Origin of the sequence: Delftia acidovorans SPH-1 (genome assembly GCF_000018665.1) — a bacterium.
GTDB classification, from domain to species: domain Bacteria; phylum Pseudomonadota; class Gammaproteobacteria; order Burkholderiales; family Burkholderiaceae_C; genus Comamonas; species Comamonas acidovorans.
This window is the reverse complement of record NC_010002.1, coordinates 558,412-673,754: the sequence shown is the minus strand read 5'-3', so window position 1 is coordinate 673,754 and position 115,343 is coordinate 558,412. Positions and strand designations below refer to the sequence as shown.

Below are 115,343 nucleotides of genomic sequence, written 5' to 3'. Positions count from 1 at the left end.
TACTCCACATTAGATCTCAACCTTATAGGAGGAGATCATCTGTTGCGTTACAAATATGCCGCCAATCGTGCAAAAGAAATTTACGCCTCACCCTATGGGGCAGATATATTCTGCGGATCTGGCTATGGCGCGGAAATTCTTGCAGAAACTACGCAAGGGAACATATTGGCCATTGATGGGTCATTAGAAGCAATTGAAAATGCCAGCAACAAAATTCTTTCGCCAAACATAATTTGGGCAGCCAAACTATTCCCCTTTAATCTACCAAAAAACACGTTCGACTTCATTACAAGCATGGAGTCTCTCGAGCACGTTAAAGATTTTGAAGCTTTTTTTTGGGTTCTCAGTCAGTCCTTAAAGATCGGGGGAACACTATTCATATCATCACCGCATGAAAAAATAATGCCATACAACGGATATATATGGCACTACAAACATTTTCTACCAGAAGAAATAAGAGATTTAGCCAAGAGTAATAATTTGATTGAAATAAACTCTTTCTCCACCAATAGTAGCATTCTGAAGGATGGAAAGTCCTGCCTGTTTTATCCTTTTCAAATCAGCAACGATCAGCCCGTAGAGCTCAATAAGGGTGACACCCTGTTTTTCGAATTCAGAAAGAATTAAATATGCAAATTTACGCCGCCGGATGGGCCTTACAAACCCCGATCCTCAATCATTTCAAACGATTCCTAAAAATAAATTCCCATCATCTGAAGTTAAGTGGCATCGTTTATCCCAAAAAAATACCCAGCAATATTGAAGGCATTCCCGTTTTCGATTTCAATGAGGTTCTTGAAAGAATTGACCCCTCTACCATATTCATAGAATGCTATTTACCATCCAACCAAGAATTATCTAAAGATTTTTCCAACTTCTTCCAGAAAAATAATATTAATTCTCAAAAAATATCTGAATTTCTGCGCACCATCATAGAGAAAGATAGTCAAGAGCTAATTAGCACTCCATTCAAACACATATCTGCAACCGACATAAGATCATTGCACAAATTCACCCCTCCATCTTTTATCTCCGGAAACTTTCTGGATCCCGAATCCTATACCACGGCAAATACTTTGCATTCTATTTTTCACAATTCAAAATGGGATGCTTTGATGGAATTCGACAATGACAACAGCTTAGGTCAATTTCTGATCAATTCTTTATCCTTTGTGCAGAAAACAAGATTTCCAAAGAATTATCAGATAATAAATTCGCCCATCCTATTTTTAGACTCTCTAATAAAAATTCGCCAATTGAATGATAGTGAATCCTTCAACATCATAATTAATTCCACCGTAGCAGATCAATTGGGAAATTCGCTGGAATTCTATAAAAACATATTCCAAAACCATCTTACAATTGCAAACCAACCTGCCGAAAACTCAGAAAGCACTGCATATTTAAGCAATTCCACATCATTCATGTATCAGAGAATCAAAAGTAACCTCCAAACATCCACAGCTGTAATGTTGATGCAACGATCCATTATTGACTATCACAATCTAGCCCAAGCTCTAGAGGGACAGAATTTCAGGATATCTCTGCGTCAGGTAGACACTCAGCCAGAGCATTTGATTTCTACGTTATTCTCCTAAGCTGCGATTATCATGAAATACAAATGGATTATTGGAGCCGGAATATACTTGGAGATAGCATTTAATGCCTGGAAGCAGGCTTACCCTGAGATTATCATCGAGAAAATAGAAGTCCCACAAGCGCAAGACTACTCCTTCGAACTTGGTTCGCTAGATAACTTGGATCCGAGAGAAGGCACGGCGTTCGTTGCTTTTGACGAGCGCTTTGGAAATTTCAAACGAGTTGAGCTAATGCAATCCGCATTGGACCGAGGCTTCAAGCTCGAATCATTCATCAGCCCTAGATCCATGCTTTCAAGCAATATTCGAATAGGACCAAACACATTTATTGGAGATGGTGTAGTAATCGGGCATGGCAGTCGAATTGACTACAACAGTGTGCTACTGTCCGGAACACAGATAGGCAGCAGCGTACACATTCGATCTTCTTGCTGGCTTGAATCAGGGACGATCGTTGGAAATAGTGCTCAAATTGGAGCTCACAGCATCTTACGCAGCGGCGCCATAATAGCTGGAAATGTAAATATAGGTCGCGGATGTGAATTAGGATGGCCACAGCGCTATGACAAGGATATTGATGCAAGAACATTCTTTGATCCTCGCTATGATTCCCCCATCTACGTCTATGGATAGGACAGCGCCTTCGTCTTGTCCCCTGTCAATTAAGTGCTCAAGAATTAACTGGCCCATCGCCACATTTCTTCTCACTTTTCACGGGCACCGAAGGGCGAGACATCGAAATCTCCATTGCCTCTAGCACCCGCTGCCGCTGGCAAGACGACATACCCACAAAAAATGGCAAACCCAGTAACGTACGAGATAGCGCCTGCGCACAAGGAGTATCAAGCACAATACAGCGACGCTGCAGTATTGGCATATTCTCCAAGAGCGGCAGGTACCAGCGTCGCGTCATAATTCGAGCCTGCTGACACACCTGTTCCAGACGATCACGCGCGCCTTCATCGGGCAGGCGCAAGCACATCAGCGTAGGAGCTATCGTCGAATGGTCACAACCCTGATATTGCCAGACAATTTTCTGACCACTAGCTGCATTCAGTTTATGCCGTAGCTCTGCATACAAATACCGACGTTCGCTAGCATGAAGTTCCCAATGGGTTAACATCTCCAGAGCAATCGCTGCATGATACTCGCTCATCTTGGCATTGGTTCCAGCATACGCCAGCGTCCCGACAGCCAATCCGAGTTTTGGATCAAGGTTTATACCGAAATTGGAAAGCTGACGCACTTTGCGAGCCAATCCTATCCGGGAAGAAACTACCAGCCCTCCTTCGCCTGCGGGTAAGCTCTTAGTGGCATGCATGCTAAAAACCAGGGTTCCCTGTGCTCCATTCAGCCATTGACTGCCAAAAGCAGCTGCTGCATCAACAATCACAGGCAAGCCCGTGATTTTCTCGAAATTTCCCCAAGCCTGCATATCATGCGGCGTGCCAAAGGTAGCCACAGTAAGCACCGCATCTATTCGCATATATTCACATGCGGTGCGTGCAATTTCCGGAGTCAATATCCAGCTATGTGGATCCACATCTGCCAGCACAGGGATAAAACCTGCTCGCAATACTGCCGTAACACTGGCCACGAACGTAAAAGAAGGCACAAGCACATGAGCACCAGCAGGCAAGTCCAAGGCCTGTAACACCAATTCCAGACCTTGTGTAGCATTCGCCACAGTAGTCACTTGCTCAACAGGCAATCCGAATCTTATCGAAAAATCTGCTTCTAATTCACGCACTAGCGGCCCAAAATTAGAGTAATGCTTCGCCTCTTGTATGCGCTCCAACCAAGGCAGCATGGCCTGCGGAGAAGGCATATCAGGCACTAGCAATGGGACCCATTCCGAATCAGTCAGATTTTTCATACTTCAGAGTCCATCTTCTTCAGCAACTGCTCGAGATCTTTCCCTGCATCCAAAATCTGGCAGTCTTCTCGCAGCCAATTAATCCACATTAGTCGATATGATTTATCAAGTTCCGCTGTACGCTCTGGATAGTTCATCAAGAAGCTGGATTCAAGGCGTGCACGAGCTTCCCGGCGCTGCGATGCCAAAGTATCCGGACTCTTCATAAGGTGCAGCACGATCTGCACATAGTCATCTATATTCTTTGCGATACCACCATCAAAACCCAAGCCGCGCAAGGTTCTTGACGTAGAAGCATCCACGCCTCGTACTGCATCCATAGTTACGATCTGCAACCCCATCCATAAAGCATGTAAAGTTGTTGTGCCACCAGAAATTGGCAGAGTATCAAGTGCAATATCGGCTATATGACCGAGCTCCATAAAGCTATCCAGCGGCTGCTGATGTAGCACTGAAACACGGTCCATCGGCATTCCGGCTTTTTCAACACGCGGTTGCATGTGAGCTTGCGCTGAATCAGGGTCATGCTCCTTGACCATGATGATCAGCCGAGCATCTTGGCGTGCATGCAGTATTCGCGACCAAACCGTAAGCATTTCATCAGTGAGCTTGGCCGAATTGTTCAACGAGATAAGCGTTGGATAGCCGTTGCGCAGCATCGGTGGCTCTTCGCATAACGGGGAGTACTCTGGAGGCGAGTAGCTAGCCATACAGTGCATCTGAAAAAGTTTTTCAGAATAATATGGAGCATGCGCCGGCGGGGCTATGGACGGATCCACCAACCGGTAATCCATGGCCTTCATCCCCAGCGTATGCATATAGCCCAACCAGGTCACCTGCACGGGTGCGGCGCGGCGGGCGAAGACTTCCAGGCGGTGGCCCAGGGTGAAGCCGGACAGGTCCACCAGCACATCGATGCCGTCGGTGCGGATCTGTTCGTAGAGCTGGTCGTCGGTCTGCTCGACCGCATCGTGCCAGTGCGGCACCAGGGCACGCAGCTTCTCGGTCATCTTGTCGGGGCGGCCGCTGGAGTAGACGTGGATCTCGACGTTGTCCGGGTTGTGGTGTTCCAGCACGGGCCGCATGAAGAAGGCCACCGAGTGCTGGCGGAAGTCGGCCGTGACATAGCCGACCTTGAGCTTTTTGCGCGGGTTGCGATCGCGCGGCGGAAAGGGCTTGGCGTTGCGGGTCAGCGGGTCGGCGAAGCGCCGGCCCCAGTCACGCGCCACTTCCAGCGACTTGAGCGGATCGCTGCTGGTGTGCGAGTGGATGTAGGCCCGCGTCATCCAGTGCGTGTTCTCGTTCTTGGCATGGCGGCAGGCGTCGTCGATCAGGTCGCAGGCCTCCTGCCTGCGCCCCGTGCTGAACAGGGCCAGCGCCAGCAGGCGCTGGGCGTTGGGCATGCGAGGCTCTATCTCCAAGGCCATCTGCAACGCTTCCATGGCCTGCGGCCAGATGCTCATGCGCACGTAGACAAAGCCGATGTGCAGCCAGACCTTGGAGTTGCGCGGGTCCCGGGCCACCAGTTGCGCCAGATCCGACAGTGCCTCCAGGAACTGCGCGCGATCGACCATGGCGCGGATGCGGGTCAGCTCGCTGTCGATGCTGGGCGGCTGCGCAGCGGCAGCAAAGGCGTTGGCAAGAGGTGAAGATGGCATGGCGATGCAGCAGAGGAAGTATCAGGCCGGCCCACGGTCGGCCCGCGGTCCGCACGCTTGTGCGCGCGGTGACACAAAGAATAAAACTGTGCCGACTATCCTCGCATGCGCGCCGCGCGATCCGCTATTAAGCGCCCGCCTTGCAAGACTCAAACAGGCACCGATTTGCCGGCCTTTTTGGGCTTTTGGCGCGCAGCGGCGCGTTTACACCTGCATCTCAGGGCTCTCAAGTATTGATGCCTGCGGTCGATAGCTTGACAAGCCATGGGTTCGTCGATGGCCGCCACCCCGCCACGGCCCAGTGTCAAAACAAGCGCGCATTTCCAAGCCAGTTCCGACTTTTCCATCGGGACACCTCTGACAGAATCCACTCCCATGCTTGTCATCATCGGATACATCGTCGCCTTCGGTTGCATCTTCGGCACCTATGTGCTGCACGGGGGCAACGTCCAGGTCATTCTCAAGGCCCTGCCCTTCGAGATGGTGACCATCGGCGGCGGCGCCATCGGCGCCTTCATCGTGTGCAACCAGCCCAAGGTGCTCAAGGCCACGGCCAAGGCCATCCCTGGCGTGATGAAGAGTTCGCGCTACACCAAGGCCCGCTTCATGGAGCTGATGGCGCTGCTGTACGAGATTCTGCAAAAGGCCCGCAAGGAGGGCCTGATGTCCATCGAAAGCGATGTGGAGGCACCCAACGAGTCGCCCATCTTCACCAAGTACCCCGAGCTGCTGGCCGACCACCATGTGGTGGAGTTCCTGACCGACTACCTGCGCATGATGGTGTCGGGCAACCTCAACTCCCACGAGATCGAGTCGCTGATGGACAGCGAGATCGAGGCGCATCATGCCGAAGCGCATGCCCCGGTCAATGCGTTGACCCGCCTGGCCGGCGCCCTGCCCGCCTTCGGGATCATTGCCGCCGTGCTCGGTGTGGTGAACACCATGGGCTCGGTGGGCCAGCCGCCTTCCGTGCTGGGCGGCATGATCGCCTCGGCCCTGGTCGGTACCTTCCTGGGCATTTTGCTGGCCTATGCGCTGGTGGAGCCCATGGCCGGCCTGGTGGAGCAACGCGCCCAGGATGCTGCCAAGGAACTGGAGTGCATCAAGACCACCTTGCTGGCCAGCATGCAGGGCTACAACCCCGCCACGGCCATCGAGTTCGGCCGCAAGGTGCTGTTCTCCACCGAACGTCCCGGGTTCCTTGAACTGGAAACCCACGTCAAGGGCAAGAAGTAATCCTGCGTCCAGCAGCGTCAAGCCATGGCAGAGAAAAAGCTACAGCCGATCATCATCAAGCGCGTCAAGAAGACGGCGCATGCACCCCACGGCGGTGCCTGGAAGATCGCCTATGCCGACTTCGTGACCGCGATGATGGCCTTCTTCCTGCTGATGTGGCTGCTGGGCTCCACGGCCAAGGGCGAGCTGCAGGGCATTGCGGCGTATTTTTCCTCGCCGCTGAAGGTGGCGATGGCCGGCGGCGACGGTGCGGGCAACAGCTCCAGCGTGATTCCCGGCGGCGGCAACGACCTGGCCAAGGTGCACGGCCAGGTGCGGCGCTCGGAGGCGGCGGACAGCTCCAACCGGCGCACCAGCGTCGATGCAGGCCGCGCCGACCAGGCCCAGGTGGATTCCAACCGCATCAAGGCGCTCAAGGCCAAGGTGGACGCGATGATCACCAGCAATGCGCGCCTCAACGAATTCCGCTCGCAGATCCGCACCGACGTGACGCCCGACGGCCTGCAGATCCAGATCGTGGACGAGCAAAACCGCCCCATGTTCGACAGCGGCAGCGCCATGGTCAAACCCTACATGCGCGACATCCTGCGCGAAGTGGGCGCGGCCCTGGCGGGCGCGGAAAACCGCATCAGCCTGTCCGGCCATACCGATGCCGCCCCTTACGGCAATGCCGACCGCGGCTACAGCAACTGGGAGCTGTCCTCCGACCGTGCCAACGCCTCGCGCCGCGAGCTGGTGGCGGCCGGCATGCCGCTGAACCAGCTGGCCCGCATCACGGGCCTGGCCAGCAGCGACCTGCTGCTGCCCGATGATCCGCGCGCCCCGCAGAACCGGCGCATCACCATCACCGTGCTCACGCAGGAGGCTGAAAAGCGCCTGCTGGGCCACCGCGGACCCGTGACACGCAACGCCTTGCCGCCCTCATTGGCGGGCGGCAATGGCGGCACGGCGAATGCGGCCGCCACCGAATCCGCAACCGGCGAGACCGCTGCGCAGCCCGCCGCCACCTCGCCTGCAGCTGCCCCGTCTGCGCCCGCGTCACCTGATCGTGTAACAAATTAAGGTTTGCGCCCGATGCTGCCGAAAAGCAGGAAAATTCCCACATTGCGCCAAGAAGGTTTCATATTGTTACCATCGCGGCGGATTCTTACCAGTACCGAGCACCTACCGACCGAAAGGGCCTCACGTGGCTAATGCCCTGCGTTTTTTGATCGTTGACGACTTCTCCACCATGCGGCGCATCGTGCGCAATCTGCTCAAGGAGAGCGGCTTTCCCGAAGCCGATGAAGCCGAAGACGGCGTCGTGGCACTGCACAAGCTGCGCAACAGCAAGTTTGATTTCGTGGTGACGGACATCAACATGCCCAACATGAACGGCTTCCAGCTGCTCACCGAAATCAAGCAGGACGACAAACTCAAGCACCTTCCCGTGCTGATGGTGACGGCCGAGGCACGCAAGGAGGACATCGTGGCAGCGGCCCAGGGCGGCGCGGCAGGCTACATCGTCAAGCCCTTCACCAAGGCCACGCTGGAAGAGAAAGTCAACCTGATCCTCAAAAAGCTGGGCCTGTAGGGCACGCGCCATGAGCAACCCGGATGTCCCCGACAGCGTCCACTACAAGGTGGGCGTTCTCACGCGCCAGCTGCATGACTCGCTCAACGAGCTGGGCTATGCGGACCGTTTGCGCGGCAGCATGGGAGAGCTGCCGGATGCGCAAAGCCGCCTTTCCTACATTGCGCGGCTGACCGGAGAAGCCGCCGAGAAGGTTCTGAACCGCGTCGAATTGGCCAAGGTCCAGCAGGACCGGCTGGCCGAGCGTGTACGCGCCATGCGGGCACAGATGGTCGAGGACCCCGTGGCGGCCGTGGCCAAGGGCCGGGTGATGAACTTCCTGGAGGAAGTCGAGCAGGGCACGCAGCAGGCCGACGAGCACCTCACCGAGATCATGATGTCCCAGGACTTCCACGATCTCACGGGCCAGGTCATCGCCCGCGTGGTCTCGCTGGCCGCCGATCTGGAGGACCAGCTGGTGCAGCTGCTCATCCAGACCTCGCCCAACCCGCAGCAGACGGCGCTGGAGCCCCTGGAAAAGCCCAAGGAGCACCTCGCCGGCCCCGTGGTCGATCCCGAGAAGACGCCCGATGTGGTGACTTCGCAGTCCCAGGTGGACGATCTCCTGGCCAGCCTGGGATTCTGATCACCCCGGGGGGCGCCCGGCGCCTCCCCTCTCATTGCAGGGCAGCCTCTTTCGCTTGGGCGCAAGGGGCTGACTGCCATGTTCGCGGCGCCCTTGCACCATGCGGCTGCCGTTCCTCCCCTTGTGCAGACAGCACATAAGCGCCGCTTGAGCCCCGCTTATCGGGGCTTCGCCTGCCCGGCTTGTTCCGACAATGACGCAAATCCTTCCGTCATTGCGCCATGGACTCCAGCCAAGACAAAAGCCTTCCCGCCACCGAACGCAAACTGCAGAAAACGCGTTCTGACGGCCAGGGTGCGCGCTCTCGGGACCTGTCGCACCTGGCCATCCTGGGCACGGGCGCGCTGATGATGCTGATGGGCGCCGAGCCCCTGATCCAGCACCTGCGCATGGCACTGGCCCAGCAATTGGCCTTCGACGCGCACACGGCCAAGACGCCGGCCCTGATGATGGAGCGCATGCTGTCCATGGGCAGCCTGGGCCTGAAGATTTCCCTGGTCGTTGCCGCCGTGACCACGGGTGCGGCGCTGGTGTCGGGCATGCTGGCCGGCGGCTGGATCCTGAGCCTCAAGCCCATCCAACCGCAGTTCAACCGCCTCAATCCGCTGTCGGGCCTGACCAACCTGTTTTCCAAGCAGCAGATGGTGACCGTGGTGAAGATGGTGGTGATGACGGCCATCCTCTCCTTCGTGGCCTGGAAGTTCCTGAGCAGCCATCTCGCCGAGATCGCCGCCATCTCCTCACAGCCCTCGGCCATGGCGCTGTCCATGACGGGGCAATGGCTGGCCAGCGGCGTCGCCCTGCTGCTGCTGGTGGTGTTCCTGATGGCCGTGATCGACGTGCCGCTGCAGGCCTACCTGTTCAAGTCGCGCCTGAAGATGAGCCATGAGGAAGTCAAGCAGGAGCACAAGGAATCCGACGGCAACCCGCAGATCAAGAGCAAGATCCGCCAGAAGCAGCGCGAGATCGCCGACCGCGCCAGCGTCAACGCCGTGCCGCGCGCCGACTTCGTGGTCACCAACCCCACGCACTACGCCGTGGCCCTGCGCTACGACGAAAAGACCATGGCCGCCCCGCAGGTCATCTCCAAGGGCACGGACCTGGTGGCGCTGAAGATCCGCGAAGTCGCGGGCGCCCACAAGATCCCGGTGCTCGAATCCCCCATGCTGGCGCGCGCCCTGTACGCGCACGCCGACCTGGACCAGGCCATTCCCGCCGCGCTGTACACGGCCGTGGCCCAGGTCCTGGCCTATGTCTACCGCCTGAAGGCCGCGCTGCGCGGCGAAGGCCCCATGCCTGGCGATCTCGGCGAACCCGTCGTGCCCGCCGAACTCGATCCGCACCAGGGCCGCCGCGCGCCAGGCGCCGCCGCGACCACTGAAGGTACTGCTCCATGACGACGAATCCGCTCCAATCCCTGCAATCGATGTGGTCGAGCGAGAACGCCAAGTTCGCTCAGGGCCTGATGGCGCCGCTGCTGGTGGTGGCCATCCTGGCGCTGATGGTGCTGCCCATTCCGCCGTGGCTGCTGGACACCTTCTTCACGCTGAACATCGCCGTGGCGCTGATGGTGATGATGGTGGCGGCCTACATGATCCGGCCGCTGGACTTCGCGGCCTTCCCGTCGGTGCTGCTGCTGACCACGCTGATGCGCCTGTCGCTGAACGTGGCCTCCACCCGCGTGGTGCTGCTGGAGGGCCACACCGGCCCCGGCGCGGCCGGCGCGGTGATCGAGGCCTTCGGCCACTTCCTGATCGGCGGCAACTTCGCCGTCGGCCTGATCGTGTTCGCCATCCTGGTGGTGATCAACTTCGTGGTGATCACCAAGGGTGCCGAGCGTATCGCCGAAGTCTCGGCCCGCTTCACCCTGGACGCCATGCCCGGCAAGCAGATGGCCGTGGACGCCGACCTGAACGCCGGCCTGATCGACGAAAAGGAAGCCAAGCGCCGCCGCGCCGAGGTGCAGGAAGAGGCCAATTTCTTCGGCTCCATGGACGGTGCCAGCAAGTTCGTGCGCGGCGACGCGGTCGCCGGCATTCTGATCCTGGTGATCAACATCATCGGCGGCTTCGCCATCGGCATGATCCAGCACGGCCTGTCGGCCGGCCAGGCCGCCGACAGCTACATCCTGCTGGCCGTGGGCGATGCGCTGGTCGCGCAGATCCCCGGCCTGCTGATCTCGGTGGCCGCGGCCATGGTGATCTCGCGCGTGGGCAAGGAAACCGACATGGGCCAGCAGATCGCGCAGCAGCTGTTCATGTCGCCCAAGGTGCTGGGCATCACGGCCGGCGTGCTGGGCCTGCTGGGCGTCATTCCGGGCATGCCCCACGTCGTGTTCCTGTGCACGGGCGCGCTGCTGGGCTGGCTGGCCTGGATGCTCTCGCGCCGCCAGCAGGAACGCGCTTCCCAGCAGACCCAGGCGCCCGCACCCGTGGCCGCGCCCAGCGACGGCGAAGCCACCTGGGACGACCTGCAGCCGGTGGACCTGCTCGGCCTGGAGCTGGGCTACCGCCTGATCACCCTGGTGGACAAGGGCCGCCAGGGCGACCTGCTGACCCGCATCAAGGGCGTGCGCCGCAAGTTCGCCCAGGAAGTGGGCTTTCTGCCCCCGGCCGTGCATGTGCGCGACAACCTGGAGCTCAAGCCCAGCGCCTATCGCATCACCCTGCGCGGCGTGATGGTGGGCGAGGGCGAGGCCTTCCCCGGCATGTTCCTGGCCATCAATCCGGGCGGCATCAGCACCCCGCTGATCGGCACCCAGACCACCGACCCGGCCTTCGGCCTGCCCGCCCACTGGATCGACGAACGCCAGAAGGAAGCGGCACAAATGGCAGGCTTTACCGTGGTTGATTCGGAAACCGTGATGGCCACCCATTTGTCACACTTGATGCAAGTGCATGCCGCCAAGCTGATCAGCCGTACCGAGACGCAGCAGTTGGTGGAGCATGTGGCCAAACTGGCTCCCAAGCTGATCGAAGAAGTCATTCCGAAAATGGTGTCCATCACGACGTTCCAGAAAGTGCTCCAGCTGCTGCTGGAAGACTCGGTGCACGTGCGTGACATCCGCACCATCATCGAGACGCTGGCCGAGCACTCCTCGACCACGCAGGACCCTGTCGAGCTGGCCCGCCGCGTGCGCATTGCGCTGTCGCCGTCCATCGTCCAGCAGATCTACGGCCCGACCCGCGAGCTGAACGTCATCGCCATCGAGCCCGGACTCGAGCGCCTGCTGGTGCAGGCCCTGTCCAACCCCGGCTCCCCCTCACTGGATCCCGGCGTGGCCGAGATCCTCACCCAGAAGGCGGCCGACATGGCCAACCAGCAAGAAGAGCTGGGCCTGCCTGCCTGCCTGCTGGTTCCCGATTCCATCCGCAATTCCATTGCCCGCCTGGTGCGTCGCGTGGCGCCGCGTCTGCAGGTTCTCGCCCACAGCGAGATCCCCGAAACGCACACCATCCGCATCGGCTCGATTCTTAAAGGTGCATCCGCATGAACATCAAACGCTTCTACGCCCCCACCTCCCGCGAGGCCCTGGCCAAGGCGCGCATGGCTTTCGGAGCGGGCACCCTGATCCTGTCCAATCGCAACACGCCCGATGGCGTCGAGGTCATGGCCACGGCCGAGGACACGCTGGAGCAAAGCAAGGCCGCTGCCAGCAGCACGCCGCTGCAGCAGGCCATCGAGCGCCGCTCTGCAGAGGAAACCACCGGCCTGCGCCCGCAGGTGCAGGCCAAGCTGATCCAGGCGCAGACCCAGCCGCGCACGGCACTGCCGGCCGCGCAGGCGGCTCCATCGCGTGCTTCCCAGGCAACGTCGTCGGCGATTGCGCAGGCCATCTCGCAGGCAGCCTCGCTGTCGGCAGACGGTGCCGAGCCGGCCGGCCTGCGCCAAAGCGTGCAGGAAGACACCGAACAGCTGGCCATGAGCACCCTGTCCTTCCAGGACTATGTGCGCGAACGCATGCTGCGCCGCCGCCACGAGGCCGGCGTTGACGAGCCGCTGCCCAGCTTTGCCCAGCGCCGCAGCCTGGGCGACGCCCTGCGCGAAGCACCGGCCGCCGCGCCCACGGCTGCACAGCAGCCGTTCAAGGCACAGCCCGCGCCTTCCGTGGCCCGCCACAACCCGCTGCGCGCCAGCACCGAAGCGCCGCTGCGCGAGACCCTGCGCAGCGAGCCCGCACCGACCATGGCCTCCCAGGCACTGCGCGATGAGCTGCAGTCCGTGCGCGACCTGATCGAAGAGCGCTTCAACACCCTGACCTGGCTGGGCCAGACGCGCCAGAACCCCATCCACGCCAACCTCACGCACAAGCTGATCCGCGCGGGCTACTCCCCCGTGCTGGCCCGCGCCCTGGTCGAGCACATGCCCCAGGACCTGTCCGCCGGCGACGCCGTGCGCTGGCTGATGCAGGTGCTGGAACGCAATCTGCGCACCGACGCCGACCAGGCACCGCTGTACGAGCAAGGCGGCGTCTTCGCCCTGGTGGGCTCCACCGGCGTGGGCAAGACCACGACCACGGCCAAGCTGGCAGCCCTGTGCGCAGCCAAGTACGGCGCCGCCAGCGTCGGCCTGATCACCCTGGACACCTACCGCGTCGGCGCCCACGACCAGTTGCGCTCCTACGGCCGCATGCTGGGCGTGGTGGCCCACCTGGCCCATGACCGCGCCGCGCTGCAGGACCTGCTGGGCCTGCTGGCCAACAAGCAGCTGGTGCTGATCGACACCACGGGCGTGGCCCCGCGCGATCCGCGCAAGGACGAGATCCTCGACCTGCTGGACCTGCCCGGCATCCAGAAACTGCTGGCCGTGAACGCGGCCGGCCAGGGCGATGCGCTGGACGATGTGATGCAGGCCTTCAAGGCGCGCGGCTCCAGCCAGGCCATCCTCACCAAGGTGGACGAGGCCGTGAAGCTGGGCCCGTCGGTGGACACGCTGATCCGCCACCAGATGCAGCTGCGCGGCGTGACCAACGGCCAGCGCGTGCCCGAAGACTGGGAACGCGCCGATGCGCAGCAACTGGTGTCCGCCTCCATGCGCGCCGCCACCCGCTCGGCCTTCGATCCCAAGGCGCTGGACCTGGACTTCTTCTTCACCCCGTCCAGCCCCAGCACGGAAGGCGAGATCCACCATGCTTGAAACCTTCCCCCAGCTGCACCAGGGCCTGGGCCTGCACGGCCAGCCCGGCGCCGCCGCTCCCATGGGCCTGCGTGTGCTGGCCATGCTGCGCGACACGGCCAACGACCCGCAGGGCCTGGCCGAACAATCCCTGCTGTGGCCGGTCTGTGCCAGCCTGCAGCGCCTGGGCCTGCCCGTTCTGGTGCTGGACGCCAGCCAGGGCGAGTCCCCGGATGCACCGGGCCTGGCGCAGCTGCTGCAGCAAAGCGCCTGGCAGGCCCGTACCGGCCTGCACCCCGATCCCCGCCACAGCTCGGTGGCCGTGCTGCCGGCCCGCCAGGGCCTGGATCTGCTGCCCCAACAGGCGCGCCAGGCCGGCATGACGCCCATGCAATGGCTGCAGCGCCACGTGCGCGGCTACGCCATCGTCATGCTGTATGCCAATGCCGACACGCTGGCCAGCAACCTGGCCGGCCAGGCCGTGCACCCGCTGATGGTGCTGCCCGAACAAGGCACCCGCGTGCTGGGCTGCTACCGCCAGCTCAAGCAGCTGGCAGTGCATGCCGGCCTGCGCTGCCTGCTGGCGCCGCTGCTGCCCAGCGCCGATGACCTGGGCGTGACCAGCTACGATTGGCGCCGTGGACAGACCGGCGCCCGCAGCCAGGCCGAGGATGCGCAACAGCTGCAATCCCAGATCGACGCGCTGATGCGCTGCGCGCAGCGCCACCTGGGCCATGCGCCGGGACTGCTGCCCGTGCGCCTGCACCATGCACCGGACTTGCAGCGCCTGGCGCTGCAACTGCTCAATCATGCGGGCAGCGTGTTGCCACATGGCGGCCAGGATCTGGCCGCCGGCTTCGCGCCGCTGCCCGCATCCCATGCCTGGAGCCACTGACTGCCATGTACACCGCCAAAGGCCAACTCGACCGCGATGCACTGATCCGTCGGCATGTACCTCTGGTACGCCGGATCGCGCTGCACATGATCGCCAAGCTGCCTCCCAATGTGGAGCTTGATGATCTGATACAGGTCGGAATGATCGGCCTGGCCGAAGCCCTGTCCCGCTTCGAGAGCGAGCAGGGCGTGCAATTCGAGACCTTCGCCAGCCAGCGCATCCGTGGCGCCATGCTCGATGAGCTGCGCGAAGGCGACTGGATGAGCCGCAGCTCCCGCAAGAGCCAAAAGGACATCGAGCACGCGCTGCACCGCCTGGAGCAGCGCCTGGGGCGCACGCCGCTGGAATCCGAGATCGCCGACGAACTGGGCATGGACCTGGACGACTACCAGTCGCTGCTGGGCAAGGTGCGCGGCACGCAGCTGGTGTATCTGGAGGACATGTCGGGTGGCGACGAAGGCGAGGACTTCCTCGAGCGCCACGTGGCCGACAGCGGCGCCGATCCCTTTGCGCTGCTGCGCGACCACCGCCTGCGCGTGGCCCTGGTCGAAGCCATCAAGGCCCTGCCCGAGCGCGAGCAGTACATCATGGGCATGTACTACGAGCACGACATGAACCTCAAGGAAATCGCCGCCGTGCTCGGCGTGACCGAATCGCGCGTGTGCCAGCTGCACAGCCAGGCGATTGCGCGCTTGCGGACAAAAATGCGGGCGCATTGACTGGGGGCACCCCCTGAGGCGCTTGCGCGCCTTCCCCCTCTCTACCCGCTTCGCGGGGGAGGGGGACGACACCCTCGCGGCGGGGCGGCCCTTGCTCGGTGTCCCTCGCTTTGGGCCTCGTCGGTTTTTTGCGCTGCTGGTCTGATCTATGTTTGCGGGTCGATACAGCCTTCCCCGCCTTCCGCCCCCTCTCCTCTCTCCCATTCCCGTTTTCTATCCGCTGCCGCGCATGGCCTGGACTTCGCGTTCGAAGATGCGCCAGAAGGCGGGTTCCTGCGTGGTGGCGAAGTTGATGCGCATGCAGGTGCTGGGCTGGCGGCCGGCGTGGAACATGGCGCCGGGGGCGATGAAGTAGCCGGCGTCCAGCAGGCGCTGGGCCAGGGTTTCGGTGTCCACGCCGGTGTCCACCCAGCCGAACATGCCGGCCGGCTCGGCCGCGAAGCGGGCGCCGGCCTGCTGGGCCAGTGCCACGCTGCGCATGCGGGCCTGGGCCAGGTGCTGGCGCAGGCGCTCGGCATGGCGGCGCAGCTGGCCCTGGTCCATGCAGTGGGCCAGGGCGCGTTCCATCAGCGAGGGGGTGGTGAGCGTGGACAGCAGCTTGGTGTCCACCAGGCGCTCCACCAGGGCGGGCGGGGGCGCCAGGTAGCCCACGCGCCAGTTGGGCGCCAGCAGTTTGGCGAAGCCGCTCACATAGATGCTGTGGCTGAGGCGGTCCAGCACGGTCATGCGCGCGGCGTGGTCGGGCGCGATCTCGCCATAGGTATCGTCCTCCACCACGTAGAAGCCGAATCGCCGCGCCAGCTGCAGCACCTCGTGGGCGCTGGCCGGTGACAGGCTGTAGCCGGTGGGGTTGTGCAGCACGCTCACGCTGACGTAGAGCTTGGGTGCGCAGCTTTCGCAGTAGCGCTGCATCACGGCCAGGTCCGGCCCGTCGGGGCCGCGCGGCACGGGCAGCACGCGCATGCCCAGCGATGCCAGGCGCGCGAATTCCACGGCCCAGCCGGGCTCCTCCACCATCACCGGGTCGCCCGGCTGCAGCAGGGCGCGGCTGACCACGTCCAGCCCATGCGTTGCGCCCATGGTGGTGATGATGTGCTGCGGCGCCGCCGCAATGCCCAGGCGCGCCAGGCGCCGCGACAGCGCCTCTCGCAGGCCGATGTCGCCCAGCGGGTCGCCGTAGCCCACGCAGGAGTCGTGCAGGGACTTGCCCGAGCAGGCCTTGCGCATGGCCGCCGCCAGGAAGCCGGCCTCCAGCCACTCGGCCGGCAGCACGCCCGCCCCGGGCTGCGGCCTGCCGCCCACGCTCTGGTGGAACATGCCGCGCACCAGCATGGAGGCATTGATGCGCGTGCCCTTGGGCACGCCAGGGGCCTCCTCGGCGGGGGCCGCACGGGCCTGTTCGGGCTGCAGCAGCGGCGCATCCTGCACGAAGTCGCGCACGAAGAAGCCGCTTTGCGGCCGCGCCTCGACCAGGCCCTGGGCCTGCAGCAGGTCATAGGCGGCCACCACCGTGTGCGTGCTCACGCCCTGCTGGCGCGCGCATTCGCGCACCGAAGGCAGGCGTGCGCCCGCAGGCAGCAGCCGCATGCGGATGCGCTCGCCCAGGCGTTCGGCCAGCTGGGTGCTCAGGGTCTGCGGCGCCAGCCGCGAGAGGGGAACGGTCATACGGAAACGGGTGTGAACGGCTGCGAAGGGGTCACCAGAAAGTCACTGTATCGGGATAGGCACCAATACAGAACATGCAATTGAGGGTCCAACTGTATTGGCACTGTACAGGTCTTGCACCTATATTTCATGCATTCGTGCTGCGGAGAAGGCCTGCCGTGCCCTCCTCCCCAACAGCCCCTGCCGCCTGTATGGAGACCTTCGGGGCCACCGCCTCATGCCACCGTCCGAACTCACCGCCTTGCTGCTGCTCGCCGCTTCCATGAGCTTCAGCCCCGGTCCCAACACCACGCTGTCCACGGCCCTGGCCGCCAACCACGGCCTGCGCCCGGCGCTGCGCTTCGTCCTGGCCGTGCCCGTGGGCTGGTGCGTGCTGCTGGTGCTGAGCACGGCCGGCGTGGGCGCGGCCATTGTCGCGGCGCCGCTACTGCTGTGGCTGGTCAAGGCCGCCGGCATCGGCTACCTGCTGTGGATGGCCTGGCGCCTGAGCAGCAGCGCGCAGATGGCTTCGCTGCAATCGCCGCAGCAGCTGCAGGTGGGCTTCTGGCAGGGCGTGGGACTGCAATTCTTGAACATCAAGGCCTGGCTGCTGGCCCTGGCCATCGTGGCCGGCTGGCTGGCCGGGCGCGACGACCTGACCGAGCGCCTGGCCGTGGTGCTACCCGTCATGGCCGCCTATGCCTTTTTCAGCAATCTGCTGTATGCCTGCGTGGGCGCACTGCTGCGCCACTGGCTGGCCCAGGGACGCAGGCTGCTGTGGTTCAACCGTGCCATGGCGACCATGCTGGCGCTGACGGCGATATGGATGGTGGCCGCATGAGGGTCCTCCACCCACGCCCAGGCAAAGGCCGTACTGGCCTGCCCAGCTATTGAAGGGAGGATGCGCAGACCCTTCACGCCCGCGACAAAATACCCTCATTGCCGGCGCAAGAGCGAGCGCACTATCCGCACTCCGCTCTTCACATGCGGCCGGCCCGTGCCCCACGACGGCATGGCAATCCATACCAGCCCGCCCGCATGGCGGGCACCGCAAAGACCTGGAACTGCTTTTTTTATGACGACCTGGACGCTGGCAGACCGTGCTGCCAAGATGAACCCCTCCGCCATCCGCGAAATCCTCAAGCTCACCGACCGTCCCGGCATCATCAGCATGGCGGGCGGCCTGCCCTCGCCGCTGGCCTTCCCGCTGGACGAGTTCACCCAGGCCTGCCAGTCCGTGATGCAGCGCGATGGCGCCTCGGCCCTGCAATACGCCACCAGCGAGGGCTTCGCGCCCCTGCGCCAGGCCGTGGCCGACTTCCTGCCCTGGGAAGTGGACCCCGACCAGGTGCTGATCACCACGGGCTCGCAGCAGGCGCTGGACCTGATCGGCAAGGTCTTCCTGGACCGTGGCAGCCGCATGCTGGTCGAAAAGCCCACCTACCTGGGCGCGCTGCAGGCCTTTGCACCGCAGGAACCGATTCCCGTGGGCGTGGACAGCGATGACGACGGCATCCTCGTCGAGGACTTCGCCGCCAAGGCCGGCACCGGCGCCGACAAGGCCCGCCTGGCCTACGTGCTGCCCAACTTCCAGAACCCCACCGGCCGCACCATGGCCGAGGCACGCCGCCAGGCCCTGGTGGACAAGGCGCGCGAACTCAACATCCCGCTGATCGAGGACAACCCCTACGGCGACCTGTGGTTCGAGCAGGCCCCTGCCCTGCCGCTGGCCGCGCGCAACCCCGAAGGCGTGATCTACCTGGGCTCGTTTTCCAAGGTGCTGGCCCCGGGCCTGCGCATCGGCTTCCTGGTGGCGCCCAAGTCCGTCTACAACAAGCTGCTGCAGGCCAAGCAGGCGGCCGACCTGCACACCCCGGGCTTCAACCAGCGCGTGGTCTCCGAGGTCATCAAGGACGGCTTCCTGGACCGCCATGTGCCCACCATCCGCGCCATGTACAAGCGCCAGCGCGACGCCATGCTGGCCGCGCTGGAACGCGAAATGGCCGGCCTGGACGTGCAGTGGACCCGTCCCGTGGGCGGCATGTTCCTGTGGGTTCGCCTGCCCAAGGGCATGGATGCGCAAAAGCTGCTGCCCGCCGCCGTGGAACGCGGCACGGCCTTCGTGCCCGGCGCGCCGTTCTACGCGGACGAGCCCCAGGCCAACACGCTGCGCCTGTCCTACGTGACGGTGTCGGCCGAGCAGATCGACAAGGGCATCGCCGCCCTGGCCGACGCCATCCGCTCCACGATGTAAACCACCCCCTGAGCGGCTAGCGCCGCTTCCCCCTCTCTACTTGCTTCGCAAGGGAGGGGGACGACGCCCTCGGCTAGGCGCCCCCGCCGAGAGGCGGCTCTTGCTCGGCGTCCCTGGTGTTTGGGCCAGTTACCTGCTTGGGCCAGGGGGAAGCCGACACGCAGTCGAACCAAAGTCCGGCTTGCTGTCGGCTTTTCCATCCTCCCTTCCATCTGCCCATTGCCATGACACCTGCATACGTCTCCCGCCAGCGCCCCTTCATGACCGTGGATGTGTTCACGGCACGGCCCTACCTGGGCAATCCGCTGGCCGTCGTGCTCGACGCCACCGGGTTGACCGATGCGCAGATGCAGTCCTTCGCGGCCTGGACCAATCTGTCCGAGACCACCTTCGTGCTCCCGCCCACCGAGGCGGGTCGCGCCGCAGGCGCCGACTACCGCGTGCGCATCTTCACGCCGGGCGGCGAGCTGCCCTTTGCCGGCCATCCCACGCTGGGCAGCTGCCATGCCTGGCTGGCGCAGGGCGGCGTGCCGCAGCAGGCCCAGCGCATCGTGCAGGAATGCGCCAAGGGGCTGATCGGCATCGAGCGCCAGGACGGGCGCCTGGCCTTTCAGGCACCGTCCACCGACATCAGCGACGTGGAGCCCGGCCTGCTGGATGACGTGGCGGCCGCGCTGGGCGCAGAACGCGGCCAGATCCTGCGTGCGGCCTGGCTGGACAACGGCCCGCGCTGGATGGGCGTGCTCTTCGAACACCCCGACCAGGTGCTGTCGCTGGAGCCCGACCATGCAAGGCTCAAGGCGCTGAACACCAAGGTGGGCGCCTGCGCGTTGTACGAAAGCACGCAAGATGCACCGGCACTGATCGGCCGCAGCAGCCGCGAGGCCCGCGCCTTTGCCACGGGCCAGCGCCCGGCCGGGGCCGATGCGGATGCCGCCCCCAGCCTGGAAGTGCGCGGCTTCGCCAGCCCCGTCGGCGTCACTGAAGACCCCGTCACCGGCAGCCTCAACGCCAGCCTGGCCCTGTGGCTGCGCGGCGAAGGCCTGCTGCATGCGCCCTACATCGCCAGCCAGGGCTGCTGCGTGGGGCGCGACGGCCGCGTCCACGTCAGCGAGGACGCGCAGGGCGCGCTGTGGATAGGCGGCCATGTGGTGGAGTGCGTAAGCGGCCAGGTGCTGCTGTAGGGCCCGGCACGGCAGGCCTGTCGCCAAGGCGGCAGCCAGTCGCCCGCAGGACAAACGCCAGCGCCGGCGCTGGCCACAATCCGCGCCATGGGAACCCTCTATCTTGTGCGCCATGGCCAGGCCTCGTTTGGTGCCGAAGACTATGACCAGCTCAGCGAGCGCGGCACGGCGCAGTCGCAAAGGCTGGGTGCCTACTGGCGAGAACGCGGCCTGCGCTTCGACGCGGTCTACACAGGCACGCTGCGCCGCCATGCGCAGACGCTGGCCGGCATCGCCGACGGCCTGGGCAGCCTGCCTGCCGAGCAACACCGCACCCAGGCGCTTGCAGGCCTTGATGAATACGACAGCGGCGCGCTGCTGCAGGCCATCCATCCGGCGCCCCTGCCCAAGCCCGACACGCCCGAGCTGTACCGCCACCACTTCCGCCTGCTGTGCGATGCCCTGGCCCAGTGGATGGCCGGCACCATCAGCCCCAAAGGCATGCCCAGCTGGGATGATTTCTCGGGCGGCGTGCGCCAGGTGCTGGAGCGCGTGCGCCACGAGCATGCCGACGAAAACGTGCTCCTGGTCAGCAGTGGCGGCCCCATCTCCACCGCCGTGGGCCATGTGCTGGGCACCTCGCCCGAGGTCACCATTGCGCTGAACATGCGCATCCGCAACAGCGCCGTGACCGAGTTCACCACCAGCCCCAAGCGCCTGATGCTGCAGACCTTCAACACGCTCAACCACCTGGACTCGGACGAGCACCGCAGCTGGATCACGCACGCCTGATACGGCACCGGCAAGGCTGTCACACAGCTATCGCGCCAAGGCATAGCAGCCAGAACACGGGCGCTCTGGGCCGGCCTGCGCTTTTGCGCCAAACTCGCCGGCCAGGAGACAAAAGACCCATGAACAAACGCCGTTTCACGCGCAGCGCCCTGGCCTGCGCGGCCCTGCTGCTGGCCGCCATCACCAGCCAGGCCCAGCCCCTGTCGAACAAGCCCATCCGCATCGTCGTGCCCTTTGGCGCAGGCGGCGTGGCCGACGTCACCTCGCGCGTCGTCGCGCAAAAACTGGCCTCGCAGCTGGGCCAGCCCGTCATCATCGACAACAAGCCCAGCGCAGGCGGCATCGTCGCGGCCGACACCGTGGCCAAGTCCGCGCCCGACGGGCACACGCTGTTCCTCATGTCCAACGGCAGTGCCGTCACCGTGGGGCTGTTCAGCCAGCTGCCCTTCGACATGGTCAAGGACTTCACGCCGATTTCCACCCTGGGCTACTTCGACATCGGCGTGCTCACCGCCAGCGACTCGCGCTTCAAGAACCTGGGCGAGCTGGTGGCCTGGGCCAAGGCCAACCCCGGCAAGCTCAACATCGGCAGCATCGCCATCGGCAGCACCCAGCACCTGGCAGCCGAACTGTTCAAGACCACCGCCGGCATCGACGCCCAGATCGTGCCCTTCAACGGCACCCCTGCCGTGGTCACGGCCCTGCGCGGCAAGCAGATCGACGCGGCCGTGGAAATCCTCACGCCCATCATGGGCCAGATCAACTCCAAGGCCGTCAACCTGCTGGCCATCACCGGCGACAAGCGCTCGGCCCTGCTGCCCGGCGTGCCCACGGCCCAGGAGTCAGGCGTCAAGGGCTTCGTCGCCTCCTCCTGGAACGCCCTGGCCGCCCCAGCCAAGACCCCTCCGGAAATCATCGCCCGCCTGAACAAGGAAATCGCCGCCGCCGTGAACTCCCCCGAAGTCACGCAGAAACTGCGCGAGATGAACGTCCAGGCCCAGTCCAGCACGCCCGAGCAGACCGCGCAATTGCTGCAGTCGGAAATCAAGCGCTGGGGCGACGTGATCGTCCAGGCCAAGATCCCCAAGCAATAAAGCAATAGGCCGAGCGAAGCAAAGGCCCGCAACAACTCCCCGTATGTCAGCGCCTGCGTCGTGGCGGTTGCGGGGTTGCAAGCCTGCCGAAGGACAGGCTTGCTTCGTGATCTGACTCGCCGTGATGTTTGAACGTAGCGCGCAGCGCGAAGAGAGTTTCACGGCGAACCCCGCAGCCGCCACGACGCAGGTGGCCCGTAGCGAAGCGGAGGGTCGCGGACATCCGGGTCGCCTTTGCTTTGCCTACTTTCCTTCGGCCGGCGTACCGGTGGCGAAACAAAGGAAAGTAGGTCGGCCGCCGGGCCGAGACCCGGCCTCAAAAAACAACCACCCGGCAGGGTCCAAAAAAGACCAAAAACTAAAGAGGCTCCGGCGCCCTTCCGACAGTATCCGCAGGCAACGCAACTATCTCGGACAACAACCGCACCAACCCCCGAGCCGAAGCCTCCACCATCAAAGCCCCCCGCTCGGCCGTAGCCCCCGCAGCATTCCCCACCGCCCCGCAAACGTTGTAGTCCTCGATGGCCCAGCCCATCTTGGCGCTTCGCCCATTGCCCAGCAAGGCATGCCGCTGCGCCCTATCCTCCGAAGTGGAATGAAAGTCCCGCGCATGCTCCATGCGCACGCTCTCCGGCGCCAGGTGCAGCATCATCGACGTCTCGACCTCGCCGCCATGGATGCCGAAGCGGTGCTCGTGCGCGCTGAAATGCGCATTGGCCGCATCGTCCACCAGTCCGAACCAGCTGCTGCTGTAGACCAGCAGGCCATGGCGCATGCGCAGCTCGCGCGCCACGATGTCCATCACGCTGACCTGTCCGCCATGGCCGTTGAGCAGCAGCAGCCGGCGCACGCCGGCGCGTGCCACGCAGGCGCCCAGCTCGGTCCACAGCGCGATCACCGTGGCGGGCGACAGCGTCAGCGTGCCGGCAAAGGATTGGTGCTCCACGCTGAAGCCGATGTTCTGCGGCGGAAGGAACAGCGCGGGCAGCTCGGGCGGCAGCAGCGGCAGGGCCGCATCGATCACGCCCTGCAGCAGGCGGGCGTCGACGGACAGCGGCAGGTGCGGGCCGTGCTGCTCCACGGCGGCCACGGGCAGCACGGCGATGGTTTCGGCAGCCAGGCCGCTGGCCTGGGCCTGCGCAAAGTCGCGTGCAGAGGCCTCGGCCCACCAGCGGGAAGGCCAGGCGCCGGGGGATATCTGTTCGGGCGGGGAGTCTTGCATGGCCCGATATTAGGGCCATCCATGGGCTGCCGGAGCCCTCCTCACTCGGCCTTGAAGTTGGATTCCTTGACGATGCGTTTCCAGCGCTCGTTGTCCGACTCGATCAGCCGCGCAAACTCGTCGGGCGTTCCCCGGCGCGGCACATAGCTGTAGCTGCGCAGCTTGGCCAGCACGTCGGGCATCTGCATGACCTTGTCCATCTGCTGCGCGAGCTGGGCCACGATGTCGCGGGGCGTGCCCTTGGGCGCCAGCAGGCCCGACCAGGAGCTGAAGCCCATGCCGTCCACGCCGGCCTCCTTGATGGTGGGCACCTGGGGAAAGACTTCGGCGCGCTGGGGCAGCAGCACGGCCAGCGCCTTGACCTTGCCCGTGCGGATCATCTCCACCGAGGTGAAGGAGTCGAACGAGAAATCCACCTCGCCCGCCACCACGGCCTGCATCTGCGGCGCCGTGCCCTTGTACTGGGCGTTGACGATGCCCGGCGCGCCAATCACCTTCTTGAACTGCTCGGTGATCAGCGAAATCATGCTGCTGCCCGAGGACACGCTCAACGGCTTGCCCTGTTTGGCCATGGCGACCAGCTCCTGCAGGCTGTTCACGGGCAAGTCCTTGCGCGCGATGAGGACGAAGCCCACGTCGCACAGATGGCTGATGGGCTCGAAGCTGGACAGCGCCTCGTAGCTGGTCTTGTAGAGCACGGGGCTCAGGGTCTGCGCGCCGGCCGTGTTCATCAGCAGGGTGTAGCCGTCAGGCGTGGCGCGCGCGGCCAGTTCCGTGCCGATGACGCCGTTGGCACCGCCCTTGTTGTCCACCACGAAGGACTGGCCGGTCAGCTCCCCGAGCTTTTGCATGGCCAGCCGCGCCACCACGTCGGTGGTGCCACCGGCGGGAAAGGGCACGATCACGCGCACGGACTTGTCGGGATAGGCGGCGGCTGCGCGCGCGTGCTGCGGCAGTCCCCAGGCTGCGGCCGCTGCCGCGCCAGCGGCCAGGAAGTGGCGGCGAGATGTCTCCTGCATGGCTTGTCTCCTTGTGTTGCTCTATCCCGGATGGGTGGCCGGTCCATGATGGGCAACGGACATATCGCCTGTCCAATACCAAGCGCCTATGCAACGATATCTTTTGCCAATCGTCCTGCAGCCGGCCACAGGCGATCTCTCTGGACGGCCCGCTACCATCGCAGCCTGCAGCCGGGGGAACCAAAGACCATGCCCCTGGCTCCCACAGTCCGCCATGCCGCACCAACCACCTCTTCGCCACACTGTCCCCCAGCACCTCGCCTTCTGGCTCCTCGCCTTTTTCCTTGCCGCCGCCAGCCTGCTTGCCACCCCTGCCGGCGCGCAGCTGCGCCTGAAGACCGGCAGCGGGGCGGCCGCGGCCGTGGACACGCCACGCGTGCGGGCCGAGCTCGTGGCCCAGGCACCCGAAGGCGTTCAGCCCGGCCAGACGCTGTGGCTGGGCCTGCTGATCACCCACCAGCCCGAATGGCATACCTATTGGAAGAACGCCGGTGACTCCGGCCTGGCCACCGAGCTGAACTGGCAGCTGCCTGCAGGCCTGACGGCGGGCGAGATCCAGTGGCCCGTGCCCGAGGCGCTGCGCGTGGGCCCGCTGCTCAACTACGGCTATGAAGGCCAGGTGCTGCTGCCCGTGCCCGTGCAGGTGGCCGCCGACTTCAAGCCGCCCGCGTCCGGCATGCTGGACCTGCGCCTGCACGCGAATTGGCTGGTCTGCCGCGTGGAGTGCATTCCCGAGGAAGGCGATTTCCAGCTGCAGCTGCCCGTGCAGGGCAGCACGGCAGGCCAGGGCCAGGCCTTCACCCAGGCCTGGGCGCTCAAGCCCCAGGCACTGTCTGCGCCAGCCCAGGCCAAGGTAGTGCCGGCCAGCCAGCCAGCAGCAGAAGGCAGGACGCCCGACGAGCGCGTGCAGCTGCGCATCGAGGGCCTGCCGGAATCCCTGCAGGGCCGCACGCTGGACTTCTATCCCGAATCTTCCGACACCTTCCACCACGCGGCAGAACTGGGCAAGGACTGGCAGCAGCGCTGGGATGGTGCGGCCTGGGTGGCCGAGCTGCCCCTGTCCGACATGCGCGGCGACACTCCGGCCAAGCTGCCCGTGGTTCTGGCCCTGCCACCTGCCGAGCGCACCGCAGCGCTGGAGCAGGGCCAGCCCGTGGCCTGGCGCGTCGAGGCTCCGGTCGAGGGCCGCTGGACGGCTGCCGCCATGGCCAGCGTTTCCCCCGCACTGGCCGCTGCCCTGGCGGCCAACCAGGCCGCTGCGCCTGCTGCCAGCGCCACCAGCCTGTGGATGGCCCTGCTCGGTGGCCTGGTGGGTGGACTGATCCTGAACCTCATGCCCTGCGTCTTCCCGGTGCTGGCCATCAAGATCCTGGGCTTTGCACGCCATGGACAGGACCGCCGCGCCCAGCGCCTGGGCGGGCTGGCCTATACGGCGGGCGTGGTCCTGTCCTTCCTGGCCCTGGGCGGACTGCTGCTGGCCCTGCGCGCAGCGGGCGAGCAGCTGGGCTGGGGCTTTCAGCTGCAGTCGCCGGCCATCGTGGCCCTGCTGGCAGCCCTGTTCACGCTGCTGGGGCTGAACCTGGCAGGCCTGTTCGAGTTCGGCTCCATGCTGCCCGGCCGCTGGGCTGCGGCCCATGCGCGCCATCCGGTGGCCGATGCCTTTCTGTCCGGCGTGCTGGCCGTGGCCATTGCCTCGCCCTGCACGGCGCCGTTCATGGGCGCCTCGCTGGGCTTTGCCATCGACATGCCGGCCCTGCAGGCGCTGACGGTGTTTGCCGCCCTGGGCCTGGGCATGGCCCTGCCCTATCTGCTGGCCAGCTTCGTTCCCGCCGTGGTGCGCTGGCTGCCGCGCCCAGGCGCCTGGATGGATACCTTCCGCCGCGCCATGGCCTTCCCCATGTTCGCCACCGTGGTCTGGCTGGTCTGGGTGCTGGGGCACCAGAGCGGCATCGACGCCGCCACCGCGCTGCTGGCCCTGCTGCTGGCATTCAGCGCCCTGGTCTGGACGCTGACGCTCAAGGGCCGCACGCGGGCCGTGCTGGCCACGCTGGCCGTGGTGCTGGCAGGCGCGCTGCTGGCCACCACCGCGCCCCTGATCACCACGCCTGCCCAGGCCGAGGGCACGGGCACGGCGTCCGCTGCAGGCGAGCGCTGGCAGCCCTGGTCGGCCGCCCGCGTGGCCGAGCTGCAGGCGGCGGGCAAGCCCGTGTTCGTGGACTACACAGCCGCCTGGTGCGTGACCTGCCAGGTCAACAAGCGCACCACGCTCAACCATGAGGAGGTGCTGGCCGCCTTCGACAAGCACGGCGTGACCCTGTTGCGCGCCGACTGGACGCGGCGCGACCCGGCCATCACCGCTGCGCTGCAGCAACTGGGCCGCAGCGGCGTGCCCGTCTATGTGCTGCATGCGCCGGGCAAGCCCCCGGTGGTGCTCAGCGAGCTGCTATCGAAGAGCGAGGTACTGGGGGCATTGGCCGCGCTTTGACGGCACGCCCTCCTGGGACAAACCCCGATTTTGGGTAGGTCCCAGGCCTACATTTGTTGCAGCGCACGCCGTCCTAGACTGGATGCATCCGGGGAATACCGCAATCCGAACGCTAGGCGCCGCGGCTGCCGCCCGACTCCGGAGACCCGCCCGCGCGGCAACTGCCCGCCCTGCACGACACAGGAGGTGGGCCATGCATGCACTGATCACCCATTCGCACCCTTCGGGGGTGCACCATCGTTCACGCGGCAAGGGTTTGCTGCTGGCGCTGGGGCTTGCCAGCCTGGCCGTGGCGGGGATCGTCCTGCCCTTTGTCTGGGACCTGCTGGGCTTCGTCAACGGATTGCCCAAGATGGGATGGCTGCAGTCCATCCTGGCGGTCTCGCCGGTGTTCAGCTGGCTGATGATGTTCGCCTGGGGCCTGGCCGTTCCCGTGGCGCTGATCTATGCGCTGTACCACCCGCAGACCCATCCCTGGGGCAATGCCGCCATGGTGGCGGGCGCCATGTTCATCGCCGTCACCTGGTACGTGCACATGCCCGCCGCATCGCAGTGCACGGCGATGTACCCGCAGACCGGCATGGCCTGCTCGGTGCTGCAATGGGGCTTCAGCATAAGCCTGGGCGTGGCAACGGCGGCCTATGTGTTCCTGGTCTTCATGATTGCGCTGTCCTCGCTGGGCCTGCTGGCCGAATGCGTTGCGCGCAATGAGCCGCCCAGGCCCTGAATCCGCAGGGTCTTGCGCAAGAGTCCCGGCCGCCGATTTTTTGCCGCCGGGCCGCCCCAAGGCAAAAAGCGGCCCCCTCGGGGGGGCAGCGGACCTTGCGCAGCAAAGGGAGTGGGGGCTTCTTTTATAATGGCCGCTGGGTGTCCAGACCGCATGGGGCGGCAGGACAGGTGTTGATAGCGCAGGTCGGGCCGCCTGCGCACCGGGGCCGCAAGGCCCCTTTGCTGCTTTGCACATGAACACCTACACGACCCCGCGGCCGTCCGGCCCGCGCACGCCCCTTTTCCTGTCTTTCGCCGATCGCGTCGGCGCCTTCCTGTCCCGCTGGTCCCATGCCGAGGCTGCGGGCGGCATCGTGCTGCTGCTGGCAGCGGCCGCCGCCCTGCTCTGGGCGAACTCCGGCTGGGCCGGCTCCTATGAGGCGCTGTGGCACACGCCGCTGAGCCTGGGCCTGGGCCCGTGGCAGCTGTCGCAATCCCTGCATTTCTGGGTCAACGATGCGCTGATGAGCGTGTTCTTTCTCGTGGTCGGCATGGAGATACGCCGTGAGATGCATTCCGGCGCACTGGCCCAGCCGCGCCAGGCGCTGCTGCCCGTGATGGCCGCGCTGGGCGGCGTTGTGGCGCCGGCCCTGATCTTCCTGGCCTTCAATGCCGCGCCGCCGCTGCGCAACGGCTGGGCCGTGCCCACGGCCACCGACATCGCCTTTGCCATGGGCGTGCTGGCCCTGCTGGGCCGGGGCCTGCCGCCCGCGCTGCGCGTGTTCCTGCTGGCGCTGGCCATCATCGACGACCTGGTGGCCGTGCTCATCATTGCGCTGTTCTATTCGGGCGGGCTGCAGTGGAGCCAGCTGCTGGTGGCCGCCGCCGGCCTGGCCGGCGTGTTCCTGCTGCAGTCGCTGGGCGTGCGCCGCGCCTGGGCCTATGTGCTGCCGGGCGCCGTGCTCTGGTGGGGCATCTGGCAGACCGGCGCCCATCCCACGCTGGCCGGCGTGGTGCTGGGCCTGGTGACGCCCGTGCACGCACTGGCAGGCCGCGAAAGCGCCGCGCCCGTGGAGCGCGTGCAGGCGGACCTGCATCCCTGGGTGGCCTTTGGCGTGATGCCGCTGTTTGCGCTGGCCAATGCCGGCGTGCCGCTGCAGGGCGCGGGCACCGCTGGCATTGATGTGGCGGGCACGTCGGCCGTGATGTGGGGCGTGGCCCTGGCCCTGGTACTGGGCAAGCCGCTGGGCGTGCTGCTCAGCTGCTGGCTGGCCGTACGCCTGCGGATGTGCGCGCTGCCGCCAGGCATGGGCTGGGGCGACACGCTGCTGGCAGGCCTGCTGGCAGGCATTGGCTTCACCATGGCCATCTTCATCGCCACGCTGGCCTTTGACAGCGAGGCCCTGCTCAATGCCGCCAAGCTGGGGGTGCTGATGGCCTCGGCCACGGCCGCCGTGCTGGGCCTGGCCTGGGGCCTGGTGCTGCGCCGCCGCCATGCTGCGTCCGCGACAGTGCAGCCGGCCTGATCCGCATGCGCTGCGTACACTGCGGCGCATGAGTGATACAGCCACAGTCTCCCGCCTGCGTGACATCCTCGTGCAGTGCCGCACCCTGGCCGTGGTCGGCCTGTCGCCGCAGCCCGACCGGCCCAGCCACCAGGCCTCGCAGTACATGCAGCGCCACGGCTACCGCATCGTTCCCGTGAACCCCGTGGTGGCACGCGAAGGCGGACGCATCCTGGGCGAGCCCGTCCATGCCAGCCTGGCCGACGCTGCGGCCGCGCTGGCCGCACAGGGCCTGCGCATCGACATGGTCGATTGCTTCCGAAAGAGCGAGGACATCCCGCCGCTGGCCGCCGAGGCCGTTGCCATCGGCGCGCGCTGCCTGTGGCTGCAACTGGGCGTGGTCAACGATGCCGCCCTGGAACTGGCCCGCGCTGCAGGCCTGTGGACCGTGCAGGACCGCTGCGTGAAGATCGAGCACCAGCGCCTGCTGGCCGATACCCCAGCCGCTGCCCGGTAGCTCAGGAATTGCCCATGAAAAAGGCCGCAGCCCCTGAAAGGCTGCGGCCTGCAATTGGCGTGGACCAAGGCCCGGTCAGTCCGGTGCAGGTTACCTGCCTCCGTCCGGGTGTCTGCTTCAGCCCACATCCAGCATCATGCACGGTCTTTGTGACAGCCCTGTGATGCACATCACGGTCCGGCTCACTGCACAAGAAGCCGGATCCGCCCTCTCTTTCCGAAAATCCCCCGATTCCCCCCCAAGCGCCGGGACGGCCTCAGCCGCGCCGCGTGAACAGGCGCATGTAGCGCGAAGGCAGGTCCTGCATGCGCATCATGATGGGCAGGTCTGCCGTGTTGAAGTCGCTGTCCCAGGCCGGTGCGCCCAGCACCTTGGCGCCCGTGCGCAGATAGCCCTGGATCAGCGCGGGCGGCTCCACGCTCATGCCGCTGGTGCTGACCGAGGCCAACTCCTCGGGCAGGGCCACGCGGGGACGCACCTGCAGCTCGGGCTCGGCCAGATGGGTCTGGCGCAGTTGCTGCCAGACGCGCGCCGGGCCCTCGCCGTGGGCCAGGCCCGGGTACTGCATGGGAATGCTGGCGCAGCCGACCATGGCGTCCAGCTGGTTGCGCTGCATGAATTCGGCCAGGGCGCCCCACAGCGCCAGGATCACGCCGCCCTGGCGGTGCGACGCATGCACGCAGCTGCGGCCCAGCTCCACCATGCGCGGGCGCCAGGCGTGCAGCGGGGCGAGGTCGAATTCCTGGTCGGAGTACAGGCCGCCCGCGCGCAGCGCCTGGGTGGGGGTGAGCAGGCGGTAGGTGCCGATGACCACGCCCTTGTCGGCATCGCAGACCATCAGGTGCTCGCAGAAATCGTCGAAGGCGTCGATGTCGTGTCCGGCCAGCGGCGTCTGCAGCACGGCGCCCATCTCGGCGGCGAACACCGCGTGGCGCAGGCGCTGCACCTGTCGCACTTCGTCAAGGTGCCGAGCCCAGCGCACGTCCAGCCGCAGCGGTTTGTCTGCGGCCTGGGGTGGCTGGAGAAGCGCGGAAAGCGGGGGCTTGGCGACGTCGATCGCCGCGTTGCGAAGGGTGTCCAGAACGTCCATATGCCCGCCTTCCTCGTCATGTTGGACGCAGTCGGTGACCTGCCTGTGCCACTCGGTTTGCCTGCGTGCCGCCATTGTGGAAAGCGGCCATGAAAGTCCCGCGACGGTTGCGTTACAGCAACATGTCATGCCGCACTGCAATGGTGCACTGCAGCAAATGCCTCTATGACAGGTGTTGCGCGCAAGTTGGTGCACGCCATCCCAGGGTTGGCATGTCGTCAAAAATGAAACAAATTGTGCGTTAATGACAGGGCCGCATGCCCGGCCATCGCGGCATGCGGAGTCCTCAGTCTTCCCTTGCCGCGCCATGCTCCAGACCCTTCGCTCCAAGATCCTTGCCATCAGCACAGCCACCGTGGTCGGCGCCCTTGCCATCACGGGGGCCGCCACGTACCACATCGTCCGCGGCAGCACGTTCCAGACCATCGAACAGGACCTGGACGCCATCACCGCAGGCAACACCATGGCCATCGACCAGTGGGTGGCCTCCAAGGCGCGCGCCGTCAGCGCCGCCGCCGCCGTGATCGAGCATGGCGACCCGCAGGGCTTTGCCGCCCACATGGGCCAGGCCAGCGGCTTTCCCATCACCACGGTGGGCTGGGAAGACAAGACCTACAAGTCCACCACCAGCACCCCGCCCGACTACGACCCCACGGCCCGCCCCTGGTACAAGAGCGCCGTGCAGGCCGGCAAGCTGACGCTGACCAAGCCCTATGGCGACTCCACCACGGGCGTGCCCTATGTGGCCTTCGTGGCGCCCATGCTGCGCGGCGGCGCGCTGCAGGGCGTGATCAGCGGCGCCGTGCCGCTGGAGGGCGTGCGCGAGGTGGTCTCCGCCATCCGCCCGACGCCCGGCAGCCTGGGCTTTGTGGTCAGCCGTGACGGCCAGGTGCTGGCGCATGCCGATGCCAAGCTGCTGCTCAAGCCCACCTCCGACCTCTCCGAGCTGCTGACGCCTGCCGCGCTGACCGCGCTGGCCAGCGCCACGGCGCCGCTGGAAGTGAACCTGGGCGGCAGCGCCAAGCTGCTCAAGGCCCGCCCGGTGCAGGGCACGGACTGGCTGCTGGTGGTGGCGCTGGACAAGGCCGAGGCCACGACCGGACTGCAAAGCGTGCTCAAGACGCTGGCCATTGCCATCGTGCTGCTGGCCTGCCTGGCCACGGCCGTGGCGGCGGCGCTGACGGCCCAGTCCTTCCGGCGCCTGTCGCAGGTGCGCGACGCCATGGACAAGATCGGCTCGGGCGGCGGCGACCTGACGCAGCGCCTGCCGGTGTCGGGCAATGACGAAGTGGCGCAGATCGCCTCGTCCTTCAACGGCTTCGTCGAGCAGATCGGCACCGTGCTCAAGGATGTGCGCAACGGCGTGGAGTCCATGAAGACCGCCACCGACGAGATCAAGCTGGGCAACCTGGACCTGTCCAACCGCACCGAGTCCTCGGCCAGCAGCCTGCAGGAGACCTCGGCCTCGTTGTCGCAGCTGACGGCCAATGTGCGCCAGTCGGCCGAGGCGGCCGCCATGGCCACGCGCCTGGCCCAGTCGGCCAGCAGCTCGGCCACCAAGGGTGGCGACGTGGTGGGCAGCGCCGTGAGCACCATGGACGACATCTCCAAGGCCTCGTCCAAGATCGGCGAGATCATCGGCGTCATCGATGCCATCGCCTTCCAGACCAACATCCTGGCACTCAATGCCGCCGTCGAGGCAGCCCGCGCCGGTGAACAGGGCCGGGGCTTTGCCGTGGTGGCGGCAGAAGTGCGCAGCCTGGCCCACCGCAGCGCGGCGGCCGCCAAGGAGATCAAGACCCTGATCGACGCCTCCGGCGCCAGCGTGGCCATGGGCACGGACCGCGTGCGCGCGGCCGGCCAGACCATGGGCGAGATCGTGGACGGCATCCAGCGCGTCTCCCAGATCATTGTCGAGATCAACGGCGCCATGACCGAGCAGAGCGTGGGCATCGGCCAGATCAACCAGGCCGTGGCCGACATGGACCGCGCCACGCAGCAGAACGCCGCGCTGGTGGAGGAGTCCACCGCCGCATCGTCCGTGCTCAACGAGCAGGCCCACCACCTGTCGCGCACGGTGGCCGGCTTCACGCTGGAAGGGCGTGCGCCTGCCCGGGATCAGTTGCTGCTCACCAACTGAGCCGCAGCACGCGACGGGCTCAGGCCTGGGCCGGCGCTCCCAGGCGCTGGGACAGGCTGCGCGCCTGGGCCTGCAGCAGCAGGGCCGGCCGGCCTTGCAGGTCCAGGTCCAGCGTGGCCGAAGGGCCGATGGCGGCAATGGCCAGCACCAGCTGGCCAAAGCCGTCGAACACCGGCACGGCCAGCGCGCTCACGCCTGACAGCAGCTGGTTCTCGACCCGGCTCAGGCGGCTGGCGCGGATGGCGGCCAGCTCCTTTGCAAAGGCGGGCTCCTCCAGGCTGTGACCTTCCGCGTCCAGCAGGGGCGCGATGCGCCCGGGCTCGCCAAAGGCCGCAAAGATCTTGCCCGTGGCCGTGTGGCGCAGCGATGCGGGCGTGCCGTGGCGCATGGCCACATAGACATGGGTGGGCCCCTCTTCCACGCGGATGATGGTCGGCCCCTGGCCGCTCCACATGGCAATCGACACCGTACTGCCCACCTCCTGCGCCAGCGCGGGCAGCTCGGCAATCGCCAGGCGCACGGGATCGGCCTGCTGCAGGCTGATCAGCCCCATCTGTATGGCCAGCGGCCCCAGGCCGTAGTGGCCGCTGGCGCGGTCCTGCTCCATCAGGCCCAGCTTGCAGAAGCTCACCAGGTAGGGGTGGGCCTTGGCCGCCGTCATGCCGGCCTCGCGCGCCAGATCCTTCAGCGCCATGCGACGGCCGGTGCGCGCCAGCGCCTTGAGCAGCTGGCCGCCGACCTCCACGCTCTGGATGCCGCGCGGGCCGCGCGCAGGCTCGTCATCGGCGCTGTCGGAGGGGAAGACGGGGTCGTTCGGGGAGGAGGCGGCATCGGACATGGCAGGCATTGTGAAGGCTGGAACCCGAAGTTTGCGGCTCCGAGGGTTTTTCACTATGTCAAATGAATTGTTCAATGTTGAATTTTTCCCTAGCATTCAGGCATTCGATAAAAACAAATGCATTTGTCCATCTCAAAAGCAGGATGCCCATGACCACCAAGACCTTTGCCTCCGCCGCCGACCTCGAAATCAAGCAGGTCAGCTTCGACAAGCTCTCCGAGCACGCCTACGCCTACACGGCCGAAGGCGACCCCAACACCGGCATCATCATTGGCGACGACGCCGTGATGGTGATCGACACCCAGGCCACGCCCGTCATGGCCCAAGACGTGATACGCCGCATCCGCGAGGTCACGGACAAGCCCATCAAGTACGTCACGCTGTCGCACTACCACGCGGTGCGCGTGCTGGGCGCCTCGGCCTTCTTCGCGGAAGGCGCCGAGCACATCATCGCCAGCCAGGACACCTACGACCTCATCGTGGAGCGCGGCGAGCAGGACAAGGCCAGCGAGATCGGCCGCTTCCCGCGCCTGTTCCAGAACGTGGAAAGCGTGCCCGAGGGCATGACCTGGCCCACCCTCACCTTCACCGGCAAGATGACCCTGTGGCTGGGCAAGCTGGAAGTGCAGATCCTGCAGTTGGGCCGCGGCCACACCAAGGGCGACACCGTGGTCTGGCTGCCCCAGGACAAGGTGCTGTTCAGCGGCGACCTGGTGGAATTCGGCGCCACGCCCTATGCGGGCGACGCCTACTTCCAGGACTGGCCGCACACGCTGGACGCCATCGCCGCCCTGCAGCCCGAGAAACTCGTGCCCGGCCGGGGCGCCGCGCTGCAGACGCCGGCCGAGGTGCAGGCCGGCCTGGCCGGCACGCGCGACTTCATCAGCGACCTGTGGACCGAGGTCAAGGCCGGCGCCGATGCCCAGCAGGACCTGCGCAAGGTCTACGAGGCCGCCTTCGCCAAGCTGCAGCCCAAGTACGGCCAGTGGGTGATCTTCAACCACTGCATGCCCTTCGATGTGACCCGCGCCTATGACGAGGCATCGGGCCACGCCGACCCGCGCATCTGGACCGCCGAGCGCGACCGCCAGATGTGGCTGGCGCTCGAAGGCTGATGCACGGCGGCGTCCGGGCCTGAACACCGGCACGCCCGCCCCTCGCACCCGTCCGTGAACCGGCGCCCTGGCGCGCCGGCGGGGATGGCTGCGCCCTTTTTTTCCACACTGCCCACGCCAGAGGACGAACACCATGTCCCACCCCGCCATCTCCCTGCAAGCGCTGCGCGGCAGCGGCGCAGACATACAGTCCATCCACATCCCCTACGAGCGCCATGCCGACCAGGACGCCGGTGCGGACACGCCCGCCCGGCATCCCGTGGTCATCGTCGGCGCCGGCCCCGTGGGCCTGTCGCTGGCCATCGACCTGGCCCAGCGCGGCCAGCGCGTGGTGCTGCTGGACAACGACTGCCGGCTGTCCACGGGCTCGCGCGCCATCTGTTTTTCCAAGCGCACGCTGGAGATCTGGGACCGCCTGGGCGTGGGCCAGGCGATGGTGGACAAGGGTGTGTCCTGGAACCTGGGCAAGGTCTTCTTCAAGGACCAGCCGCTGTACCGCTTCGACCTGCTGCCCGAGGACGGCCACGAGCGCCCGGCCTTCATCAACCTGCAGCAGTACTACGCCGAGGCCTACCTGGTCGAGCGCGCACTGCAGCTGCCGCTGATCGACCTGCGCTGGCACAGCAAGGTCACGGCGCTCGAGCCGCAGGCCGAGGGCGCCCTGCTGACCGTGGAGACGCCCGATGGCAGCTACCGCATCGATGCGCAATGGGTCCTGGCCTGCGACGGCTCGCGCTCGCCGCTGCGTGGCCTGCTGGGCCAGGAAAGCCATGGCCGCATCTTCCGCGACCGCTTCCTGATCGCCGACGTGAAGATGCACGCCGAATTCCCCACCGAGCGCTGGTTCTGGTTCGACCCGCCCTTCCACCCGGGCCAGAGCGTGCTGCTGCACCGCCAGCCCGACGATGTCTGGCGCATCGACTTCCAGCTGGGCTGGGACGCGGACCCCGAGGAAGAGAAAAAGCCCGAGAACATCGTGCCGCGCATCCGCGCCCTGCTGGGCAAGGACGCGCCCTTCGAGCTGGAATGGGCCAGCGTCTACACCTTCGCCTGCCTGCGCATGGACCGCTTCGTCCATGGCCGCGTGGTCTTCGCGGGCGACAGCGCCCACGGCGTCTCGCCATTTGGCGCACGCGGCGCCAACAGCGGCGTGCAGGATGCCGAGAACCTGGCCTGGAAGCTGGACCGCGTGCTGCGCGGCCAGGCCGATGCCTCGCTGATCGCCACCTACGGCGCCGAGCGCGAATACGCGGCCGACGAGAACATCCGCAACTCCACGCGCGCCACCGACTTCATCACGCCCAAGAGCGAGATCAGCCGCCTGTTCCGCGACGCCGTGCTCGACCTGGCGCGCGACCATGAATTCGCGCGCCGCATCGTCAACAGCGGGCGGCTGTCCGTGCCGGCCACGCTGCATGGCTCCGCGCTCAACACGCCTGACACCGACACCTTCGACGGAACGCAGCTGCCCGGCGCCGTGCTGGCCGATGCGCCCATGCGCCGGCCCGGCGCAGACGGCACGGCCTGGCTGCTGCGCGCACTGGGACCGGACTTCACGCTGCTGCACTTCGGCCCCACGCCCGCCTGGGCGCAGGCGCTGCCCGGCGTGCTCAACCTGTCCATCGCGGCCGAGGGAGAGGCCCATGCGCACGGCGCCGACCTCATCGATGCACGCGGCCTGGCGGCCAAACGCCTGGATGCGCGCCCCGGCACCAGCTACCTGCTGCGGCCTGACCAGCATGTCTGCGCGCGCTGGCGCCGCCCCGACGAGGCCGGCGTGCGCGCCGCTCTCCAAAGAGCCTCCCCCTGAGTCGCTTCGCGCCTTCCCCCTCTCTCGCTACGCGGGAGGGGGACGACAGCCTCGCTGCGGGGCGGCCCTTGCTCGCTGTCCCTGGTGGAGGCCCCACCAAAGGATTCCCCCATTTTTGTCAGGAGACCGCCATGCTGCTGTCCACCCACCCCAACCTGCAGGCCTGCGACGATTTCTACGAAGCCCTGATCGCCACCCACCAGGGGCTCGATACCGCGCAAAGCCATGCCCTCAATGCCCGCCTCGTGCTGCTGCTGGCCAACCACATCGGCCACCAGGGCACCTTGCTGCATGCGCTCGAACTGGCCCGCGCCAGCGCAGGACTTGCCCCTGCCGGCGCGGACCCGGCCGAGCGCGGCGCCGTGACACCGGTCGCCCCGGTGCACGCGGCCGCCTGAAGCCGCGCGCCGCCGCCCGTGCGGCGGCCTGCCATCCCCACAAAGGCGCCCGCCTCACAACTCGGACATCTCACAAGGGCGCCGCATACAACATGGAGACAAGGATGCAACGCAAGCAGTTTCTGGCCGCACTGGCCTGCTCGGGCCTGGCCCTGGCCGCAGGGCCTGCCGCCCTCGCACAGGACAAGCCCCTGGAATGGGTCGTGGGCTATGCGGCCGGCGGCGGCTCGGACGTGGTCGCCCGCGTCATCGCCGAAGCCATGGGCCGCAACATGGAGCGGGTCATCGTCATCAACAACAAGCCAGGCGCGGGCACCAACATCGCGGCCGAGTACAGCGCCCGCTCGCGCGACCACGGCAACCTCATGTTCACGGCCGACTTCGCCACGCTGGCGGCCAACCCCTTCCTGTTCAGCAAGCTCAACTACAACGCCGAGCGCGACTTCAAGCCCGTGGGCATGCTGGTGCGCTTTCCCATGCTGCTGGTGGTCAACAACGAGGTGCCCGCCACCAACCTCGCCGAATTCCTGGCATGGGCCAAACAGCAAAAGACCGGCGTGAGCTGGGGCTCGGCCGGCCTGGGCAGCCCCCACCACCTGGTGGGCGAACTGTTCCGCGAACAGGCGGGCATCAGCAACATGACCCATGTGCCCTACCGTGGCGCCGCCCCGGCCGTGCAGGACGTGGTCGGCGGCCAGATCCCTGCCATGTGGGCCGACAGCGCCACCATCATTCCCTTCCTGAGCGAGAAAAAGCTCAAGGCCATCGGCGTGGCCAGCCCCGCCCGCGTGGACGTTCTGCCCCAGATCGCCACGCTGCAGGAGCAGGGTCTGAAAGGTTTCGAGGGCTATGCCTGGCAGGGCATCGTCGTGCCCACGGGCAGCTCGGCCGAGGTGGTCAAGAAGTTCAGCCAGTCGCTGCAGCAGGCCCTGGCCGACACCCGCACCAAGGCACGCCTGGCCGCCATGGGCGTGGAGCCCATGCCCGGCAGCGCCGACCAGATGGGCCAGTTCGTGCGCGCCGAGCGCAGCAAGTGGGGCCGGGTGATCTCGGCCAACAATATCAAGCTGGATTGAGCGAGCCCTCGCCGCCCCGAGCGGCGATGACTCCATGAAAGTGCCCGACCTCAGCAGGCCCTTGCGCCGGTGGTCGGCACTTCCAGCAAATCCAGGGGACAGATGCCGCCTTGCAGGAATTCCGTTTGCCCCAGGCAAGACTTCCACAGTAGCGAAGCCCCGCTCAGCAAATCCACCACACCTCCCAGACGACCTTACCTGGCAAGCCTTTGCCTTTCCAAGCTTGCTGGCGCAGGACCGCCTGGCCGTAGCAAGCATCGGCGAGGGCGGCTGTGAAGGCTTGACCAGATCCGCTCCTGATTCCCAAGCCTTCGGATCACCACCGCGTGGTGTTCATGGACACAGGCAGCGGTCCTCTATCTAGATCTCAGGTCGAATGGCGTCTCCGGTGCGCCTTTGGGAACTGCAATCTGTTTCGGTCTTGCCATGGATTGACAGATGTGCTTAGGGTTCAACCAATGGACCATTTCCAAATTAGACAGCCGAGCGCATACACCAGCGTGTGGCATTGACGACTTGCACAATTCGTCCTCTCGCTAAGGCTCCGCAAATCCGTCCGCATAAGATAACGGGCGACAACCCTCCTTTTTCACGCAACACCCTGTCAACCAGGGCTTGCATGTCCCTACCCGTGGCCGTGCTCCTTCCAAAGCAGCACTCATAAGCCACTCGAGGATTTATCCAAGTAAATCCGGCGAAATATCAGAAGATTCTTATACGCCGCGGCCTCATTTTCAGATTCGACCCTATTCCCTACATCCCCAAAAAAATTTCTAATACGCCTTACCCAGAAAATAGAAGAGAAAAATGAGAATTCCCTTCTTAATTTAAATTCTTCGTTTTCTTAAAATTGTCAATGCTTGACCAAAAGATCAGCAGCCACATAAAAATCCCAGACCAAATACTGCCTCATCAAACATAGAAGTTTATATCTTGCAGTCTTCCTTTAATTAATTCCAGAGCAATCCAAGATTAAAAAACAAAAGCGCAAGAAAAATACATTACCTCACATCATTAACACAGGAGGTCAAGGTGAAGAAATTTCATATTATTTTTACGATTGCGCTATTATTTTTAATACCAAAAACAGCATTCTGCAAAGGGTGGTTAGACGTTAGCACTACATACAATAGATATATCGGATGGGCTTGCCAACCGGGATCGGCCGACCCCGTAGGCATCCATATCTATGCTGATGGTCACTATATTGGTGGCGGCAACGCAGCCATCGTCCGCGAATTTGCCGTGCAATACGCCTGCAACAGCATTACCTCACGTCATGGTTTCGACATTTCCATCGATGTTCCCGCTGTTCTACTGGACGGCACCATTCGCGATGTGACCGTATACGCGATATATGCCAACAACCGGAGCGAAAGGTTGAACAACACACCGGTGAAACTTAAATTTTTCGCCTTACCTGGAAAAGAAAAACCCACTGTGATTGGTGATGTAGTCGGCAGAGACTTGGGTAGTCAGGAAGTGGGGTCATTGGGGCATATCGGCATTTGGGATGGTCGCAACGTACTTGAAGCCATCGGGTATGGCGACGCCAATGACACCATCAAGGAGACCCCTTGGTCATCGTTTTCCAGCAAGCCCAACCTCTGGAAAACAATTTCCCCGGTGTGGCAAGGAGATTTCAGGCAGCGTTTTTGCGACGAGTCGGTTTGTTGGCATAGACAAAATGACAATGGTGTGTTGTATTTATTAGGCAACCAAACCCGCACCACCTGGCTCCAGGAAATGGCTGCAAGATCCGCATATGTCAAATACAAAATAGGTGCATCCTACACATTGAGCGCTTATTTCACGCCAGCTCGACAAGGATTGAGTTACTGGACCAAGAGCTTTTGCAGCCCGTTCGCGAGTCAATGCCAAATGACGAAGGTAGAAAGAAAACCGATACGAGGGTTTTACCGCTGCGATGGCCTTGTTCTGGATGCCTGGACCAGTACTGCCATTCGAGGTGGCACCCCTTTGCTGGGTCAGGAAATCTACGCAGCTCCGCATCAAAGCGTGGTGGATAGTTGGAACCGACAAATGAGCTATCAAATCGCGTGGAACAGAATCATTACTCCAGCAAATGTGCATGCAAACCTTCAACAAAGAAATTGGTAGATATGTCTTCAAAAAATAATATAATTATATTATTGGCAGTCTTGATCACCACTGCCTCGGCAATAGGCTTATATGTCTATCTGGATACCAACTCATCGGAGCCCATCAATCCGCAGACGGGTTCGCTGGCAAGCGAACCCAGGTCGCCATCTTCAATGCCTCCTGCCAGCTCTCAAAATCGATCCGAGCGCATCAGCAGCACGCGTACGAGCGGTTCACAAACAGAACGCTCCGGAAATATGGCGCCGTCGTCAACGGCGCAAGGCACTGCCTCGGTCAGCACGGAGGAGCTTCTCGAAAAAAAGAAGCAAGCAGTTTTCAGCTACTCCAGGGAGGGAAACTTCCCTGACACTCGTGTTCGGCTGAAAAAGTCCTTCGACGAAAAAATCCTGACCGCAAACGAGTATTACGGTGAATTGGCCCATATGCTTTCAATCTCGGTGGATGCCCCTGCAAGTATCACCAAGGAAGTTCTGGAATCAGGAAATAAATATGGCCGTGATGTACTGCTGGGCAATCTAGGCAGCAATCTTGACCTGCCCAATAGCATCTCCGCATCCGAGAGGAATGCCATTTTCGACATGGTAAATGGCGCCAAGCCGGAATTGGGCGGTGGCATCCATGAACTGGGGTTTTCAGATGTCTTCAGATATGAGGATTGGCTGAAATCCCTCAAGACGTATGCTCCTGACGAAGCGATTTTTCATAAAACGCTTGAAAATCTCATTCAAACAAGGATGGCTGATCCCAGGGAAATGCTGGCGCTGCAGTCCGCGTTTCGGGACGAAAAATTCTTGAACCACATAGACCCAATCGCCCGCGAAAGATACTTGTTTTATATTTCGGGATACATCAAAGACTATCCAGGCAACAGCGTCGCCCAAAGCATCAACAAGGCAAAGCAGGATTATCTTGATGACATGAAGCGCTGATGCTGGCGGTGGATTGACTTGGATGACTTGGCGGCATGCCTGTATGTCACGACCACAACCACAGTCACCAGAGCCAGACAACAGCACTCACTCCACTCACTTATGCGGCCACCGCCTCCGCACTGCGCCCCATCCCCAGATAGGTATCGATGATGCGCCGGTCGTGCAGCAGATCCCTGGCCGCGCCGCTGAGGGCCACGGCGCCCATCTCCAGCACGTAGGCACGGTCGGCCACCTTGAGGGCGGCGCGCGCGTTCTGCTCTACCAGCAGCACCGAGACGCCGTGGTCGCGCAGGCCGGCCACGACCTGCAGCACCTCGCGCACGATCAGCGGCGCCAGGCCCAGCGAGGGCTCGTCCAGCAGCAGCAGGCGCGGGCGTGCCATCAGCGCGCGGCCGATGGCCAGCATCTGGCGCTCGCCGCCCGACAGGGTGGAGGCCATCTGCGGGCGCCGCTCCCTCAGGCGCGGGAAGATGGCAAAGACCTCGTCCATGCGCTGCGCCTGGTCGCGCAGGCCCCGGCGCCAGCGCGAGAAGCCGCCCAGCAGCAGGTTGTCTTCCACCGACATCTCGCCGAACAGCTCGCGCTTTTCGGGCACCAGGGCCACGCCGTTGGCCACCATGACCTCGACGCCGGGGCGTGCGATGCGCTTGCCGTCCAGATGGATCTCGCCGCGCGAGGGCAGCAGGCCCATGGCGGCCGACAGCAGCGTGGTCTTGCCCGCGCCGTTGGGGCCGATGACGGTGACGATCTCGCCGCTGCGCACATCCAGATCCACCTGGTGCACGGCCTCCACGGGACCGTAGGACACGCTCAGGCCCCTGAGCTGCAAAAGGGTGTCGCTCATGCCGTCTCTCCGGTTGCCTCGTCGTCGTCGCCGCCGCCCAGGTAGGCATCCAGCACGCGCTGGTTGACCTGGATCTGGGCCGGCGTGCCTTCGGCAATCACGGTGCCGAACTCCAGCACCGTGATGCGGTCCGCAAGATTCATGACGAACTCCATGTCGTGCTCGACGACGAGAATGCCCAGCCCCTCGGCGCGCAGCTGGCGCAGCAGGTCGGCCAGGGCCTGTTTTTCCAGGTGGCGCAGGCCGGCGGCCGGCTCGTCCAGCAGCAGGGCAGCAGGCTGTCCGGCCAGGGCGCGTGCGATCTCCACGATGCGCTGCTGGCCCAGGGCCAGCGAGGCGGCCGGCACGTCGGCGAAGGCGCCCAGGCCGCAGCGCTCGATCTGGCGGCGCGCCTCGGCCAGCACCGAGGCCTCCTCGGCCCGGTCCAGGCGCAGCATGGAGGCCAGCCAGCCCCGGTGCGCGCGCCGGTGCGCGCCCACCGCCACGTTCTCCAGCACGCTGCGCTGGCCCAGCAGGCGCACATGCTGGAAAGTGCGGCCCAGGCCCAGGGCGGCGAAGCGGCGCGAGGGCGCATCGTTCATGGCCTGGTCCATGAAGCGGACCTGGCCCTCGGTGGGCGAGTCCACGCCCGAGATCATGTTGAAGAAGGTGCTCTTGCCCGCGCCGTTGGGGCCGATCAGCGCATGCACCTCGCCGGCCTTGAGCGTCATGGCCACATCGTTGTTGGCCACCAGGCCGCCAAAGCGCTTGGTCACATGCTCGGCCGCCAGCAGCACCTGGCCCGTAGCGGGCAGCGCGCGCTGCGCCAGCGGCGCCGCGTCCGCCAGCTTCAGATCGGACACGGGCCGGCGCACCCAGCGTGCCGTAAGCGCCTGCAGCGTGGGCCACAGGCCTTCTGCAAAGCGCTGCAGCACCAGCACCATCAGCAGGCCGAAAACGATGACCTCGAAGTTGCCACTTGTGCCCAGCAGGGCCGGCAATATGTCCTGCAGCTTTTGCTTGACCAGGGTGATCAGCGTGGCACCCAGCACGGCGCCCCACAGGTGGCCGGCGCCGCCGACCACGGCCATGAACAGGTACTCGATGCCCACGTTCAGGTTGAAGGGCGCCGGGCTCACGAAGCGCTGCATGTGGGCGTAGAGCCAGCCCGACAGCGTGGCCAGCAGGGCCGCCAGCACGAAGAGCTTGACGCGGTAGTGCGCCGTGTCGATGCCCATGGACTCGGCCATGACGCGGCCGCCGCGCAGCGCGCGGATGGCCCGGCCCTCGCGCGAGTCCAGCAGGTTGTGCAGCAGCCACAGCGCCACCAGCAGCACGGCCCAGATCACCACGCCCATGGCGCGCGGCGAGGCCAGCGAGACGCCACCGATCACCAGCGGCGCAATGCCCGTGATGCCGGTCTGCCCGCCCAGGAACTCCATGTTGCCGAACAGGTAGTACAGGCTCAGCCCCCAGGCGATGGTGCACAGCGGCAGGTAGTGGCCCTGCAGCTTGACCGTGACCGCGCCCAGCAGCCAGGCCACGACGAAGGTGATGAGCAGGCCCAGCGCCAGGCCCACCCAGGGCAGGCCCGCCGCGCCCACCAGCCCGCCCAGCGCCGCCACCGAGGCAGGCGCCGTGCAGACCCAGGCCGTGGCATAGGCGCCGATGCCCACGAAGGCCGCCTGGCCGAACGAGGTCATGCCGCCCACGCCGGTCAGCATCACCAGGCCTGCGGCCACCATGGCGAACAGGCCGATGTAGCTGAGGATGACGACGGTGAAATCGGGCAGAAAGCCCCAGGACGCGGCCAGCAGCGCAATGGCCGCCACCGTGAGCACGCGCGTGCTGATGCCGCCCGAAGCGGCCTTGGCAGGCGCCGCGGCCTGCGAGGAAACGGGGGCGCTCATTCTTCTTCCTCCACATGGTGGCTATTGCGCGATCGCCACCACAGCACCGGGATGATCAGCGTGAACACCAGCACCTCCTTGTAGGCACTGGCCCAGAACGACGAGAAGGCCTCCAGCAGCCCGACCAGCAGCGCGCCGGCCAGGGCCAGCGGGTAGCTGGCCAGCCCGCCCACGATGGCGGCCACGAAGCCCTTGAGGCCGATCAGAAAGCCGGTGTCGTAGTACACCGTGGTCAGCGGCGCGATCAGCAGGCCGGAGATGGCGCCGATCAGCGCGGCCAGCGCAAAGCTCACGTCGCCGGCCATGGCCGTGGGAATGCCCATGAGGCGTGCGCCCACGCGGTTGATGGCCGTGGCGCGCAGCGCCTTGCCGATCATGGAGCGCTCGAAGAACACGAACAGCAGGGCCACCAGCACCAGGGTCACGCCCACCACCACCAGGGACTGGCCCGAGATCGTGATGTCGCCCAGGCGCAGCTGCGCCTCGGAAAACGCGGGGGTGCGCGAGCCTTCGGCCCCGAAGAACAGCAGCCCCAGGCCGACCAGCACGCCGTGCATGGCCACCGAGACGATGAGCAGCATCAGCACCGAGGCATGGGCCAGCGGCCGGTAGGCCAGGCGGTACAGCAGCGGCCCCATGGGCGTGATCAGCACCAGGGTGGCCAGTGCCTGCAGCATCAGCGAGGACGGGCGCAGCCCCCAGGCCAGGGCCACGGCAATGGCCGGCAGCGCCAGGCACCACAGGAAGGTGGCGGGCCAGCTCACCTGGCTGCCCGCGCGCCAGCGCAGCAGGTCCACCACCAGCACGGCGGCGGCCAGGGCCAGCAGCAGCCACAGCGTGGTGGGCACGCGGCCGGCCTGCATCATGGCCAGGGTGAGCGCGCCGAAGGCGACGAACTCGCCCTGCGGAATGAAGATGATGCGGGTGACCGAGAACACCAGCACCAGGGCCAGCGCCATCAGGCCGTAGACGGCGCCGTTGACGATGCCGTCCTGCCCCAGCAGCAGGGCGATTTGCAGATCCATGATCGACTTTCGAGCAGGCGCGGCCGAGCGCCACAGCGGCCGCCGCCAGGTGCGGCAGCCGCTGCGGCCTCAGGCCCGCAGGTTCAGGGCTGGTACTTCCAGGTGCCGTTCTCGATCTTGACCATGACGGCCGCGCGCTGGTCCAGGCCCAGGTGGTCGGTGGGCGTCATGTTGAAGATGCCGTGGGCACCGGCCACGTCCTTGGTCTGCTCCAGCGCATCGCGCAGGGCGGCGCGGAACTCGGCCGTGCCGGGCTGGGCCTTCTTGAGCGCGGCGGGAATCGCCGCTTCGAGCACGCGGCCCGCATCCCAGGAATGCGCGCCAAAGGTCGATGCCGTGCCCTTGCCGTTGGCGGCCTCGTAGGCCTCCACATAGGAGACGGCAGACTTCTTGACCGGGTTGCTGTCGGGCAGCTGGTGGGCCACCAGCACGGGGCCGGCGGGCAGCAGCGTGCCTTCCACATCCTTGCCGCCCACGCGCAGGAAGTCGGCATTGGCCACGCCGTGGGTCTGGTAGATCTTGCCCTGGTAGCCGCGCTCCTTGAGCGATTTCTGCGGCAGCGCGGCCGGCGTGCCCGAGCCTGCGATCAGCACCGCATCGGGCTTGGCGGACATGAGCTTGAGCGTCTGGCCCGTGACCGAGGTATCGCTGCGCGAATAGGCCTCGGTGGCGGTGAGCTTGAGGCCCTTGGCCTCGGCCACCTTGCGGAACTCCTGCAGCCAGCTTTCTCCATAGGCGTCGTTGAAGCCGATGTAGCCCACGGTCTTGATGCCGGCCTTGGCCATGTGCTCGCCGATGGCGGCGGCCATCATGGCGTCGTGCTGGGGCGTCTTGAAGACCCAGAACTTCTTGGCATCCACGGGCTCGACGATCTTGGCCGAGGCCGCCAGCGTGATCATGGGCGTCTTGGCCTCGGAGACCACGTCCACCATGGCCAGCGAGTTGGGCGTGATGCTGGAGCCCAGGATGACATCGACCTTGCTCTCGCTGATCAGCTTGCGCGTGTTGGCCACGGCCGCCGTGGTGTCGGATGCGTCGTCCAGGATGATGTAGTTGACCTTCTGGCCCGCCACCGTGCGCGGCATCAGCGCCACGGTGTTCTTCTCGGGAATGCCCAGGGAGGCGGCCGGTCCGGTGGCCGAGACCACCACGCCCACATTGATGTCGGCCAGGGCCGAGCCCCAGACCGTGGCCAGGGTCGCGGCCAGCAGGCCCAGTTTCGTCAAACGCTTCATGTCTGTCTCCTTGTGTTGGATGGGGCGTGGCACCTTCAGGCGCCACAATTTACCGTGGTAACTATTTTTTTGCCAGCGGTTTGATGCCCGGGTTTGCCTGGGGTCTGCACGGCCGGCAGGCCTCCGAGGAACAGGTCGGCCACCACGGGGGCCATGGCCTCGTGGTCCAGCGAGCCGTCGGGCCGCAGCCAGGTGAACATCCAGTTCATCATCCCGAACAGCAGCATGGCCAGCGCCTTGGACAGGCCCGCGCCATCGGCGTCAGGCCGCAGCTGGGCCACCGCCTGGGCAAATGTTTCGACCACGGCGCGCTCCTTGCCCAGCACGCGCTGGCGGTCGTCGTCCTGCAGGAAGCGCACGTCCTCGGTCAGCACGCGGTGGGCATGGCGGGCATGGGCGTATTCCTGCACGAAGCGCTCGATCAGCATGCGCAGCCGCGGCTCGGGCGGCAGGCCCATGGACTGCACCTCGTCCACCAGGGACTGCAGCCGCGTCATGTGGCCATCGGTGATGTCCACCAGCAGCGCGTACTTGTCGCGGAAGTAGTGGTAGATGGTGGGCTTGGACAGGCCGCAGGCCTGGGCCACCTCGTTCATCGAAGTGCCGGGGTAGCCGCTGCGCGCGAACAGCGCGGCGGCATGGCCCAGGATCAGTTCGCGCTGGTCGTCGTATCCGGAAGATCGGCCTCGGGCCATGGGACTCCTGTGCGCGCTCAGCGGCTGCGGTGATCGATCACGCGGCGGGCCTTGCCCACCAGGGTGCGCTCTATGGAATCGGGCCGCAGCACCTCGACCTCGGCGCTCACGCCGACCAGGGTCTTGATGCGCTGCTGCACCCACAGTGCCAGCGCCTCGGTGTCGCCCTGCGTGCCCGGCTGCATCTCGCAGCGCACGGCCAGCCGGTCCAGGTTGCCGTCGCGCGTGACCACCAGCTGGTACTGGCCCGACAGCTGGGCGTTCTGCAGCACGATCTCCTCGATCTGCGTGGGAAACAGGTTCACGCCGCGAATGATGAGCATGTCGTCGCTGCGCCCCACGATCTTGCCCATGCGCCGGAAGCTGCGCGAAGTCGGCGCCAGCAGCCGCGTCAGGTCCCGCGTGCGGTAGCGAATGATGGGCATGGCTTCCTTGCTCAACGACGTGAAGACCAGCTCGCCCTCGCTGCCGTCGGGCAGCACCTCGCCCGTATCCGGGTCGATGATCTCGGGATAGAAATGGTCTTCCCAGATCACCGGTCCGTCCTTGCTCTCCACGCATTCGCTGGCCACGCCCGGGCCCATGACTTCGGACAGGCCGTAGATGTCCACGGCGTCCAGCCCCGCCTTGCCCTCGATCTCGCGGCGCATGGCCTCGGTCCAGGGCTCGGCGCCGAAGATGCCGATCCGCAAAGAGCTCTCGCGCGGGTCCAGGCCCTGGCGCTGCATCTCCTCCACGATCACCTGCATGTAGCTGGGCGTGACCATGATGATGTCGGGCCGAAAGTCCTGGATCAGCTGCACCTGCTTTTCGGTCTGCCCGCCCGACATGGGCACCACGGTGCAGCCCGCGCGCTCGGCGCCGTAGTGCGCACCCAGGCCGCCCGTGAACAGGCCGTAGCCATAGGCCACATGCACCATGTCGCCGGGCCGCCCGCCCGCCGCGCGGATGGAGCGCGCCACCAGGTTCGCCCAGTTGTCCAGGTCCTTCAACGTGTAGCCCACGACCGTGGGCTTGCCCGTGGTGCCCGAGGAGGCATGCACGCGCGCCACCTTCTGGCGCGGCACGGCGAACATGCCGAACGGGTAGTTCTCGCGCAGGTCCTTCTTGGTGGTGAAGGGAAAGCGGGCCAGGTCGGACAGCGTGCGCAGGTCGGACGGGTGCACGCCCTTCTCGTCGAACGCGCGGCGGTAGTGCGGCACATGGTCGTAGGCGTGCTGCAGCGACCAGCGCAGGCGCAGCAGCTGCAGCGAGGCGATCTCGTCGCGGCTGGCGGTTTCGATGGGGTCGAGTTCGCCGGGGGCGGGGCGCTGCAGGGACATGGCGGACCTCTTCAGGCGGGCTCTGTCAGGCCGGGCACGGTGGGCCGGCCCTTGAAGCTGTGCGAGCGGCCACGGAACAGCGCGATCACTTCCTGGCGCTGGTTGGTGACCTGCACGTCATAGACGCCGGTGCGGCCTGCGCGCGAGATTTCTCGGGCCTGGGCCGTGAGCACGTCGCCGGGCCGGCCGGGCGCGACGAAGTCCACGCTCAGGCCCGAGGCCACCGTCATCTCGTTGCGCGCATTGCAGGCATAGGCAAAGGCCGTGTCGGCCAGCGCCGTGATGAAGCCGCCGTGGCAGATGTCGAAGCCGTTGAGCATGTCGTCGCGCACGGCCATCTCCATGCGCGCCGCGCCGGGCGCGATGTCCGTGATGCGCAGGCCCAGGCCTTGCGCGGCGCGGTCGCGTGCCAGCATGCCGTCGCGCACCTGTTCGGCCAGGCGCTGTGCGGCTTCGTCCGGGGTATGGGTGTCTTGCATGGCGCCGCTCCTCAACGGTCCGAGAACACGGCAGCCCGCTTGCCCAGGAAGGCGGCCACGCCCTCCTGGTAGTCGTGGGCCGCGCCCAGCTGGCCCTGCTGGCGCGCCTCGCGCGTGAGCGCATGTTCGTAGTCCAGCAGTTGGGCCGAGTCCATGGCCTCCCGCGTGCGCGCCAGGGCCCGCACCGGCATGGCGGCCAGGCGCTGCGCCAGGGCCTGGGCCTCGCTGCGCAAATCGGCATCTTCCACGCAGCGCCAGATCAGGCCGATGCGTTCGGCCTCGGCCGCAGGCAGCTTGTCGCCCAGCAGCGCAAGGCCCAGGGCGCGCGCACGGCCCACCAGGCGCGGCAGCAGCCAGGTGCCGCCGCAGTCGGGCACCAGGCCGATCTTGGCAAAGGCCTGGATGAAGCTGGCCGAGCGCGCGGCCAGCACCAGGTCGCAGGCCAGCGCGATATTGGCGCCCGCGCCTGCGGCCACGCCATTGACGGCGGCCACCACAGGCACGGGCATGGACTTGAGCCGCAGGCACAGCGGCTGGTAGCGGCGCTCGATCAGGTCGCCCAGGTTCTGGTCGGGCGCGGCCTCGGGGTCGGACAGGTCCTGGCCCGCGCAAAAGCCGCGCCCTGCGCCCGTGAGCACCACGCAGCGCACCGTGGCATCGCCGGCGGCCTGCTCCAGGGCCGAAAGCAGCTGCTCGTGCAGTTGCGCATTGAAGCTGTTGAGCGCGTCGGGGCGGTTCAGCACCAGGGTGCGGACGGCGTCTTGCTGCTCAACCAGAACCAGCGATGGGGGCATGAAAGTCTCCGTGGCCTGTCTGCCGTCTTTATGCGGCAGATCAAACATAATTTACCGAATGGTCGGTAAATGTTAGTCGCCAGACCCTTTCCACCACAAGCGCCCAGGCACCGAGGAAACCCCTAGGCCCCATGAAAAATGACCCCCACGCTGCCCCCCGAGGGGGCGTTTTTCATCTTGGGGCGGCCCGGCGATGAAAAAAGGCCCGCACGGGCCATTTTTGTCGAAGGTTCAGGGCTTGAAACCCGAGCGCTGCACCACCGGCGTCCACTGCGCGCGGTAGGCCTTGAGCATCTCGGCCGTCTGCGCGCTGCTGCTGGAGACCGGGGTGAGCCGGCTGGCCTCGAATTTCTGGCGCGTGTCGGGCTCCTTCATGATCTCCTGCACCATGCGCGACAGGCGCTCGGCAATGTCGGGCGCCATGCTCTGCGGCGCGAACAAGGTGTTCCAGCCCATGCCCGACAGGTTCAGGCCCGATTCCTTGAGCGTGGAAATGTCCGGCGCCATGGTGCTGCGGCGCTCGCCCGACACGGCCAGCACGCGGATCTTGCCGGCCTCGTGCTGGGGCAGCAGCACGTCGAAGGTGTCGATGGCCAGCGGCACCTGGCCGCCCACCAGGTCGGTCAGCAGCGGGGCCGAGCCCTTGTAGCCCACGGTTTCGGTCCGGACCTTGGCGGCCTCGCCCAGCATCAGCGAGAAGAAGTGCGGCAGGCTGCCCGTGGCCGGCACGCCCACGTTGGCCTGCTGCGGATTGGCACGCAGCCAGGCCAGCAGGTGCGACAGCTGCCTGACGGGCACGGCACTGGCCACGGCCACGCCGAATTCGTAGCGATTGACCTCGCTGACCGGGCGGAAGTCCTTGTCGGGGTCGTAGCCCGAGTCGGGGAACACCAGGGGCGCCACCAGCATCACGGCCGGGTTGGCCAGCAGCAGCGCGGGCTGGGAGGCCGGCGCGTTCTTCACATACTGGGCCGACAGGCGGCCGCCCGCGCCGGGCTTGTTCTCCACCACCACGGGCGAGCCCACGCGCGCCTGCAGCTTGTCGGCCACGATGCGCGCCACGCGGTCGGTGGCGCCACCGGGCGGGTAGCCGACGACGATGCGCAGCGGCGCCTTGCCCGGAAACAGCGGCTCGGCCGCCGTGGCACTTCCAGCCAGCCAGCTGGCGGCCGAAACAGCCGGGGCCAGGGCCAGGATCTGGGTCAGGGTTCTTCGCTGCATCGCAAACTCTCTCCTTGCATGGACGGATTCCCGTGCGGAACGCACGCCGCACAATGTAGCGGCCTCAAAAAGCCCGTTGCCGCCGATATTGACCAGGGTTAACCCGAGGCAAGACGCCCTGCGCCGCTCGGGCATCGCGACAGCCTGGCGAAGCCGACTCGGCGACAATCGCCCACCATGAGCTTCGCCCCCCTGACCAACGACACCTTCCTGCGCGCCTGCCGGCGCCAGGCCACCGACTACACGCCGCTGTGGCTGATGCGCCAGGCGGGCCGCTATCTCCCCGAATACAAGGCCACGCGCGCCCGGGCCGGCAGCTTCATGGGCCTGGCCACCAACGTGGACTACGCCACCGAGGTCACGCTGCAGCCACTGGAGCGCTTCCCGCTGGACGCGGCCATCCTGTTCTCCGACATCCTGACCGTGCCCGACGCCATGGGCCTGGGCCTGTCCTTTGCCGAAGGCGAAGGCCCGCGCTTTGCCAAGGTGGTGCGCGACGAGGCCGCCGTGGCCGAGCTGGCCGTGCCCGACATGGACAAGCTGCGCTATGTGTTCGACGCCGTGACCAGCATCCGCCGCGCGCTCGATGGCCGCGTGCCGCTGATCGGTTTCTCGGGCAGCCCCTGGACCCTGGCCTGCTACATGGTCGAGGGCAAGGGCAGCGACGACTACCGCCTGGTCAAGAGCCTGATGTATGCGCGCCCCGACCTGATGCACCGCATCCTGGCCATCAACGCCGACAGCGTGGCCGCCTACCTCAACGCCCAGATCGATGCGGGCGCCCAGGCCGTGATGGTGTTCGACAGCTGGGGCGGCGTGCTGGCCGATGGCGCCTTCCAGGAATTCAGCCTGGCCTACACGAAGCGCGTGCTGGCCGGACTCAATCGCACGGGCGCCGATGGGCAGGACGTGCCGCGCATCGTCTTCACCAAGGGCGGCGGCATCTGGCTGCCCGACATGAAGGACCTGGACTGCGAGGTGCTGGGCCTGGACTGGACGGCCAACCTGGCCCGCGCCCGCGCCATCGTCGGCGGCGAGGTGGGCGGACCCGGCAAGGCGCTGCAGGGCAACATCGACCCCAATGTGCTGTTCGCACCGCCCGAGCGCGTGGCCGAGCAGGCGCGCGCCGTGCTCGACAGCTTCGGCGCCCCGCACACCGACAGGACCACCACGGGCCCCACGCACATCTTCAACCTGGGTCACGGCATCAGCCAGTTCACGCCGCCCGAGCATGTGGCGGCCCTGGTGGAGACCGTGCACAGCCATTCGCGCGCCCTGCGCCAGCGCTGAGCGAGCCGCCTCCCCGCCCCCGCTTCTCCCGAACCCCAGGGCCGGACGCCAGCGCAGCGCCGGCCCCTGCCGGGGCCGCCAACGGCCCGGCAAGGCCCCGCTGTCCACAAGCCGGGTACCCGACAGCCGCTTGCTGCACAAGATGGCCACAGACCATCTTATGCACAGAAAAATCCGAGCGAGGCCCTAGGAGTTGCAGTTGTCATCCGCGCCTGCACGCCGGCGACATATCGATATAAGCCATTGTTTTTGAATAATTTTTTTGATAGCAACATTTTCAGCATGCACCGATTGGCAAGGCCGGATAAGCAGGTGCATGCCCATAGATCCGAATAATCCCCACAAAGTTATCCACAGAAATTGACGATATACCCAGAAACCCGCAGTCACCGGCCGGGGCGTCTGGTGTAGAACGCCGCACCCAGGCTCCGGGCAGCGCCAAAGGCTTATGCTTGGCGGCTTGGTTGCCGCAGGCCCTGCCGTGCGGCGCCCGCGTTTTCAGGCCCCGCTTTCCCGCATTCGCATGTCCCTCCCCGCCCACACCGTCCATGTCGCCGTCCAGACGCCGGCGCACAGCGCCGTGGGCGAACTGCTGAGCTACACCTGCGACCAGCCCCTGGAGGCGGGCACCCTGGTGCGCGTGCCCCTGGGTCGCCGGGACCTGCTGGGCGTGGTCTGGGACGCCCCGCCCCGCCCCGCCGCCATGCCCGAAGGCGTGGAGCTGCGCCCCGTCGCCGCCGTGCTGCAGGGCATTGCGCCGCTGCCGGCCGCCTGGCGCCGGCTGGTGGCCTTCGCCGCCTACTACTACCAGCGCAGCGTGGGCGAAATCGCCGTGACGGCCCTGCCCCCTCAACTGCGCGAGATGACGGCCGAGCAACTGGCGCGCCGGCTCAGGCCGACCAAGGCCGCAGCGAAGAGAGCGGCCAAGGCTGCAAAAGAGGAACAGGCGCAACAGGCGCCTGGCAGTGCGCCTGCACCAGCGCCTGTATCAGCGCTCGCACAGGCCCCGGCCGCCGCAGACATTCCCCCCATCGTCCTCAGCGCCGAGCAGGCCGACGTCTTCACGCAGATCGCCGCCCATCCCGGCCCCTTTCTGCTCTTCGGCAGCACGGGCAGCGGCAAGACCGAGGTCTATCTGAGAGCCACCCAGGCCGCACTGGACGCCGACCCCGGCGCCCAGGTGCTGGTGATGGTGCCCGAGATCAACCTCACGCCCCAGCTGGAGCAGCGCTTCACGGAGCGCTTCGCGCCGCAGTACGGCGCCGCCTGCGTGGTCAGCATGCACAGCGCAATGACCAACCCCCAGCGGCTCAAGAGCTGGCTGGCCGCGCACACCGGCGTGGCGCGCATCGTGCTGGGCACGCGCATGTCGGTCTTCGCCAGCCTGCCGGGCCTGTCGCTGATCGTGGTGGACGAGGAGCACGACGCCAGCTACAAGCAGCAGGAAGGCGCACGCTACTCGGCGCGCGACCTGGCCATCTGGCGCGCGCGCGATACCGGCGCCAAGGTCATCCTGGGCAGTGCCACGCCGTCGCTGGAGAGCTGGCACGCCAGCCGCCCGCCCAATGCCGACGAGCCGCAGGGCGGCCGCTACCTGCGCCTGCACATGCCCAGCCGCATCGGCGCGGCCGCCCTGCCGCGCGTGCGCCTGGTGGACATGGGCCAGCAGCCGCGCAAGGCCGTGTTCTCGCCGCCGCTGATCGATGCCATCACCGAGCGCGTGCAGCGCGGCGAGCAAAGCCTGGTGCTGCTCAACCGCCGCGGCTTCGCGCCCGTGCTGTTCTGCGCCGATTGCGGCTGGAAAAGCGACTGCCCGCACTGCAGCGCCCACCAGGTCTTCCACAAGGCCGACCGCACGCTGCGCTGCCACCACTGCGGCTACACTCAGCGCGTGCCCATGGCCTGCCCCGGCTGCGGCAATCCCGACATCCTGCCGCTGGGCAAGGGCACGGAGCAGTTGGAGGAAGAACTGGCCCGCCTGCTGCGCAATGTGCAGCGCCCCGACCGCGAGCCCGCCCGCGTGGCGCGCATCGACGCCGACACCACGCGCGCCAAGGGCGCGCTGGAGGAGCAACTGGCCCAGGTGCATGCGGGCGACATCGACGTGCTGGTTGGCACCCAGATGGTGGCCAAGGGCCATGACTTCCGGCGCATCACCCTGGTGGCCGCCGTGCAGCCCGACAGCGCTCTTTTCTCCAGCGACTACCGAGCGCCCGAGCGCCTGTTCAGCCTGCTGATGCAGGCCGCCGGCCGCGCAGGGCGCGACGCGCACTACGTGGCCGCCCAGGGCAGCCACCCGGAGATGTGGATACAGACGCACGACCCGTCCCACCCCGTCTACACCGCGCTGCGCTCGCACGACTACCCGGCCTTCGCCGCGCGCCAGTTGCGCGAGCGGCGCGATGCGGGCATGCCGCCCTTCGCCTTCCAGGCCATCGTGCGGGCCGATGCGCGCACGCAGGAAGCCGCCCAGGCCTTCCTGGCCGCTGCGGCCGAGGCCGCCCGCCAGGCCGGCCTGCCCCATGTGGACGATGTGTTTCTCTACCCGCCCATTCCCATGTCCGTGCAGCGCGTGGCCAATGTAGAGCGCGCGCAGATGCTGATCGAGTCGGCCCAGCGGCCCGCCCTGCTGCGCTTTCTCTGGGCCTGGCAGGCGCACCTGCACTGGATCAGGGCACAGCCCGGGCACCGCGCCCTGGTGCGCTGGCTGGTGGACGTGGACCCGCTGGCCATCTGAGCGCGGCACGGCCTTTGGAACGGCCCCAAAAAACCTCAAGCCTTTCAGGCCTTGGGCGCAATCCCGCAAAGCGTTCACCGCTCCTTTTTCGGAAGCGCTTTTAGCGCATTCGCAGCGCGGCTCCCATCGGGATTTGCGCTGATGCAGGCGGGGCATGTTTATTGCATCGTGCCGCATTCAGCCCACAAGGCTGGATCATTCAATGCCTTTCCAGGAGCGATACATGCCGTTCACCCCCTTCCGTATGACCTTGATGGCCGTCGCGCTTGCGCTGGCAGGCTGCGCGTCCCAGCCCGGCGCCAGCCAGGCCCCCGCAGCCGCTGCGCCCGCCACGGCCGCCGCCCCTGCACCCGCTCCCACCGCACAGGCCGGCAAGCCCAACGTGGTCGTCCTGGCCACAGGCGGCACCATTGCCGGTGCGGGCGCCAGCGCCGTCAACAGCGCCACCTACACGGCCGCCAAGGTGCCCGTGGACAAGCTGCTGGCCGGCCTGCCCGAGCTGAGCAACATCGCCAACGTGTCCGGCGAGCAGGTCTTCCAGATCGCCTCCGAGAGCTTCACCAACAAGGAACTGCTGACGCTGGCACGCCGCGTCAACGAGCTGGCCAAGCAGCCCGGCGTGGACGGCATCGTCGTCACCCACGGCACGGACACGCTGGAGGAAACCGCCTATTTCCTGAACCTGGTGGTGCCCACCGACAAGCCCATCGTCGTGGTCGGCTCCATGCGCCCCGGCACGGCCATCTCGGCCGACGGCGCGCTGAACCTGCTGGGCGCCGTGGCCACGGCCGCGTCCAAGGACTCGGCGGGCAAGGGCGTGCTGGTCAGCATGAACGACAACATCGACTCCGCGCGCGATGTCGCCAAGCTCACCAACATCAAGACCAATGCCTTCGCCAGCCAGTGGGGCCCGCTGGGCATGGTGGTCGAGGGCAAGACCTACTGGTTCCGCGCCCCCGTCAAGCGCCACACCAGGGGCAGCGAGTTCAACATCGAGCAGATCACCGACCTGCCCGCCGTGGACATCGTCTATGGCTACGGCAACGTGCCCGCCACGGCCATCGACGCGCTGGGCAAGGCCGGCGTCAAGGCCATCGTGCATGCAGGCACGGGCAATGGCTCGGTGGCCGACCGCATCGTGCCCAAGCTCAATGAACTGCGCCAAAAGGGCGTGATCGTGGTGCGCAGCTCGCGCGTGCCGGCCGGCTTCGTGCTGCGCAATGCCGAGCAGCCCGATGACAAGTACGACTGGGTCGTCGCCCATGACCTGAACCCGCAGAAGGCGCGCCTGCTGGCCGCCGTGGCCCTGACCAAGACGCAGGACACGAAGCAGCTGCAGCGCATCTTCTGGGAGTACTGATAAAGCACCCCCTGAGGCGCTGGCGCGCCTTCCCCCTCTCTACCCGCTTCGCGGGGGAGGGGGACGACACCCTCGGTGCGGGGCGGCCCTTCCTCGGTGTCTCTCGCCTTGGGGTGCGTCGTTTTTTGCGTTGCGCCCTGAAAGCCCGGTCATTTTTGGCCGGGCTTTTTCTATTGCCGCTGGCTAGTTCGATGTGAACAGCGGGGTGAGGGGGCCTTGGGCGATGTGGCAGTGCGCTTGTTCCAGGGCCTGGGCGAAGGCGTCGGAGCGCAGGTAGGCGTATTCCACGGCGCGCTGGGCGCCTATGGCGTCGCCCTGGACGGGGGCGGTGGCGGGGTGGCACATCATGAGGCTGCCGGGCTGCAGCTGGGTCAGCCATTGGGCCATGTGGCGGCCATAGCCTTCGGGCGTGGGCTGGTCGAAGGCGTAGACGCCGCCGAAGCCGTGGTTGAGCGGCACGCCCTGGCGGCGCAGGCGGCGGGTGGTGGTCCAGCCGCCCAGCAAGGCGATGATGGCGGCCTTGGGGTCGCGCCAGAGCTGGCCGGCCGGGGTGGTGGAGCGGACCCAGGGCAGGTCGTCGGCGTTGTCGCCATAGCGCTGGCGTAATTCCTGCACCAGCGCGGCGCGCACGCCGGGGAGCTGGTGCACGTGCTGGTGGCCGTCGATGAAGTCGGGGGCCATGCCCAGCGCGTCCTCGAAGGCGTCGAGCTGGCGGCGCCAGGCGTCGCGCATGGCGGTGCCGCCGAGTGCGCCGGCATAGGCGCGCGCGATCACGGCACCGATGCCGGCGGCGGGCTGCAGGCCGTGGCCTTCGGTCAGGTTGAAGTGCAGGCCCAGCGACAGGCGCGGGCGCAGCGCGGGCAGGCGCCTGGCGGCCTGCCTCCAGTGCGGCGAGGTGGTCATGCAGCTGGTGGCCGACAGCCGGCCCTGCAGCGTGAGCTGCTCCACGGCTTCATCGACCAGGGGGTGCAGCGCATAGTCGTCGGCGCACAGGACGACGGTTCTGGCCAAGGCCTTCTCCCCGTTGTTTCTGGCAGGTACGGTGTTCATGAGGATTCCTTGCGGCCGGGGGCCGCAAAGGCCCAGAACTTGGCGAAGACGAAGGTGCCCACCGCCACCAGCACCAGCACCAGGGCCAGGCTCCAGAAGTAGTGCCAGTGCAGCCAGTGCAGGGCCACCCAGTACAGCAGCTCGTTGGCCACGAAGGAGGCGCAGGCCACGGCGAAGTACTTGCCGGCCACGGCCCAGCCTTGCGCCCCGGCCTGCACGAAGGTGAACAGCGCATGGCCGTTGTAGCTGACCACGAAGGCCACGAGAAAGGCCAGCACGTTGGCATGCAGCGGCGCCATGCCCACCCGTTGCACCAGCAGGGCGACCACGGCCAGGTGCGTGGCGGCCGCGCAGCCCCCTACCAGCACGAACTGCAGCGCCTGCGGCAGGCGGCGCAGCTGTGCGATCACGTCGTGCATGGCTAGTCCCGTGGCGCCAGCGGGCTGCGGTCTTCGTCGCGCGCCAGCAGGTAGGTGGGACGGCGCTTGACTTCGTCGTAGATGCGGCCGATGTACTCGCCCAGGATGCCGATGGACATCAGCTGCACGCCCGAGAACAGCATGATGCTGGCCGCCAGCGTGGGCCAGCCGTCCAGCGGGTTGCCGAAGATCAGCGTCTCCATGGTGATCCACAGGCCGTAGAGCAGGGCCGCCAGCGAGATGATCCCGCCCACCACGCTCCACACGCGCAGCGGCAAGGTGGTGAACGAGGTCAGACCCAGCAGGGCCAGCGAGCCCAGGCGCCGGAAATTGAAGCTGGACGCCCCGGCCGTGCGGTCGGCCGGCACGAACGGCAGCGCCGCAGCCTTGAAGCCCACCCAGGCGTACAGGCCCTTCATGAAGCGGTGGCTCTCGGGCAGGGCCTTGAGCGCGTCGGCCACGCAGCGGTCCAGCCAGCGGAAGTCGCCGGCATTGGGCGGGATCTTCACCAGGTTGCCGGCATTCATGAGCCGGTAGAACAGGTTGGTGCCCACCCGCTTGGCGCCGCTTTCGGCGCCCCGGTCGGCGATCACGCCATAGACCATGTCGTAGCCGGACTGCCACAGCTCGCACATCTGGGGCAGCATCTCCAGCGGATGCTGGAAGTCGGCGTCGATCAGCACGACGGCGTTGCCGCGCGCATGGTCTATGCCGGCCGACAGCGCCGCCTCCTTGCCGAAGTTGCGCGACAGCGCCAGGTAGCGCACGGGCAGTTCCTGGGCCATGCGCAGTGCGATCTCGTGCGTGGCGTCACGGCTGCCGTCGTTGACGACGATCAGCTCGTAGTCGGGCGTCAGCGTGCGCACCGTCGCGTCCAGGGCGCGCAGGAACGCCTCCAGGTTGCCCTCTTCATTGTGGGCTGGCACCACGCAGCTCAGCCGCAGCGGGGGGCGCGGCAGCATCCCCTTGGGAGCGGCCGGAGCAATGTCAGCATGCAATTCGGTCATAGACCAGCATTGTCAGCGGGCTGGCTGCCCGCGCGCGGCAACACGTCAAAAACCGCATAGGCATAGGGACTGGGCCGAGGAAAACGCCAGCCCGAGCGTTGCACCGTGAGCACACGCGCCTCCTGCGGCAGGCCCAGCTTCGCCAGCCAGGCCTGCGCCTGCTGCTCGCAGTCGCGCGATTTCGCGGTCGGGCCGGGCTCGCTGGCCACCGGGCCGCGCGGGCACAGCAGCAGCCCGGGCTGCTGGCGCCAGTCCGGCAGCGCCAGCACGCGCGCATATTCGCTGTCGGGCAGGCCGGGAATGGTGCGCAGATGCGGCTGGGCATAGAAGGACAGCATGGCGTTTTCCGCCCAGTCGCCGCCCACCCACTGCAGCGGCTGCTGCGGGTGGCGCTGGTTCCAGGACAGCACGATGGCCTGCGCCGCATCGGCCGCAGGGCGGTAGTAGTCGGAGCTGCTCTTGCGCGCATTGCCCCAACCCGCGGCCACGCCAATCACCAGCACCACGGCCAGGCTAGGCCACCAGGCGCGGCGCAGCGCGGCCAGGGCGGCCTGCGTCACGGCGGGCGCCTCGGCGTCCAGGTTGCGCAGCCACAGCAGCACGAAGGCATAGCCGATGGGAATGGCCCAGGGCGTGGACAGCTCCACCACGCCGGTGGCGCCAAAGCCCAGCGTCGCAAGCCAGGGCATGAGGGCCAGCCAGAACAGCGTGTCGCCGCGCCCCTGCCAGCACCAGCTGCGGCGCAGGAAACGCGCACTCCAGCGCAGCCAGCCGCCGCCTTGCTGGCGGGCCTGCATGAAGCCATACACCAGGCACACGGCCAGCCAGGCCGGCAGCCAGTAGAAGATGGGCGCCAGCGCAAAGCGCAGCACATAGCCCCATACCACCTGCCCGCCGCCCTGGTCCATGGCATAGCCCAGCGTCACCCACTGGTGGTGGGCAATCCAGGCCACATGCGGCGCCAGCGCCAGGCCAAAGGCTGCCAGCGCCACGTAGGGCCGGGGAGTGAGCAGCCACTGGCGCCCTTCACGCACCAGGAAGATGGGCAGCAGGAAACCGGCCAGGAACACGCCGCTGTAGTACTTGCTGAGCATGCAGGCGGCCGAGACCACGCCCAGCGCCACGCTGAAGGCCACGCCGCGCGCCCCCTTTTCCTGCCAGCTGGCCAGCAGCAGGGCCGCCGCCCAGGGCCACAGGGACAGCAGCTGGCTGTTGGCGTTGAACTTGCCGGCCAGCGTCGTATACGGAAAGCACCACAGCAACAGGGCCGCGCCCAGCGGCGCCAGGCGCGCCAGCCCCAGGCGCCTGCCCAGCACGTAGACGCCCCAGATGCCCACGCCCACATTGGCATAGGACAGCAGGCGATAGAAACCGTCGTTCTGCGGGAACACCATGAACCACAGGCCGACCACCCAGGCGAAGAACGGCGGATGCTTGTGCGTGCCCAGCTGCAGCGGCTGGGCCCAGGCATAGTTCTCCAGCATGTCGTGGTAGCCGTCCAGATTGCCATTGGCCAGCCAGGACACCAGGGCCCAGAGCAGGCAGGCCAGCGTCACCATCCAGAGCAGGGCCGCGCCCGTGGGAACGCCTGCCGGGGCAGAGGGGGAGGATTTCATGCGATCCCGTCGAGGTGGTGAAAAAACATGGGCGGGATTGTAGTGAGCGCCAGCATGCCCATGCGGCCCGGGCCTGCCGCTCAGGTGTGCCCGGTGCCCGCTCAGGTCATCAGCGCCACGGCGCCCGAGAAGCTCAGGAAGGCCAGCACCGTGGACACCAGGATGATGCGGGCCACGCGCCCGCCGTGCGCCCCGAAGCGCTCGGTCAGCAGCGAGACATTGCTGGCGCTGGGCAGCGCGGCCAGCAGCACCAGCGCCACAAAGGCCTCTTCACCGAGCGGCAGGCCCAGCGCCATGGCCGCGCGGGCCACGGCCCAGACCAGCAGCGGGTGGACCAGCAGCTTGGCCAGCGCAATGGGCACGTAGTCGCGCGCAGCCACGCGCTCGTGGCTGTTCATCTGCGAGCGCGCCAGCACGGCGCCAATGGTGAACAGCGCCACGGGCGAGGCCGCGCCCGCCAGCATGGCCACGGTGCGGTCGATGGGGCCGGGCAGCGTCCAGCCTGCCGCCGAGGCCACGCCACCCAGCACGATGGCCCAGGGCATGGGATTGGCGGCCATGCCGGCAAACGCCCTGCGCAGCGCCACGGACACGCCATGCCCGCCCGGCAGCCCCAGGCGCGACAGCGCAATGCACAGCGAGGTGGTCACCACCATGTCGATGGCCATGGTGACGATGACCGGGCCTGCGGCACGCTCGCCCAGCAGCGCCACCAGCATGGGCACGCCCATGAAGCCGGTGTTGGGAAAGGCCGCCACCAGCGCGCCAAAGGCCGCATCGTTCCAGCCCACGCGCCGCACGGTCAGCGCCACGGTGGCGCCCACCATCAGCAGCGCGCACAGCAGGTAGACCACGGAGACGCCCACATCCAGCAGCTGGGCAATCGGCGTCTGCGCGCCAAAGCGGAACAGCATGCAGGGCAGCGCGAAATACAGCACGAAGGCGTTGAGCCCCGGTATCGCCGCCTGCGGCAGCACGCCACGCCAGGTGGCCGCAAAGCCGCAGGCCACAAGCGCGAAGAAGGGGAAGGTGATCAGCAGGACGGACAGCACGCGGCGATTCTGGCAGCAAGCCGGTGCCGCTGCCGCGCGCCCGTGTCACCGCGCGGACGCCGGGCGAAAAAAAACCTGCCGGAATCCGCATCCGGCAGGTCGGGCGTGAGCGCAACAAGCGCGTGCGCTTACAGCGCCAGGTCCTTCTCGACGTCCTGCACCTTGCGGCGGGCCAGCGCCAGATTGGAGCGGCTCTTGTCCAGCACCAGGTAGAAGAACACACCTTCATGGGCGGCCACGGGCCGGATGATGTGGTACTGGTGCGTCAGGGTGATCAGGATGTCGTCGATGGCGTCATCGAGCTTGAGCATGCGCATGGTCTTGAGCTTGGCGCGCACCACCTCCGTGTTGCCGGCAGCGGCCAGCTCCATGTCGAGGCCGGAGCCCACGCTGCCCATGAGCATGCCGCTGGTGCTGTCCACCAGGGCCGCGCACAGGGCGCCATCGATGCCCAGCAGGCCGTTCAGAGAATCATGTATCGAAGCCATATGCCACCTTTTCAAATAGCAAGGGCAGGCTGTGCGATGGACCACCGCGCCCGCTCCTCGGGGGGGAGAAAACCAAACTTCTGCAGCGGATGCCGCGGATCAGGAACGGGACAGTTCGGAGGCCACTTCGCCCGCCGCCCACAGCGCGCGGCCCAGCAGGGCGCTTTGATCGACCACCATGCACAGGATGGCCGGCTGGTTGCCGGCCACGGCCTGAAAGAGGACGGTGCCCAGCTCGGTCTCGAAGGTCAGCCGCCGGCAGGACTTGTGGCCTATCTCGGTGGCCACGGCCCTGGCCATGGCCATGAGCGAGCCCGCCATGGCCGACAGGCGCTCTGTCGGCAGTTCGCTCCTGACCCGCAGGGAGGTGATCTCGAAGCCGTCAGGCGTGCACAGCAAGGCGATGTGCACGCCCTCCAGGGGCGCCACCACGCGGTGGAGCACATCGCTGCCAGCTTCGATCAGAGAGGGAGGAATCCGGGGAAGCGTTGGTGTCTTCATGCCTGACTTTGCAAGGAAAGCAAGGAAACGAGCACCCCCAGCGCATCCAGCAACTGCTGCCGGTCACGGGGGTCCGCCTGGATGACAGGCACTATACCGTGACCTCTGTCCGCCAAGGCGCTGCTGAATGCTTCCTGCTGTTGCTCGCTGGCATCACGGCAGCTGACCACCACCACCAGGGGCTCGGATTCCAAGGAGGCGATCTCGGCCAGGCACTGCGCCGCGTAGTCCGGTGCGCGGGCGTCGCAGACATCCACCATCAGCAGCACGCCCACCGAGGCATTGAGCACCCAGCGGCGCACGAAGTCGAAGCGTTCCTGCCCCGGGCTGCCCACCAGCTGCAGCCGCTCTCCACCGCCCAGGTCGATCTCGCCGAACTCGGCACCCACCGTGGTGAATTCCTTGGAATGGGAGGCCCGGTCCAGATTGGGCACATCCGCCGCCGCCATCAACGCGCCGCACAGGCTGCGCAGCGCCGTGGTCTTGCCTATGCCCATGGGGCCCACCAGGCTCACCCGTACCAACCCGGCAGCAGGCTGCGCGTTCATCCACAGGCTCATGCCACTCCTCCGCGCCGGATCCATCCGGCCAGCTTCTGCACCCACTGGCGCGGCAGGCCGGGCACCGTGTCGGACGCCTGTGCGCGGCTGCGGCGCAGCGGCGGGAGATCGTCTTCGCGCGCGGGCCGCAGGCTGCACTCCAGCAGGCTGCGCAGCCGGGGATGGCGCAGCAGTTCGGCCACGGCGCGGGCCTGCATGCCGCTGTGCTCGCACAACAGGGCCACCTCCATGGGGCCACGGCACAGCATGGCCAGGGCACGCAGGCATTCGGAGTTGTTCCACGGCGCGGGCAGCGCCACCCAGGCCTTGAGCTGGAAGCGGTAGCGGCAGTCCACGCCCTGCTGCTGCAGGTCGTCCAGCGCCCGCGCCAGCGTATGCGACGTCGCCACCTGCTGGCGCACCGTCCAGTCCATGAGGAAGACGGCCGCCCGGTCCAGCATGTCGATCAGGTCGGACAGCGTGAAATTCATGTCCAGATAGGTGGCCAGGCGCTGCTGCGTGCGCTCCAGGTGCTGTCCCTGGGGCACTCCACCCACGTAGACCACGCAGGGCATCCACCCTGCAGCCTCGGGCGCGGGCATGTTGCCATCGACGACCAGCACCTGGGCGCTGACCAGGGGCACCTGCCGCCAGCCGCGCAGCGACTTGCGGGACGCCACGGCGAACAATGCCTCGAAACGCTGCTTGAGCAGAGGAGACCACAGCTCGGCAGCCAGGCCGATCTCGTCTGTAGTGCGAGCCATCTTTGACACCTCACCGGATAGGAACTGAAATGGACAAACCAGATTCGCCCGTGACAGAACATCGGCGAAGGCTGATATTTTGGATAGTTTTTACACATTACTCACTTGATTTAATGTGAACTTTTCTATTTAGACCAACGCCGCCACAGTACGGACCAGAGTGGCCGCGAGATTTGTCGCCGAATTCCAAGGGTGCTTACACCTGGCCTGATGGCCACGATCCCCGAAGCGGTATGCTCCCGCTTCCCTCACTTTCACGCCTTTCCCCGCGCAACGCACCCATGTCCGCAGGACTCAATCTGGCCCAGCTCCAGGCCGTCCACTACACCGAAGGCCCCTGCCTGGTCCTGGCCGGCGCGGGCTCGGGCAAGACACGCGTGATCACGCACAAGATCGGGCGCCTGATCGAGATGGGCATGGCGCCGCGCCGCATCGCGGCCATCACCTTCACCAACAAGGCCGCGGCCGAAATGCGCGAGCGCGCGGCCGGCCTCATCGGCCGCCAGGCCAAGGACGTGCTGGTGTGCACCTTCCACGCCCTGGGTGTGCGCATGGTGCGCGAGGACGGCCATGTGCTGGGCCTCAAGCCCCAGTTCAGCATCCTGGACGCCGACGACGTGACGGGCATCCTCAAGGACTGCTCGGGCGGCACCACCGACCTGGCCACGGCGCGCCAGTGGCAGTGGACCATCAGCAACTGGAAGAACGCCGGCTGGGACAGCCGCAAGGCCCTGGCCATGGCCCAGGACGACAACGAGCGCAGCACGGCCCTGATCATGCAGCGCTACGAAGAGCGCCTGACCGCCTACCAGAGCGTGGATTTCGACGACCTGATCGGCATGCCCATGCGCCTGCTCAAGAACCACATCGAAGTGCGCGAGAAATGGCAGCGCCTGCTGGGCCATGTGCTGGTGGACGAATACCAGGACACCAACGCCACGCAGTACGAGCTGCTCAAGATGCTGGTGGGCAGCCGCGCCCACTTCACCGCCGTGGGCGACGACGACCAGAGCATCTACGGCTGGCGCGGCGCCACGCTGGACAACCTCAAGAAGCTGCCGGTGGAGTTCCCGCAGCTCAAGGTGATCAAGCTGGAGCAGAACTACCGCTCCACCTCGGCCATCCTGCGCGCGGCCAACAACGTCATCCAGCCCAACCCCAAGCTCTATCCGAAGACGCTGTTCTCGGAGCTGGGCGAGGGCGAGCCTGTGCGCATCGTGGACTGCGACACCGAGGAGCACGAGGCCGAGCGCGCCGTCGCCCGCATCCAGAGCCTGCGAGCGGCCAGCAACCCGCCGCCGGACTGGAAGGATTTCGCCATCCTCTACCGTGCCAACCACCAGGCCAAGCCCTTCGAGAAGGCCTTGCGCAAGGCCAGCATTCCCTACAAGGTCTCGGGCGGCACCAGCTTCTTCGACCGCGCCGAGATCAAGGACCTGTGCGCCTGGTTCCGGCTGTGGATCAACAACGACGACGACCCCGCCTTCCTTCGCGCCATCGGCACGCCCAGGCGCGGCATAGGCCACACCACGCTGGGCAAGCTGGGCGAGTTTTCCTCGCAGCACAAGCTCAGCATGTTCGGCGCCCTGTTCGCGCACATGCTGGAAGCGGCCCTGCCCAAGAAGGCGCATGACAGCCTGTTGGAGTTCGGCCGCTACATCAACGACCTCGAATACCGCGCCCGCCACACGCTGGGCGCCGAGCAGTCGCGCGGCTTCATGCTCGACTGGCTCAAGGAGATCGGCTACGAGCAGTACCTCTACGACAGCGAGGACAGCGAATCGGTCGCCGCCGCGCGCTGGAGCAACGTGCTGGAGTTCTGCGACTGGATGGCCCAGCGCGCCGGCGGCCAGATCGAGGATGCGGCGGGCACGACCACGCACACCGAGGTCAAGAGCCTGCTGGAAGTGGCGCGCAACATCGCCCTGCTGTCCACCATCAGCGAGCGCGAGAAGGAGCAGGACATGGTCATCCTGTCCACCCTGCACGCCTCCAAGGGCCTGGAATGGCCGCATGTGATGCTGGTGGGCGTGACCGAGGGCATGCTGCCCTTCAAGCTCGACGACGACAACGGCCGCCAGCAGAAGGTCAGCGACGAAACCGCCCAGCGCCTGCAGGAAGAGCGCCGCCTCATGTACGTGGGCATCACGCGCGCCCGCCGCTCTCTGGCCGTGAGCTGGACCAAGCGCCGCAAGAAGGGGCGCGAGATGGTCTCCACCCTGCCCAGCCGCTTCATCAAGGAAATGGGCCTGGACGCCGCCACCTCGCGCGAGGACCCGCGCGAGAAGCTGCGCCAGCTGCGCGCCGAGTTCGCCCTCAAGGCACAGCAGTCCACGCCCGCCGACTCCTGATTCCAGAAAGACACCGCATGCGTTTTTACCGCCCCGTTCTCAGCCTGGCGCTGGTGGCCGTGACCACCGCCTGCTCCAGCACGGACCTGCAGACCACCACCCGGCCCACCCTCCAGGCCGCGCCCAAGGCCGCCCGCGCTGCCACCGCCCTGCCACACGCCCCATGTCTCGACGACGAGGAGATGAAGGACAGCCAGCTGCAGGGCGAATGGACGGGAACCGTCGAAGGCCAGTCCCAGCCCGTGCGCCTGCAGCTGGGGCCGCACCCCCAGTGGAAGGGCAACGTCAAGGGCACGATTGCGCGCGGCGCAGACACCCGCCCCATGGTCGGCGACGTGGCCGATGACCACATCACGCTGGAAGAAAGCGCCGACGGCAAGCGCATCACCGCCACCTGGCTGGGCGATGTCGTCGAAGGCAGCTGCGCCCGCGAGATCCGCGGCAACTTCATCGAAGGCGACGATGCGGCGCCCCGGCCCTTCGTGCTGCGCAAGCTCGCGCCGTGACCGGCCCCCGAGCCTGCACACGAGCCCCCTGCCCCCTCTTCACTCATTACCCCTTACTCTTCGCTCCTTCCATCACCGGACCCAAGCCATGACGACTCCTACACACCTGGATCGCCGCAAGCGCCCAAGCCGCACGCCGACACCCCTGCAGTGGGCCCTGGCCATGGGACTGGGCGCCACGCCCTGGCTCGGCGCCCAGGCGCAGACCGCGCCCCGCCCCCTGTCCGAGGACGCCTGGCGCCAGTGCGCCGCCACCACGGACAACCAGTCTCGCCTGGCCTGCTTCGACACCTGGGCCCAGCAGCAGCAACCGCTGACCGCGCCGCCGGCCACCGGCTGGAGTGCTCCGGCAGCCAGCGCCGCAGCCGATCCTGGCGCCCTGCCCACACCCGCCCCCGTGGTGACGGCCGACAGCGGCCAGGGCCTGGCGCTGCCCACCACCCCCACCAACGGCGGCTGCCGCGACCCGCGCTACAGCGAGCTGTCGCGCTACTTCGAGCTGGAACCGGGCAGCGACTGCGGCACCTTCAGCTTCCGCGGCTACCGGCCCATGTCCGTGTCCGTGGTGACGGCCGACCATGTCAACCGGCAGCCCACCACGCCCGGCAAGGACCCTGCGCAGTCGCAGCCCTACAAGACCGAGGAAATGCGCGTGCAGCTGTCCGTGCGCACCAAGGTCGCCCAGGGCCTGCTGACCAGCAGCACCTCGGCGGGCAAGGACTCGCTGTGGGTCGGCTACACCCAGCAGTCGTACTGGCAGCTGTTCAGCCCCGCCATCTCGCGGCCCTTCCGCAACACGGACCACGAGCCCGAGATCTTCTACGTCTACCCCACCGATGCCCGGCTGCCCTTCGGCTGGCGCTGGCGCTACAGCGGCGTGGGCCTGGTGCACCAGTCCAACGGCCAGAGCGATCCGCTGTCGCGCAGCTGGAACCGCTGGTATCTGATGACCGGCTTCGAGCTGGACAACCGCTGGCAGCTGCACGCCAAGGCCTGGCAGCGCATCCGCGAAAGCGCCGAGCACGACGACAACCCGCGCATCCAGGACTACATCGGCCGGGGCGAGGTGAAACTGGGCTGGAACGTCAATGCGCAGAACTATCTGGGCTTCACTGCGCGCGGCTCGCTGGGCCAGGGCCGCGGCTCGGGCCGCGTCGAATGGCTGCGCACCCTAGGCGAAGGATGGAACGGTGGCAAGAGCAATTTGCGCCTGCATGTCCAGCTTTTCAGCGGATACGGTGACAGCCTGATCGATTACAACTACAAGCGCACCGTGCTCAGCGTGGGCTTCAGCCTTCTGGACTTCTAGAAGACCGGCCCTCGCGGGGCACGCTTTGCCGCTTGCCCTTCGCGGGGAAGCCCCGTCCCGCTGGCTGCATTGCCAGCGGCCGGGGCCATGCGTCAGAATGCGCCGATGCCCCGGGCCTTTTCAGGCAGGCCCGGAACCCGCCCCAGAACGAACCGCGGAGGTCCGCCATGGATTTGCAATACCAGCTCAAGGCCGGCAGTTACTGCCTGTACGACATGCGCGAGACGCCCAGTGCCATCACGGGCGAGCGCCGCTGCCGGCTCAGGACCGAGCTGGTGGCCATTGCCTTCGACCTGGTCACGGGTCAGGTCCATGAGCATGGCTCGCCCACGCGCATCCATGCCTGGGCGCTGTGCACGCGCAGGCGGCTGCGCGCGGCCGGCGACTGGGACCAGGCCGACAGCATCGTCGTGGTCTCCGGGCCCCTGCCGGTGGATGAGATCAACAAATGCCTGGGCATACGCGGCTACTGCCGCCGCATGTTCCAGCGCCTGGCCAGCCTGCCGCACGGCAAGCTGCAACCCCACGCGCATGCGCACGCTCATGGTGCCTACGGAGCTTACGGCGCCCATGCAGGCCGGCACCAATCCCATCAGGGCCAGCAACGGCGGGCTGCCTGAGCCCGCGCGCGCCCGGCACCACCTCACTCGGGACCCAGGTCCTCTTCCCCTTCTTCATCTTGCGGCTCGGCATGCTTGACGATGGTCACAGGCAGCCGGCTGTTGCGCGCCACCTCGCGCGAGACCGAGCCGATCAGCACGCGCCGCAGGCCGCCCTGGCCCAGTGCGCCGATGATGATCTGCTCGCAGCCCGTGCTCTCGGCAATGTCGGCCAGCGCGGCGGCGGGCTCGCCCAGGCCGATCTCCACCTCGTAGGAAATGCCGGCCGCCCGCACCAGGGCCACGGCCGGCGCCACCAGGTGCATGCCGGCGTCCACGCTGGCGGCGGCGATCATGTCCGAGTCCTGCGTGGCCAGCTCGAACAGCGAGGCTTCCTGCTGCACATGGGCCAGCACGAAATGCGCCTGCAGGCCCTGGCGCACCAGGGAGATGGCGTGGTGCACGGCATCCAGCGAGGGCTCGGACCCATCGACGGCAATCATGATCTTCAGCATGCGGACCTCCTTTTTTGTAGCTGGCGAATCGCAACCACCCCAGTGTAGACGCGGGCCGGCTAAGCCAGACGGGCTCCGGGGGCAGTCCCGGCGCGTCCGACACGCACATGCGGCCATCTGGGACAATGGAGGGCTATGCTGCAATTCGACCTGCTCAAGACCGATCCCTCCAGCCACGCGCGCCGCGGCCAGCTCACGCTCAACCACGGCGTGGTGCAGACACCCATCTTCATGCCCGTGGGCACCTATGGCACCGTCAAGGGCGTGATGCCGCGCAGCCTGCAGGAGATGGGCGCGCAGATCATCCTGGGCAACACCTTCCACCTGTGGATGCGCCCGGGGCTGGACATCATGCAGAGCTTCGGCGGCCTGCACGGCTTCGAGAAGTGGGACAAGCCCATCCTCACCGACTCGGGCGGATTCCAGGTCTGGAGCCTGGGCGCCATGCGCAAGATCACCGAGGAAGGCGTGCACTTCGCCAGCCCGGTCAACGGCGACAAGCTGTTCATGTCGCCCGAAGTCAGCATGCAGATCCAGACCGTGCTGAACTCGGACATCGTCATGCAGCTGGACGAATGCACGCCCTACGAGACCAACGGCCACAAGACCACCGAGGCCGAGGCGCGCAAGAGCATGGAGATGAGCCGCCGCTGGGCCAAGCGCTCCAGCGACGAGTTCCAGCGCCTGGGCAACCCCAATGCGCTGTTCGGCATCGTGCAGGGCGGCATGTACGAGAACCTGCGCGAGGAATCGCTGCAGGCCCTGGTCGAGATGGACTTCCCCGGCTACGCCGTGGGCGGCGTCTCGGTGGGCGAACCCAAGGACGAGATGCTGGCGATCATGGCCCACACGCCCCACCGCCTGCCGGCCCACAAGCCACGCTACCTGATGGGCGTGGGCACGCCCGAGGACCTGGTGCAGGGCGTGGCCGACGGCGTGGACATGTTCGACTGCGTCATGCCCACGCGCAATGCGCGCAACGGCACCATCTTCACGCGCTATGGCGACCTGAAGATCCGCAACGCACGCCACAAGACCGACCACCAGCCGCTGGACCCCAGCTGCACCTGCCATGCCTGCGCAGGCACCAGCGGCGTGAGCTGGGAGCAAGGCGGACGCGACGGCTTCTCGCGCGCCTACCTGCACCACCTGGACCGCTGCGGCGAGATGCTGGGCCCCATGCTCACCACCATCCACAACCTGCACTACTACCTGAACCTGATGCAGGAAGTGCGCAATGCGCTGGAGGCGGGCAACTTCACTGAAATGCGCGCACGCTTCAAGGCCGAGCGCGCCCGGGGCGTCTGACGCCCCCCAGCCGATTGCTCGAGTCGCTCAGGTCACTCAGGTCGCCAGGTCCTTGAGCGACCAGGACACGCCGGTCTCGAAGCCGGCGCGCATCTCGTCGGCCACGCGCTCCAGCTCGTCCAGAAACAGCCGCATGGCGGCTGCCTTGGTGTAGCCGATGCGCTGGTACAGGCAGCCGGGCAACTGCGCACCTGCGTCATGCAGGGGCCGCCAGAGCAGGCGGCCGGCCGCCACATCCTCGGCCACGTTGTCGGGCACCAGGAATCCCAGGGCCGTGCTGCCGGCCACCAGGCGCCGCACCATGGGCACGGAGCTGGTCTCCACCAGCGGCCGCTGCTGGTGCAGGGCCGCGCTGTCCATCTGCTCCAGCATGCTGCGCAACTCCATGCCCGGCGCCATCAGGATCAGCGGATAGTCCACACAATCGCGCAGGCGCAGCAGGCGCGGCTCGGTGGCCAGCGGATGGCCGGGGGCCATCACCGCGCCCAGCGGCTGGGGCCAGGCGCGCACCTCCTGCACGCCGGGCGGCGGCGGGCGGCGCAGGCAATAGGCCACGTCGATCTCGCCCTGCGCCACGCCGCGCAGCAGCTCCTCGCCCGTGCCCGAACGCACGCTGAAGGTGATGCCCGGATAGCGCCCGTGCAGGCTGGCGATCACCAGGGGCAGCAGGTACTCGGCCGTGGCATGGGACACGCCCACGCGCACATGGCCCCGGCGCAGGGCGCGCAGGTCCTCCACCTGGGCCAGCGCGTTGTCGAAGTCACGCTGGCTGCGCCGCACGGCCGCCAGCATCAGCTCCCCGGCCGTTGTCAGCTGCATGCCGCGCGGCAGGCGGTCGAACAGCGGCACGCCGACCTGGGCCTCCAGATTGAGGATTTGCTGGTTCACGGCGGCCGCCGTCAGGTGCAGCGTGACGGCGGCCTTGCGCACCGAGCCACGGCGCGCCACCTCGTCAAAACAGCGAAAGGCCTGGGAGATTGCGGGCATGGCGCGGAGTGTAAATTTTTATCTGACACCTCATCCAAAACAAACAGCTATTCCTGACGCTTGCGACTGCCTAGAGTGGCGCTCATTCCCGGCCTCCTTTGAAAGCAGCCCATGGCAAGCACCGTAGACCAAGTCACCCAGCGCCGCCGCGGCGTCGGACTCATCGCCCACGACCCCGCCCTCTCGGCCGGCGGCTACACCCTGATCGCGCCGCAGACGGCCGACGGCCATGTCTACCTGGTGGACATCGAAGGCCGCGTGGCCCATGAATGGAAGCTGCCCGTGCGCGCGGGCCGGCACGCCGTGATCCTGCCCAACGGCAACCTGGGCTACAACGGCAACCACCCCCGCTCGCCAGACCGCTATGCGCCGTGGTCCATGTGGCATGGTGGCGATTTCTACGAGGTCACGCCGCAGGGCGAGATCGTCTGGCGCCACGAGGACCCGGACCACCACCATGACGCGCAGTGGCTGCCCAACGGCCATCTGCTCTACGCCGCCTGCGCGCCCGTGCCTGCGGGCTTTGCCGAGCGCGTGCCCGGCGGCACCGCGCACGGGCCCGGCGAGGTGATGTACGGCGACGTGATCCGCGAAGTGGACCGCAGCGGCCGCCTGGTCTGGGAATGGAAGGCCTGGGAGCATCTGGCGCCCGAGGACTTCCCTATTCACCCGGGCTTCGGCCGCTACCACTGGCCGCTGGTCAACGGGCTGGGCGTGAGGGCCGACGGCAGCGTGCTCATGAGCCTGCGCACCACCTCCGGCATCATTGCCGTGGACAAGGCCAGCGGCGCGGTGAAGCTGCACATTCCGCCCTCCGTGGTCTCGCACCAGCATGCGCCCGTGGCGCTGGACAACGGCCACATCCTGGCCTTCGACAACGGCAACTTCCGCGAAGGCGCCCATGTGGCCTTCTCGCGTGTGGTGGAGATCGATCCTGCCGACCACCGCGTGGTCTGGAGCTACCAGGACGAGATGGTCAACGCCTTCTACACCGCCTTCATGGGCAATGCCCAGCGCCTGTGGAACGGCAACACCCACATCACCGAATCGGCCACGGGCCGGCTCTTCGAGGTCACGCCTGCGGGGGAGGTGGTCTGGGAATACATCCTGCCCTGGTTCGCCGAGTACCCCGATGCCGCAGCGCGCCGCACCGGCCCCGGACGGCTCAACAGCGTGTTCCAGACCTGGCGCTACCACGCGGACCAGCTGCCCTGGCTGGGTGCCGCCGGGAGGCTGTCATGAGCCTCAACCGCAGGCAACTGGCGGCCTGGATGCTGGGCGCGCCCTGGCTGTCACCGGCAGCCCGTGCGTCCACGGCTGGAGCCGACGCCTGGCCCAGCCAGCCGCTGACCGTGGTCGTGCCCTTTTCGCCGGGCGGCAGCGTGGACGTGGCCGCGCGCCTGGTCATGCCGCGCCTGGCCGAGCGGCTGCGCCAGCCCGTGGTCATAGAAAACACCGTGGGCGCCTCGGGCACCATCGCCACACAGCGGGTGATCAAGGCCAGGCCGGACGGTCATACCGCGCTGTTCGGCGTGGCCAGCTGCGTGCTCATTGCGCCGCTGGTGTCGCCAGAGCGCTTCCGGTATGACGGCCTCAGGGAACTGCTGCCCGTGGCGCCCGTGGCCTCTTCGGCCTTCGTGCTGGCAGGCCGCCCCGACCTGCCGGCCACCACGGCGGCCGAACTGGTGCAGTTGTCGCGCCAGCAGCCGGGCCGGCTGACCGTGGGCACCGATGGCGTGGGCACCAGCCTGCACCTGACCGCCGAAATGCTCCAGCAACAGGCCGGCCTGTCATGGACGCATGTGCCCTACAAATCCGGCCCGCAGGCGCTGACCGAGCTGGCGGGCGGGCAGATCGACCTGGCCGTGCTGCCCGTGGCCCTGGTCCAGTCCTTCGTGCGCGAAGGCAAGCTGCGCGGCCTGGGCGTGACCTCGCGCCTGCGCGCCGCCACCTTGCCGCAGACACCCAGCCTGCAGGAAACGCCGGTCTGGCAGTCCTTTGATGTCGAGGCCTGGCAGGGCCTGCTGCTGCCGGCCCGCACCGATGCCCGCATCGCAGAGCGCCTGGCCCGCGAGACCGCAGCCGTGCTGGCCGAGCCGGATCTGGTGCGCAAGCTCGCCGAGGCCGGCTTCAAGCCCATGGCCATGGAGCAAGCCCAGTTCATTGCACACCTGGAGCGGGAGAGAAAGCTGCTGGAGGCCACGGTGCACGCCGCCCGCATCCACGGAGCGGGCTGATGCGGCCGGGGTAGCCTCGGTGCCAGGCCCTACTGCATGGCGCCGGGCGCGGCAAACGAGAAGCTGGCCATCTGCACCAGGGCCCGGCCCCGGGTCAACAGGTAGGAATGCGCAGGGGACTGCGCGCGTGGCTGCAGCCTGAAGAAGGACTTGCCGCCACAGCACTGGCCCACCATCTCGAACTCCGCGCCCTCCAGCCGGCAGCCCACCCGCAGGCCGGGCGCAGGCTCGTGGGTGATGGCGGACAGCTGCGACAGGCGCAGCAGCGCATCGGGCTCGGGCAGCACGGTGCTTTGGGCACTGCCATCGGCATGCTCCACATGCACGGACCGGCCCGCCAGCGCATTGCGCGGATAGACGATCTCCAGCCCCGCGCATCCACCGCGCAGGCCGCGCTGCAGGCCTCCCTCCATGCCATCCAGGGCGCGCGCCCAGGCCGTGAAGCCCAGCCCGCGCGCCGACCCTGCGATGCGCACGCGCCATGCCAGGCGCAGGGCACCACAGTCCACTGCGGTTTCGTAGAGGACCTCGAAGCGGTCGCCTTTCTCGCGCAGGCTCAGTTCGCCGCTGCCATGCACGCAGCGGTCTCCTTGCTCATCACGCACCGCAAAGGCCACGGAGCGCAGGATCTCCAGGCTGCCGTAGCGGACGCTGCGCAGGCAGCCATCGGCCAGTTCGGCACTGAGCGGCCCGGCCTGCAGCTGGCGGGGCCCGGACGACAGATGTCCTTCCCAGCCCGCAATGTCTACGGCCATGTTCCCGGCGATGTTGCCGGCGGTTTCAGCGATCCATTGATTCATATGCGCATCCCAGCCCGTCCTGGACAGGGTGCCGATGCTATGGACGATCCGTGCGAATGAATAACGATGTTTTCTGGCACTCGTCGTGAGCTGCACTCACAAGCCACACGCCAAAAGCCGTCAGGCAGGCGTTGCGCTGGGGGCCGGCCGGGCCTGCTGCGGCTCCAGCACGGTGCAGTTGCGGCCCTGGGCCTTGCCACGGTAAAGCGCCGCATCGGCACGCGCAATGGTCGCCTCCACCGACTCGCCCGCGCGGTACTGTGCGGCGCCCAGCGTGCAGGTGACGCGGGCGCCCTCGCCCAGGGTCTGCGTCCACGGGGCTTCGGCAATGCGCAGGCGCAGGCGCTCCAGCAGTTCGCCGGCCTGGGCCAGGTCGGTGTCGGGCAGCACCAGCAGGAACTCCTCACCGCCATAGCGGCCCACGCCATCGGCACTGCGCAACTGCGACTTCAGCAGCGTTCCGAAGGCGCGCAGCACGCGGTCGCCGCCCTCATGGCCAAAGCTGTCGTTGATGCGCTTGAAGTGGTCTATGTCCAGCAGCGCCACGCACAGCACCGTGCCGCGGTCGTGGGCGGCGGTGCGCACCTCGTGCAGCCGCTCGATCACGCCCCGGCGGTTGCTGACGCCGGTCAGGTCGTCATGGCGCAGCAGGGCCTCGATCTGCGCCAGCGCCGTGGCCAGCTTGTCATTGGCGATGCCCAGCCGGTACTGCATGCTGCGAAAGAAGGTGGCCTGCACGCTGCAGCGCACCACGGCACCGAGCACCACGCCGAAGGCCAGCAACTGGCCTGCAGCCGTGTCCGTGGTCATGCGCATCAGCGGCCCCCTCCAGAGAATGATGGCCGCCACGGCGATGAGCGTGCCCATCCAGGTCAGCCAGAAGCTCGTGCGGCTGCGCGCCAGGAAACCGTCGGCGCTGAAGGCGATCAGCATCACCATGGACTGGAACGCCAGCGCAGGGGCGGCCATGACCATGCCCAGAACGCCGATGATGGACACCAGCTGGTGCGTGAGGAACATGCCCGGATCGCGCAGCCTGTGGCACCAGTCGCTGGCATAGGCCCAGGTGATGAAGCCCATGCCCGCCGCCACCCACAGGCCATAGCCCAGCACCACGGCCCAGGGCGCATAGCCGGCCCAGGCATGGCCCAGAAACAGCAGCAGCGCATAGATATGGCTGACCAGCACGGAGATGTGCAGTTGCCAGGTGCGGCGCTTCCAGCGCTCCAGATGCAGCGCCTCGTCCACCAACGGCGACGCCGGCTTCGGCCCCCACAGGAGACGGTCCGGGAAATTCCGAGAAATGGAGGAAAGCACGGGCATGCGAAGAAGCGCGGCGGGCCGGCGGCCCTCATGGGCGCCCATTGTGACCGCATCCGGGAAATCCCGGGGATTGCATCCTTCTCGCCTAGGAGGTACGTGGCGGCCGCACGTCCTCGGCCACCACGATCTGGTTGCGCCCGCAGGCGCGGCCATGCGCGAGGGCCGCTTCGGCACGCTGCACCAGCCGCTCCGAGGTTTCGCCCGCCTGGAACTCCGCCACGGCCAGGGTCAGGGTCAGCGGGTCCTTGTCGGGGTCGGGGATGGGCTTTTCGCTCCAGTGCTGCTGGCGCACGCCCTCGCGCACGCGCTGCAGCGCCCAGACGGCCTGGACGGAGGCGGTATCCGGCATCACCAGCATGAAGGTGTCATCGCGGTAGCGGCCTATGCCGTCCACCGTGCGCAGGTGGGTGACCAGCAGGCCGCTGAGCATGAGCAGCACCCGCTCCTGCAGCGATGGTCCCTTGTGCGGCGGGTGCACGCCCGCACGCTCCACCCAGGGGTCCAGCTCCAGCAGCACCACGCAAAACGGTTCGGGCTTGCGCGCATGGCGCTCGCGCAGGCCATCGACGGCATCCATCAATCGCGAGTAATTGGCCACGCCGGTCAGCGTGTCGCGCCCCGTGGGCAATTGCAGCGAGCCCACGCGGGTCTGCAGTTGCTGCACATCGTCGGCCAGTTGGCCGCAGTAGCTGGACAGCTGCGCCAGCTCCTCGGTGTACTGGCGCTGCATGCGGCTCAGTGCCTGCCACAGGGCCAGCGCATGCACGGCCAGCGGCAGCAGCACGCTGGCCAGCCACAGAATGCGCACGGCGACCGAGCCCGGTGCCATCTGCGGCATGGGCCTGGCCACCACCACGGCGCAGAGCATGGCCAGCATGGCGCACAGCAGCACGATCTGGCCTGCGGGCAGGTGCAGCGCCTGCTCGCGCTCGCCATCCCAGGGCAGCCAGGCGATGGCGGCCAGCCACAGCAGGGCAGAGGCCCAGGCCAGCGAGGGCTGCCAGGCCGCCAGCAGCAAGGCCATCGTGGCCTGTATCCAGCCGTGGCCGCGCAGCGTCCGGGTCAGCGGCAGGCCGGCAGCATGGCAGCGCCAGACCCAGGCCATGCCGGCCAGGGCCGACAGCGCGGCGTAGGCCGCCCAGGCTTTCCATGAAGAAGGGCCGGCCAGCACATGGGCAGCCAGCAGGGCAGCCCCCACGGCCCAGGCCGCCAGGGGAAGAAGGTGGGCGGACGCGCCGGCCGGTGGTTGGGCGGGCTGCGCCGGCGTGTGTTGTGGGGGATACGGCAGCTGGCGTGACATGGCATCCTCGCTGAAGACATCTGCGCCCCGGCCGAGCGCGCAAGCCATGGTGTACCACAACCCCGCGCAGCTTCAAGGGTCTTGCCGGCCCCGGCCGACACCGCCACAGCCGTCGCCAGGGCCGCTTCAGGCGGGGGTCAGGCGGGCTCAGCCAGACTCAACCCGCCGCCGGCCCGGCCTCCTGCACGGGAGGCACGGCAGGCGCAGCAGACGTGGAAGGCAACACCGCTCCCGGCTTCCTGCGGTTGCCATCGGCCTGGGTGCCGCAGCTGTGGCAATAGTGCACAAAGGCGCTCTTGCGGGTATTGCAGCTGCCGCAACGGTCGAACAGGCCTATGCCGCAGTGGGGGCAGAAATCGATGGCGCCGTCCTTCAGGTCCACGGGGCGCTCGCAGCCCGGGCATACGCCCTTGGCCAGGCGGGCCAGGGCCACGTCGTAGCCCAGTTCCTGGCGCCGCTGCGTCTCAGGCAGTGACTCCTGCTGCTTTTGCCGCTCCAGGTAGCGGTTCAGGCCCAGAATGGCCGCGCGTCCCAGCAGCACCGTCACCACGATGCCGACCACATAGCGCACGTAGCCGCCGTAGTCGGGCAGATAGGGCACGAGTTCGACGAAGAAGGCGAACAGCGCAAAGAAGATGAAGCCCCAGACAAAGGGCCACCAGGTGCTCTTGCGTTGTTTGGCGAACAGCCAGCCGGCCACCAGCAGCAGGGGCAGGGTCAGCGCCAGGCGGTAGAGGAAGACGCGCAGCTCGATGGCGCGCATCTCCTTGCGCCAGGCCTGCATGGCACCGTCGCGCAGACCGTCCCACTGGCGGTTGGCCGCGTCCAGGCGCTGGCGTGCCTGCAGGCTGGCGTCCTGCAGCCGCTCCACTGCAGCGCGTGCGGCGTTCTCTTCCTGCTTGATGGCATCCAGCGCCTGGGTGCGCGACAGCAGCTCGCTGTCCTGCTCGGGCCGGGCCGTGGCGCGGCGCGTGGCCACCCAGTTGTCGAAGGTCTCGCGCGCAGAGCGGTAGCGCGCCTGCGTGGCCTGGTACTTGAGGCGCGCGTTCTGCAGCGCCGTCTCCGCCTTGTCGTGATCGGCATCGGCGGCCTTGATCTCGGCCTTGACGGGCTCGGCCGCAGCCGGCGCAATGAAGTCCTCCACCGTGCGCGGCGACTCGACCTGGGGCAGGTCCCCCACCACCAGGCCGCCCAGGCCGATGAGGAAGGAGGCGAACACCACCGCCACCAGCCACAGGCCTCGGCGGAACCATTTCTCGGGCAGACGCAGAGCCTTGCTCATGGGGAAACTCCTGTTTCAGTGGCCTGCGGCCGAGGAAGACCGCAGGCGGATGAAGAACCGGTTCGGCTCAGGGCAGCACGCGCACCGGACCCGCCAGTTGGCTGCGCTGCAGCCATTGCGTCACCGACTCCACGGTCACGGTCTCTATGCGGCTGGCATAGCGCTTGTCGTTGGGATGGTCGTCGAAGGCGATGTTGGCAGCCGTCACGCGCCCGCCCAGCCGCGACAGCGCGCGAATCACCAGCACGCCGGGCTCGTAGCCCTTGAACTGCAGCCAGGCCTGGGCCTGCTCGCGCCGCTGCACCGTGGCCGGCTCCATGGCGGCGGCCAGGGTTTCGGTGGCCCACTGGTTGGACTGCTGGTAGCGCTGCCCCCAGGCGTAGCTGACCATGCTGTAGGGCTCGTGCTGCAGGCGCAGCACGGTCTGGGGCTGGGTCAGAAAGGTCCACAGCGCCTGCTGCACGGCGGGCGTGGGCACCTGAACGCCGGCCTCGTAGCGCCACAGGTCGTCCAGGAAGAACTCGCCCAGGCCCTGGCGGTAGACATGGCCGCCGGCCGTGCCGCATTCGTTGAGCTTGTGCGCCACGCGCCAGGGGCCTTCGGGGGTCCTGTAGGCCCAGCCGTAGTGCGAGTAGTGCAGGTCGTACTTGCTCAGGTCCTGGCCCACGCGCGCCAGCAGCACGACGCGGGTGCCGTTCTTCGCATATTCGGCATCCAGCGCCTGGGATGTGCGCTGGGCCAGGTCCAGCCCCTTTTGCAGGGATTGGGGGGTGAGGGGCTTGTCCTCGCAGCTGCGCCCTGCATGGGCCGTGCCCAGCGCAGCGGCCAGCAGCAGCACCAGGCAGGCGGCACGGGCCACAGGGGAAGGGGAAAGAGACGGTTTCATGGCAGGCATCACAGGCGTTCGTTGTGCAGCAGGGCCTTGCCCATCTCGTTGGGAATGAAGGCCAGCACCTTGCCGGCCGCCGAGATGACAACGCCTGCGCCGATCACGCTGCAGGTCAGCACCGTGCCCACGGCATAGGCCGAGGCGGAGGCGCCCCGCCCCACCACTTCCACGCTGGCCTGGGCGCCGTCGGAGGCACGCTCGAGCAGATAGACCGTGCCCGTGGCCGAGGCCTGCACCGCCTTCACGGTCAGCACCGCGCCGCCCACCGACAGCGCGGCCGGCAAGGCCACCACGGCGCCAGCGGCCGTCGAAGCCACCGAAGCCGTGCCCACCACGGAGGCCACGGGCAGCATGGACAGCGCCACGGAGGCCTCGCTTTGCGCATGGGCAGGCGCCATGGCCAGGGCTGCGCACAGCGCGCCAGCGGTCAGCAGGGCACGCGGCAGGCGCGCGAAAACGGATTGGTTGACCATCATTGCTTGGACTCCTGGAAATGCGGGGAAGGGGTGGACATCACTCGGCGTCGGCCGGTTGCGCGGCCTCGCGGCGGCCATGCATGCGGGCCTGCGCCAGGTCGGCCTCGTGGCGGTCGCGCAGCATCTTGGCCAGCGTGAAGGCGGTGGTGATGAGATAGAGCCAGCTCACGCCCAGGAAGGCCTTGTAGGTCACGTTGATGTCCATGCTCACCAGCCCCCAGCCAGTCAGCGCCATGGACACGGCAAAGCCGCCCCAGACCACCAGCTTCCACATGGGCGTGTCGCCTGCGCCGCTGCGGCCGCCCTCGTTGTCCCGCACGAACTTGGCCAGCACGAAGGCGGCCGAGAGGCAGAACACATAGCCCATCACCATGAAGGCCTGCTCCAGCTGCTCGCCGGGCAGCCATGCCAGGCCGATGGCGCACAGCGAGACCGCAATGCCGAACGACACCCACACCTGCAGTTGCCAGGCCCGGGTATCACGCTGAACGACGATGGGAGAAGAGGACATTTGCCGAGGTGCCCCTCAAGGGCATTGGTTGAACACGGGACGCATGGTGCCCAGACGTAACTTGCGTGTCTGCATTCAACCGTAACAGTGGCCAGACACAGGCCATCGAGTATCTCCAAACGGTACTTTTCAAGTTTTTGACTGTTGTTTACGCCCCAAAAAGTTCCTGCATGTGACACCAGCACACAGACCATCGGGCACGGCACCTGGGCGACAGGAACCCTGCGGCGCGCCACAGACAATGCGCCCACCCCGGCTGCAGTGCAGCGGGCAATCGCACGTTCGCCACGCTGATTGATGGAGATCTCCCATGACCAAACCCTTTGACCTCGTCGTCCACGGCGCCACCGGCTTCACGGGCCGGCTGGTGGTGGAGTACCTGCTCAGGCGCTACCCCGCAGGCAGCGGCCTGCGCTGGGCCATGGGCGGGCGCAATGCCGCCAAGCTCGCGGCCGTGCGCGACGAGCTGGGCGCGCCCGCCGATACCCCGCTGGTGGTGACCGACACCGGCATTCCCGCAAGCCTGCAGGCGCTGATGGAGCAGACCCGCCTGGTGCTGACCACGGTGGGCCCCTACCAGCTCTACGGCAACGAGCTGGTGGCCGCCTGCGCCAGCGCCGGCGTGGACTATGTGGACCTGTGCGGCGAGCCAGCGTGGATGCGCCAGATGATCGATGCACACGAGGCCGCAGCCCGGGCCAGCGGCGCGCGCATCGTGTTCTCCTGCGGCTTCGATTCCATTCCCTTCGACCTGGGCGTGTTCATGCTGCAGCGAGAGATGCAGGCCCGCTTCGGCCAGCCCGCCCAGCGCGTGCGGGGCCGGGTGCGCAAGATGAAGGGCACCTTCTCGGGTGGCACGGCAGCCAGCCTCAAGGCCACCATGGCGGCGGCCGCCGCCCAGCCGGGCGTGCTGGAGCTGCTGCGCAATCCGTTCTCGCTCACGCCAGGCTTCGAGGGCCCGCGCCAGCCTTCAGGCAGCAAGCCCATGGTGGACGAGGTGCTGGGCCTGTGGGTGGCACCCTTCGTGATGGCGGCCATCAACACGCGCAACGTGCACCGCTCCAACTTCCTGCTGGGCCATGCCTATGGCGCCGACTTTGTCTACGACGAGATGATGGTCACAGGCGCGGGCGAAAAGGGCGAGGCCCTGGCCAACGCCGTGGCGGCCGACAAGTCGCTGGGCGCGGACGACGGCCCCAAGCCTGGCGAGGGGCCATCGCGCGAAGAGCGTGAATCGGGCTTCTACGACGTGCTGTTCATCGGCACCGACGCGGCCGGCCACAGCCTGCGCGTGGGCGTCAAGGGCGACCGCGATCCGGGCTACGGCTCCACGTCCAAGATGATCACCGAGGCAGCCGTCTGCCTGCTGCAGGACGCTCCGGACACGCCCGGCGGCATCTGGACCACGGCGCCCGCCATGGGCAACGCGCTCATCGCCAGGCTCAAGGCCAATGCCGGCCTGAGCTTCACGGTGGAGGAACAGAACCCCTCTTAGGCCGCCAGCAGCCGCAGCACGCGCTCGCGCAGCAGCGCGGGCTGCACCTCGGACTGGGCCATGGGCTGGCCCACGTTCAGGCCCACGCGGTTGAACAGGCCGCGGCGGAAGGGACGCACCATGGCGCCGCCCTGCTCGATGCGGCTGAAGTACGAGCCCCAGAGATTGGTCAGCGCCATGGGGACCACGGGCACCTGCAGGCCATCGGCCTGGGCGCGCTCGATGATCTTCATGATGCCGCCACGGAACTCCTGCAGTTGCCCGTCGCGCGTGATGCCGCCCTCGGGGAAGATGGCCAGCAGGTCGCCCTCGCGCAGCACCTGCGCGGCGCGCTCGAAGGCAGCCTCGTAGGTGGCGGGGTCCTCCTTCTGCGGTGCAACCGGAATGGCTTTGGCCAGGCGGAACAGCCAGCCCAGCACGGGCACGCGGAAGATGCGGTGGTCCATCAGGAAGTAGATGGGCCGGGGGCTGGCGGCCATGAGCAGCACGGCATCGACAAAGCTCACATGGTTGCAGGCCAGGATGGCCGCGCCGGTGGCCGGAATGTGCTCGTCGCCCTGCACCTTGAAGCGGTACACGAAGCGCGAGGCCACCCAGGCCACGAAGCGCAGCAGGTACTCGGGCACCAGCAAGAAGATGTAGGCCGCCACCACGGCATTGGCAATGCCCGTGATCAGGAACACCTGGGGAATGCTGAAGCCCGCCGCCAGCAGCGCGCCGGCCAGCACGCTGGAGGCGATCATGAACAGCGCGTTGAGGATGTTGTTGGCCGCGATGATCCGCGCGCGGTGCGTGGGCTGGCTGCGCATCTGGATCAGCGCGTACATGGGCACGCTGTAGATGCCGGCCGACAGGGCCAGCATGCCCAGGTCGGCCATCACACGCCAGTGCGCGGGCTGGGCAAAAAAGGCACCCACGCCCATCAGCTCGGAAGCCGGCAGCGCGCGCGAGGCAAAGAACAGGTCCACGGCGAACACGCTCATGCCGATGGCGCCCAGCGGCACCAGGCCGATCTCCACATGGCGGCGGCTGAACACCTCGCACAGCAGCGAGCCCGTGCCGATACCCACAGAGAACACCACCAGCAGCAGCGAGGCCACATGCTCGTCGCCATGCAGCACCTCCTTGGCAAAGCTGGGGAACTGGGCCAGGAACACGGCGCCGAAGAACCACATCCAGCTGATGCCCAGCAGCGAGCGGAAAACGGCGGGCTGCTCGCGGGCCAGCTGCAGGTTGCGCCAGGTTTCGGTGAAGGGGTTCCAGTTGATGACCAGGTGCGGGTCGGTGGCCGGTGCATTGGGGATGAACTGCGCAAAGATCCGCCCGATCACCGCCAGCGCCAGGCAGGCCACGGCCACCTGCATATGGCCCACCTCGGGCACGGCCACCAGCAGGCCGCCTGCCACGTTGCCCAGCAGGATGGCCACGAAGGTGCCCATCTCCACCATGCCGTTGCCGCCCGTCAGCTCGCGCTCGCTGAGCACCTGGGGCAGGTAGGCGAATTTCACGGGGCCGAACAGCGTGGAGTGCAGGCCCATCAGGAAGACGCAGCCCAGCAGCAAAGGCACATTGGCCTGGATGAAGCCCCAGGCGGCCAGCGCCATGATGGCGATCTCCAGGTTCTTGACCAGGCGGAACATGCGGGTCTTGTCCCACTTGTCCGTCAGCTGGCCCGAGGTGGCCGAGAACAGCAGGAACGGCAGGATGAACAGCGCCCCGATCACCAGCCCCGCCATGGCCGAAGGCAGCCAGGAGACGCTGAGCTGGTAGGTCACCATCACGGTGAGCGCGAACTTGAACAGGTTGTCGTTGGCCGCCCCCGAGAACTGCGTCCAGAAGAACGGCGCAAAGCGCCGCTGGCCCAGCAGGGCGAACTGGTTGGGGTGCTCGTGCGCGGCCGATGGCACGGCGCCGGCCGTTGCGGTGGGGGCAGACGGGCTGCCGGTCTCTTGCTGGAACATCTTGTCTTCCCTCAACGGTTGGTGGCGCCGCCGTGGCCGCACGCATCGGCGCACATTGTGCCCGTACTGGCCATGCGCGCCGTGCCTGCCGCACGCAGCGCGGCGATCACGGGCAGGGCGGCGGCCGCCGCCACCACATGCTTGAGGCTGTGGCCGGACACCAGCCCGGCCGTGGCCTCGAACACCACTACATCGCCCCACTCCAGCAGCTTGGCCGCGCCATACCAGGCGATCACCACGCCCAGGCGCAGCGCCAGCGCGCCATGGCGCGGCGCCACGCAGGCCAGGCCCAGCACCGCCAGCATGCCGCCGCCCTGTACCAGCGCCCAGGGCAGCAGGTTGCCGCCATGCAGCCAGACCAGCACCGAGGCCACGGCGGCGACCAGCATGGCCACCGCGGCACGCACGGCCACGCGGTCGGCAATGCGCGATTGCAGCGCCAGCCCCAGCATGCCGGCAAAGGCCATGGACATGCCCAGCCGGTCGCCGGCCAGGGTGGCATCGTGGGGTGCCCAGTGGTAGACGGACGAACCTATGGCCGAACACGCCAGCCCCGTGAAGAACAGCGCGGCCAGCCAGCGCAGGGCCGGCGCCAGCGCCTGGCTGCGCCGGTCCAGCAGCAGGCGCGCGCCCGCCACGGCGGCCCAGGCAAAGCCCAGGTTGCTGAGCACATCCAGCGCATGGGGCAGCGCCCCCCAGGCGCGCTGGTCGGCAAACGCGTGAAAGTCCTGAGGCTGCGGCACGGCGGGGCCAAGCCAGGCGGCCAGCAGCAGCAGGGCAGCACCCCAGTACAGCGCGCGCAGGGCGGCGGCCGGTGAAATCGATACGGATGGCATGTGTTGCTCCTCGTGAAAAGTGAGGCGCAGTGTGGCGAGCCGTCGGCCCTTCCAGCATCGCTTTTCTGCACCCGCCGCGCAAACCAGCACCTCGGGTATCGATAATCGCTACCCATGAGCACCACTGCCGACCTCGTCATCGCCCTCAAGAAGGAACTCAAGGCCGCCCAGATGACCTATGCCGACCTGGCGCGCGCCCTGGGCATGGCCGAGTCCAGCGTCAAGCGCATGCTGGCCAAGGGCGACATGCCGCTGTCGCGCATCGATGCCATCTGCCGCGCGCTGAGCCTGGATTTCGCCGACCTGGCGCGCCGCGTGGCCGACAGCCAGCCGCTGCTGCAGGAGATGACGCCCGAGCAGGAGAACGCCGTGGTCGCCGACCGCAAGCTGCTGCTGATGGCCATCTGCGTGCTCAGCCAGTGGACGCTGGAGCAGATCGTGGCCACCTACCGCATGACCGAGGCCGAAGGCATCCGCTACCTGGCCCAGCTGGACCGCATCGGCATCATCGAGCTGCGCCCCGGCAACCGCTACCGGCTGCGCCTGGCCAAGACCTTCCGCTGGCGCGCACGCGGGCCGGTGATGGAGTACTTCCGCGAGAACGCCGTGCTCGACTACTTCGGCGGCGGCTTCGACCAGCCCGGCGAGGGCATGCTGATGGTGCACGGCTCCATCGGCCGGCATCTGGCGCCCAGCTTCGTGGAACGCATACAGCGGCTGGCCCATGACTTCTCCCAGCAGCACCTGCAGGACCAGCGCCTGCCGCCGGGCCAGCGCGAGGGCTACACCCTGGTGCTGGCCATGCGCAGCTGGGAATTCACTGCGTTCACGGCGCTCCGAAGAGGCACTGTCTGACGGCGGCTGCAGGACGGCAGCCTGCGCTGCAGCGCCTGGCAACAAGGCTTCACCAAGGCGATACACAAGATTGCAAGACTTCGCGGCGCGGCAACCCGTGATTGACGATGGACCTGCACCATGCAGTCATGGATTCCTTTCACCAGGACTCCAGCCCGATGAACCAAGGACAAGGAGCCGCCATGATTTCCCTTCGCACACCGCTGATCGCCGCCACCCTGGCCCTGGCCGGATGGGCCGGCACCGCGCAGGCCCAGGCCAACGTGACCTATGCGGCGCCGGGCGCCGCCATCTCGGTCCAGTTCGGCGCGCCGCCTCCCATGCGCTACGAGGCGGTTCCTGCACCGCGCCGCGGCTACGTCTGGGCACCCGGCTACTGGCGCCCGCAGGGCCACCGCCATGCCTGGGTGGCCGGCCACTGGGTCAAGGCGCGTCCCGGCTATGTGTACCGCCAGCCCGTGTGGTCGCAGCACGGTGGCCGCTGGGGCTACGCACCCGGCCGCTGGGACCGTGACCGCGACGGCGTGCCGGACCGCCATGACCGCCGCCCCAACAACCCCTACCGCCATTGATGGACGCTTGCGCCCGGCATGAAGCCCGCCCCATCGGCGGGCTTTTTGCTGAGCGCTGCGGCCATGCCCACACTGGCTTCATACCAACATATGCATATAAAAGTGGCTCATTAAGTTCTCAGGAAAATATGGGAATTGATTCACCGGATTTCCCTGCACACCATGCGCCCCTCGTTTTTCCGCTCCTGGATTCCCGCCGCCGCCGCGGCCCTGGCCGTCTTCGGCTCCACCGCAGCGGTGGCAGCCGATTCGGCGGCTTCGTGGCCGCACCAGCCCGTGACCATGATCCTGGGCTTCCCGGCAGGCTCGGGCGTGGACGTGATCGCGCGCGGCGTGCAGGAGCCGCTGTCCCAGCGCCTGGGCCAGCCGCTGATCATTGACTACAAGTCGGGAGCGGCCGGCAACATCGCCAGCGAGATCGTGGCGCGCGCCAAGCCGGACGGCTACACGCTGGCCTTCGGCACGGCCGCCACGCACGGCAGCAATGCGGCGCTGTACAAGAAGCTGCCCTTCGATGTGGAAACCGACTTCGTGCCGGTGGCGCCGCTGATCGATGTGTCCAACGTGCTGACCATCAACCCCAACGTGATCAACGTCAAGAACCTCAAGGAGTTCGTGGACGAGATCAAGGCCAACCCCGGCAAGTACAACTACGCCTCCACGGGCAACGGCGCGGGCACGCACATGGCCTTTGCCGAGTTCAATGCGCGCCTGGGCCTGAACATGGTCCATGTGCCCTACAAGGGTGGCCCCGAGGCCATCACCTCGGTGCTGCGCGGCGAGACCTGCTGCATCATGAACCAGGTCCAGACCGTGCTGCCCCACTACAAGAGCGGCAAGGTGCGCCTGCTGGGCGTGACCACGGCCAAGCCCGTGGAAGTCATCAAGGAAGTGCCCACCATCGCCTCCAGCGGCCTGACGGGCACCAAGGGCTTCGACAGCTCGATCTGGTTCGGCATCTTCGCGCCCAAGGGCACGGACCCGGCCATCGTGGCCAAGCTCAGCCAGGCCGTGCGCGAGGTGCTGGAGCTGCCCGAGGTGCGTGCGCGCTTCGAGTCCCAGGGCAATGCGATCCGCATCGAAACGCCCGAGCAGTTCAAGAAAACCGTGCACAACGACCGCCTGAAGTGGGCACAGGTGGTCAAAGACGCGAAAATCAGCATCGATTGATGCCGCGCGCGCCCGCAGGCCCTGCCCCGCTGGCGCGCCTTTCCTCGTGAGTTCCTGGTGAGTCTATGTCCCTGACCGAACCGGCAGCCCCGGCCCCTGCGGGCCTGGCTGCCCTTGAAGAACGCCTGCGCGACGACCTCGTCGCCCTGGGCTGGCCTGCCAAGGCCTGGATTCCTCCCTCCACCCGCGACGGCCAGCCCGTGCACGATGTCCTGGTCATCGGCGCCGGCCAGGCCGGCCTGGCCCTGTCGGCCGCGCTGTCCCAGCTGGGCATCGCGGCCGTTTTGCTGGACAAGGCCCCGCTGGACTTCGAAGGCCCCTGGGCCACGACGGCGCGCATGGAAACCCTGCGCTCGCCCAAGGAGCTGACCGGCCCTGCGCTGGGCCTGCCCTCGCTGACCTTCCGCGCCTGGTTCATCGCCCAATGGGGCCGCGAAGCCTGGGCCGCGCTGGACAAGATCCCGCGCCTGCAGTGGATGGACTACCTGCGCTGGTACCGCCGCGTGATGCGCTGCGACGTGCGCAACGGCCACCAGGTCACCGCCATCCGCCCGCAGGCCGACGGCACGGTCGAGGTCGATGTGACGGCCGATGGCGCCTCGCGCACCTGGCTGGCGCGCCGCGTGGTGCTGGCCACGGGCCGCGACGGCCTGGGCGGCCCGCAGATCCCCGCCTTCATGCAGGGCGTGGACCGCAGCCGCTGGGCGCATTCCTCCGACGTGCTCGACTACCGCCGCCTGGCCGGCCTGCACGTGGGCGTGGTGGGCGCGGGCTCGTCGGCCATGGACAGTGCAGCCACCGCGCTGGAGAACGGCGCCGCCAGCGTGGACCTGCTGGTGCGCCGCAGCGACCTGCCGCGCATCAACAAATCCAAGGGCTCGGGCACGCCCGGCCTCACGCACGGCCAGTTCCTGCTGCCCGACGCCTGGAAATGGCGCATACGCCACTACATCAACGTGCAGCAGGTGCCACCTCCGCACGGCAGCACGCTGCGCGTCTCGCGCCATGCCAACGCCCACTTCAACCTGGGCTGCGCCGTGCAGAAGGTGGAGCAGGACGGAGACCGGCTGCGCGTGGACACGCCGCGCGGCGTGTTCGTGCTGGACTTCCTGATCGTCTCCACCGGCTTTGCCATCGACTGGCGCCAGCGCCCCGAGTTCGCCGACCTGGCGCCCCATGTGCGCATCTGGAGCGACCGCTTCGTGCCCGAGGCGGGTGCCGAGGACCAGGAACTGTCGGACTCGCCCGACCTGGGCCCGCTGTTCGAGTTCCAGGAAAAGACGCCCGGCGCCCTGCCCGGCCTGGACCATGTGCACTGCTTTTGCTATCCGGCCGCGCTGTCGCACGGCACGGTGTCGGGCGATATCCCCGCCATCAGCGACGGCGCGCGCAAGCTGGCCCAGGGCCTGGCCTCGCTGTTCTACCGCGAGGACCTGGAACACCACTACGCCCAGCTGCAGTCCTATTCCGAGCCCGAGCTCGACGGCGGCGAATGGACGCCCGCCGACCCCGAAGCCCGCGTGCGGGCCCTGGCAGACAAGACCTGAGATAACCATGACCACCGCCAACGACACCATCGACCGCCTGGCCGGCCTGACCGACCAGTCCCCCGTTTTCGCCACGCGCCGCCAGCGCGACAAGGTGGCCATTGCCACCCAGGCCTGTGAGGACCTGCTGCTGGGCGACGGCCTGGCCGACAGCCTGTCGCGCGCCGAGCGCCTGGTGCTGGCCAGCGAGCAATGCCGCGTCAGCGGCGTGCAGGCCCTGGCCGATGAATACCGCCAGCGTGCCGAGTCCCTGGGCGATGCCCTGACGCCCGCGCTGCGCACCGTGCTGGCCCAGCCCGGCGCCCAGACCGGCAATGCGCGCCTGGATGCGGCCCTGCACTTCGTGCGCACCCTGGCCCTGCACCCCGCCGAAAGCGACCGCGCGGCCCTGCTGGCCATGCCCGAGTCCGGCCTGTCCATCGACGACACCGTGCTGGTGGCCCAGCTGGTGGGCTTCATCGCCTACCAGTTGCGCCTGTTCGCGGGCGTGCAGGCCATGGACGCGCTGGGCGGCCAGGCCAGTGCACCGGCTGCCGAAGCCGCCGCCGCACCCTTCGTGCACCCCGCCAACCTGCCGCCACCGGGCGAGCCGCTGCGCCGCAACGGCTACACCAGCGAAACGCTGGACTGGACGTCCTGGCTGCCCGTGCTCGACCCCGCCACGGCCACGGCCGAGCAGCAGGCCGTGCTGGACCTGAGCCACCCCAAGGCGCGCACGTCGGACTTCTACCTGCTGCTGGCCCGCCAGCCGCGCGTGCTGTCGGAGCGCTCGCAGGCCTTCAACGCCATCATGTACGCGCCCGGCGGCCTGTCGCGCGCCGAGCGCGAGGTGGCGGCCACGGCCGTCTCGCGCTCCAACGGCTGCGTGTACTGCGCATCGGTCCACGCCCAGCGTTTCGAGCAGTTGGCCAAGCGCAACGATGTCATGGCCCAGATGTTCGACGACCCGGACACGGCCGGCACCAATGCGCGCGAACGCGCCATCATCCAGTCCTCGCTGGCGCTGACGCGCGCGCCGGGCAGCTTTGGCGCAGCCCAGCTGCAGCCGCTGCGCGATGCCGGCCTCACCGACCAGGAAATCCTGGACATGCTGCATTCGGCCGCGCTGTTCGGCTGGGCGAACCGGTTGATGCTCAATCTCGGCAAGGAGAGGTACATCACCCCCTGAGGCGCTTACGCGCCTTCCCCCGTATGCACGGCGCCCTCTCTCGCTACGCGGGAGGGGGACGACACCCTCGCGGCGGGGCGGCCCTTGCTAGGTGTCCCTGACTTGGGCCGCGCCGGTTTCATGCGCTGTGCATTAAGACGCGGCGCTTCACCTCAGTACACATCCCTGCGGTAACGGCCTTCGACGATCAGGTCTTCGACGGCGGTAGCGCCCAGGATGTCGGCCAGCGCGGCATCGACGCCTGCGGCCATGCCGTCGGCGCTGCCGCAGACGTAGAGCACGGCACCGTCGGCGATCCAGTCGCGCAGGGGTTCGGCGGCTTCGCGCAGGGCGTCCTGCACGTAGCGGCGCCGGGCCTGGTCGCGGGAGTAGATGAAGTCGGCGCGCTGCAGCTTGCCTGCGGCCAGCCAGCCGGAGACCTCGGCCTCGCAGTACCCGTCATGGGCCCGCTGGCGTTCGCCGAACAGCAGCCAGTTGCGGTGGCGGCCTGCGTGCATGCGCGCCAGCAGGTGGCCGCGCAGGCCGGCATAGCCGGAGCCGTTGCCGATGAAGATGGCCGGCGCATCGGGCTCGGCATCTGCCTCGTCGCGCGGCTCGAAGGCGCGGTTTTCCACCAGTCTCATGGCCACGGATATGCCCTGGGCCGCATGCGCCGTCAGCCAGCCCGACGCCACGCCCAGGCCGCCGTCATGGCGGGCCTGGCGCACCAGCAGCCGCACATGGCCGTCCTGCGGCAGCGAGGCGACCGAGTAACTGCGCGGCAGCAGCGGCCGCAGCGCATCGGCCACGGCCTGGGGCGCGGTGCCGGGGGCGATGTCGCCCGGGGCCGGCAGCACGCTGGCGGCCAGCGCCTCGCCCAGCGTGCAGGTCTGCTGGCGCCATTGCACGGGGGCCGAACCGTCACATTCCTGGGCGGCCAGCCAGGCCTGCACGGTGGCTGCGCCATGGCGTGGCAGCACCTCGGCCAGCGCACCAGCCCGCCACAGCGGGGCCACGCCTTCGGGCGGCGACAGTTCCAGCACGTAGAGACCGGCGCCCTGGCTGCCCGCATTGCACAGGCTGCGCGCCTGCAGCGGCCAGGCAGCAAAGGCGGTGGCATCGGCCAGCGGGCCTGCAGCGGACGCAGGCAGCGCATCCGATGCAGGCGGCAAGGCCCCGAAATGCCCTGCCAGCGCCTGCTGCCAGGCATTCCAGGCCTGGGGTTGCTCACCATCCATCTCGATCAGCGGAAACACGGGCTGCGCGCCCAGGCGGCGCAGCTGGTGGTCCAGCGCATGACCAAAGCCGCAGAAGGCCGCGTACTGCCGGTCGCCCAGCGCCAGCAGGCCGTATTGCAGGTGCGGCAGGGCCGAGCCCGAGGCCGCGCCCAGCAGGCGCGCAAAGCGGCGTGCGGCATCGGGCGGGTCGCCTTCGCCGAAGGTGCTGGCCACGAAGAGCACGCGCCGATGGTGGCGCAGTTGCTCGGCATCCAGCGCCGCCACGGATTGCAGGCTGGCCGCCATGCCTGCACCGCGCAGCGCGGCCACGGTGGCCACGGCCAGGCGCTCGGCGCGGCCGGCCTGGCTGGCAAAGGCGACCAGCACGGTGTCCTGGCCCGCAGGCGCGGACGGTGGCGGCTCCTTCATCAGCGCCTGGCGCTCCTTGGCCAGTGCGCGCGCCTTGCGGCGGCGGTCCAGATAGAGCATCCAGCCCGTGATGGCGAACAGGGGCATGATCAGCGAGGCCAGCGTCATGAAGATGCGCCCCGGCATGCCGAAATAGGTGCCCATGTGCAACGGGTAGATGGCGCCCACGGCGCGGCGGCCCGTGGGCAGGCCGGCATAGCGCTCGTCACGCTGCACCGTGCCGTCGGGCAGCAGGGCCATCTGGTTGCGCGCGCGCTCATGGGCGGCTTCGGCATCCAGCCAGCTGATCTGCAGGGGCTGGCCCGCGCGCTCGGGCAGGCGCAGCTGGGCGAACTGCCAGCCATGGGCGATGCGCTCGAAGGCGGCCCAGCCAGGCGCGATGTCGATGGGCTGCTGCGCGCCAGCCGGCTCAGGCCGGCCGCCACCGGTTTTCGAGGACGGCGCCGCGGGAGCGGCCACACGCGGCGGCACGCCGGCCCAGCCGTCCACCGTGCTGCGCACCACGCCAAAGGCCCAGTACATGCCGGTGCAGGTGAACACCACATAGGCCACCAGGGCCCAGGTGCCCGCCACCGAGTGCAGGCCCCAGAGAAAGGAGCGGCCCTTGAGCGCAGGGTCGAAGGTCAGCCAGGTGCGCCAGGACAGCGGCCGGCGCGGCCAGCGCAGGTACAGGCCCGACAGCGACAGCATCAGCAACAGGCCGGCCAGCGTGCCCGTGATGGGCTTGCCGTCATCGCGCGACAGCAGCAGCCAGCGGTGCAGGCGCTCCACCCATTCGAAAAACTCCGTGCCGTGCTGCTCAGGCAGCTGCGCGCCCGTGTAGGGATCGACAAAGACCGTCTGGCCCCGGCGCTGGCCGGCCGGCGGCTTGAAGGCCACCTGGGCCGAGCGGCCGGGCTCGGCAAAGACGGTGATGCGCTGGACCACGCGCTGCTCACCGGCCTCGCGCAGCGCCTGTGCAACCTGCGGCGGCGCCAGCGGCGCGGCATTGCGCGCGGGCACGGAGGCAGTGCCGGGATTCATCCATCCCAGGATTTCCTCGTGGAACGAGAACACCGCGCCCGACAGCCCGATGACGATGAGCACCGTACCGGCCGTAATGCCGACGAACCAGTGCAACTGGAACCAGATTTTCTTGAAAGTCATGGGGAGCAGGCGAGCAGGCGGCGTCGGTCGGAAATCCATTGCGGTGCGCAACGGAACATCAGGACAGAACGGTGCATGGAAGGCAGGCGGGCAGAGATGAAAGTGCGCGGCACCTGTGCATCGGCCCCGGGCGGCGTTGGCCGGGACTTGTCGACGGAAGGCGCCAATCAGCGAGAAATTCTAAATTGTTCTCATTTACGGCGTGTTGCACGCGCGATAGGCCCGCAAGGCGGCCTGGGGTTACGGGCAGGCTTGAGCCGCCGGGATGCAGCGCCTGCGCCCAATGGAAATCGCCTGCCGAAACAGGTTCGGCAGGCGATGGTTCAGCTCCTCTTCAACCGTGTGTCAACCGCGTCTGCGGCGCAGATTCCACAGGCCTGCGGCCAGCATCAGCAGCATGGCCATGGCGAGCATGCGCGGTTCGAGCGCAGGAATCGGCGTGGCATCCGGTGCCGCACCCACACGCGCCGGACCGCTGGGATCCACGATCACGCCATTGGCTGCGCGATCGTCATCACCCTGGCCGCCATCGGTGACCACCACCGAGGTCGTATTGCCCGACACCACCGCACCCGGAGGCTGATACCAGGAGTCCGCCGCCCCTGCGGACGCTGGACCAAACTTCCAGTACGCCATGCCGGTCACCGGCCCCGGCCAGGTGACGCTGACCGTGATCGAGCTGCTGGCCGTACAGCCGCGGGCCACGAAGTGCACATTGCCGTACGGGAAGCTCAACTGGCCCGGCGCACCCGCCGCAGCCGCGACGAAGGACGACTGCGACACATCGAACCCGCAGCCCGCGCCACCACCGCTCAAGGTCGCCGTGGCATTGCCTGCCCCGGTGGCTGTCGGACCCGTGAATGTCGTTCCGAGCACGTTGAGCGAAGTCGTTGTGGCAGGTCCGGTGTTGCCATTGCCAGGATTGGTCTGGGTCGCGCTGATCGTGTGCAGACCCGGCGTCGGCAAGCCGCCGCCTGGCGTGCAACTCCACGTCTGATCGGCCGCGACGATTGCCGTACACAGCGTCGTCGAGCCATCCTTCACCGTGATCGTGTAGCCCGGCGTGCCGGTGCCGGAAATCTGCGGATAGCCCCCCACCGTGGTCGGCGAAACCGTCAGCGTCGGAGCCACCGGCACCTGCGTGCTGGGAGTGACCGGCGTTGCTGGTGTCGATGCACAGTTCACAGTGCACCCTGCCGTCGGATTGACGGGGCTGATGCCACCCGACGGATCGTAGGAAGCCGTGTTCGTGCTCGAGCCCACCGCCGTCGGTACAGCCGGCAGATTGAAGCTGGTGTTGCCACCGGCCGCCACTGCCGCAGTGAAGTTCACCGTGCACGTCAGCACGGAGCTGCCATTGCCCGCAAACGGGAAGGTGTTGGGCGTGCAGGTCGCACTGGCCACGTTTGCACCAGTCGGCACGCCCGTGATGCTGATCCCCGCAGGCACCAGGTCCTTGATGGTCACGCTGGTGGCAGGACCGAAGGCACTGGCCGCATTCGCTACCGTGAAGGCGTAGTTGAAAGGCGTGCCCACAGCCAGGCTGCCGGGGTTGGCTTTGGTGACCGTCAGCGCAGGCGTGCCAGGGGTCACCGGCGTGGAAGGCGTCGATGCGCAGTTCGTCGTGCAACCCGCCGTCGGATTGACCGGGCTGATGCCGCCCGATGGATCGTAGGAGGCCGTGTTCGTGCTCGAACCCACCGCCGTCGGCACAGCTGGCAGGTTGAAGCTGCTGTTGCCGCCAGCCGCCACTGCCGCCGTGAAGTTCACCGTGCAAGACAGGATCGCCGTGCCATTGCCCACGAAGGGGAAGGTATTGGGCGTGCAGGTTGCGCTGGCCACGTTCGCACCGCTCGGCACGCCCGTGATGCTGATGCCTGCCGGCACCAGGTCCTTGATGGTCACGCTGTTGGCGGGACCGAAGGCACCGGCAGCGTTGGACACGGAGAACGCGTAGTTGAAGGGCGTGCCCACAGCCAAGCTACCGGGGTTGGCCTTGGTGACCGTCAACGCAGGCGTGCCAGGGGTCACCGGCGTGGAAGGCGTCGATGCGCAGTTCGTCGTGCAACCGGCCGTCGGATTGACCGGGCTGATGCCGCCCGATGGATCGTAGGAAGCCGTGTTCGTGCTCGACCCCACAGCCGTCGGCACCGCTGGCAGATTGAAGCTGGTGTTACCACCGGCCGCCACTGCCGCAGTGAAGTTCACCGTGCACGTCAGCACGGAGCTGCCATTGCCCGCAAACGGGAAGGTGTTGGGCGTGCAGGTCGCGCTGGCCACGTTCGCGCCGGTCGGCACACCCGTGATGCTGATGCCTGCCGGCACCAGATCCTTGATGGTCACGCTGGTGGCGGGGCCGAAGGCACTGGCAGCGTTGGACACGGAGAACGCGTAGCTGAACGGCGTGCCCACAGCCAGGCTGCCGGGGTTGGCTTTGGTGACCGTCAACGCAGGCGTGCCAGGGGTCACCGGCGTGGAAGGCGTCGATGCGCAGTTCGTCGTGCAGCCGGCCGTCGGATTGACGGGGCTGATGCCGCCCGACGGATCGTAGGAAGCCGTGTTCGTGCTCGAACCCACCGCCGTCGGCACAGCCGGCAGATTGAAGCTGGTGTTGCCACCTGCCGCCACTGCCGCAGTGAAGTTCACCGTACACGTCAGCACGGAGCTGCCGTTACCCGCAAACGGGAATGTATTGGGCGTGCAGGTCGCGCTGGCCACGTTCGCGCCGGTCGGCACACCCGTGATGCTGATGCCTGCCGGCACCAGATCCTTGATGGTCACGCTGGTGGCGGGACCAAACGCTCCAGCCGCATTCGCTACCGTGAAGGCGTAGTTGAACGGCGTGCCCACAGCCAGGCTGCCGGGGTTGGCTTTGGTGACCGTCAGCGCAGGAGTACCAGGGGTCACCGGCGTGGAAGGCGTCGATGCGCAGTTCGTTGTGCACCCTGCCGTCGGATTGACCGGGCTGATTCCGCCGGACGGATCGTAGGAAGCCGTGTTCGTGCTCGAACCCACCGCCGTCGGTACAGCTGGCAGGTTGAAGCTGGTGTTGCCACCGGCCGCCACTGCCGCAGTGAAGTTCACCGTACACGTCAGCACGGAGCTGCCGTTACCCGCAAACGGGAATGTATTGGGCGTGCAGGTCGCACTGGCCACGTTTGCGCCGGTCGGCACGCCCGTGATGCTGATGCCCGCAGGCACCAGGTCCTTGATGGTCACGCTGGTGGCGGGACCAAACGCTCCAGCCGCATTCGCTACCGTGAAGGCGTAGTTGAACGCAGTCCCCACAGCCAGGCTGCCGGGGTTGGCCTTGGTAACCGTCAGCGCAGGCGTGCCAGGGGTCACCGGCGTGGAAGGCGTCGATGCGCAATCCGTCGTGCAACCCGCCGTCGGATTGACCGGGCTGATGCCACCCGCTGGATCGTAGGAGGCCGTGTTGGTGCTCGAACCAACCGCCGTCGGCACAGCTGGCAGGTTGAAGCTGCTGTTGCCGCCAGCCGCCACCGGCGTGGTGAAGCTCACCGTACACGTCAGCACGGAGCTGCCGTTACCCGCAAACGGGAAGGTGTTGGGCGTGCAGGTCGCACTGGCCACGTTCGCGCCGATCGGCACTCCTGTGATGCTGATGCCTGCCGGCACCAGGTCCTTGATGGTCACGCTGTTGGCGGGGCCGAAGGCACCAGCCGCATTCGCTACCGTGAAGGCGTAGTTGAACGCAGTTCCCACAGCCAAGCTGCCCGGGTTGGCCTTCGTGACCGTCAGCGCAGGCGTACCAGGCGTGACCGGAGTCACCGGTGTGGAAGCGCAGTCTGTCGTGCACCCAGCCGTCGGATTGACCGGGCTGATGCCGCCTGACGGATCGTAGGAGGCCGTGTTCGTGCTCGAACCCACCGCCGTCGGAACAGCCGGCAAGTTGAAGCTGGTGCTGCCACCCGCTGCGACAGAAGCCGTGAAGCTCACCGTACACGTCAGCACGGAGCTGCCATTGCCCGCAAACGGGAAGGTATTGGGCGTGCAGGTCGCGCTGGCCACGTTTGCACCGGTCGGCACACCCGTGATGCTGATGCCCGCAGGCACCAGGTCCTTGATGGTCACGCTGGTGGCGGGGCCGAAGGCACTGGCAGCGTTGGACACGGAAAACGCGTAGTTGAAGGGCGTGCCCACAGCCAGGCTGCCGGGGTTGGCCTTGGTGACCGTCAACGCTGGCGTGCCAGGCGTCACCGGAGTCGCCGGTGTGGAAGCGCAGTTCGTCGTGCAACCGGCCGTCGGATTGACGGGGCTGATGCCGCCAGACGGATCGTAGGAGGCCGTGTTGGTGCTCGAACCCACAGCTGTCGGCACAGCCGGCAGGTTGAAGCTGGTGTTGCCACCGGCCGCCACTGCCGCAGTGAAATTCACCGTGCAAGACAGGATCGCCGTGCCATTGCCCACGAAGGGGAAGGTGTTGGGCGTGCAGGTCGCACTGGCCACGTTTGCGCCGGTCGGCACACCCGTGATGCTGATACCCGCAGGCACCAGGTCCTTGATGGTCACGCTGGTGGCGGGACCGAAGGCACCGGCAGCGTTGGACACGGAGAACGCGTAGTTGAAGGGCGTGCCCACAGCCAGGCTACCCGGGTTGGCTTTGGTGACCGTCAACGCTGGCGTACCAGGCGTCACCGGCGTGGAAGGCGTCGATGCGCAATCCGTCGTGCAACCGGCCGTCGGATTGACGGGGCTGATGCCACCCGACGGATCGTAGGAGGCCGTGTTCGTGCTCGAGCCAACAGCCGTCGGCACAGCCGGCAGATTGAAGCTGGTGTTGCCACCGGCCGCCACTGCCGCAGTGAAGTTCACCGTGCACGTCAGCACGGAGCTGCCGTTACCCGCAAACGGGAAGGCGTTAGGCGTGCAGGTTGCGCTGGCCACGTTCGCACCGGTCGGCACGCCCGTGATGCTGATGCCTGCCGGCACCAGGTCCTTGATGGTCAAGCTGTTGGCGGGACCGAAGGCACTGGCAGCGTTGGACACGGAGAACGCGTAGTTGAAGGGCGTACCCACAGCCAAGCTGCCAGGGTTGGCCTTGGTGACACTGAGGTTCACCACGCTCACAAAATGAATTTGTGCGGCGCTTGGCGAATACGCGTTTGCCCCCACGGTGAACGTGCCACCCAGAGTTCCTGCAGGAATGCTGGTGGCGATGCTGTAGGTACCACTTGCTGTGCTTGTGGCAGTGATCGAGCAGATGCCCAAAGTTGCGCCGCTTGTTCCAGTGGTGCAAGTGGCCGACGCGCCTGCCGCGCCACCGTTCAGCTTCACGCCGGCAGTACCGGCAAAGGTGACGACCTCGCCGCCCTTGGGATTGCCACCGGCATCGCGCACATACGCTTCCACCACATCGGTTGCCGTGCCATTTGCCGCCGCGTTGTCGCTCACGACACGCAGGCCCGAATTGCTTGCCGAGGCATTGCCGGCGACAAAGGCCATCGATTGCGGGCTGTTGCCGATGGCAGCTGCACCCACCGTGGCGGCAGCCGAATAAGTCGATGCGGTCACGCTGGTGAACGACACCGAGCAGGTCGCCGCCGCACCAGCAGTCGTGCAACTGGCGGTGGCAGGTGCCGCTCCGGCGGGCGTCACGCTGAAGTTCACGGCAACGCCGGTGACCGGATTGCCGAACGCATCCTTGGTGACCACGGAAACGACGTCCTGGCCGCCACCGGCTGCCTGGTTGTTCACATCGACCGACATGGTCGAATTGGCGGGATCGACGGCACCTGCCGTAAAGACATAGGCAGCCGTCGCACCGTACGTATTGCCACCGGAGCTGACGCCGCTGCCGCTCAATGCGCCGCTCGCGATGCTTGCGCCGGAAGTGTAGGAACCCGCGACGGTTGTCTTGGCGGTGACCTGGCAGGTACCGGCCGCATTGGTAGTGCAGGTACCGCTGAAGGTGATGTTTGCGGTGGGAGAGAACGTGACAACGCTTCCGGCCACCGGATTGCCGTTGACATCTCCCACAAACGCTTCAAGCACATCTGTCGCCGAGCCATTGGCCGTGACCGGACTGGTGACGGTACGTACCCCCGACCTGGCGGGGTCGGCGGCATTGGCCGTGAAGTTGATCACGGCCGGACTGCCGTTTGCCACGCTCTGGGTGGTGGTGCCGTTGTTGTCCGTGGCTGTGAAGCTCGCCGCACCCGCCACGGTGGATGTCACCGTGATGGAGCAGCGCGCTGGATTCGCATTGGCCGCAATCGTGCAGGAAGTTGCCGACGGCGTGCCGGCGCCGGTATGGACAAAGCCGATGGTGTGGGCGACCGTATCGACCGTTGCATTGCCATTGGCGTCCTGCAGTGCGACGGTCACCGTGCCGGTGCTCGTACCGTCGGCCATCACCGAGAGCGGCGTGGCACTGAGCAGATTGCCACTGGCTGTATTGCTGGGCGGCCCGGCAATGAAGTTGACCGATATCGGACTGCCATTGCTCACGGCCGTTCCGTTGTCCGTTGCCGTGAAACTTGCGGTGCCAACCGTGGCCGATTTCACCGTCACGGAGCAGGTGGCCGGATTGGCGTTGGCCGCGATCGTGCACGTGGGTGCGGCCGGCGTGGTCGTGCCCGCGCCCGTTTTGGTGAAGACAATCGTGTGCGCCACCGTATCCGTGGCGGGATTGCCATTGGCATCGCGCAGGGTCACGCTGATCGAGCTCGTGGCAGTGTTGTCTGCGACAACGCTGAGCGGACTGGCACTGATCAGGTTTCCATTCGCGCCATTGCTGGGCGAGCCGGCCGTGTAGTTCACCACAGCCGTAGCCGTGGCGGCCGAGCCATTGATGGTGAAACCAAAGGTGCCACTGCCGACTGCGGTAGGTGCCGTGACGGTTGCCGTGTACACCCCTGCGCTGCACGACCCCGCGCCGACCGCAGGCGAGCCCTGTGTTCCGCTGTTCAGCGTGAAGGCCACCGTATTGGCACAGGTCGCAATCGAATTGCCTGACGCATCCTTGAGCTGCGCCGTCAATGTGCTGGTTGCAGTGCCATTGGCAATGATCGAGGTCGGACTCGCAACGATGGTCGAGGCGCTGGTACTTGGCGGACCCGCCGTGTAGCTCACTGAAGCCGTAGCAACTGCGGCAGAGCCGTTGATGGTGAATCCGAAGATCCCGCTGCCGACGGCCGTGGGCGATGTGACGGTGCCCGTATAGATGCCGGCGGTACACGAGGCCGCGCCCACATTCGGCGTTCCCTGCGTTCCGCCCTTCAGGGTGAACGCCACCGTGTTCGTGCACGTGTTGATCGGATTGCTGCTGGCATCGACCAGCTGCACGCGCAGCAAACTGGTGGAGCTGCCGTTGGCCACGATCGATGCCGGTGTGGCGGCTATCGTCGATGCACTCGTGCTCGGCGTTGCGGCCGCATAGGAGACCGTTGCGGTGGCAACAGCCGCAGACCCGTTGATGGTGAACCCAAAGGTGCCACTGCCGACCAGCACCGGCGATGTCACCGTCCCCGTGTACATGCCGGCACTGCAGCCCGTGACGCTGACGGCAGGAACGCCTTGCGTCCCCGCATTGAGGGTGAAGGCCACCGTATCGGTACAGGTGGTGACAAGGTTGCCTAAAGCATCCTTCAACTGCACGGCCAAGGTGCTGGTGGAGACGCCGTTGGCCGCAATCGATGGCGGACTCGCGGCGATTTCAGACCCGCTCGTGCTGGCCGGCAGCGCGGTGAAGCTGTAAGCAACCGGCGAAGGCTGATAGGTCACTGCGCCAGATACCGGGCTTCCACCCAATGGAAGATTGGAGAACGTGGCACCAGCGACTGACGACGACAAGGTCACGGGTGTCGTGAATGTTCCGGCGACACTGCTGCTGGCATTGATGGGAGACGCGCACTTTCCGCTGGAGTTGGTCGTGCAGCTGACTGCGGCGGAGCCGCCATTGAACGTGACACCTGCAGGCGGCGCTGCGAAGGTGACGGTGTCACTGCCCCCTGTCCAGGCATTGCCTTGGCCGTCAACAATGTAGACCTCCAGCAAGTCGCTGCTGCCGACAGGTTGATTGTTGGTCGTCGCCAGAACGCCGGATTTCAGGGCACAGGGAAAACCGGTGACGCTTGCCGCCGTTGAAAGCTGCGAGGTCTGGGCTCCACCGGAATTGCTGTCCGTCACTGTGACCCGCACCTGGCCGCTGAGATACGAAGGAACGGTCAGCGTTCCCGAGGCTCCGGCCATGGTTCCGGAGCCCAGATAGACCTGCGCGTCGTTGACACCCGCGCCGGTCGGCGACCAAAAGGCCTCCACCGTATACGGTGCCGGCTCGCTCGCATTGGCATTTGCCGTGATATTGAATGTCCAGGTACAGGCGGCGGTGTCACTGGCGCCGACGCCAAGGGTGGGGGTCCATCCGGTTTGTCCATTGCCTGCCGTCAGCAAACTGATGCCTGAGTTTGCAGCCACAGGCACGGAAAACAACGTGTTCTGCGAAAGCTTGAAGAAATCATGCGCAGTGATACGAATGGCACTTCTCGACTGGCTTGTCATCTTGTTGTTGCCAATCAACCCTGGTGCCGTACCCGTACCACCGATATTCACCCCGTCCCCGCCGCCAGTGAAGTTGTTATCGCTCACCGTCACTACCTGCGTCGTGCCCGAGGCTGCCGTATTCACTGTTGGTGCCGACACATGCGTTGGCGATGAAGCGGTATAGGCGGCGATAGGCAGCGAAAAGTTGTTTCCCTTCACAGCAAGTCCGATTCCATTGGCCAGGCTGATCGCTCCATCAACCGACACCACGGACCTGGGCGCATTTCCACCAGTCGGGCTCAGTGCGATATTCGAATTTTTGATCGTCAATCCGTTGACGGTCATGTTCGACATGACCTGGAAAAACTGCTCAAGCTGCATTCCCCCGATAGGGTTGGGCAGATTCGTTACCGTGAAATTATCGACAACGATGTTGGAAACCGTGCCGGTACCGTTGGTTGCGGCAACGGAAATGGCCGAGCCCTTGTTATTGCCGTAATTTCCATTCCATATCGCGGAGTTGATCGTGCTATTGGCAAAGAATACGTTTTGTGCGCCTTGATGAATCTCCGCGTACAGCTCGCAGTTGAACGGCGTCCCCTCTCCCGCAGGGGTTGGCGCCACATTCACCAGACCCACGCGATCAATGATGACATTGTTTGCCTGGGAGCCAACGACGAATAGCGCTTCGCCACAGGTCATGTTGGGCGAATTGGTGAGAGTGATATTCTTCCCACCAAGATAAAAGGTTTCCCAGGCGGAGTCCGCCCAGTTCTGGACTTGTATGACTCCCCCGAAATCGATGGTCAATGAACCCGTGCCGGCTGGCACGGTGCCTTTGATCCAGTACCAGGCGCCACCGGCACCAGTGGTGGTGCCCGTATCGCCGCCGCTGATCATCTGGGTTTGACCACAGGCATTGGTGGCTCCCGTCACGGCGCCGGACTGGGCTCCACTGACGAACGTATTGGCACAGCGCACGTAAACCGTCTGATTGTCGACATACGGAAAGAGGTTTCCGGCCGCATCCTTGGATGTCCCACTCTGTATGGTTCGTACCGACGTAGACAGTGTCGGCGCAAAGACGATGGAAACATCGGCACTCGGATCCAGCGTTTGCAGCGTGTAGTTGGCTGCCTGAATGGCCGCTCGCAGCGTACATGCGCCAGCAAAGGTGCCCCCCAGCGTGCTGACACAGGTGGTTGGTGTCGTTGCATTGGCATTGGGAGCATCGCTGTTGTCGGTGACCGTGAAGACGATGGTCGCCGCCAGTGCCGTGGATGAGATACCCGCGCATGAAAGCAGCAGCAAAGAGAAAAGGCACTTCGCTGCACGCCACTTGCGAAAAAATGCCAAACCAGGCAGGCGATTGAGAGCATGCATGATATTCCCCGTTTTCTCAAGGAGATATGACAGGAAAATGATTTTCCCAATGGCAATGGCCATCAGTTGTACCCAGCGCATTTGCATCGCCGTACCTCGAATAGTTCTATTTGAATCACGAGCTCACAACTCACCTTGCAGCCGGTGAGGTGGGAAGCAGAATGTTTCGCGCAGATCCTGCGCGTCAATCAAAAAGGCGGATTTCCATCAACGTTTGCTCGCTGCTCCGCTGCCTATTGAGCGGGACACGCCTTCAGTCGGGTTTGCGACGCAAATCATTCCTCCCTCGACAAACCATATTCACCGTGCTTGTATTTTTTTTCAGTGCCGGACCAGTTTCCATGGACCTGCACCTGTGCAAGGTTAAGTCGCCTATCAGACATATACACAACCCATGGTTAACCCATGCAGGTCCAATCGACCAGAACATGCACTGACAAACCACTGCACATATCGATAGGCTAAATCATGTTTTTTTCTATTTCAATAGTTTTTTTACATGAACCCGGAGGCTCGTGCCAGCGCTACGAGGGAGGCGCTTGAGCGATCTAGGGAATACCCTGAATCAGCCACACCACATACAGGTAACAGGTGGTATCCCCAATACGACTGGAGCTGGCTGCGCAAGCCACATAGAATCGTCCCTGCAGGAGAGCAGGCGGGCACCACGGTGCCGAGCCTCACCGAAGGCGCAAACTCCCATACACGCTCAGGTTCCGTACTGCAAACACAACATGCCGTCTGGAGAGCCGCCGCACGCAATATGCGGCGCACCGAAGGAGCAAGCCCCGTTCCCATGGACGGCGGTGAATCTCTCAGGTACCAAGGACAGGGGGAGCGGCAGCTGCGTCACGACGGACGCCGGCTGCTTGCTATTGAATCCATAGCTACCAGCTTCCGCGTGACCGGCACATGCCTTTGAAAGGGCATTGTCATGCGCGTCATCGTTCTCGGAGCCGGCCTGATCGGCACCGCCTCGGCCTACTATCTGCAATCCCTGGGCCACGAGGTCACGGTCATCGACCGCCAGGCCGCGCCCGGCGCCGAAACCAGCTTTGCCAACGGAGGGCAGATCTCGGTCAGCCACGCCGAGCCCTGGGCCAACCCCGGCGCACCGCTGAAGTTGCTGGGCTGGCTGGGCCGGCAGGATGCCCCCCTGCTGTTCCGCCTGCGCGCCGACATGCGCCAGTGGCTCTGGGGCCTGTCCTTCCTGCGCAACTGCACGCCCGCGCGCACGCGCCACAACATCCAGCAGATCGTTCGCCTGGGCACCTACAGCCGCGAGGCCCTGCAGCAGCTGCGGTCGGACACCGGCATCCAGTACGAGCAGCGCATGCAGGGCATCCTGCACTTCTACACGAACGCCCGCGAGTTCGAGGGCGCGCTCAAGCCCACCGAGCAGATGCAGGCCCTGGGCTGCGACCGCCGCCTGATCGACGCCGACGAAGCCGTGCGCCTGGAGCCGGCCCTGGCCCATGTGCGCGGGCAGATAGCGGGCGCCACCTATACGGCCGAGGATGAATCGGGCGACGCCAACCTCTTCACGCGCGAGCTGGCACGCATTGCCACCACCACGGGCGTGCAGTTCCGCCACGGCCACCACGTCATGGCGCTGCGCACCACGGGCGCAGGCGCCAGCCGCCATATCGACCATGTGGAGGTGACCAATGCCGATGGCCGCTACGAACGCATCCAGGGCGACGCCTATGTGCTGGCCATGGGCTCGTTCAGCCCGCTGCTGGCCCAGCCGCTGGGGCTGCACCTGCCCATCTACCCGGCCAAGGGCTACTCCGTGACCCTGCCGGTGCTGGACCCCGCCAAGGCCTACCAGGTCAGCCTCACGGACGATGAGTTCAAGCTGGTGTTCTCGCGCTACACCGGCGCGCAGGGCGACCGCCTGCGCATTGCCGGCACGGCCGAGTTCAACGGCTACGACCGCAACCTGGACCCCGTGCGCTGCGAGGCCATCGTGCGGCGCGTGCAGCAGCTGTTCCCCGGCGCCGGCGATACCGGGCGCGCCCAGTTCTGGAGCGGCCTGCGCCCCGCCACGCCCAGCAATGTGCCGCTGATCGGACGCTCGCCCATCGCCAACCTGTTCCTGAACACCGGCCACGGCACGCTGGGCTGGACCCATGCCTGCGGCTCGGGCATGGCGCTGGCCGATCTGGTCAGCGGCAGGCAGCCGGCCGTGGATTTCGATTTTCTGGGGGCCGCAGCCATGGACCCGGATCGCAGCGCAGGCACGGTGCGCCCGCGCGCGGTCTGAGGTGCAGACGGCGTGTACGACGCCTAAGCAGTGAACACCGTCAACACTCCTGCGAAGCGGTGCAGGCGGGCGTCCATGATCTCGGCTTCGGCGACGAAGCCGATCAATGGCACATCGCCCAGTGCGTGGCGCAGGGTGCGCAGCTCGGCATCGGGGCCGCCGAACAGGCCGCCGCCGCGGCCCCGGCAACTGATGTAGATGGCGCCACGGATGCGGGGCTGTGCCTCGCCTTCGGGCGCCGCCTCCTCGGGCTCCGCCGCATCGCGCAGCGCAGCGCCCAGTTGCAGCAGTTCCTGGCGCGCGACCTGGGCCTGGCGGCGGCAGAAGATCACCGAATGCCCGGCCTCCACGGCCGATGACAGGGCCACGCCCTGGCGCAGCGGGTCCAGCCCGACCAGGGTCAGCACCTGGGCCTCTTCGGTGAGCACGCCGTGGGCCATGCCCCGGCCCGGCGGCGCAATGGCCGCCAGCGTGCTGCGTACCGTGGTCAGCGCGGGCTGCCAGTCGCTGCCTTCCAGCTCCACGCCCAGCAGTTGCAGCAGGCGCTGCAAGGCCGGATCGCCATTGAGCCCGGTGACCAGGGCGCCGCGCGCCTCGGTGATCTCCAGGCCCTCGCCCAGCGGCACGCAGCCCTGGGCCATGCCCGTGATGCAGGGCACGCCCGCACCGAAGGCCACGCCCGAGAAGCCTCCGCTAAAAATGCCGCGCGCATCCGCATGCTGCGCATGCAGGTCCTCGGTGCGGCAGGCGATCTGCACGCCCTCCACGCCATCGTCCCCGTCATCGCCCACGCCGCCGAACAGCAGGCCGGACTCGGTGCGCTCGGACAGCTCGTACAGCAACTCGGCCAGCTCAGGCTGGCCGCCTCCGGCATGGACCAGGGCCGAATGGGCCGTGAACCCGGCCTCGCCGCCCGGCGCATGCAAGGGCGCCAGGCCCGAATACAGGCGGTAGTGCGCTGCCGGCACATCGAGCAGCATCACCGCGAGCGCGGAGCCGGACAGGTATTCATGGGGCATGGCCAGCACGCCACCGGCCGAGCAGCCAGCCCAGTCCGCCACATGGGGCAAGGCCCTGGCCAGATGCTGCAGCAGCGGTCTTGCATGGGCGGCATGCGCGTGGGACAGGTACACCAGGCCCAGTCGGGGCCGCTGCGCGTGGCCCGGATCGGCCATCTGCGAGCGCAGTTGCAGCAGCACCGCATCGGCCGCGGCGCGCCAGTCGGAATGGCTGGCATGGCCTACAGGAAACAACGACATTCCAACCTTCTTTCTAGCCCTGCCAGCGCCCGGCTTGCGGAGGGCTCTAGACCATCCATGGGTGCCGCCGTCCCGCTCAGCGCGGCGGCCGGCTCTTGGCCGGCGCCTTGCCTGCGGCCGGTGCCTTGGCTGTTGTCTTTGCGGTGGTCTTTGCCGCCGTCTTCCTGGCCGCTGCCTTGGCTGGAGCTTTCGGTGGAGCCTTGGCTGGCGCTTTCGCAGGCGCCTTGGCGGCTTCGGCCGGGGCCTTGGCCGCCGGTGCAGCCGCCTTGCCTGCCTGCGCGGCGAAGGCGCCAGCCTGGGCCGTCATGCGGTCCATGGCGGCCTTGGCGATGTCGCCGGCCATGCCGGTGGCGCGCTGTGCGGCAGCCACGGCCTCGGGGGCCATGGGCTCGGCCATGGCCTTGGCGGCGATCTGCTGGAATTGCTGGGTCAGTGCGCCCCACCATTGCATGGCCTGGCCCATGGCGGCGGCCTGGGCCGGCTCGTCCTTGGGCGCAGAAGCCTCGGGGCCTGAGGCCTTGCTGCCGGCATCCGCGGATGCAGCGGCCGCAGCAGCTGCAGGCGGCTCGGCAGGGGGCTGTGCGGGCGCGGCCTGCGGCTTTTCCTGCTTGCCGGCCTTGCCGGCGGAGGACATGGGCCAGTCCGAGTGGTCGGACTGCCCCGCGCTGGCGGCGCCCTTGCCCGCAGTGGCTGCAGCAGCGGTGGCGGCTGCAGCGGCGGGGAACTGGAAGGCCTGCGCCAGTTCGCCCATGCTGACGTTCATGCCCTGCAGGGTGGACAGCGTCATGCGCTGCACTTCCAGGGCCTGGATGGTGGCGGCCAGCGCCTTGCCATTTTGGTCCAGCCAGAACTGCACGGCCTTGAGTTCGGTGATGCGCTTGTCCACCTCCTCGATGCTCACCGTGGGCGCCACCCATTCGGGCAGGCGCCCCAGGGGCCGGGCCGTGGCCGATCCCGCGCTCTGGGCCAGGCCCTGCAGGAAGTCGAAACCGGGGATGAACTTGCCGAAACCGAAGGAGGACGCGTCACTCATGGCAGCACTCGCTAGGACTGGGTTGGAAGAGCATGCCGGCGAAGGATGCCGGCCATGCTCCCAGCTTAACCCAGGCACACGCCAAGTCCACGGCAAGTCATGCGCATGCGGCTGCGCACAAACCCGGTGCAATGGCGCTGGCTCAGTGCGAATGGCCTGCGTGGCCGCCGCCGTGGCCCGCTGCCGGGGCAGCCGCCGCGCCGGGCGCCATGGCGCGCACGGGGACCTGCAGGCTCAGGCGCGAGGTTTCGCCCTTGGCGTCCTTGAACACCAGGGTGATGGGCACCTGGCTGTCCTTGAGCAGCGGGCTCTTGAGCTGCTGCAGCATGACGTGGTAGCCGCCGGGCTTCAGGTCCACGGCCACGCCCTTGGGCAGGTCCAGGCCGTCGATGGCGCGCATGCGCATCACATCGCCTTCCATCTTCATTTCATGCACCTCGGCCAAGCCGGCGGCGGGCGACTCCACACCCACCAGGCGCAGCGGCTCCTCCGCCGTCAGGCGCATGAAGGCGCCCGTGGCCTGCTGGCCCGGCACGCTGGCACGCGCCCAGGCGGCGTCGGCCTTGACGTGGGCGGCATCGGCATGGGCATGGGCCAGGCCCATGGACAGGGAGGCGGCGATCAGGAAAGGGGTGGTCCATTGACGCAGTGTCATCACGGTTTCTCCAGAAAATTCAATACGTTGCAGCACGGTCTGTGTGCCTTGCAAAAACAAAAGCCAAGCGAAAGAGGCAGGGATTGAAATGGGGAGTCACCGGGGCGGGGCGCGGGCCTGCGGCAAGGCCGGCATGGCCACGCTGTGGACGGAGGCCGGGTGCGCCCGTGGCGGCGCATCTGCCATCAGCGGTGCCGGGGCCGCACTGCACCGGGCGGGCGGCGGCGCCAGCGGGGGCAGGCACAGCGGGCAGTCGATGCCGTGGCTGCCGGCAAGGGCATTGTCCTGACCGGCCGGCGATGGCACCCAGACCGATTCGCCAGCGGCCGAGCACAGGCGCTCCCAGCCCGAGGCACGCGCCAGCGGCGCAAACGCCGATGCCAGCGCCACGCACAGCCACAGCCCCAGCACCCAGCGGGCGCAGGCAGCCAAGGTGGAGGGCAGGCGAAGCGGCATGGCGCCATTCTAGGGGTCTGCCCCAGTCGTCATCTCCGGGACCGCGCCATGCCCTGCCCGCCCCTACCATCACAGGCGCGCACCCTCGCCTTCACCCCAAACAACCCAAGGAGACACCCATGCTCACCCTGTGCGGATTCGCGGCCAGCAACTACTACAACAAGGTCAAGCTGGCCCTGCTGGAAAAGCAGCTGCCCTTCAACGAGGAACTGGACTGGCTGGGCGAGACCGACATGGCACTGTCGCCGCTGGGCAAGGTGCCGTACCTGCGCATCGACGACGGCCGTGGCCTGTGCGAGTCGGCCGCCATGGTCGAGTACGTGGAGACGCTGTCGCCCTCGCCGGCCCTGCTGCCGGCCGACGCCTTCGAGGCCGCCAAGGTGCGCGAGCTGTGCGTGTACCTGGACCTGCACCTGGAGCTGGTGGCGCGCATCCTCTACCCGCAGGCCTTCTTCGGCGGCCAGGTCAGCGACTCCACCCGGGAGCGCACGCTGGCCCAGCTCGACAAGAACGTGGCGGCCTTCGCCAAACTCGCGCGTTTCTCACCCTTTGTGGCGGGCGACAGCTTCACGCTGGCCGACTGCTGCGCCATCGTCCATCTGCCCCTGGTCAGCGCAGCCAGCAAGATCGTTGGCGGGCGCGACGTGCTGGCCGACCTGCCCGTGCGCGAGTACCTGGCGCGCATGGCCGAGCGGCCCACGGTGCAGCAGGTCAATGCCGACCGCAAGACCAATACGGCGCTGATGATGTCCCGCTACGCCAGCGACAAGACCCCGGCCTGAGCCGCCGCCCTGCCCGCCTCAGTCCTGCAGCCAGCGCAACAGCCCGCTGGCGCGCTGCGTGGGGCTGCCAACGGCCGAGGCCAGCAGGCCCGGCACCTCGGAGAACAGCGAGAAGGCCTGGCGGGCGCGCGTGATGCCGGTGTAGACCAGCTCGCGCCCCAGCACGCTGCCGCCGCGCGAGGGCAGCACCAGGGCCGTGTGCTCGAACTCCGAGCCCTGGCTCTTGTGCACCGTCATGGCGAAGGCGGTCTCCACATGGGCCAGGCGGCTGACACCGACCGAGCGCAGCTCGTCACCCTGCAGGAAGTACACGCGCAGCGGCTGCCCGGGCCCACCCTGCGGGCCCCCCTGTGACCCGCCATGCGACCCGCCCTGCGACCCACCCGGCAGCGCAATGCCGATGTCACCGTTGAACACGCCCAGCTGCGCATCGTTGCGCGTGACCATGACGGGCCGGCCCGCATACCATTCGCCGCTGCGGCGGATGGCGCCCTGCGCTTCCAGGGCCTGCTCCACCGCCCGGTTGAGGCCGGACACGCCCCAGTCCCCCTCGCGCACGGCGCACAGCAGCCGGAAGCGCTCGAAGGCCTGCAGCACATCGATCACCCAGGCCCGGTGCGCGGCCTCGTAGTCGCCGTCCGCAGCCGGCCTGTTTTGAAGCGCCCTGGCATACAGCGCATAGCTGGCCAGGCCGCCACGCCCACCCACGGCCAGTTCGGTCACGGCCTGCACGCCGCCGCCCTGGCGCTCCCAGAGTTCGGAGTGCGTACCGCCTTGCGTGCCGGCATCGAGCAAGGCTTGGGCCTGCGCGGCGTGGCCGGCATTCACGGCGCGCGCCAACTGGCCGATGGGGCCACCGAAGCGCCGGCTTTCGCGCAGCATGACGGTGTGCTGTGCAAGAGCCGGAGGACGGTCGCCTGCCGGCGCCGCGAACTGCGGCGGCACCGCCTGGTCGGCCACGCGCAGCGCGTAGTCCAGCGTGTCCGGCAGGTAGCGTCCGGCCTGGGCATCGCGGCACAGGTCGCCCAGCACGGCGCCCGCCTCCACCGATGCCAGCTGGTCCTTGTCGCCCAGCAGCACCAGGCGGGCGCCGGCCGGCAGTGCCTCCAGCAGCGCCGCCATCATCTCCAGGTGGACCATGGAGGCCTCATCGACGATGAGGACATCCACGTCCAGTTGCCGGCCCGCATGGAATCCCCAGTGCCGCGTATCGGGCCGCGCGCCCAGCATGGAGTGCAGGGTGCGCGCCGCGCCCATGCGCTGCACCAGGCCCGCCAGGTCGATCTCGCCGCCCATGCTGCCCTGCAATTGCAGCAAGGCCCCGTCAATCGATTGCTTCAGGCGCGCAGCCGCCTTGCCCGTGGGGGCGGCCAGGGCCACGCGCAGCTGGCCGGCGTCGGGCGCCGTGGCAAACAGCAGGGCCAGCAGCCGCGCGGCGGTATAGGTCTTGCCGGTGCCGGGGCCGCCCGTGATCACCGACAGCCGGCCGCGCAGCGCCAGCGCGCAGGCCAGCTTCTGCCAGTCCACGGGGCCGCCTCCCGCCGCAGGCGGGAACAGGCGGTCCAGCCAGTGGCGGGCCAGGGCTTCGTCCAGCGGCTGGGCGGCCACGGCCTGCACCGCCGTGCGCTGGATGACATGGATGGCCACGGCGCGCTCGTAGTCCCAGTAGCGGCGCAGGTACAGCAGCGGCGCGGGGCCGTCGGCACCGGCCAGCACCAGGGGCTGGCCAAGGTCCTCGCCGCCATCCTGGCCCGCGTCGCCGACCACGCGCACCACGGGGCTGGCACCCAGCGCAGCCACCCAGCCGGACAGGCGCGCGGGCAGTATCTGCCACAGGGCCTGCTGCGCGGGCAGCGCCTCGGCGGGCCAGGCCAGCACGTCGTTGGGGTTGCCGGCCAGCGGTGCCAGGGGCAGGCAGCTGTGGCCGCGCCCCTCCATCTGCGCCAGCAGCGCGGCCGCCACCAGCAAGGCGGGCCCGGCCTGCGCATCCTGCCCGGCGACGAATGAGGCCAGCGCCGCATCCAGGCGCCGCAGCAGGCCGGCATCGGCCCAGCGGCGCAGCAGGGCCAGCAGTTCATTGGTGTCTGGCGGCACGGCGCCCGGCGGTTTGCCGCCCAGCGATGCGTCGCCTGGCGTTTCGCCGCCCGGCGAGTCGTCGCCCGGCCGTTCGTCGAACAGATCCAGCGTGGCCGTATCGACGGTCCGCGAACGGGGGCGCGGGCTCATGGCGGCTCCTGGATATCGGCGCGGCCGGGGCCGAGCAGTTCATCGAGCGCATCGAGCAGGGGCAGCTCGGGCGCCATGGCATGCATGCCACCGGCCGGGCCATCGATGCCGCGCAAAAAGTAGTACAGCGCGCCGCCCAGCTGGCGCTGCGGCTCGTAGGCCGTGCCCAGGCGGCTGCGCAGCAGCCGGTGCAGGGCCAGCAGATAGAGCGCGGCCTGCACGTCGTAGCGGTGGTGGAGCATGGCGCGGGCCAGGGCCTCCTGGCCGTAGGCGGCACCGTCCGGGCCCAGGTGGTTGCTCTTGTAGTCAAGCACCCAGTAGCGGCCCTCGTGGCAGAACACCAGGTCGGCAAAGCCCATGAGCATGCCGTGCAGCGAGCGCTGGGGCAGCGCGGGCCGCTCCTGCCCCGGCAGGATGAAGCGCCGGCACAGCTGGTCGATGCGCTCGGCCGGCAGCTGGCGCGCGGGCAGCCAGAACTCCATCTCGGACAGTTGCGGGCCCAGCGTGGCCAGCGTGACATCGAGCGGCGCCAGCGGCTGGTGGACCACAGCCGTGAGCCAGGCCAGCAGGTCGCGCGCCTGCTCGCCACGGCCCGCGCGCTCGCAGCGGCGCACCAGGCGATCAGCGAGCGCACCCTGGCCGTCCACGGGCAGGGCAAAGTCTTCGCCGCCCAGCCATTCCAGCTGGTCGTGCACGAAGTTGCCGACCACGGGGCCGCGCAAAAAGCGGTGCCAGACCGCAGGCCCGCCGGCCGGTCCATCCTGCAGGGGCTGCAGGCCCGCCAGGCCGGCAATGTCCGCCAGTTCCGGCGATGGCGGCGGCTCCAGCGCCTGCTCATCCTCGGCCGGGCGCTGCACGGCCACGGGCAGCACGGGCAGGCTGGGCGCGGCCATGGCGCGCACCAGGGCAGAGAAGCTGCCGATGCCCCAGCGGGTGTCGAAGCGCGCGTCGTAGGCCGGGGCATCGTGCAGCGGCGTGGCGCCGGCCGGGGGCTGCCAGCGCGTGCGCTGCAGTGGCACGGCATCCAGGTCGCGCCAGGCCATGTGCGGGTCTTCGCCGCACAGCTGCTGCAGGCCGTCGCGCCAGCCCTGGGCCGAGCGCGGCTCGGTGCCGCCCAGCAGGTAGCCGGCTGCGCCCTGCTCGTTCACGCAGGCCTTGCCGTTGCCGCGCTTGAGCGGAGCCAGACCCAGCCACAGCGCATGGCGCGGGCGGGTGAGCGCCACGTAGAACAGGCGCAGGTCCTCGCGCAGCCGCTCGCGGTCGGCCTGGGCAAGCTCCTCGTCGCTGAAGTCCAGCAGCAATCGGCGGGCCGGAGCCGCGTCGTCTTGCGACTCGTCCTGCGCGGACAGGGTCAGGAAGGGCGTCCTGGCCCGTTCCATGGGGCGGAAGCTGCCCGCAAACGGCAGGCAGACCAGCGGGTACTCCAGGCCCTTGCTCTTGTGCACGGTGACGAGCTTGACCAGGTCGGCATCGCTTTCCAGGCGCACCACCTGCTCTTCGCTGCCGCTGCCCGGCGTCTCGATCTGGGTGGCCAGCCAGCGGATCAGGGCCTGCTCGCCCTCCAGCTGCGCGCTGGCGGTCTGCAGCAGCTCGGCCAGGTGCAGGTAGTTGGTCAGGCGCCGCTCGCCGCCCATGGCCGGGTCCTGCAGCCAGCGCACGGGCAGGTCCAGCCGGTACAGGGTCTGGCGCAGCATGGCCAGCACGCCCAGGCGCAGCCAGATGCTGTGCAGTTCGCGCAGCTGCTCGCTGCGCGCGTCAAAGGCTTCCTCGTCGGCGGCCAGCCAGGCCAGCTCGTCCAGCGACAGGCCGATGAGCCGCGTGGCCAGGCCCGCGCGCACGGCCTGGGCATCCAGCGGCGCGGCAACGGCGCGCAGCCAGTACAGCAGGTCATGGGCCTCGTCGCTGGCGAACACCGAATCCTGGTCCGACAGGTAGACCGAGGCCACGGCGCGCGCCTGCAGCTCTCGGCGCACGGCGGCCGCCTCTCGGCCCGTGCGCACCAGCACGGCGATGTCGGCAGGCCGCAGGCGCACAAGGCGGCCATCGGGCTGCACAAAGCCGGCCTGCGGGTCGGTCAGCCACTGCACGATCTGCTCGGCGCAATGGGCCGCAAAGCGCCGCCGCACCTCGTCGGCCGCCAAAGGCAGGGGGATGCCGGTGTCCTCGTCGCGGCCCGCACTCCAGGCCACGGTGAGGGCGTGCATGGCGCCGTCGCGCGTGTGCAGCTGTTCGCTGCGCCCCTGGGCAGCCACGGGCTCGAACGGCAGCGGGTTGTGGCTGCCGCGCCGGAACATGAAGGCGCCCTCGCCCGAGCGCTGCTCGGCCTGCGCGAACCAATGGTTGACGGCGCCCACCAGCGCCTCGGTGGAGCGGTAGTTGGTGCCCAGCACGTAGTGGCGGCCCTCGGTGGCGCGGCGCGCCTGCAGGTAGCTGTGGATGTCGGCGCCGCGAAAGCCGTAGATGGACTGCTTGGGGTCGCCGATCAGCAGCAGGGCGCTGTGCGGGTCGTTGGCCGCCGTGCGGTAGATCTGGTCGAACAGGCGGTACTGCAGCGGCGAGGTATCCTGGAATTCATCGATCAACGCCACCGGGTACTGGGCCAGGATGCGCTCGCGCAGCACAGCGCCGTTGTCGCCGGCCAGGGCCGTGTCCAGGCGCTGCAGCATGTCGGCAAAGCCGAAGCTGCCGGCCTGGCGCTTGAGGTGGGCCAGCCGCTGCGCCACGCGCGCGGCCGCATGCAGGCGCACGGCCACGCTGACGGGCGGCAATTGCTCCAGCTGCAGCAGCAGCGCCTGCAGCTCGGCCAGCTCCAGCGGCATCAGCACATCGCCGGCCGATCCCTTGAAGGCCTCGGCCAGGCCCTCGGGGCTGAGGCGGTGGCGCGCGGCCTCGGTCAGCGCCAGCGGACCGTCCAGCGGCGCGCGCGACCAGTCGGCCAGCGCGGCCAGCCAGCCGGTGTAGCGCGCGGGCTGCAGCTTGCGCTTGTCCCACAGCGCGCCATGGCCGTCGAGCTGTCCATCCAGCCACAGCTGCAGGCGCTGTGCCTTGTCGTCCCAGCCGGCCGCCAGGGCCAGCAGGCGGCTGCGGCGCTGCTCCATGGCGCGCTGCAGGCAGTCGGCCAGGCTGCCCTCGCCCGCGCCGGGCACGGGGGGCTCGCGCAGCAGGGCGCGCATGTCATCGACCAGGGCGCCGACGTGGGGCCAGATCTTCAGGACCTCGTCCAGCAACTCGTCGGACAGCGGGTAGCACTGCTGGCGCCAGTAGTCCTGCGCGGCCTCGGTCTGGCGCTGGCTTTCGTCGGGCTCCAGCGTTTCGTCGAAGAGGTTGCCGCTGTCGAAGGCATGCTCGCGCAGCATGCGCTGGCACCAGGCGTCGATGGTGTGGATGGCCGCGTCGTCCATGCATTCGGCCGCCATGGCCAGGCGCCAGGCCGCGCGTTCACGGGCCGCGCCTTCGGGGTAGGCCTCGCGCAGCGCGTGCAGGAAGGCGTCGTGGGGCGCGGGCTCGGCCTCGCCGCGAAAGCACTGCACGGCCTCGATCAGGCGCTTGCGTATGCGGTCGGACAGCTCGCGCGTGGCCGCGCGCGTGAAGGTCATGACGAGGATGTCTGGCGGCATCAGCGGGCGCTCGAAGGCCGTGCTGCTGATGCCGTCCAGGCTGCCCTCGCCATGCCCCAGCACCAGGCGCAGGTAGAGCGCGGCGATGGTCCAGGTCTTGCCGGTGCCGGCGCTGGCCTCGATCAGGCGGCTGCCCCACAGCGGGAAGCGCTGCGCGTCGAGCACATGGCTGGTCACGTCGCCGATCATTTCGCTCGCGCTCATTGCGCATCCCCCTGGTACGGCAGGACCTGCACCTGCGCGGCCACCCAGTCGAGCAGCGGCGCGTGGGCGGCATGGGCCAGGGCCTCGAAACGGCCATCGGCGCTCAGGCGTTCGAAGTCAGGGTAGCAGCGGGCCCAGGACGGGTCCTCGCCTTCGCCGCCGACCAGATGACCGCCCTCATAGGCCTGCTGGGCCGCAGCGGGAAAGCCTTCGGCCATGGCCAGGCCGCTGCGCAGCGGCAGGGGCAGCGGGCCGTTCTGGCCTTCGCGCCACAGGGCCATCAATTCACGCAGCCGTGTCAGCGCTTCGGAAGGGTCCATGGGCAGCACCTGCACCAGGCCGTCGCGCGCCACCACGCGCAACTCGGCCTGCGAGCCGCTGGCGGCCAGCGCCAGGCTGCGCAGGTAGACCGGCATGAGCTTGTCGGCATGGGGCCTGCCCTTGGCATTGAGCAGGTTGCGCGGGTCCAGCAGCAGCCAGCACTGTGCGTCGTCCGCATCGGGGGACTCTTCGGTTTCGCAGGACTGGCGCAACCCGTCGATCCAGTCGTCGAACACCAGGCCATCGTCCTCGATCAGCAGCCGTCTGCGCGGCGCGGGATGGGCATACCGATCCAGTTGCTGGCGCCAGGCCCGCAGCGA

Annotated in this window: 91 protein-coding genes and 1 riboswitch (2 of these 92 only partly in view); of the genes, 46 read left to right on the top strand and 45 right to left on the bottom strand. The window is 67.1% G+C overall.

All coding sequences use genetic code 11. The features are described 5' to 3' along the window. The 3 genes in view from DACI_RS30910 to DACI_RS30905 are tightly spaced (at most 12 nt apart) and all read left to right on the top strand, a layout consistent with a single transcriptional unit that may run on beyond the window. A protein-coding gene (locus DACI_RS30910; RefSeq protein WP_012202541.1) for a class I SAM-dependent methyltransferase crosses the window boundary here: on the top strand, positions 1–627 show its 3' portion. 39 nt of this gene lie to the left of the window's left edge; the window shows 627 of its 666 coding nt (coding positions 40–666); its start codon lies beyond the left edge, outside the window; its stop codon occupies positions 625–627. A 2-nt stretch (positions 628–629) separates the two neighbouring features. Continuing rightward, positions 630–1,598 carry a hypothetical protein gene (locus DACI_RS31810; RefSeq protein ID WP_012202540.1) on the top strand — a complete coding sequence of 323 codons (969 nt, stop codon included), beginning with the start codon at positions 630–632 and terminating at the stop codon, positions 1,596–1,598. Positions 1,599–1,610: 12 nt separating this feature from the next. Next, positions 1,611–2,231 carry an LbetaH domain-containing protein gene (locus DACI_RS30905; RefSeq protein ID WP_080518163.1) on the top strand — a complete coding sequence of 207 codons (621 nt, stop codon included), beginning with the start codon at positions 1,611–1,613 and terminating at the stop codon, positions 2,229–2,231. Positions 2,232–2,268: 37 nt separating this feature from the next. Here the strand turns inward: DACI_RS30905 and DACI_RS30900 are convergent, their stop codons facing one another. Beyond that, entirely contained in the window at positions 2,269–3,474 is a 1,206-nt protein-coding gene (locus DACI_RS30900; protein ID WP_012202538.1) for a DegT/DnrJ/EryC1/StrS family aminotransferase, read from the bottom strand. Then, positions 3,471–5,132 carry an O-linked N-acetylglucosamine transferase, SPINDLY family protein gene (locus DACI_RS03070; RefSeq protein WP_012202537.1) on the bottom strand — a complete coding sequence of 554 codons (1,662 nt, stop codon included), beginning with the start codon at positions 5,130–5,132 and terminating at the stop codon, positions 3,471–3,473. Before DACI_RS03070 ends, DACI_RS30900 begins: the two co-directional genes overlap by 4 nt. 375 nt (positions 5,133–5,507) lie before the next feature. On the opposite strand from DACI_RS03070, the gene motA reads away from it, so the two are divergent. From motA to DACI_RS03025, 9 genes are all read left to right on the top strand, one after another. After that, positions 5,508–6,368, top strand: a complete 861-nt coding sequence (motA, locus tag DACI_RS03065; RefSeq protein WP_012202536.1) for a flagellar motor stator protein MotA — start codon at positions 5,508–5,510, stop codon at positions 6,366–6,368. Between the two features lie 24 nt (positions 6,369–6,392). After that, positions 6,393–7,430: a flagellar motor protein MotB gene (gene motB, locus DACI_RS03060; RefSeq protein ID WP_012202535.1), complete on the top strand. Its 1,038-nt coding sequence runs from the start codon at positions 6,393–6,395 to the stop codon at positions 7,428–7,430. Positions 7,431–7,554: 124 nt separating this feature from the next. Continuing rightward, entirely contained in the window at positions 7,555–7,941 is a 387-nt protein-coding gene (gene cheY, locus DACI_RS03055; protein WP_012202534.1) for a chemotaxis response regulator CheY, read from the top strand. Between the two features lie 10 nt (positions 7,942–7,951). After that, a complete protein-coding gene (locus DACI_RS03050) occupies positions 7,952–8,566 on the top strand; it encodes a protein phosphatase CheZ (protein WP_012202533.1) in 615 nt (204 codons plus the stop codon). A 221-nt stretch (positions 8,567–8,787) separates the two neighbouring features. Further along, positions 8,788–9,963, top strand: a complete 1,176-nt coding sequence (locus DACI_RS03045) for an EscU/YscU/HrcU family type III secretion system export apparatus switch protein (RefSeq protein ID WP_012202532.1) — start codon at positions 8,788–8,790, stop codon at positions 9,961–9,963. Beyond that, a complete protein-coding gene (gene flhA, locus DACI_RS03040) occupies positions 9,960–12,059 on the top strand; it encodes a flagellar biosynthesis protein FlhA (RefSeq protein ID WP_012202531.1) in 2,100 nt (699 codons plus the stop codon). The genes DACI_RS03045 and flhA overlap by 4 nt, the downstream gene beginning before the upstream one ends. Continuing rightward, positions 12,056–13,702, top strand: coding sequence for a flagellar biosynthesis protein FlhF (flhF, locus tag DACI_RS03035; RefSeq protein ID WP_012202530.1), 1,647 nt, complete (start codon positions 12,056–12,058; stop codon positions 13,700–13,702). Before flhA ends, flhF begins: the two co-directional genes overlap by 4 nt. Next, positions 13,695–14,576, top strand: coding sequence for a hypothetical protein (locus DACI_RS03030; RefSeq protein WP_012202529.1), 882 nt, complete (start codon positions 13,695–13,697; stop codon positions 14,574–14,576). Before flhF ends, DACI_RS03030 begins: the two co-directional genes overlap by 8 nt. Positions 14,577–14,581: 5 nt before the next feature. Further along, on the top strand, positions 14,582–15,295 hold the full coding sequence (locus DACI_RS03025) for an RNA polymerase sigma factor FliA (protein WP_012202528.1): 714 nt from the start codon (positions 14,582–14,584) through the stop codon (positions 15,293–15,295). Positions 15,296–15,508: 213 nt separating this feature from the next. On the opposite strand, the gene DACI_RS03020 is transcribed toward DACI_RS03025, so the two are convergent. Continuing rightward, the gene (locus tag DACI_RS03020) at positions 15,509–16,960 is read right to left on the bottom strand and encodes an aminotransferase-like domain-containing protein (protein ID WP_012202527.1); all 1,452 of its coding nucleotides are present in this window, start codon (positions 16,958–16,960) and stop codon (positions 15,509–15,511) included. 217 nt (positions 16,961–17,177) lie between these two features. Between DACI_RS03020 and DACI_RS03015 the strand changes: the two genes are divergently transcribed. From DACI_RS03015 to DACI_RS02995, 5 genes are all read left to right on the top strand, one after another. Next, positions 17,178–17,780, top strand: coding sequence for a LysE family translocator (locus tag DACI_RS03015; RefSeq protein ID WP_012202526.1), 603 nt, complete (start codon positions 17,178–17,180; stop codon positions 17,778–17,780). A 234-nt stretch (positions 17,781–18,014) separates the two neighbouring features. Continuing rightward, positions 18,015–19,193, top strand: coding sequence for an aminotransferase-like domain-containing protein (locus tag DACI_RS03010; RefSeq protein ID WP_043780467.1), 1,179 nt, complete (start codon positions 18,015–18,017; stop codon positions 19,191–19,193). A gap of 224 nt (positions 19,194–19,417) precedes the next feature. After that, a complete protein-coding gene (locus tag DACI_RS03005) occupies positions 19,418–20,377 on the top strand; it encodes a PhzF family phenazine biosynthesis protein (RefSeq protein ID WP_012202524.1) in 960 nt (319 codons plus the stop codon). Positions 20,378–20,464: 87 nt separating this feature from the next. Further along, the gene (locus DACI_RS03000) at positions 20,465–21,148 is read left to right on the top strand and encodes a histidine phosphatase family protein (RefSeq protein ID WP_012202523.1); all 684 of its coding nucleotides are present in this window, start codon (positions 20,465–20,467) and stop codon (positions 21,146–21,148) included. Between the two features lie 119 nt (positions 21,149–21,267). Further along, positions 21,268–22,242 carry a Bug family tripartite tricarboxylate transporter substrate binding protein gene (locus DACI_RS02995; protein WP_012202522.1) on the top strand — a complete coding sequence of 325 codons (975 nt, stop codon included), beginning with the start codon at positions 21,268–21,270 and terminating at the stop codon, positions 22,240–22,242. Positions 22,243–22,600: 358 nt separating this feature from the next. On the opposite strand, the gene DACI_RS02990 is transcribed toward DACI_RS02995, so the two are convergent. Both DACI_RS02990 and DACI_RS02985 read right to left on the bottom strand, forming a co-directional pair. Next, the gene (locus DACI_RS02990; protein ID WP_012202521.1) at positions 22,601–23,464 is read right to left on the bottom strand and encodes a creatininase family protein; all 864 of its coding nucleotides are present in this window, start codon (positions 23,462–23,464) and stop codon (positions 22,601–22,603) included. A gap of 41 nt (positions 23,465–23,505) precedes the next feature. Then, on the bottom strand, positions 23,506–24,483 hold the full coding sequence (locus DACI_RS02985; RefSeq protein ID WP_012202520.1) for a Bug family tripartite tricarboxylate transporter substrate binding protein: 978 nt from the start codon (positions 24,481–24,483) through the stop codon (positions 23,506–23,508). Positions 24,484–24,697: 214 nt separating this feature from the next. Here DACI_RS02985 and DACI_RS02980 point away from each other — a divergent pair, with 214 nt between their 5' ends. The 4 genes from DACI_RS02980 (at position 24,698) to DACI_RS02965 (ending at position 29,698) form a co-directional block, all read left to right on the top strand. Then, a complete protein-coding gene (locus DACI_RS02980; protein WP_043780463.1) occupies positions 24,698–26,968 on the top strand; it encodes a protein-disulfide reductase DsbD family protein in 2,271 nt (756 codons plus the stop codon). A 193-nt stretch (positions 26,969–27,161) separates the two neighbouring features. Continuing rightward, a complete protein-coding gene (locus DACI_RS02975) occupies positions 27,162–27,695 on the top strand; it encodes a hypothetical protein (protein ID WP_012202518.1) in 534 nt (177 codons plus the stop codon). Positions 27,696–27,930: 235 nt separating this feature from the next. Continuing rightward, on the top strand, positions 27,931–29,202 hold the full coding sequence (gene nhaA, locus DACI_RS02970) for a Na+/H+ antiporter NhaA (RefSeq protein WP_012202517.1): 1,272 nt from the start codon (positions 27,931–27,933) through the stop codon (positions 29,200–29,202). 28 nt (positions 29,203–29,230) lie between these two features. Beyond that, a complete protein-coding gene (locus DACI_RS02965; protein ID WP_043780459.1) occupies positions 29,231–29,698 on the top strand; it encodes a CoA-binding protein in 468 nt (155 codons plus the stop codon). Positions 29,699–29,954: 256 nt separating this feature from the next. Here DACI_RS02965 and DACI_RS02960 read toward each other — a convergent pair whose 3' ends face one another. Then, entirely contained in the window at positions 29,955–30,788 is an 834-nt protein-coding gene (locus DACI_RS02960; RefSeq protein ID WP_043780457.1) for a GNAT family N-acetyltransferase, read from the bottom strand. Positions 30,789–31,095: 307 nt separating this feature from the next. Between DACI_RS02960 and DACI_RS02955 the strand changes: the two genes are divergently transcribed. Further along, a complete protein-coding gene (locus tag DACI_RS02955; RefSeq protein WP_012202514.1) occupies positions 31,096–32,928 on the top strand; it encodes a methyl-accepting chemotaxis protein in 1,833 nt (610 codons plus the stop codon). A 19-nt stretch (positions 32,929–32,947) separates the two neighbouring features. On the opposite strand, the gene DACI_RS02950 is transcribed toward DACI_RS02955, so the two are convergent. Next, positions 32,948–33,766 (bottom strand): IclR family transcriptional regulator, encoded by an 819-nt coding sequence (locus DACI_RS02950; protein WP_174549409.1) that lies wholly within the window; start codon positions 33,764–33,766, stop codon positions 32,948–32,950. Positions 33,767–33,915: 149 nt separating this feature from the next. On the opposite strand from DACI_RS02950, the gene DACI_RS02945 reads away from it, so the two are divergent. The 6 genes from DACI_RS02945 to DACI_RS02925 all read left to right on the top strand — a co-directional run bounded on the left by DACI_RS02945 (position 33,916) and on the right by DACI_RS02925 (position 41,218). After that, on the top strand, positions 33,916–34,881 hold the full coding sequence (locus tag DACI_RS02945) for an MBL fold metallo-hydrolase (protein ID WP_012202512.1): 966 nt from the start codon (positions 33,916–33,918) through the stop codon (positions 34,879–34,881). A gap of 133 nt (positions 34,882–35,014) precedes the next feature. Beyond that, positions 35,015–36,691 carry an FAD-dependent oxidoreductase gene (locus DACI_RS02940; protein WP_012202511.1) on the top strand — a complete coding sequence of 559 codons (1,677 nt, stop codon included), beginning with the start codon at positions 35,015–35,017 and terminating at the stop codon, positions 36,689–36,691. A gap of 131 nt (positions 36,692–36,822) precedes the next feature. After that, positions 36,823–37,089, top strand: coding sequence for a DUF2783 domain-containing protein (locus DACI_RS02935; RefSeq protein ID WP_013800326.1), 267 nt, complete (start codon positions 36,823–36,825; stop codon positions 37,087–37,089). A gap of 104 nt (positions 37,090–37,193) precedes the next feature. Continuing rightward, on the top strand, positions 37,194–38,165 hold the full coding sequence (locus tag DACI_RS02930) for a Bug family tripartite tricarboxylate transporter substrate binding protein (RefSeq protein WP_043780454.1): 972 nt from the start codon (positions 37,194–37,196) through the stop codon (positions 38,163–38,165). Positions 38,166–39,197: 1,032 nt separating this feature from the next. Continuing rightward, on the top strand, positions 39,198–40,286 hold the full coding sequence (locus tag DACI_RS31805) for a hypothetical protein (RefSeq protein WP_012202509.1): 1,089 nt from the start codon (positions 39,198–39,200) through the stop codon (positions 40,284–40,286). A 41-nt stretch (positions 40,287–40,327) separates the two neighbouring features. Next, positions 40,328–41,218 (top strand): hypothetical protein, encoded by an 891-nt coding sequence (locus tag DACI_RS02925; RefSeq protein ID WP_225971026.1) that lies wholly within the window; start codon positions 40,328–40,330, stop codon positions 41,216–41,218. 100 nt (positions 41,219–41,318) lie between these two features. Here the strand turns inward: DACI_RS02925 and DACI_RS02920 are convergent, their stop codons facing one another. From DACI_RS02920 to DACI_RS02880, 9 genes are all read right to left on the bottom strand, one after another. Then, a complete protein-coding gene (locus DACI_RS02920) occupies positions 41,319–42,065 on the bottom strand; it encodes an ABC transporter ATP-binding protein (protein WP_012202507.1) in 747 nt (248 codons plus the stop codon). Beyond that, entirely contained in the window at positions 42,062–43,954 is a 1,893-nt protein-coding gene (locus DACI_RS02915; RefSeq protein WP_012202506.1) for a branched-chain amino acid ABC transporter ATP-binding protein/permease, read from the bottom strand. The genes DACI_RS02920 and DACI_RS02915 overlap by 4 nt, the downstream gene beginning before the upstream one ends. Then, on the bottom strand, positions 43,951–44,979 hold the full coding sequence (locus DACI_RS02910) for a branched-chain amino acid ABC transporter permease (RefSeq protein WP_012202505.1): 1,029 nt from the start codon (positions 44,977–44,979) through the stop codon (positions 43,951–43,953). Before DACI_RS02910 ends, DACI_RS02915 begins: the two co-directional genes overlap by 4 nt. 83 nt (positions 44,980–45,062) lie before the next feature. After that, positions 45,063–46,214 (bottom strand): ABC transporter substrate-binding protein, encoded by a 1,152-nt coding sequence (locus DACI_RS02905; protein ID WP_012202504.1) that lies wholly within the window; start codon positions 46,212–46,214, stop codon positions 45,063–45,065. Between the two features lie 35 nt (positions 46,215–46,249). Then, positions 46,250–46,909 carry a TetR/AcrR family transcriptional regulator gene (locus tag DACI_RS02900; RefSeq protein ID WP_012202503.1) on the bottom strand — a complete coding sequence of 220 codons (660 nt, stop codon included), beginning with the start codon at positions 46,907–46,909 and terminating at the stop codon, positions 46,250–46,252. A 17-nt stretch (positions 46,910–46,926) separates the two neighbouring features. Next, positions 46,927–48,231, bottom strand: coding sequence for a phenylacetate--CoA ligase PaaK (paaK, locus tag DACI_RS02895; protein WP_012202502.1), 1,305 nt, complete (start codon positions 48,229–48,231; stop codon positions 46,927–46,929). A gap of 11 nt (positions 48,232–48,242) precedes the next feature. Next, complete coding sequence (gene paaI / locus DACI_RS02890) at positions 48,243–48,710, bottom strand: hydroxyphenylacetyl-CoA thioesterase PaaI (RefSeq protein WP_012202501.1); 468 nt, start codon at positions 48,708–48,710, stop codon at positions 48,243–48,245. A gap of 11 nt (positions 48,711–48,721) precedes the next feature. Next, a complete protein-coding gene (locus DACI_RS02885; protein WP_012202500.1) occupies positions 48,722–49,504 on the bottom strand; it encodes an enoyl-CoA hydratase-related protein in 783 nt (260 codons plus the stop codon). Between the two features lie 231 nt (positions 49,505–49,735). Continuing rightward, on the bottom strand, positions 49,736–50,725 hold the full coding sequence (locus tag DACI_RS02880; protein ID WP_012202499.1) for a tripartite tricarboxylate transporter substrate-binding protein: 990 nt from the start codon (positions 50,723–50,725) through the stop codon (positions 49,736–49,738). A 177-nt stretch (positions 50,726–50,902) separates the two neighbouring features. Between DACI_RS02880 and hemE the strand changes: the two genes are divergently transcribed. From hemE to DACI_RS02865, 3 genes are all read left to right on the top strand, one after another. After that, a complete protein-coding gene (hemE, locus tag DACI_RS02875; RefSeq protein WP_012202498.1) occupies positions 50,903–52,015 on the top strand; it encodes a uroporphyrinogen decarboxylase in 1,113 nt (370 codons plus the stop codon). 523 nt (positions 52,016–52,538) lie between these two features. Next, a complete protein-coding gene (gene priA, locus DACI_RS02870) occupies positions 52,539–54,752 on the top strand; it encodes a replication restart helicase PriA (protein ID WP_043783141.1) in 2,214 nt (737 codons plus the stop codon). A 223-nt stretch (positions 54,753–54,975) separates the two neighbouring features. Next, positions 54,976–56,112: an asparaginase gene (locus tag DACI_RS02865; protein WP_012202496.1), complete on the top strand. Its 1,137-nt coding sequence runs from the start codon at positions 54,976–54,978 to the stop codon at positions 56,110–56,112. 183 nt (positions 56,113–56,295) lie between these two features. Here the strand turns inward: DACI_RS02865 and DACI_RS02860 are convergent, their stop codons facing one another. The 9 genes from DACI_RS02860 to DACI_RS02820 all read right to left on the bottom strand — a co-directional run bounded on the left by DACI_RS02860 (position 56,296) and on the right by DACI_RS02820 (position 63,548). After that, positions 56,296–57,162: a ChbG/HpnK family deacetylase gene (locus DACI_RS02860; protein ID WP_012202495.1), complete on the bottom strand. Its 867-nt coding sequence runs from the start codon at positions 57,160–57,162 to the stop codon at positions 56,296–56,298. After that, positions 57,159–57,581, bottom strand: a complete 423-nt coding sequence (locus DACI_RS02855; RefSeq protein ID WP_012202494.1) for a GtrA family protein — start codon at positions 57,579–57,581, stop codon at positions 57,159–57,161. The genes DACI_RS02860 and DACI_RS02855 overlap by 4 nt, the downstream gene beginning before the upstream one ends. Before the next feature lie 2 nt (positions 57,582–57,583). Continuing rightward, the gene (locus tag DACI_RS02850; RefSeq protein ID WP_012202493.1) at positions 57,584–58,588 is read right to left on the bottom strand and encodes a glycosyltransferase family 2 protein; all 1,005 of its coding nucleotides are present in this window, start codon (positions 58,586–58,588) and stop codon (positions 57,584–57,586) included. Further along, complete coding sequence (locus tag DACI_RS02845; RefSeq protein WP_012202492.1) at positions 58,585–60,204, bottom strand: glycosyltransferase family 39 protein; 1,620 nt, start codon at positions 60,202–60,204, stop codon at positions 58,585–58,587. Before DACI_RS02845 ends, DACI_RS02850 begins: the two co-directional genes overlap by 4 nt. A gap of 101 nt (positions 60,205–60,305) precedes the next feature. After that, positions 60,306–61,256 (bottom strand): AEC family transporter, encoded by a 951-nt coding sequence (locus DACI_RS02840; RefSeq protein WP_012202491.1) that lies wholly within the window; start codon positions 61,254–61,256, stop codon positions 60,306–60,308. A gap of 128 nt (positions 61,257–61,384) precedes the next feature. Further along, positions 61,385–61,744, bottom strand: a complete 360-nt coding sequence (locus tag DACI_RS02835; RefSeq protein WP_012202490.1) for a hypothetical protein — start codon at positions 61,742–61,744, stop codon at positions 61,385–61,387. A gap of 99 nt (positions 61,745–61,843) precedes the next feature. After that, on the bottom strand, positions 61,844–62,245 hold the full coding sequence (locus DACI_RS02830) for a roadblock/LC7 domain-containing protein (protein ID WP_012202489.1): 402 nt from the start codon (positions 62,243–62,245) through the stop codon (positions 61,844–61,846). Then, positions 62,242–62,805, bottom strand: a complete 564-nt coding sequence (locus tag DACI_RS02825) for a GTP-binding protein (RefSeq protein WP_012202488.1) — start codon at positions 62,803–62,805, stop codon at positions 62,242–62,244. Before DACI_RS02825 ends, DACI_RS02830 begins: the two co-directional genes overlap by 4 nt. Continuing rightward, complete coding sequence (locus tag DACI_RS02820) at positions 62,802–63,548, bottom strand: hypothetical protein (RefSeq protein ID WP_012202487.1); 747 nt, start codon at positions 63,546–63,548, stop codon at positions 62,802–62,804. The genes DACI_RS02825 and DACI_RS02820 overlap by 4 nt, the downstream gene beginning before the upstream one ends. Before the next feature lie 281 nt (positions 63,549–63,829). On the opposite strand from DACI_RS02820, the gene DACI_RS02815 reads away from it, so the two are divergent. The 4 genes from DACI_RS02815 (at position 63,830) to DACI_RS02800 (ending at position 68,334) form a co-directional block, all read left to right on the top strand. Then, complete coding sequence (locus DACI_RS02815) at positions 63,830–65,899, top strand: ATP-dependent helicase (protein WP_043780446.1); 2,070 nt, start codon at positions 63,830–63,832, stop codon at positions 65,897–65,899. A gap of 17 nt (positions 65,900–65,916) precedes the next feature. After that, on the top strand, positions 65,917–66,405 hold the full coding sequence (locus tag DACI_RS02810; protein ID WP_043780444.1) for a hypothetical protein: 489 nt from the start codon (positions 65,917–65,919) through the stop codon (positions 66,403–66,405). Between the two features lie 88 nt (positions 66,406–66,493). Further along, complete coding sequence (locus DACI_RS02805; RefSeq protein ID WP_012202484.1) at positions 66,494–67,714, top strand: phospholipase A; 1,221 nt, start codon at positions 66,494–66,496, stop codon at positions 67,712–67,714. A 167-nt stretch (positions 67,715–67,881) separates the two neighbouring features. Continuing rightward, the gene (locus DACI_RS02800) at positions 67,882–68,334 is read left to right on the top strand and encodes a hypothetical protein (RefSeq protein WP_012202483.1); all 453 of its coding nucleotides are present in this window, start codon (positions 67,882–67,884) and stop codon (positions 68,332–68,334) included. 23 nt (positions 68,335–68,357) lie between these two features. On the opposite strand, the gene DACI_RS02795 is transcribed toward DACI_RS02800, so the two are convergent. Beyond that, positions 68,358–68,828 carry a universal stress protein gene (locus DACI_RS02795; RefSeq protein ID WP_012202482.1) on the bottom strand — a complete coding sequence of 157 codons (471 nt, stop codon included), beginning with the start codon at positions 68,826–68,828 and terminating at the stop codon, positions 68,358–68,360. A 135-nt stretch (positions 68,829–68,963) separates the two neighbouring features. Here DACI_RS02795 and tgt point away from each other — a divergent pair, with 135 nt between their 5' ends. Further along, a complete protein-coding gene (gene tgt / locus DACI_RS02790) occupies positions 68,964–70,136 on the top strand; it encodes a tRNA guanosine(34) transglycosylase Tgt (protein WP_012202481.1) in 1,173 nt (390 codons plus the stop codon). A 36-nt stretch (positions 70,137–70,172) separates the two neighbouring features. Here tgt and DACI_RS02785 read toward each other — a convergent pair whose 3' ends face one another. Then, complete coding sequence (locus DACI_RS02785) at positions 70,173–71,123, bottom strand: LysR family transcriptional regulator (protein ID WP_012202480.1); 951 nt, start codon at positions 71,121–71,123, stop codon at positions 70,173–70,175. A 111-nt stretch (positions 71,124–71,234) separates the two neighbouring features. Here DACI_RS02785 and DACI_RS02780 point away from each other — a divergent pair, with 111 nt between their 5' ends. Next, complete coding sequence (locus DACI_RS02780; RefSeq protein WP_012202479.1) at positions 71,235–72,365, top strand: aryl-sulfate sulfotransferase; 1,131 nt, start codon at positions 71,235–71,237, stop codon at positions 72,363–72,365. Further along, positions 72,362–73,360 (top strand): Bug family tripartite tricarboxylate transporter substrate binding protein, encoded by a 999-nt coding sequence (locus DACI_RS02775; protein ID WP_012202478.1) that lies wholly within the window; start codon positions 72,362–72,364, stop codon positions 73,358–73,360. The genes DACI_RS02780 and DACI_RS02775 overlap by 4 nt, the downstream gene beginning before the upstream one ends. 29 nt (positions 73,361–73,389) lie before the next feature. On the opposite strand, the gene DACI_RS02770 is transcribed toward DACI_RS02775, so the two are convergent. From DACI_RS02770 to DACI_RS02740, 7 genes are all read right to left on the bottom strand, one after another. Then, positions 73,390–74,160: a hypothetical protein gene (locus DACI_RS02770; RefSeq protein ID WP_012202477.1), complete on the bottom strand. Its 771-nt coding sequence runs from the start codon at positions 74,158–74,160 to the stop codon at positions 73,390–73,392. Between the two features lie 120 nt (positions 74,161–74,280). Beyond that, a complete protein-coding gene (locus DACI_RS02765; protein ID WP_225971025.1) occupies positions 74,281–75,408 on the bottom strand; it encodes a GGDEF domain-containing protein in 1,128 nt (375 codons plus the stop codon). A 160-nt stretch (positions 75,409–75,568) separates the two neighbouring features. Next, positions 75,569–76,783 (bottom strand): GGDEF domain-containing protein, encoded by a 1,215-nt coding sequence (locus tag DACI_RS02760; protein ID WP_043783138.1) that lies wholly within the window; start codon positions 76,781–76,783, stop codon positions 75,569–75,571. Positions 76,784–76,940: 157 nt separating this feature from the next. After that, the gene (locus DACI_RS02755; protein WP_012202474.1) at positions 76,941–78,065 is read right to left on the bottom strand and encodes a zinc ribbon domain-containing protein; all 1,125 of its coding nucleotides are present in this window, start codon (positions 78,063–78,065) and stop codon (positions 76,941–76,943) included. Positions 78,066–78,132: 67 nt separating this feature from the next. Beyond that, positions 78,133–78,951: a DUF2145 domain-containing protein gene (locus DACI_RS02750; protein WP_012202473.1), complete on the bottom strand. Its 819-nt coding sequence runs from the start codon at positions 78,949–78,951 to the stop codon at positions 78,133–78,135. An 8-nt stretch (positions 78,952–78,959) separates the two neighbouring features. Continuing rightward, positions 78,960–79,430: a hypothetical protein gene (locus DACI_RS02745; RefSeq protein ID WP_012202472.1), complete on the bottom strand. Its 471-nt coding sequence runs from the start codon at positions 79,428–79,430 to the stop codon at positions 78,960–78,962. 37 nt (positions 79,431–79,467) lie between these two features. Beyond that, the gene (locus DACI_RS02740; protein WP_012202471.1) at positions 79,468–79,941 is read right to left on the bottom strand and encodes a YiaA/YiaB family inner membrane protein; all 474 of its coding nucleotides are present in this window, start codon (positions 79,939–79,941) and stop codon (positions 79,468–79,470) included. Positions 79,942–80,251: 310 nt separating this feature from the next. On the opposite strand from DACI_RS02740, the gene DACI_RS02735 reads away from it, so the two are divergent. Further along, positions 80,252–81,436: a saccharopine dehydrogenase family protein gene (locus DACI_RS02735; protein WP_012202470.1), complete on the top strand. Its 1,185-nt coding sequence runs from the start codon at positions 80,252–80,254 to the stop codon at positions 81,434–81,436. Here DACI_RS02735 and DACI_RS02730 read toward each other — a convergent pair. Further along, positions 81,433–83,397, bottom strand: coding sequence for an MFS transporter (locus DACI_RS02730; protein WP_012202469.1), 1,965 nt, complete (start codon positions 83,395–83,397; stop codon positions 81,433–81,435). The two genes, DACI_RS02735 and DACI_RS02730, sit on opposite strands and share 4 nt — an antisense overlap. A gap of 11 nt (positions 83,398–83,408) precedes the next feature. After that, the gene (locus tag DACI_RS02725; protein ID WP_012202468.1) at positions 83,409–84,233 is read right to left on the bottom strand and encodes a hypothetical protein; all 825 of its coding nucleotides are present in this window, start codon (positions 84,231–84,233) and stop codon (positions 83,409–83,411) included. Positions 84,234–84,347: 114 nt separating this feature from the next. On the opposite strand from DACI_RS02725, the gene DACI_RS02720 reads away from it, so the two are divergent. The 5 genes from DACI_RS02720 (at position 84,348) to DACI_RS30895 (ending at position 89,545) form a co-directional block, all read left to right on the top strand. Then, entirely contained in the window at positions 84,348–85,088 is a 741-nt protein-coding gene (locus DACI_RS02720) for a helix-turn-helix domain-containing protein (protein ID WP_012202467.1), read from the top strand. A gap of 182 nt (positions 85,089–85,270) precedes the next feature. Next, positions 85,271–85,660 (top strand): YXWGXW repeat-containing protein, encoded by a 390-nt coding sequence (locus DACI_RS02715; protein ID WP_012202466.1) that lies wholly within the window; start codon positions 85,271–85,273, stop codon positions 85,658–85,660. Positions 85,661–85,822: 162 nt separating this feature from the next. Further along, complete coding sequence (locus DACI_RS02710) at positions 85,823–86,830, top strand: Bug family tripartite tricarboxylate transporter substrate binding protein (protein WP_034368821.1); 1,008 nt, start codon at positions 85,823–85,825, stop codon at positions 86,828–86,830. A 65-nt stretch (positions 86,831–86,895) separates the two neighbouring features. Then, positions 86,896–88,377 (top strand): SidA/IucD/PvdA family monooxygenase, encoded by a 1,482-nt coding sequence (locus DACI_RS02705; RefSeq protein ID WP_012202464.1) that lies wholly within the window; start codon positions 86,896–86,898, stop codon positions 88,375–88,377. A 7-nt stretch (positions 88,378–88,384) separates the two neighbouring features. Beyond that, positions 88,385–89,545, top strand: coding sequence for a CMD domain-containing protein (locus DACI_RS30895; protein ID WP_012202463.1), 1,161 nt, complete (start codon positions 88,385–88,387; stop codon positions 89,543–89,545). A 152-nt stretch (positions 89,546–89,697) separates the two neighbouring features. On the opposite strand, the gene DACI_RS02695 is transcribed toward DACI_RS30895, so the two are convergent. Together DACI_RS02695 and DACI_RS02690 are read right to left on the bottom strand one after the other, a co-directional pair. Then, positions 89,698–92,316, bottom strand: a complete 2,619-nt coding sequence (locus DACI_RS02695; RefSeq protein ID WP_043780433.1) for a PepSY domain-containing protein — start codon at positions 92,314–92,316, stop codon at positions 89,698–89,700. 345 nt (positions 92,317–92,661) lie between these two features. Beyond that, positions 92,662–102,285: an invasin domain 3-containing protein gene (locus DACI_RS02690; RefSeq protein ID WP_225971024.1), complete on the bottom strand. Its 9,624-nt coding sequence runs from the start codon at positions 102,283–102,285 to the stop codon at positions 92,662–92,664. 650 nt (positions 102,286–102,935) lie between these two features. Further along, positions 102,936–103,046: riboswitch (glycine riboswitch) on the top strand. A 92-nt stretch (positions 103,047–103,138) separates the two neighbouring features. Between DACI_RS02690 and DACI_RS02685 the strand changes: the two genes are divergently transcribed. Then, positions 103,139–104,470, top strand: a complete 1,332-nt coding sequence (locus DACI_RS02685; protein WP_012202460.1) for a D-amino acid dehydrogenase — start codon at positions 103,139–103,141, stop codon at positions 104,468–104,470. Between the two features lie 23 nt (positions 104,471–104,493). Here the strand turns inward: DACI_RS02685 and DACI_RS02680 are convergent, their stop codons facing one another. The 4 genes from DACI_RS02680 to DACI_RS02665 all read right to left on the bottom strand — a co-directional run bounded on the left by DACI_RS02680 (position 104,494) and on the right by DACI_RS02665 (position 107,873). Further along, entirely contained in the window at positions 104,494–105,729 is a 1,236-nt protein-coding gene (locus DACI_RS02680; RefSeq protein ID WP_012202459.1) for an FIST signal transduction protein, read from the bottom strand. Between the two features lie 76 nt (positions 105,730–105,805). Continuing rightward, positions 105,806–106,762: a PhaM family polyhydroxyalkanoate granule multifunctional regulatory protein gene (locus tag DACI_RS02675; RefSeq protein WP_012202458.1), complete on the bottom strand. Its 957-nt coding sequence runs from the start codon at positions 106,760–106,762 to the stop codon at positions 105,806–105,808. A 142-nt stretch (positions 106,763–106,904) separates the two neighbouring features. After that, positions 106,905–107,417 (bottom strand): copper chaperone PCu(A)C, encoded by a 513-nt coding sequence (locus DACI_RS02670; protein WP_012202457.1) that lies wholly within the window; start codon positions 107,415–107,417, stop codon positions 106,905–106,907. Between the two features lie 96 nt (positions 107,418–107,513). Continuing rightward, positions 107,514–107,873 carry a hypothetical protein gene (locus DACI_RS02665; protein ID WP_012202456.1) on the bottom strand — a complete coding sequence of 120 codons (360 nt, stop codon included), beginning with the start codon at positions 107,871–107,873 and terminating at the stop codon, positions 107,514–107,516. Positions 107,874–107,992: 119 nt separating this feature from the next. On the opposite strand from DACI_RS02665, the gene DACI_RS02660 reads away from it, so the two are divergent. Beyond that, a complete protein-coding gene (locus tag DACI_RS02660) occupies positions 107,993–108,655 on the top strand; it encodes a glutathione S-transferase family protein (protein WP_012202455.1) in 663 nt (220 codons plus the stop codon). 18 nt (positions 108,656–108,673) lie between these two features. Here DACI_RS02660 and recD read toward each other — a convergent pair whose 3' ends face one another. The 3 genes in view from recD to recC are tightly spaced (each overlapping or abutting the next) and all read right to left on the bottom strand, a layout consistent with a single transcriptional unit that may run on beyond the window. After that, a complete protein-coding gene (gene recD, locus DACI_RS02655) occupies positions 108,674–110,881 on the bottom strand; it encodes an exodeoxyribonuclease V subunit alpha (protein WP_012202454.1) in 2,208 nt (735 codons plus the stop codon). Beyond that, the gene (gene recB, locus DACI_RS02650; RefSeq protein WP_012202453.1) at positions 110,878–114,702 is read right to left on the bottom strand and encodes an exodeoxyribonuclease V subunit beta; all 3,825 of its coding nucleotides are present in this window, start codon (positions 114,700–114,702) and stop codon (positions 110,878–110,880) included. The genes recD and recB overlap by 4 nt, the downstream gene beginning before the upstream one ends. Beyond that, positions 114,699–115,343, bottom strand: the 3' portion of a protein-coding gene (recC, locus tag DACI_RS02645; protein ID WP_012202452.1) for an exodeoxyribonuclease V subunit gamma. The gene runs 2,880 nt beyond the window's last position; only the last 645 of its 3,525 coding nucleotides appear in the window; its start codon lies off the right edge, out of view; it ends in the stop codon at positions 114,699–114,701. Before recC ends, recB begins: the two co-directional genes overlap by 4 nt.

Coding starts and splice junctions, on each gene's coding strand:
- DACI_RS02905 (WP_012202504.1), bottom strand. CDS start 46,214: ATGAAGCGTTTGACGAAACTGGGCCTGCTGGCCGCGACCCTGGCCACG.
- DACI_RS02950 (WP_174549409.1), bottom strand. CDS start 33,766: ATGTCCGATGCCGCCTCCTCCCCGAACGACCCCGTCTTCCCCTCCGAC.
- DACI_RS02710 (WP_034368821.1), top strand. CDS start 85,823: ATGCGCCCCTCGTTTTTCCGCTCCTGGATTCCCGCCGCCGCCGCGGCC.
- DACI_RS02930 (WP_043780454.1), top strand. CDS start 37,194: ATGCAACGCAAGCAGTTTCTGGCCGCACTGGCCTGCTCGGGCCTGGCC.
- DACI_RS02955 (WP_012202514.1), top strand. CDS start 31,096: ATGCTCCAGACCCTTCGCTCCAAGATCCTTGCCATCAGCACAGCCACC.
- DACI_RS02980 (WP_043780463.1), top strand. CDS start 24,698: ATGCCGCACCAACCACCTCTTCGCCACACTGTCCCCCAGCACCTCGCC.
- DACI_RS02750 (WP_012202473.1), bottom strand. CDS start 78,951: ATGAAACCGTCTCTTTCCCCTTCCCCTGTGGCCCGTGCCGCCTGCCTG.
- DACI_RS02800 (WP_012202483.1), top strand. CDS start 67,882: ATGGATTTGCAATACCAGCTCAAGGCCGGCAGTTACTGCCTGTACGAC.
- DACI_RS02685 (WP_012202460.1), top strand. CDS start 103,139: ATGCGCGTCATCGTTCTCGGAGCCGGCCTGATCGGCACCGCCTCGGCC.
- DACI_RS02735 (WP_012202470.1), top strand. CDS start 80,252: ATGACCAAACCCTTTGACCTCGTCGTCCACGGCGCCACCGGCTTCACG.
- DACI_RS03015 (WP_012202526.1), top strand. CDS start 17,178: ATGCCACCGTCCGAACTCACCGCCTTGCTGCTGCTCGCCGCTTCCATG.
- DACI_RS03010 (WP_043780467.1), top strand. CDS start 18,015: ATGACGACCTGGACGCTGGCAGACCGTGCTGCCAAGATGAACCCCTCC.
- DACI_RS02760 (WP_043783138.1), bottom strand. CDS start 76,783: ATGTCACGCCAGCTGCCGTATCCCCCACAACACACGCCGGCGCAGCCC.
- DACI_RS02835 (WP_012202490.1), bottom strand. CDS start 61,744: ATGGCTTCGATACATGATTCTCTGAACGGCCTGCTGGGCATCGATGGC.
- recD (WP_012202454.1), bottom strand. CDS start 110,881: ATGAGCCCGCGCCCCCGTTCGCGGACCGTCGATACGGCCACGCTGGAT.
- DACI_RS02960 (WP_043780457.1), bottom strand. CDS start 30,788: ATGGACGTTCTGGACACCCTTCGCAACGCGGCGATCGACGTCGCCAAG.
- flhF (WP_012202530.1), top strand. CDS start 12,056: ATGAACATCAAACGCTTCTACGCCCCCACCTCCCGCGAGGCCCTGGCC.
- DACI_RS02820 (WP_012202487.1), bottom strand. CDS start 63,548: ATGGCTCGCACTACAGACGAGATCGGCCTGGCTGCCGAGCTGTGGTCT.
- DACI_RS02945 (WP_012202512.1), top strand. CDS start 33,916: ATGACCACCAAGACCTTTGCCTCCGCCGCCGACCTCGAAATCAAGCAG.
- hemE (WP_012202498.1), top strand. CDS start 50,903: ATGAGCTTCGCCCCCCTGACCAACGACACCTTCCTGCGCGCCTGCCGG.
- DACI_RS02940 (WP_012202511.1), top strand. CDS start 35,015: ATGTCCCACCCCGCCATCTCCCTGCAAGCGCTGCGCGGCAGCGGCGCA.
- DACI_RS02715 (WP_012202466.1), top strand. CDS start 85,271: ATGATTTCCCTTCGCACACCGCTGATCGCCGCCACCCTGGCCCTGGCC.
- DACI_RS02795 (WP_012202482.1), bottom strand. CDS start 68,828: ATGCTGAAGATCATGATTGCCGTCGATGGGTCCGAGCCCTCGCTGGAT.
- DACI_RS02845 (WP_012202492.1), bottom strand. CDS start 60,204: ATGAAATCCTCCCCCTCTGCCCCGGCAGGCGTTCCCACGGGCGCGGCC.
- DACI_RS02855 (WP_012202494.1), bottom strand. CDS start 57,581: ATGCACGACGTGATCGCACAGCTGCGCCGCCTGCCGCAGGCGCTGCAG.
- DACI_RS02665 (WP_012202456.1), bottom strand. CDS start 107,873: ATGCCGCTTCGCCTGCCCTCCACCTTGGCTGCCTGCGCCCGCTGGGTG.
- DACI_RS03000 (WP_012202523.1), top strand. CDS start 20,465: ATGGGAACCCTCTATCTTGTGCGCCATGGCCAGGCCTCGTTTGGTGCC.
- DACI_RS02670 (WP_012202457.1), bottom strand. CDS start 107,417: ATGACACTGCGTCAATGGACCACCCCTTTCCTGATCGCCGCCTCCCTG.
- recB (WP_012202453.1), bottom strand. CDS start 114,702: ATGAGCGCGAGCGAAATGATCGGCGACGTGACCAGCCATGTGCTCGAC.
- DACI_RS02865 (WP_012202496.1), top strand. CDS start 54,976: ATGCCGTTCACCCCCTTCCGTATGACCTTGATGGCCGTCGCGCTTGCG.
- motA (WP_012202536.1), top strand. CDS start 5,508: ATGCTTGTCATCATCGGATACATCGTCGCCTTCGGTTGCATCTTCGGC.
- DACI_RS02740 (WP_012202471.1), bottom strand. CDS start 79,941: ATGTCCTCTTCTCCCATCGTCGTTCAGCGTGATACCCGGGCCTGGCAA.
- DACI_RS03030 (WP_012202529.1), top strand. CDS start 13,695: ATGCTTGAAACCTTCCCCCAGCTGCACCAGGGCCTGGGCCTGCACGGC.
- DACI_RS02985 (WP_012202520.1), bottom strand. CDS start 24,483: ATGCAGGAGACATCTCGCCGCCACTTCCTGGCCGCTGGCGCGGCAGCG.
- DACI_RS02965 (WP_043780459.1), top strand. CDS start 29,231: ATGAGTGATACAGCCACAGTCTCCCGCCTGCGTGACATCCTCGTGCAG.
- DACI_RS02705 (WP_012202464.1), top strand. CDS start 86,896: ATGTCCCTGACCGAACCGGCAGCCCCGGCCCCTGCGGGCCTGGCTGCC.
- flhA (WP_012202531.1), top strand. CDS start 9,960: ATGACGACGAATCCGCTCCAATCCCTGCAATCGATGTGGTCGAGCGAG.
- DACI_RS02730 (WP_012202469.1), bottom strand. CDS start 83,397: ATGTTCCAGCAAGAGACCGGCAGCCCGTCTGCCCCCACCGCAACGGCC.
- DACI_RS02995 (WP_012202522.1), top strand. CDS start 21,268: ATGAACAAACGCCGTTTCACGCGCAGCGCCCTGGCCTGCGCGGCCCTG.
- DACI_RS03070 (WP_012202537.1), bottom strand. CDS start 5,132: ATGCCATCTTCACCTCTTGCCAACGCCTTTGCTGCCGCTGCGCAGCCG.
- DACI_RS02675 (WP_012202458.1), bottom strand. CDS start 106,762: ATGAGTGACGCGTCCTCCTTCGGTTTCGGCAAGTTCATCCCCGGTTTC.
- DACI_RS02850 (WP_012202493.1), bottom strand. CDS start 58,588: ATGACCGAATTGCATGCTGACATTGCTCCGGCCGCTCCCAAGGGGATG.
- DACI_RS03020 (WP_012202527.1), bottom strand. CDS start 16,960: ATGACCGTTCCCCTCTCGCGGCTGGCGCCGCAGACCCTGAGCACCCAG.
- DACI_RS02825 (WP_012202488.1), bottom strand. CDS start 62,805: ATGAGCCTGTGGATGAACGCGCAGCCTGCTGCCGGGTTGGTACGGGTG.
- DACI_RS03050 (WP_012202533.1), top strand. CDS start 7,952: ATGAGCAACCCGGATGTCCCCGACAGCGTCCACTACAAGGTGGGCGTT.
- DACI_RS02805 (WP_012202484.1), top strand. CDS start 66,494: ATGACGACTCCTACACACCTGGATCGCCGCAAGCGCCCAAGCCGCACG.
- DACI_RS03005 (WP_012202524.1), top strand. CDS start 19,418: ATGACACCTGCATACGTCTCCCGCCAGCGCCCCTTCATGACCGTGGAT.
- DACI_RS02935 (WP_013800326.1), top strand. CDS start 36,823: ATGCTGCTGTCCACCCACCCCAACCTGCAGGCCTGCGACGATTTCTAC.
- DACI_RS02915 (WP_012202506.1), bottom strand. CDS start 43,954: ATGAGCGCCCCCGTTTCCTCGCAGGCCGCGGCGCCTGCCAAGGCCGCT.
- DACI_RS02690 (WP_225971024.1), bottom strand. CDS start 102,285: ATGCGCTGGGTACAACTGATGGCCATTGCCATTGGGAAAATCATTTTC.
- DACI_RS02775 (WP_012202478.1), top strand. CDS start 72,362: ATGAGCCTCAACCGCAGGCAACTGGCGGCCTGGATGCTGGGCGCGCCC.
- DACI_RS02755 (WP_012202474.1), bottom strand. CDS start 78,065: ATGAGCAAGGCTCTGCGTCTGCCCGAGAAATGGTTCCGCCGAGGCCTG.
- tgt (WP_012202481.1), top strand. CDS start 68,964: ATGCTGCAATTCGACCTGCTCAAGACCGATCCCTCCAGCCACGCGCGC.
- DACI_RS30895 (WP_012202463.1), top strand. CDS start 88,385: ATGACCACCGCCAACGACACCATCGACCGCCTGGCCGGCCTGACCGAC.
- DACI_RS02780 (WP_012202479.1), top strand. CDS start 71,235: ATGGCAAGCACCGTAGACCAAGTCACCCAGCGCCGCCGCGGCGTCGGA.
- DACI_RS02815 (WP_043780446.1), top strand. CDS start 63,830: ATGTCCGCAGGACTCAATCTGGCCCAGCTCCAGGCCGTCCACTACACC.
- DACI_RS30900 (WP_012202538.1), bottom strand. CDS start 3,474: ATGAAAAATCTGACTGATTCGGAATGGGTCCCATTGCTAGTGCCTGAT.
- DACI_RS02880 (WP_012202499.1), bottom strand. CDS start 50,725: ATGCAGCGAAGAACCCTGACCCAGATCCTGGCCCTGGCCCCGGCTGTT.
- DACI_RS02810 (WP_043780444.1), top strand. CDS start 65,917: ATGCGTTTTTACCGCCCCGTTCTCAGCCTGGCGCTGGTGGCCGTGACC.
- DACI_RS02725 (WP_012202468.1), bottom strand. CDS start 84,233: ATGCCATCCGTATCGATTTCACCGGCCGCCGCCCTGCGCGCGCTGTAC.
- DACI_RS02910 (WP_012202505.1), bottom strand. CDS start 44,979: ATGGATCTGCAAATCGCCCTGCTGCTGGGGCAGGACGGCATCGTCAAC.
- DACI_RS02680 (WP_012202459.1), bottom strand. CDS start 105,729: ATGTCGTTGTTTCCTGTAGGCCATGCCAGCCATTCCGACTGGCGCGCC.
- DACI_RS02695 (WP_043780433.1), bottom strand. CDS start 92,316: ATGACTTTCAAGAAAATCTGGTTCCAGTTGCACTGGTTCGTCGGCATT.
- DACI_RS02830 (WP_012202489.1), bottom strand. CDS start 62,245: ATGAAGACACCAACGCTTCCCCGGATTCCTCCCTCTCTGATCGAAGCT.
- DACI_RS02660 (WP_012202455.1), top strand. CDS start 107,993: ATGCTCACCCTGTGCGGATTCGCGGCCAGCAACTACTACAACAAGGTC.
- DACI_RS02785 (WP_012202480.1), bottom strand. CDS start 71,123: ATGCCCGCAATCTCCCAGGCCTTTCGCTGTTTTGACGAGGTGGCGCGC.
- paaK (WP_012202502.1), bottom strand. CDS start 48,231: ATGTCCCTGCAGCGCCCCGCCCCCGGCGAACTCGACCCCATCGAAACC.
- priA (WP_043783141.1), top strand. CDS start 52,539: ATGTCCCTCCCCGCCCACACCGTCCATGTCGCCGTCCAGACGCCGGCG.
- motB (WP_012202535.1), top strand. CDS start 6,393: ATGGCAGAGAAAAAGCTACAGCCGATCATCATCAAGCGCGTCAAGAAG.
- DACI_RS30905 (WP_080518163.1), top strand. CDS start 1,611: ATGAAATACAAATGGATTATTGGAGCCGGAATATACTTGGAGATAGCA.
- DACI_RS02975 (WP_012202518.1), top strand. CDS start 27,162: ATGCATGCACTGATCACCCATTCGCACCCTTCGGGGGTGCACCATCGT.
- DACI_RS02885 (WP_012202500.1), bottom strand. CDS start 49,504: ATGCCCCCATCGCTGGTTCTGGTTGAGCAGCAAGACGCCGTCCGCACC.
- nhaA (WP_012202517.1), top strand. CDS start 27,931: ATGAACACCTACACGACCCCGCGGCCGTCCGGCCCGCGCACGCCCCTT.
- paaI (WP_012202501.1), bottom strand. CDS start 48,710: ATGCAAGACACCCATACCCCGGACGAAGCCGCACAGCGCCTGGCCGAA.
- DACI_RS02770 (WP_012202477.1), bottom strand. CDS start 74,160: ATGAATCAATGGATCGCTGAAACCGCCGGCAACATCGCCGGGAACATG.
- DACI_RS02990 (WP_012202521.1), bottom strand. CDS start 23,464: ATGCAAGACTCCCCGCCCGAACAGATATCCCCCGGCGCCTGGCCTTCC.
- DACI_RS02900 (WP_012202503.1), bottom strand. CDS start 46,909: ATGGCCCGAGGCCGATCTTCCGGATACGACGACCAGCGCGAACTGATC.
- DACI_RS03025 (WP_012202528.1), top strand. CDS start 14,582: ATGTACACCGCCAAAGGCCAACTCGACCGCGATGCACTGATCCGTCGG.
- DACI_RS02860 (WP_012202495.1), bottom strand. CDS start 57,162: ATGAACACCGTACCTGCCAGAAACAACGGGGAGAAGGCCTTGGCCAGA.
- DACI_RS02720 (WP_012202467.1), top strand. CDS start 84,348: ATGAGCACCACTGCCGACCTCGTCATCGCCCTCAAGAAGGAACTCAAG.
- DACI_RS31810 (WP_012202540.1), top strand. CDS start 630: ATGCAAATTTACGCCGCCGGATGGGCCTTACAAACCCCGATCCTCAAT.
- DACI_RS02745 (WP_012202472.1), bottom strand. CDS start 79,430: ATGATGGTCAACCAATCCGTTTTCGCGCGCCTGCCGCGTGCCCTGCTG.
- DACI_RS03045 (WP_012202532.1), top strand. CDS start 8,788: ATGGACTCCAGCCAAGACAAAAGCCTTCCCGCCACCGAACGCAAACTG.
- DACI_RS02920 (WP_012202507.1), bottom strand. CDS start 42,065: ATGAGCGACACCCTTTTGCAGCTCAGGGGCCTGAGCGTGTCCTACGGT.